Source organism: Nocardia sp. NPDC058499 (genome assembly GCF_042719915.1).
Lineage (GTDB): Bacteria > Actinomycetota > Actinomycetes > Mycobacteriales > Mycobacteriaceae > Nocardia.
Map to the genome: position 1 here is coordinate 114,256 of NZ_JBHXMZ010000004.1, position 113,801 is coordinate 228,056.

Genomic DNA, 113,801 nt, shown 5'->3' on the forward strand with positions numbered 1-113,801 from the left:
TCGTCGAGCATGGACCTATTCGACCCACTACCTCGGCGCCTGCGCAAGTGATTTTCCGGCAGAGGTCCGGTCGGACCGGGACCCGGCGCAAATCCATTTGTTGCCGCAGATCGCTACGCTGGAATAGCGACCGCCGCCCACGACTTGGACCCGGATATGACGAACCCACAGTTCGATCCGCGCACCTTGCTGGCCGAAGGCCGCTTGGGCATTCTGGCCACGATCAAATCGGACGGGCTACCGCAACTCTCGCCGGTCACCCCGTACTACGACCAGGACGCAGACGTCATCTACGTCTCGATGACCGAGGGCCGGGCCAAAACCGTGAACCTGCGTCGTGACCCGCGCGCGGCACTGGAAGTAACCCGCGCCGACGGATGGGCCTGGGCAACCGCGGAGGGCACGGTTACGCTCACCGGTCCGGGCGCCGACCCGCACGGCCCCGAGGTCGAGGCACTCGTCGACTACTACCGTGCCGCCGCCGGCGAGCATCCGGACTGGGACGAATATCGGTCGGTGATGGTCTCCGATCGCCGAGTGCTGATGAAACTCTCGGTCCAACGCGTATATGGTGCCGCGTTGCGCTGAGCCCCGGGCATTACGCCCTGGTCAGTGGCAGGAAGCGCACTACAGGAGGTCTCCACCACCACCCCCGGCGGGCGCCTGGTGTTCCACGTCTTCGCCGCCCCGGCCCGCGGGCAACGCCTCGGCCGGCCACCGGCCATGTCCGACGAACAGATCCGGCAAGCCCGCGCGCTGCTCACCGGGCCCGATGAGTCGGTGTTCTCGATCGCGCGGCTGCCCGGGGTCTCCCGGACCACGCTGTACAAGTACGTTCCTGAGCTCAGCGACGGCACCCGAGCCACACTCAAAGCCTAGATCTGCGGTCTGGCGTTGTTGACCTCTGTGACGCGGCTGATGCCTGCGCCCCAGTCACGAGTGGACGGCGATGTAGCCGAGCAGACTGAGCCGATCGCCGGCGTCGGCGGCACCGAAGCGGCCGATGGTGCCGGGTGCGTTGACCGTTCGCCGCAGATCCTCGGGTAGGTCACTGCGGTCCAGGGTCAGGTGCCAGCGAATCGTCCGGCGGTGGCGCAGACGTTTATCGAGGTCGTGCTGCGACCGGTACTCGTATTCTCCGGTGACGGTGCCGATGGCCGCTTTGAGCTTTCCGCGGCGCTCGCGATAGGCCAGGACGATGATGTCGCCGACTTTCATGTTGTGGCTGAAGTGGCGCCAGTAGGTGACGAACGTGCCGATCGCATTCTCCGAGCGTCCACGGTTGTCGGGATGATCCTGGATGATGCGGCGCAGCGCTTGGTCGGAGGCAAAATCGGTGACGGCCTGGCCGAGGTCGTCTTCGCTGACTGCGACGATGCCCTCGGCGAGGAACCGCTCAGCCAGCCATGGGTCGTCCCACGCGCGGATCCGCCACGCTGGGCGGTGTACAGCGGCGGGCACGGAAGGTTCCCGGAAGGCGATGGGGTAGTCGCCGTCGTCGAAGGAGGCAACCAATTGGAGTCGGCCTCCCAGCGCCTCGATGAACCGGGTCACGGTCGACAGTCGAGGATCGCGAGCACGCTCGGCGCTGAGGACAGCCGCCTGCGACATGCCTACTCGTTTTTCCATGGCTCCCTGCGTAACTCCCCGATGACGCCGCAGCTGAGCGAGGGATCGGGGCTGTTCATCCGGATTCATGCGGGAATCATGACATCACTCGCCACCACTGACAACCCATATCTTTTTAGATAATGAACCCCATATGTTTTAAGCTCGCTTTGGCGACGTGGCGGGCGGTCGGGTGGGGAAGCAGGAGGTCGCTTCAGCACCCGGCCAGAGTCTGGGTGAGCGTGTCCTTCTCGTTCTGCTGCACGGTCAGATCTCACCCCGATTTCACCGCGACCTACATCGCCGCGTACGGGCACGGCTCATCCCACGAAACAACCTGCTACCAGCTGCTACGCCGAATTTCGTTGGTTTTTCGGCGATTACTACCGGAAACCAAGGAGCAGGGAGCCTCGATCGACGTGGGTTCCTTGCTCGAACCGAGCTGACCCGGATCAAGGGGTCGGGGGATCGGTCTGAAAATCGCCGCGCTGGTTGGTTCGCCGACCCCCATTCGTGCGGCTAATCGCCGCGTCGATCGTCGTCGGTGGGCCACAGCACCGCGGCGATCAATACCAGTAGTGGCAGGCCGATCGCCACCGCGAAGCCGGCTGCGGTTCCTACGTTCAACGTTCGACCTCACTGAACCGCCAGCGGGCGAACGACAACCGTGGCACCACTGTCTCTACGTCGGCAACATGCATCACCGAATCCAGTTGCAGTGGGCTGAGGTGGTCCGGGGCAGGCAGGATCACCGCGTCCGCGTTCGCATCCCGCACCAGGTCGCGTAGCGGTAGCAGACTGCACGGGTTGGGCCAGACCAGCCGATAGCCGAGCTGTCGGGCGAGCCGCTGCACCTGCGCGGCATCCCAGTCCGGTGCGGTGCTGCTGTCATGGTCGATCCAGCCGAGCGCGATCGGTCGCTCCCACATCGTCAGACCCCCTGCTGTGCGGTTGGTGTGCACCCGCCGCCGAGGTCGAGGCACCCGGCGGCGAGGCGTGGCACCGAACTTATGAGGGGAGTCACGCGGGCATTGTCCTGAAAGGACAGGGCAGGAAGGTTTTTGAATCAGTGCGCTCTGTTGATCGGCTCCGGAGCAACGCCCAGCCGCCACGCCAGCCCGCGAAGCTCCCGGCTGCCCGCATCCCGGCGTGCGGCACGCAGATTGTCGGAGACCGCTTCACGAACGAAAAAGTCACTTCGGACACGTTGCGGCGTCAGGCGTTCCGCTTTGAGGAGTAGAGAGACGCCCTGGTCGCGATATCGGGATTCGGACAGCAGGAGGGCGCGCCCCGCTTCCGTGTAGTAGCTGGCCCGGCGGACCGGGCTGGGAATAGCATCGACAGGTACTCCGACGGCCCGCTCTACCGCTCGTACACCATCGCCGAGTTCTAGCCCGATTGATGCCCGCCAGATTGCGACATTGATCCGGCCGAACCAGACTCCACCGAAATCGCCTACGTCACCGGACATCCGCTCGGCGGCCGACGCTGCTTCGTCCAGATGTGTGTCTGCTGTGGTGCGATCGGATTGCACTGCAGCGGCAAGTGCCGCGTTCAAGTGCAGCATTCCATAGCATTGGAGCACCTGCTCGTCATTGAGGTGCCCGGTTAACTGGTCCGCCATTCGCACCGCACGCTGGTACTGCTGAGAGCGGGAAACCTGTCCTGCGGAGTGGCCGCGCAGCCACATCGCGAATCCGATCCATAACGGCGAGTTCAGTTCCTCGGCGCATTGCTGGGCCGCCTTGGCTGCCAGTAATGGCAGGCCACGTCCAGTAAGGCTCTTTGTGGTCCATGCCGCGGATTGGTAGCAGATGACCAACGCGCGTAGTACCTTGTCGCGCACATGTGGGTACTCGAGGTAAGCGGCGTGAAGCTCGCTGAGAAGTCGAGGCGTGAGCGCACCCTGTGCCGAGTAATCGGCGGCCTGCATGTGACTTTGAAGCCGCTCGAGTTCGGCCTCGATCGCCGGCCACGGTCGCACCGGCACGCCTGGGTTCTCGCCCAACTCGCACACTTCCAAGGCATTCTCGAACTCGACCAGGGTCGCGTGCGCTTCGGCCGACGGGCCATCGGCTATTTCCCACGGGCGTTCAGTGAACTCCGAGGGAGCGACGCGTAGCGCCCGTGCAATCGACTCGAGCGTACGGCGGTTCTCCAGAGCCTTTTCGCCTCGCTCGAGTTTGCCGAGGTAGCCGTAGGAGATGCCCGCGAGGCCAGCGGTGACCTCCAGAGTCTGTCCGCGCCAGGCCCGGATCTCACGCAGGCGACGACCGACCTCGTTCGGCGCGATTTCGCTCATGAATTCGAGGCTACGACCACCGACGCCTGACGTACAGGGAAACCAGCGACGGGCACGTGCCTGGCAATCCGTCGGGTGGCTCAGGTGCGACAGCGAACCCAAAGCCCAGGCGGATTCCGGCCGTATCAGGGATTCGGATGGTCGCAACGCGAGTTGAGCGGTTCGGTCGTCAGGCTTTACTTTCGGTCGGTGACCCGACCCCATTCTTCCGCGCTCGTGCGGTGGCGGGCAGAGCGTTGCGCTGTGCTCGATAGCCTCGAAGAGGTTCACGGCAGGGTGACCGGCAGGCGCCGGGGCCGACAGTATGCCACCGAGCATCTTAATTCAGCACTGTTCGTCAGCCTCGCGGCCGAGTTCCAGGGATACTGTCGCGACCTTCACAACGGCGCTGCTGCCGCCTTGTCAGACAGCCTTGGTGTGGGTGATCCCCGTGCCATCATCTTCCGTGCTGCGCTGGTCCGCGGGAGGAATCTCGACAAGGGCAATGCACAACCCGCATCGATCGGTGCAGACTTCCAGATCCTGGGTATGGCGCTCTGGCCACACACATACGCGGCTTATCCGGTGCTCGGACCCAAGTGGAACGAAACCTTGACCAGGTTGAACAAGGTCAGGAACGCGGTCGCGCACCGAAACGATCCGCAGTTGGTCGCTGTGAAGCGGGAACAGCCGCTCGATCTCGCGACCTTCCGGAGATGGAGACGGTCACTGAACGGTGCTGCGTCTGGCTTCGACAACGTGGTCGGCGCATACTTGAAAGACACAGCCAACGTCGGTTGGCGGGCGTAAGGAGGTGGATACGGTGGCAATACGCAAAACGCGTAAGGTGCGTAAGACGCACGCGGCGCTGAAGCCGGGGGACCGGGTCCGCGTCCGCTTCGATCGCCAGATCATCGAAGGCACCGTGACCAGCGCGCACGACGACCTTATCCACGTCGTGTTCAGTGTTGAAGGGTCGGACGAGCCGATGGCCGGCCTCTACCGGGAGAGCGAACTCCTCTCGGCCTGAGTTGCCGCTGTCGCACCTCGACCTCGCCGCATCGCATGCCCGGTACTGTCCGGTCGGCGCATACCCGAAGACACAGTCCAACGTCAGATAGCCGGCAGGCGACTGGATCGCCACGGTGGTCGAGGGCGGCGCGGATTTCTGGCCGTCGCGCGAGGGCATCGATGCATGTGGATAAGTTCAGGCGGCGTCGGTGTGGTGGCTGATGAAGTTCACCCGGGTATCGTTCGCGTCGAGGGCGATGTGCAAGGTGGCTTCTAGGGCTTGCGCGAGCTTGGCGAGCAGGGGCAGCGTCGGCACAGTGTCGGAACCCTCGATACGCGATACCTCGGCCTGCGTCAGACCCGCGCGTTCGGCAAGTTCGTTTCGGTTCAGCCCGAGTTCTGTTCGGCGGTCGTAGACAGCTTGGGCCAATGCCATGGAGAGACGGATTTCGCGGCGGGCCTCGGTCACATCGTCGGTCTCGGTGTAGCCCTCGGCCAATTTGCGTTCCCGCAAATGGTTCCATCGTGCATGGCTCACGTTCCAGTTCTCCTTGGGCCGGGCTCGAGGATTCAGCTCGAGTCTGTCAGGCGCGGTGGTGCGGAATGAGCGACGGGCCCGGCGCTCAGCGCGCCGGACCCGTCGATTGTTCGGTTATGTTCTGCGATCAGCCTTTGCGACCCGGTGCTTTCGCGCCGGATTTGAAGCCGAGTGCACCTGGTTTGGCGGCCGGTGGAGTCGCGTCGGACCCGTTACCCGTTGTGCCGTTGCCGGACGATCCGGAGGTTTCGGCGGCAGGTTCGGACGGTGCCGATTCTTCGGCGGCGGGCGCGGGTTCGGCGGCAGGGGCCTTGGCGCCGGGCGCCTTCGGTCCCGGGCGCTTGAACCCGGACTTCATCGCCAGACCCTTGGCCGGCTTCGAGGGCTTGCTCTCGGCCGGTGCCGCCGCGGTGGGCTGCTCGGTTTCCGTGGGTTCGGCCGGTGCCGCGGATTCCGCCGCAGCGGTGTCGGCTACCGGTGCCGATTCCGCGGCCGGAGCGGCGGTCTTGGCTCCCGGAGCCTTCGGGCCGGGCCGTTTGAACCCGGATTTCATCGCGAGGCCCTTGGCAGCGACCGTGGGTTTGGACTCGGTCGGGGCCGAGCTCGCGGTGGTATCCGCCTCCGTGGTGGATTCGGCCTCAGCCGGTTCCGCGGCGGGTGCCTTGGCGCCGGGTGCCTTCGCGGCGCCCTTCATGGCGAGACCCTTGCCGCCGGGCGCTTTGGCGGCGCCCTTCATACCCAGACCCTTCACCGGCGGGGCCGCCTTGGCTTCGCCCGCTTCGGCCGCAGCGGTTTCCGTGGGAGCGCTTTCGGCCTTGGCGCCGGGTGCTTTGGCCGCGCCCTTCATGGCGAGACCCTTGCCGCCGGGTGCCTTGGCGGCGCCCTTCATTCCGAGTCCCTTGGCAGGCGCGGCCGGAGTCGCTTCACCGGCTTCGGCTTCCGCGGCGGGTGCTTTGGCCCCGGGGGCCTTCGCGGCACCCTTCATGCCGAGGCCCTTACCGGGTGCCTTCGCCGGACCCTTCATGGCCAGGCCGCCGCCCTTCGGGGCCGCCTTCTCCGCAGCCGGGGCTGCCGCTTCGGCGACCGGTTCGGGTTCGGGTTCCGGCTCGGGCTCGGGTTCGGCCTTGGGCTCCTGGATGACCGTGAGGTTGGCGGTCAGCTGTTCCGGCTGCTGCCGCTCGATGGATTCGAGCATCAGCTGCGCGACGTCGACGACCTCCACGCCCTCGCCCTGACCGGACTCCTGACGTGCGGTGACACCGTCGGTGAGCATGACCCGACAGAACGGGCAGCCGGTCGCGATCTTGGCCGGGGAGGTGGTGAGCGCCTCGTCCACGCGGTCGATATTTATGCGCTTGCCCAGCTGCTCTTCCATCCACATCCGGGCGCCACCGGCGCCGCAGCACATGGACCGTTCGCCGTGGCGGGGCATTTCCACCAGGTTCGAGCCCGATGCCGCCATCAGTTCACGCGGCGCATTGTAGACCTTGTTGTGGCGGCCCAGGTAGCAGGGGTCGTGATAGGTCACGTTCTGTGCGACCGGAGCGACCGGGACGAGCTGTTTACCGCGCACCAGCCGGTTCAGTAGCTGGGTGTGGTGCACCACCTCGTAGGTGCCGCCGACCTGCGGGTACTCGTTGTTGAGCGCGTTGAAGCAGTGCGCGCAGGTGACGACGATCTTCTTCTTTTTCTGCTCCACACCCTCGAACACCGAATCCAGCAATTCGATGTTCTGCTGAGCCAGCTGCTGGAACAGGAATTCGTTACCCGCACGCCGCGCCGAATCGCCGGTGCAGGTTTCTTCCTGACCCAGCACCATGAATTTCACCCCGGCAGTCGCCAGCAGTTCCGCGACGGCCTTGGTGGTCTTCTTGGCGCGATCCTCGTAGGCGCCGGCGCAGCCGACCCAGAACAGGTATTCGTAACCGTCGAAACTGTCGGCGTCCTTACCGAACACCGGGATATCGAATTCGACCTCGTTGATCCAGTTGAGCCGGTCCTTGGCGTTCTGGCCCCACGGGTTGCCCTTGTTCTCCAGGTTCTTGAACAGACCCGCGAGCTCGGACGGGAACTCCGATTCGATCAGCACCTGGTAGCGGCGCATATCGATGATGTGGTCGACATGCTCGATATCCACCGGGCACTGTTCGACGCAGGCGCCGCAGGTGGTGCAGCTCCACAGCACCTCGGGGTCGATGATGCCGCTGACATCTTCGGTGCCGACCAGGGGACGCTCGGCCTCGGCGCGGGCGGCTTCGGAGATCTGGGCCAGCTTCGCCTCGTCGGGCTTACCGTCCGCGTCGACCAGGCCGACCTCGTCACCTGCCGCATCCCTGCTGCCCCCGGCGAGCAGATACGGCGCCTTGGCATAGCCGTGGTCGCGCAGCGACATGATCAGCAGCTTGGGCGAAAGCGGCTTACCGGTGTTCCACGCCGGGCACTGCGACTGACAACGGCCGCATTCGGTGCAGGTGGTGAAATCCAGCCAGCCCTTCCACGAGAAATCCTCGACCCGGCCGGCACCCAGCGTGTCGGTATCGGGATCGACATTCTCCATATCCAGGGCACGGCCCTTGGACATCATCGGCTTGGCCGCACCGAGAGCGACGCCGCCGTCGTCCTCACGCTTGAAGTAGATATTCGCGAACGCCGAGAAACGGTGCCAGGCCACACCCCAATTGAGGTTACGGCCGACCAGATACAGGAACAGGCTGCCGGACATCAGCTTGAAGAAAGCGAAGATCGAGACCAGGACCGGGCTCACGGGCAGGAGCTTCGCCACCTGCATCGTGAAGAAGTCGGTGGCCGGGTTAGCGTGCCCATAGGTCGCGATCTTGCCGGCCTTGACCAGAACCATGCCGAGACCCTCGATAAGCACGATGGCCTCGATGACGTAGGCGGGGGCGAAAGCAGAACCGCTGAAGCGTGACATCCGCTCGGGTACCCGGGGGTGATTGAGCTGGCGGATCACGATGAGCGTGACGATGCCGACCACGGTGCCGATGCCGAGGATCTCGTCCCACAGGTGATACACGGCGAGATCACCGATGATCGGCCAGTGGAACTCCGGGTTGAAGGTCTGGCCGTATGCCTCGAAGAACAGGATCATGCCGCCGATGAAGCCGATCATCACCAGCCAGTGGGCCCATCCGACGGTGCGGAACTTGTTCATCCGCGTGTGGGCGAGGAACTCCACCAGCATCTGCTTGAACCGCGGGAAGAACGGCAGCCAGCGGTCGGGCGCGGGCTGGCCGACCATGATGGCGCGCACGATGTTGCGGACGCCGCCGAAGAACGACGCCCAACACAGCAGGCTGAGCGCCGCTCCCAAGGTGCCCAGCGTCACTGTCAGGGCATTCATGTCGCGACCTTTCTTTCGAGGCAACACGAGGTGCGAGGAACGATGAGTAACCTCGTCCGGCTCGTATCGTAACCGCCGCTAAGTTACTCGCCGGTAACTACTGAGGTCCAGTGTACGATCGCCGCTGCGCTGTCGGCCCATCTGCCTGGGCTTTCCCATGTTCGGGGTGCCGTGATCAATGTCACCTTATTCAGTTGATGGTCCATAACTGTTCTTGCTGATGAACACCGTAAAGGGCCCACTGTCGACAGCCTTGCTAAGGCCAGGCTTACCCCGGTCGTTCCTTACGGTTGGGAAACGAATATCGCCTTTTGCCAACGCATTCGACTACGCTCAGCCCGATCTATCAGGAAGCGTGACATCTCATAACGCTCGGGGAGGATCACGGGCCCGAGTTACATCGGCCCCCTCGCGTAGGGATGTCATGCCGCACAGCCGATTGGAATTGGATGAAACTCGCTAGATCCACTGTGGTCGCAGCACTGGCCGCAGGTTCGCTCGCTGTGGGCTTCGGCACCGCTCACGCCAACCCGGCACCCGAAGCCCCGGCGCCCATCAACTACTCCGTGCAGATGGTGGAGAAAACCGTCGTCACGACACTGCAGGGCGGCACCTTCGCTATTTCGGAAGAAGAAGTACAGCCCATCGCGGGCGAGCCCGGCGCGGCGCCCGAGATGGAAAAGTTCGTCCAGGTCAAGGACAAGACCGGTGCGGTCGTCGTCTCCTGGCCGGTCGACCTCTCCGTCGAGGGCACCGAGATTCCGGTGAAGCCGGTGCTGAAGAACGATGACACGGTTCTGGAGCTGACACCGGAGAAGACCGATGTCCAGCCGCAGCAGCCGGTCCAGGCGGTGAACCTGACCGCCAAGCCCATCGCGTCGCCGGCGGAGAACCAGATGGCGATGAACGAATTCGCCACCCAGTTCTCCATCGCCACCGCGGTCGGCGGTTTCGTCGGCACAGCCGCCGGTGTCGTGGTCGGCGGGCTCGTCGGCTGCGTCCTCGGCCTGCCGCTGCTGGCGGTCGGCTGCATTCCGGCCGCTATCGCCGGTGCGGGTATCGGTGGCATCCTCGGGACGATCGCGCTGGGCGGTCCCGCCCTCGGGATCGCAGCCATGGACCTGGTGCAGACATTGCAGGCCGAGCCGGGACAGAGCAAATGGGCCAACGGCGGTAAGCCGCCGGGGCAGCCCTGATCGACCCCTTGTACGACGGAGGGCCGGCAGCACCAGTGCTGCCGGCCCTCCGTCGTCTCTGTACAGCAACCCGGGTGACGGCCGCCGGGCGGGCCCGCCCCGTGCTCGGCTCGCAGGAGTACGCAGTCGATCGAGGTCAAGGCCTTTCTGCGCTCCGGTCCTAGGCGCTCACTGATAACGGAAAGGGTCGGCAGCGTCATGCTGCCGACCCTTTCCTCAGCTCTATGCCGGTGCGAGTCACACCCGCTGCCCTCACCCTTCGCCCGGATATGGGCGAAGGGTGAGCGTGCCGTCTAGCTCGTGCGGATACGCAGGCCCGGATTGTCGGAGAGCACCACGCTCACCGGCTGGGCGAACAGCTGCGGAGCGTTACCGGTGAGCACGCCCAGAATGTTGGGGATTTCGCAGATCGGGAAGTCGGCGACCGAGGAGGCACTGGATATGCCCAGGGCCAGCCGGCCGGTGACGATCGCGCCGCCGCTGTCGCCGGGGAGGGCGCAGATATTGGCGGAGAAGCTCTGGGTGAGCTGGCGATCGCCGACCTGCACCGTCTGATCGACGGCATTCACGACACCGCAGCTGAAGCCGGTACGCGAACCGGATTTGCAGACCGGGGCACCGACCACCGGGGTGGCCACGCCTTCGATCGCCACCGGTCCGGCGCCCGGCACCTTGACCTGGTTGTTCTCGAAGCGTCCGGCGGCGCCGTCCTCGATGTCGAGGATCGAGTAGTCCTGGTTGCCGAGGACCGATTTCTGGAAGGTGGCGATCTTCGGGCCGACGCGGTTACCGCCGAGGGATTCGTGCACGCTGGCGGCACCGACATTGTCCAGGTCCGGATTGCAATGGCCGGCGGTGATGTTCACGGTGTTACCGGCGGGGCCGATTCCGTTGAAACCGAAGGAACAGCGCAGCGAGCCGTCACCGGCCACCGAGGCGTATCCGTCGCCGCCGCCGAGCGGTGCCGCGGCACCGCCTTCGGCGATATCGGCGGCGGGCAGCGTTTCCGCCGCGACCGGCGGGGCCATCACGATGACGCGGGCCGGGTCGATGAAGTTCGGCATCGGCAGGCCGGCCTGGTCGACGCGGACGGCGATGCTGTTGTTCACGGTATCGATGACAACACCGCGGACGAGCGCGGAAACCGCGGCGGGCTGGCCGTCGAGCCAGCGTTCGAAGGCGCTCTTCTCACCGCGCAGGGTCTGTTCGCTCTTGGCGACATTGCGGACGACGAAACCGGTCGACTCCGCGGCGCTACGCGCTTCCTCGCCGCCGGGACCGGGTGCGAGGGCGACCACGCCCTTGCCGTGTTCGTCGAGCCAGGCGCCCGCGAACACCTGCGGGAACTGGCGCTGAGCGGTGGTGGCGAACGCGGCCACCTGCTGGGCCGTATCGGCGCGCTGCAGGTACTCCTCGGGGGAGATGTGCAGATCGCGGCTGAGTGCCGCGACGAGATCGGCGGGCAGGCCGGGACCGGGGTCGGGGGCGGCGGAGGACACCGCGGTGGGGCCGAACAGCAGCACCGCCGCCGAGGCGGCCGCCGCGGCCCGGAAGGTGCGGGTTCTGAACGGCGTCGTTCGCCGTTTACCTATGCGTGGCATGAGCATGCAGAGACTATATCGGGATCAACCGGCATTCTGCCTGGTTCGTACGTTGATACCGCTGCCGAGGCCGCCGCCGGAGGTGGCGTCGATATCGGCGAGGACCGCGCGGATCGGAATGCCCAGCGTGGCGGTGCCGCCGTACTGGGCGAGGGCGATATTCGCTTCACCGCAGTCGGGAGCGTCGGCGGCGTTCGAACCGCTGGTGATCCCGAGTGCCAGGGTGCCGGTGACGATGGCGCCGCCGCTGTCGCCGCCCAGGGTGCAGGCGGTGCTGGCGAAGCCGCGGATGGTCTTGGCGTCGCCCTCGGTGGTGAACAGCTGGGTCTCGACCCGGTCGGCGACGACGAAGCCGCAGGTGAAGGTGGACGACTGTCCGGATTTGCAGACGGGTGCGCCGACCACCGGATCGGCGGTGCCGGTGATATTCAGGGTGGTGCCGTTGGCGCCGCGGACCGAGGGCTGATCCATTCCGGCGCCCACGGCACGTTCGTTCAGCTGGATCACCGAATAGTCGAGCGTGGCGGGGCCACCCAATTCGGATTTCACGAAGGTGCCCAGCTGCGGGCTGGCCGGAATATTGTGGACATTCGGGCTGTACACGGCCGCGCGCTCGTCGCCTTTGTCCAGATTCGGATTGCAATGCCCGGCACTGATATTCAGCGCGTTTCCGGCGGAATCGACACTGTTGAAGCCGAACGAGCAGACATCGACGCTGCGCAGTTCGGCGTCGTCGAGGGGGCCGGCCGCGCTGATATAGGTATCGCCGCCCATCGGGTGGCGTTCGACCGGGCCGCCGCCGTCAGGGCCGAGGACCACTTTGATATTGGCGATGAGTGTCGGCAAATTGAGCATATGCGCCAGCGGCGTGTTGGCGACATTCACGACCAGCTGGCTGTTGAGGAAGTCGATGGCGATCGAATTGATCACCTGCGAAATATCGCGCGGCTGGCCGGCCACCCATTGATTCAGTTGCGTGAGCGAGGTTTCCAACGCGGCGGCCGAAACCGGGGCCAGCCGGGTGTGGTAGCCGTCGGCGCTGGCCACCTTGGCGGCGTCCGGCGAGGTCACGGCGACGATCGGTTTACCCTCCGGGGTCATCCACGCGCCCGCGAACACATCGGGGCGTTCGGCGCGGAATTCGGCCGCGTAGTCCTGGAGTTGCTGGGCGCGAGCCGACCGGTCCAGATACTCGGTGGGGGTCATATGCAGATCACGGGACAGCGCTTGGACGAATTCGGGCGGCAAGTCTGCGGCTCTCAGCTGTTCGGGGGCGGGCTCCGCAGTCGCCGGAACCGCACCGAACAGAGGAGTCAGGAGAACGGCAGAGCTGATGACGGCAGCTTTGACCGCGGCGCGACGCGCCACCGACTTGCGCATGGAGTCCCTTCGTCGGCACTGTGTGCCAGATAATCCATGGCCACGGGATTGAATCCGTTGGCGCACAGGTGTGGTCGAGCTGACCGAGGTTTCCGGGGTGGCCGGGAGAACACCGGTCAGGCGAACACTCTAAGGCACAAAACGCTATCTGGCTTCTTGTTGGCGCCCTTCCTGGGAACCGGTGTCGGGAAGGTCCGGATCCTCGCTGCGGAACGGCATGGGGAACGGGAAGAATTCGTAACCCGGCCGTGTCCGGGTTGTCGTGGTTTCGGTGGTGCTGGTCGTGGGATCGGTGAGTGTCGGGCCGCTCGGTTCGGTGGTGCCGGGCACCGAAGTCGTGGGCGCCGGCGCGGATTGCGTCGTGGTGGTCACCGGTGGCGGCGTGGTGACGGGCTCGGTGGTTTCGACCGGTTCCGGCTCGTAGGTCGGTTCGGGGGTATAGGTCGGCTCGGCGGGCGGCGGGGCCACCGGCTGCGGCGGCGCGGGCGGTGGCGGAGCCGGGGTTTCGGTCACGGTGCTCGTCACCGGTGGGGGTCCGGGCTCGGCTGCCCCCGGCCGCAGGAACGCGGTAACCCCGAGTGCGCCGATCGCCAGACCCACGAGCGCGGCGACGGCTATCAGGACGGCCGTACGCCGGGACCCCTTCGGCTCGGCAGCCGGAGTGCGGGCGGCGCCTTTCGGCGGTGTCGTGGCGGACCCCGAAAGGCGCGGGCTCGATTCCGGGGTGCCCGGATCGGCCGCCGGTAGCGCGCCCGCGGCCGCCGAGGTGACTCCCAACCCGGCGGCGAGCACACCCAGGCTGGGTCCGCCGTAGGTGGCCTCCGGGTCTGCCTGGGGGTCGGCCTCCACGAACGGGTCGGCAGCCGCTGCTGAATAGGCCGGGTCGGGGTCCACTGCGGAATACGCCTTCGCCGGGGTGTCGCCCGAACCGAGTTTCGGCATGACGACGGTGTCGAGGAAGGAGTTCTCGGCGGTGCCGGGATCGGGCGGGGTCGCGCCGGCGGGGGTTTCGAGCACCACGGCCAGGGCGGCGCGACCGGCGTTCTCGGCGAAGTACCGGCCGATCTCGTCGGCGCTGTGGCCGCCGGGTCGCGGGGGGAGTTCGTCCTCGCCGATGAGGGCGACGGATCCGAGGCCCAGATAGTCGAGTGCGCCGCGCAGCGCGAAGACCTGGGCGGCGGGCCAGCCGCCGGGGTGGGTCGCATAGAACTCGGCGGGGCCGTTGAGGTAATCGGCGGTGAGGTTGATCAGGCAGAACATCGCGGTGGCGAGCAGGTCCTCACCGCGGTAGGCCTCGCCGTCGTCCACGGCCACGCCGGCCGGATCGCCCACGGCGGAGATGAAACCGGTGATGGTCTGGGTGTAGCCGGGCGGAGGTGTGGCGCCACCGAGTTCGGCGTCGCCGTCGTCGGACATGTGCAGGATCGGTTCGCGGATGATGAAGTGCGGGTCCCCGTCATCGCTGACGACCGCCGCGGTGCACGCATGCTCGGCGATGTGCAGGCCCACCCCAGTGGCCATCCTCGGATCCTCGCTTCGATTTCCTCATCCAACAACGACGCTACGGGTCCACGTACGTCTCGCCCGGCGCGGCGCGCGGCGACCGTGCGCGGAGCATTGACAATAGCTGCGATCGGGGTCCGGCGCGGATCCGGGCGCGGGGTAACGGACCTGCCTCCGGCCGGAGCCGGTGTGGCCCGGCATCGGCTCCGGCGCGCATAACGATCGGGTACCCGGGTGTGCCCCGCGATGTTTACCGGGTAGATCCGGGGTCGGTGCCGGACCTGGAACCTGGGTGTGGCCTCGGGCGATCCGGGGCAAGCCGGGATCCGGGCGCGGTGTGCGTGTCCGGATCGCGGGTAGACGTGGCCGGGTGTGTCCCGGAGCGTTTCCGGTCCGAACCACCGTGCGTTGCGGTCCGGGAATACATCGCCGGATGTGGAGGTTGAGCAGATCGACAATGTTGAGTGAAGTCGACTCAAGTTTGACTTGACGGCCGAACCTTCGGCAGGCAGGATTGAGCCGACCACGCTCAGTATTGCTGGGACCGTGCTCTATGCCGTGCCTGGGGCTGGTCCGAGCGTCGCAGGCCCTGCGGGGCCTCGGTGTATTGGGGCGGACAGCCCGTACAGACACAAGCAGTCGAAAATGAGGAGGAACAACAAATGGCTCGTGCGGTCGGAATCGACCTCGGGACCACGAACTCGGTCGTCGCCGTTCTCGAAGGTGGTGAGCCGGTCGTCGTCGCCAACTCCGAGGGTTCGCGCACTACGCCCTCGGTTGTCGCGTTCGCGAAGAACGGAGAGGTTCTGGTGGGCCAGCCCGCCAAGAACCAGGCAGTAACCAACGTCGACCGTACGATCCGCTCGGTCAAACGCCATATCGGCACCGACTGGACCGTCGAGATCGACGACAAGAAGTACACCTCGCAGGAGATCAGCGCGCGCACGCTGATGAAGCTGAAGCGCGACGCCGAGTCCTACCTGGGTGAGGAGATCACCGATGCGGTGATCACCGTCCCCGCCTACTTCGAAGACGCCCAGCGTCAGGCCACCAAGGAAGCCGGCCAGATCGCCGGCCTCAATGTGCTGCGCATCGTCAACGAGCCCACCGCCGCGGCCTTGGCCTACGGCCTGGACAAGGGCGACAAGGAACAGACCATCCTGGTCTTCGACCTCGGTGGCGGCACCTTCGACGTCTCGCTGCTGGAAATCGGCGAGGGCGTCGTCGAGGTCCGCGCCACCTCCGGTGACAACCACCTCGGTGGTGACGACTGGGACGAGCGGGTCGTGAAATGGCTGGTCGACAAGTTCAAGTCGAGCTCGGGTATCGACCTGACCAAGGACAAGATGGCCATGCAGCGGCTGCGTGAGGCCGCGGAAAAGGCCAAGATCGAGCTGAGCTCCTCGCAGAGCACTTCGATCAACCTGCCCTACATCACCGTCGACTCGGAGAAGAACCCGCTGTTCCTCGACGAGCAGCTCACCCGCGCCGAATTCCAGAAGATCACCTCCGATCTACTGGACCGCACCCGCGCGCCGTTCCAGTCCGTGGTCAAGGATGCCGGGATCAAGGTCGCCGATATCGACCACGTCGTGCTCGTCGGTGGCTCCACCCGGATGCCCGCCGTGACCGATCTGGTCCGCGAGCTCACCGGTGGCAAGGAGCCCAACAAGGGCGTGAACCCGGATGAGGTCGTCGCCGTGGGCGCCGCCCTGCAGGCCGGTGTGCTCAAGGGCGAGGTCAAGGACGTCCTGCTGCTCGATGTGACCCCGCTGTCGCTGGGTATCGAGACCAAGGGCGGTGTGATGACCAACCTCATCGAGCGCAACACCACCATCCCGACCAAACGTTCGGAAACCTTCACCACGGCCAACGACAACCAGCCGTCGGTGCAGATCCAGGTGTTCCAGGGCGAGCGCGAAATCGCCGCGCACAACAAACTGCTCGGCTCCTTCGAGCTCACCGGTATCCCGCCGGCCCCGCGTGGGGTGCCGCAGATCGAGGTCACCTTCGATATCGACGCCAACGGCATCGTGCACGTGACCGCGAAGGACAAGGGCACCGGTAAAGAGAACACGATCAAGATCCAGGACGGCTCCGGCCTGTCCAAGGAAGAGATCGACCGGATGGTCAAGGACGCCGAGGCACACGCCGCCGAGGACAAGGAGCGGCGCGAGGAAGCGGAAACCCGCAACCAGGCCGAATCGCTGGTCCACCAGACCGAGAAGTTCATCGCCGATAACGAGGACAAGGTCCCCGCGGATGTGAAGTCCAAGGTCGAGGCCGCGATCGGTGAGGCCAAGGAAGCGCTGAAGGGCACCGATACCGCCGCGGTGAAGGCCGCGGTGGAGAGGCTGGCCACCGAATCGCAGGCCCTGGGCCAGGCGATCTACGAGGCCTCGGCGGCCGAGGGCGCGGCGTCCGGCGACGGTGCCACCGGCGATGCCGCCGGTGACGACCAAGTGGTCGACGCCGAGGTCGTGGACGAACCGGTCGACACGGAGAAGAAGTGACGAACGCGGGTAACAATTCCGAGGAACCGATCAGCTTCGTCGACAAGCGCAAGATCGATCCGGAAACCGGCGAGGTCCGGGATCCGGCCGGGGCTGCCGATGCGGCCGCCCCGGCCGGGGACGGGACCGCCGCGGATGCCGAGGAGCGGGTCGCCCCGCAGGCGCCGCAGTCGGGTCTGGACGGTGACGGTGCCGAGGTGGCCGCCGAGGCCGCGACGGTAACCGATCCGGCGGCCGAACTCGCCGAGCGCACCGCCGATCTGCAGCGGCTCACGGCGGAGTACACCAACTACCGCCGCCGGGTCGAACGCGATCGCAAAACCGCGATGGATACCGCGAAGGCCGCCGTGGTCACCGAGCTCCTGGGTGTGCTCGACGACCTGGACCGCGCCAAAGCGCACGGCGACCTGGAATCCGGACCGTTGCGTTCGGTGGCCGACAAGCTGATCGAGGCACTGCGTAAACAGGGGCTCGAGGAATTCGGGACCGAGGGCGATGCCTTCGACCCGAATCTGCACGAGGCCGTACAGCACGAAGGCGCCGGGCACGATCCGGTGATCGGCGTGGTGATGCGTAAGGGTTACCGCTTCGGCGAGCGGGTGCTGCGGCACGCGATGGTCGGAGTGACCGACGGCGTGGGTGATACCGCGGCCGACACCGCCGCCGATGCCGCTCCCGCGGCCGAAGCCGCAGCAGCGGAGGCATCGGATGCGGATGCCGGTTCGTCGAATTAGTGATCCCGCGGCGCGGGATCGCGCAGCGATGGGGAAAGGAGGAGATGCCCGGTGAGCCAGCGGGAGTGGATCGAAAAGGACTTCTACAAGGAACTGGGCGTCTCCTCCGACGCCTCCACCGATGAGATCAAGAAGGCGTACCGCAAACTCGCCCGTGATCTGCACCCGGACGCCAATCCGGGGGACGCCAAGGCCGAGGAACGGTTCAAGGCCGTCAGTGAGGCCCACACCGTGCTGTCGGATCCGGCCAAACGCGCAGAATACGACGAAACCCGCCGGCTGTTCGCGGGCGGCGGGTACGGCCGGGGCGGTGGTTTCACGCCGGGTGGCGGTGGCGGTTTCACCCAGGGATTCGACCTGGGCGATATCTTCGGGCAGCAGGCCGGCGGCGCCGACGGCGGCCTGGGCGACCTGTTCGGCGGGCTGTTCAACCGCAGCGGTACCCGCACCAGCCGGCCGCGCCGGGGTGCGGATGTGGAGGCCGAGACAACCCTCGGGTTCCGCGAAGCCGCGCGCGGTGTGACGGTTCCACTGCACCTGACCAGCCCGTCGCCGTGCACCACCTGCCACGGCAGCGGTGCGAAACCGGGTACCAGCCCGCGGGTGTGCCCGATCTGCAACGGCAGCGGTGTGGTGAGCCGGAACCAGGGTGCGTTCGGTTTCAGCGAACCGTGCGACGAATGCCGCGGCACCGGATCCATCATCGACGACCCGTGCGTGGACTGCCACGGAAACGGCATCCAGAACCGCACCCGCACCATCAATGTGCGGATCCCACCGGGTATCGCCGACGGGCAGCGGATCCGGCTGGCCGGGCAGGGCGAGGCCGGACTGCGCGGCGCCCCCTCGGGCGACCTGTACGTCACGGTGCGGGTGAGCCAGGACAAGGTCTTCGGCCGGACCGGCGACGACCTCACCCTGGCACTGCCGGTCAGCTACAGTGAATTGGTGCTCGGCACGACCGTATCGGTGCCCACTCTGGAGGGCCGGGTCGGCGTGAAGGTGCCACCGGGTACCGCCGACGGTCGCACCCTGCGGGTGCGTGGTCGCGGAGTTCCCAAACGTGGTGGCGGAGCCGGTGATCTACTGGTCACCGTGAAGGTCGCCGTGCCGCCGAAGCTGGACGACGACGCCGTGGCCGCAATGCGTGCGCTGCAGGAGGCGGAGAAGGCCAGCGGCTTCGATCCGAGAGCTGGATGGGCAGGTGCGTGATGTCCAACGATCCGAAACGGGCATCCGAAAGTAGTTCGGCGCGGGCCGAATACTTCGTGATCTCGGTGGCCGCTCAGCTGGCCGGTATGCATGCGCAGACACTGCGCACCTACGACCGGCTGGGATTGGTGACACCGCAGCGCACATCGGGTGGCGGTAGGCGCTACTCGGAACGGGACGTGGAGCTGCTACGAGAAGTGCAGCGGCTGTCCCAGGACGAGGGCGTCAACCTGGCCGGGATCAAACGGATCATCGAACTCACCAACCAGGTATCCGAACTGCAGGAGCGGGTTGTCGAACTGGCCGCGGCGCTGGAACGGGAACGGGCCCGGCCGGATTACCGGCCGGAACTGATCCCGCCACAGCGCAATACCGCATTGGTCGTCTGGCAGCCCCGTAACCGGCGGCGGTAATTTCCTGCGGCGCCTGCGGCGCCGCGGGTTTTGGCCCCCCTTGGTCCCTGCTGTCAGCACTCGACACTCGCGGCTTCGCCGCATCGCATCGAGCGCTGACAGCAGGGACGGGCCAAAACCTCTCAGGGCCTCGTAAGACTCGGCTCCGCCGCTGGTTACGTCGGGTTCTGGGGTGACGCTATCGGGTGTGCTCCACTCGGCGTCGCCGTTGGGCATGTCAGGGGCAGAGTGGGCCGATCAATTCTTTGCTCGGTGGCTGTGGGGACGGCTGTGCGGAGCTCTGCCTTATCAGGCGCCTTCGAATTGGATTCGCTCCGGTGGGGTTCCGGCGTCGAGCAGCTTTTCCACCGTGGAACGGGTCATCGCGGGAGACCCGCACACCAGGACCTGATGCCGGTTGAAACTGCCGTAGGAGCCGACCACCTCGGCGAGGGTGCCCTGGATCAGGTCGTCGTCGGCGAAGCCGATATCCACCCGGTGCCGGTCGTGCCATTCGTCGGGCCAGGACGGGTCCTCGAGGCGTTCCACGACCGGTACGACGGTGAGCCACGGCAGGTCCGCTGCGAGGAGGACCAGCATATCGGCGGCGTACAGGTCGCGGGGGGAGAAGCCGCCGAAGAAGAGGTAGGTGGTCGGGGGGTACTCGTGCCGGGCGAGTTCCAGGAGCTGGGACCGCAGCGGCGCCAATCCGGTACCGCCGGCGATCATCACGACTTCGTCGCCGTCGGGGTCCACACTGAACATGCCCGCCGGTGCGGCCAGTTTCCAGCGATCACCGGGCCGGGTGTCGGCGACGATCCCGCTACTGCACCAGCCGCCCGCCACGGTACGGATATGGAATTCGAGTTTGCCGTCCAGCGAGGGCGGTAGCGCCGGGGAGAAACGGCGGCGCATCCCCGGGAACTGCGGAACCTCGATCTCCACCGACTGCCCCGCGGTGAACGGGACGTATTCGCCGATCAGCCGGATCACCGCCAGATCGTGGCGCAGCCGGTGATGTTCGACCACATCGGCGAACCACTGGGTCGGCTGGTCGGAGCGGTGCGGGTCGACGCGGGGGCCATTGGTCACAGGCAGTCCTTCGGAGCGGAATCGTGCGGTCGGCGCAGGTGTGGGCGAGGCAGCCGGTCGGGCGTGCGCGGTTCGCGGGGGCCGGAACGGAGTACCGCACCATTCTCCGGCCGGTCGGCAGGTGCGGCAAGGGCTGCCGGCCGGGGACCCGCTCAGACCGGATCGGTGCTGATGATCTCCTCCGGAGTGCCGACCGCGAGGAGCGCGCGCCGGGTATCCGCGATCATCTTCGCCGAACCGGCGATCTGGATCTGCCGATCCTCCCACGCACCGAAACTGGCCACCACGGCGCCGAGGTTTCCGACCAGGCGCCGATGCATCCCGTAGGGCGCGTCCTCGGTGGGATGCGGGTACCACCACGGGTTCGTCTTGTGTTCGCAGACCGGGACGATGGTGAGCCACGGGTTGCTCTGCGAGAGCTGCCACATGTTCTCCACGTCGTACAGTTCGCAGGGGTAGGCGCCGCCGATGAAGAAGTGGACCCGCGGATTGATTCCGCGGCGGCCCATTTCGATCAACTGCGCGCGCAGCGGTGCGATACCGGTACCGGAGCCGATCATGAGCACGTCGCGGTCGCTGTCCTGGTCCACCTGGAGCCCGCCGAGCGGCCCGCCGATGAGCCAGCGGTCGCCGACCTTGGTTTCGTTGACGACGGAGGGGCTCACCCAGCCGCTGCGGACCTTGCGTACGTGGAACTCGATCTCGCCGTACGGGTTCGACGGGATGGCGGGGGAGAGATAACGCCACATCCGGGGCCGCTGCGGCACCGAGACGGGGACGTACTGTCCGGCCAGATACGGGATCGGGTCATCGGACTGCAAACGCACGATCGCCAGGTCGTCGAGGACGTGGCGGTGCCCGACAACGGTGGCCTCCCAATAGGGCGGGGAATCGTCGGAATTGGCGCCTATCGCCATCGCGGCGGAGATGAGCAGGCAGACATCGCGCCATCCTTCGGCGAGTTCTCTGGTCCAGTTCGGGCCGTTGTAGGTCCCGAAGGCGGCATAGAGCGCGGGACCGGCCTGATCGTAGTGCGCGGCCTCGACCCCGTATTTGCGGTGATCGCGTGCCAGTTGTTCCAGGAACTTCTGTGCACGGTCCCAGTCCTCCAGGTGATCCAGCATGTACTGGATCGCGGTGGTCAGCCGTTTCGCCTGCATATCCATGGTCGGCGGGAACAACTCCCGCAGCCGCGGATTCTCGGCGAAAAGGTGACCGTAAAAAGCGCTGACCAACCGCTCGGGTCCATGCGGTGCGTCGAGCACCGACTGGAAATTGGCGCGGACCAGCGCTGCCGAACGCGCATCCACGGCGTGGAGCTTCCTTTCCCTGATATCTGCCCGATAAGGACGTTGCCGTTACCGGCGGTCCTTCATCCGACCAGTATCCCCGAAAATTGTGATGATGGTGGATGTGAAATACGAGTACCTGGTTTGGCCGATCTTGTCCGCGGGTACTGCCGCGGCGGCGTGAGCGGGGAGCCGGCATCTTTCCGGCAACCTGCCGCCGAGGTCGGCGGCGGAAAAATCTCAGACTTGAGCGGAACAGACTCAACCTTTCGGACGTTGAACCGAGCAGAACGGCACGAGTCCCCGGAGTCGGGCGCGGTTGCCGGAGGAGATATCGACTAGCAGGAAGGTGCTTCGTGGACTCGTTCAACCCCACCACCAAGACCCAGGCCGCCCTGACCGCCGCCCTCCAGGTGGCGTCGGCGGCCGGTAATCCGGAGATCCGTCCGGCCCATCTGCTGGTGGCACTGCTGGACCAGACCGACGGGATCGCCGGGCCACTGCTGAAAGCGGTCGGCACCGATCCCGCCACGGTGCGCCGCGAGGCCCAGGACATCGTCGACCGGCTGCCCCGCGCCAGCGGCGCCACCACCACCCCGCAGCTCGGCCGGGAAGCGCTGGCCGCGATCACCGCGGCTCAGCATCTGGCCACCGAACTCGGCGACGAATACGTCTCCACCGAGCATGTGATGGTCGGGCTCGCCACCGGCGATACCGATATCACGATGCTGCTCGAAAAGTACGGCGCCACCGCGGCCGCGCTGCGCGAGGCCTTCACCGCCGTCCGGGGTAACGCCCGGGTCAGCAGCCCGGATCCCGAGGGCAGCTATCAGGCTTTGGAGAAGTACTCCACCGACCTCACCGATGCGGCACGCGCGGGCAAGCTCGACCCGGTGATCGGCCGCGATACCGAGATCCGCCGCGTGGTGCAGGTGCTGTCACGGCGTACCAAGAACAATCCGGTGCTCATCGGCGAACCCGGCGTCGGTAAGACCGCCATCGTGGAGGGCCTGGCCCAGCGCATCATCGCGGGGGACGTGCCCGAATCGCTGCGCGGTAAAAGCGTGATCTCGCTCGACCTCGGTGCGATGGTCGCGGGCGCGAAGTACCGCGGCGAATTCGAGGAACGACTCAAGGCGGTCCTGGAGGAGATCAAGTCCAGCGCGGGCCAGATCATCACCTTCATCGACGAACTGCACACCATCGTCGGCGCCGGTGCGACCGGCGAATCCGCCATGGACGCCGGAAATATGATCAAACCGATGCTGGCGCGCGGTGAACTGCGGCTCGTCGGCGCGACCACGCTCGAGGAGTACCGCAAGCACATCGAGAAGGACGCGGCCCTGGAACGCCGCTTCCAGCAGGTTCTCGTCGGTGAACCCTCGGTGGAGGACACCGTGGGCATCCTGCGTGGGATCAAGGAACGCTACGAAGTGCACCACGGCGTGCGGATCACCGATTCCGCCCTGGTGGCGGCGGCCGCTCTCTCCGACCGCTACATCACCTCGCGGTTCCTGCCGGACAAGGCGATAGACCTCGTCGACGAATCCGCGTCCCGGCTGCGGATGGAGATCGATTCGCGGCCGGTGGAGATCGACGAGGTGGAACGCGCCGTGCGCCGCCTCGAAATCGAAGAGGTCGCGCTGGCCAAGGAAACCGACGAGGCATCCAAACAGCGGCTGGAGAAGCTGCGCGGCGAACTCGCCGACGGCCGCGAGAAGCTCAACCAGCTCACCACCCGCTGGCAGAACGAGAAAACCGCGATCGACCAGGTGCGGACGCTCAAGGAACAGCTCGAGGGCCTGCGCGGGGAATCGGACCGCGCCGAACGCGACGGCGATCTGGGTAAGGCGGCCGAACTGCGGTACGGCCGGATCCCGGCGCTCGAGAAAGAGCTCGCCGAAGCCGAGCGTGTCTCCGGGGCCGCCGCCGACGGCGAGGTGATGCTCAAGGAGGAGGTCGGCCCCGACGATATCGCCGAGGTGATCTCGGCCTGGACCGGAATCCCGGTCGGCCGGCTACTCGAGGGCGAAACCGAGAAACTGCTCCGGATGGAGGCCGAACTGGGGCGGCGCGTGGTCGGCCAGACCGAGGCCGTGCAGGCGGTTTCCGATGCGGTACGGCGTGCCCGCGCGGGGGTCGCGGACCCGAACCGGCCCACCGGGTCGTTCATGTTCGTCGGACCCACCGGCGTCGGTAAGACCGAACTCGCCAAGGCGCTCGCCGACTTCCTGTTCGACGACGAACGCGCCATGGTCCGCATCGATATGAGCGAGTACAGCGAGAAGCACGCGGTGGCCCGGCTGGTGGGTGCGCCGCCCGGATACGTCGGCTACGACCAGGGCGGTCAGCTCACCGAGGCGGTGCGGCGTCGGCCCTACACGGTGGTGCTGTTCGACGAGATCGAGAAGGCGCACCCGGATGTGTTCGACATCCTGCTCGCGGTGCTCGACGAGGGCCGGCTCACCGACGGCCAGGGCCGGACGGTGGACTTCCGCAACACCATCCTCATCCTCACCTCGAACCTCGGCGCCGGCGGCGACAAGGATTTCGTGATGAACGCGGTACGTTCGGCGTTCAAACCGGAATTCCTCAACCGCCTCGACGATGTGGTGATGTTCAGCTCGCTGGACGAGGAACAGCTCGCCTATGTCGTCGATATCCAGCTCGAACAGCTGCAGCGGCGGCTCGCCCAGCGGCGACTCACCCTGGACGTCAGCGATTCGGCGCGGTTCTGGCTCGCGGTCCGCGGCTACGACCCGGTGTACGGCGCCCGCCCGTTGCGCCGGCTGATCCAGCAGGCGATCGGCGACACCCTCGCCAAGGAACTACTGGCCGGGGAGGTCGCCGACGGCGACACCGTCGAGGTCGGGGTGAGTCCGGACGGGGACGGTCTCATGGTCGGGCGCCGGCTGCGCGAACCGAGCGCCGCGAGCGCGGGCGGCACTGCGGCCCGGTAACTGCCCCGGACCGGCGCATCGCCGTGCCGGGGCCCGGCGTGGGCAGCGCACCGTACCCGGGCGCGGTGATGCTCCGGTGTGCAGGCATACCGGACCTGGACGACAGCGAGTCGCGCACGGCAGCCCTGCTCGCCCCCGCGATGAGCAGGGGCCGGGGTCGGCGGGGCGGAGGGTCGGAACACGGGCCTGAGCACGGGTTCGCCGAGATGCACGGCGGCTCGCGGTGCGGGGCGAGGTGTCGGCATGTTTATGCGCAGGGCCCGAACGGCCGCGGAGATACCGCTTAGTCTGGATGGCATGACCAACCCGAACGATCCCTGGGCAAGGCGGCCGGACGACGAGCCGACCCAGCGCCTGGGTCAGCCGGGAGAATCGGCGACCGAGAAAATGCCCACGGCCGACGGCCCGGGCTTCGTGGAGCCGACCACGGCCTACCCGGGTACCGATCCCTACGGCGGTTGGGGCCAGGGCCCCAACCCGACCCGGGAAATGCCGACCTATGACAGCTACGCCTACGGCAACCCGCAATGGGGTGCCGGTGGCCCGGGCCCGCACGACCCCTACGGGCAATCCGGTGGCCCCCCGCCCGGGCAGGAACCGCCGCGGCCCCCGTCGAACAAAACCGGTATCTGGCTGGGCGTCGGACTGGCCGCGATCGTGTTGATCGGCTTGGCCGGTGTCGGCGCCGGAATGCTGTTCAGCGGTGACGATTCACAATCCACCGCCGGCGACGACACGACAACCAGCCGGACGCTCGGCAGGCAGGTTCCGCCGCTGCCCGAGGAATCGTTCCCCGAGCTACCGCCCCTGCCGGGCGATCCGGGTATGCCCGATTCGGGGGATCCGAACGCCGGCGGCACCACCATGGGCACGATCAGCTCCAACAGTGGTGGCACACTGACCCTGAGCACTCTCACCGGCACCGAGGTCACGGTGCATACGACCGAGGCCACCCAGGTGATATCGCTGGCGGGCGCCACGGTCGACGCGCTGCCCGCCGGGGATCTGGTGATCGTGCAGGGGCAGCAGAGCCCGGACGGATCCATTCAGGCCGAGGTGATCATCAGCACCGCCCTCGACGGGGGCGGCCGATGAGAAAACCGCGGCGCGCAGTGTGGGTGCCCGGCATTACGCCGGGCGGGTGGATAGGCTAGGCGACGATGACGGCAATGTGGTTCGGGCTGGCGGCAATCACCCTCGCGGGTGCGATCGTGCTGCTCTATTTCGACCGGCGCCAGCGGCAGCGGACCGGTCACGCGCGGCAGGTGTGGGCGAAAGCCCAGGGATACACCTATGTGTCGGTGGAACCGGCGCTCGCCTCGACCTGGCGGCGCGGTGCGCTGGCCAAGCTCGGGTACCTGACGGCGGTCGATGTGGTGACCGGTATCCGCAAGGGCGAGAAATTCGTGCTACTGGATCTGGAGGATTCCGCGACCTTGGTCGCGGTGCGCCGGCAGATCGGCTCGGATATCGACGTCGATATGCGGGTGAAGACGATGAATCCGCCCAAGGACGCCGATCTGGAACTGCTCGGTGCCATCGGCGACCGGGTGGTGTTCGCGACCAATCCGGAGATCGCCCGGCACGCGGTGGATCAGCGAATGGTCGCGTTCATCGAATCGCTGTCCGATACGGTGCAGATGCTGTGGAGTGAGGGCAATTGGACCCTCGGCATGCTCCCCGTCGGCACATCCCCGAAGGACTGGGAGACCGGTATCGACGCCGTCCTGCGGTTGTCCGGTCTGCTGCACGTGCTGCCGCCGGTCAACGAGAACCGCAACGACGAGCAGGATCCCCGCCCCGCGCATCCCCGCGCCCGGATCCGTTCGGCGGAGTACGACGACGATGCTCCGGACGGACCGGACGGCGAATACGACGATTACGACGACTACGACGAGTACCCCGCCGACGGCGACGACGACTACGGTCACCCGGGGCCCAACGTCCGCTACCGCCGTGACACTCACGAAGAAGTCGACGACCAGGATGACCGAGGCCTTCCCGGTGACGAGGTACCGCCGCGCCGGCCGAGCCTGGCCGTGGTCCCGGATGCCCGGCCCGCGAATCGCCCCCCGCGCCCCGAACCGGCCGGTGCGCGGTCCGGCGGAGCCGAGGAACCGGATCGGCCCGCCCCCGGCCGCCGTGATTCCGTCGCCGACGACGAGCACGCCCCCCGGCTGCCCGGCGGGCCCTTCCACCCCGGTTTCCGCCCCTACCAGGGGCCGGTGCCGCAGTAGCTCCGCGATGACTCGCGACCTGCGGTAACCACCGTGGCGGCGCCCCCGTATTCTGCTCGCAAGGCGCCGAGCATGCGCCGCGACCGTACTCGCCGCGACTCGCCTCCACGGGCGGAAGGACACCGATGATCGACCAGGCAACGACCGACCGGGATGTCTTGGCCGGGCTGGTGCGCGATTTAGCCGTCGTGCACGGCAAGGTGACATTGTCTTCCGGAAAAGAGGCCGACTACTACGTCGACCTGCGGCGGGCGACCCTGCACCACCGCGCCGGTCCGCTGATCGGCAAATTGCTGCGGGAACTGGTCGCGGACTGGGAATTCGACGCGGTCGGCGGGCTCACGATGGGCGCCGATCCGGTCGCACTCGCGGTGATGCACGCACCCGGCCGGCCCATCGACGCGTTCGTGGTGCGCAAGGCCGCGAAAACCCACGGGATGCAGCGGCAGGTCGAAGGGCCCGATGTGGTCGGCAAACGGGTACTGGTCGTGGAGGACACCACGACCACCGGGAATTCCCCGCTGACCGCCGTGCGCGCATTGCGCGAGGTGGGCGCGACGGTGGTCGGGGTGGCCACCGTGGTCGACCGGGAAACCGGCGCGGATCGCGTGATCGCCGACGAAGGGTTGCCCTATCGCTCCATACTCGGTCTCAAGGATCTGGCACTGGGCTGAACCGACGGGCTGTTCGACGTCGTATCCGGCTCCGTTAGCCTGGGAATCCGTCAGTACAGTGAGTGAAGGGTCGTGAGCGTCGTGGTGAGCATTGCGGGCAAAAAGGGGCACGACAACGTCGCGATGCTCGGAATCGGTGCCTACCGGCCGCAGCGCGTGGTCAGCAACGACGAGGTATGCCAGGTACTGGACTCCTCGGACGAGTGGATTTTCGAGCGCAGCGGTATCCGGAACCGGCGCTGGATCAGCGGCGACGAATCGCTGCGGTCGATCTCGGTGGCCGCCGGCGGGCGGGCGCTGCGCAACAGCGGAGTGGATCCCTCGCGGATCGGCGCCCTCATCCTGGCCACGTCCAGTTGGCCGATGCTGACCCCGCACGGCGCCCCGATCGTCGCCAGCGATCTGGGAATGAACGGTATTCCCGCCTTCGATCTCACCTCCGGGTGCGGCGGCTTCGGCTACGGGCTCGGTGTGGCCGCGGATATGATCCGCGCCGGTTCCGCCGAATACGTCCTGCTCATCGGTGCCGAGACGATGACCATCGGAATCGACCCCACCGACCGGGGGACGGCGTTCATCTTCGGTGACGGTGCGGGCGCGGTGGTGATCGGGCCGAGCGAGGAGAACGGGATCTCGCCGACGGTCTGGGGCAGCGACGGAGAGAACGCCGACGCCATCAAACAGGACGTCAACTTCATCGATTACATGCAGCGGGCGCAAGACCTGCAGGGCACCGATCCCGAAGTGGAGCCGGTCGGCCGGATGGCGCTGCGGATGGAGGGCCCCCGCGTTTTCCGCTGGGCGGCCGTTACTCTGCCGCGTGCACTGTCCACCGCGCTGGATATGGCCGGGGTATCGAAGGAAGATATCGAGGTCTTCATCCCGCACCAGGCGAATGCCCGGATCAACGAGTTGATGAAGAAGAACCTCGGCCTGGCCGACGATATTCCGATGGCGGGCGATATCGAGAACACCGGAAACACATCCGCGGCCTCGATTCCGCTGGCCATGGAGGAGATGCTGGCGACCGGTAAAGCCAAGGGTGGGCAGCTCGCGCTGCTGCTCGGTTTCGGCGCGGGACTCAGCTATGCGGGGCAGGTCGTGACCCTGCCGCCCGCGCCCGCCGAGGCGAGCCTGTAGTGATGCGGCCCTTCCGCGCGGGGTATCTGGTCGCGACAGCCGTCACCGTGGCGGGTGCGCTGACCGGGCGGCAATCGTTGCAGTGGGCGGCGAAACCGTTGATGATGCCGTTGCTGGCGGCCGATATCGCCACCAGCACAGCGGATATCGCGCCGCCGGAACGCACCCTGCTGCTGGGTTCGCTCGGCGCCGCGACCGTCGGTGATGTGCTGCTCATCGAACCCGACGACGATCGCCGGCTGATCGCCGGTGCCTCGTCGTTCGCCGTGATGCAGAGCGGGTACGCGACGCTGTGGTGGCGGCGGGGTGCGCGTCCGCGGGCGAATACCGTCATTCCACGCGTACTGGCTTGGGCAGGCGCCGCGGGGATGTTGCGTACCAAGGCTCCGGCGCTCGCCGCGCCGTTGAGCGCCTACGGTCTCACCCTGGGGAGCGCGGCGGTGCTGGCCTCCGATCCGGCGCTGGCGCCGGGTGCGAAAAATATTGCCGGGCTCAATATTCCCGATGCCGATCCGCGCAGCCGGCTCGGCCTGGGTGCCCTGCTGTTCACGGTTTCCGACGGTCTCATCGTGGTGCGGCGGCTGTTCGCCCGCGGGCAGCGATCGCGCCGGGTTATCGAGGGGATCATTCTGGCGACCTACGGTGGCGCCCAGTTCCTGCTCGCTGACCCCGAGGCGCACACTCGACGCTGATCCGAGGCCCATGCTCGGTGCTGACCTGGGGTGCACGTTCGGCGCTGTTCCGGGGCGCATGCTCGGTGCTGACCTGGGGTGCACGTTCGGCGCTGTTCCGGGGCGCATGCTCGGTGCTGACCCGGGGTGCACGTTCGACGCTGTTCCGGAGGCGCATGTTCGGTGCTGTTCCGGGGGGAACATGTTCGGTGCTGAGCTGGAGGTGCACGCTCGGTGGTGTTCCGGGGGCACACACTCCGCACTGAGCTGGAGGCGCGCTCGCGTACCGGTCCCGAGGCGCGCTCGCGAGACCGAGCTCGAGGGGCAGTCGCGATACCGAGCCTCCGCCTGCAGTTTTCCGGTCGTGCGGTGTCGACCGGTGCGGTTACTATCCACGCATGAGTTACCCCACCCCGCCGCCCGGGTACGGATATCCCGGATACGGTCCGCCGCCGCCGGACCATCCGCAGACCACCACCGTGCTCGTCCTCGGGATCGTCAGTCTGTTCTGCGCGATCTGCGGTCCGTTCGCGTGGGTGATGGGTAAGAAGGCGCTCAACGAGATCGACGCCTCCGGCGGCACCGTCGGTGGCCGCAGCAATGTGATGATCGGTTATGTCCTCGGCATCGTCACATCGGTCGTGCTGATCCTGTATCTGCTCGCGGTCGTCTTCTTCATCGTGCTGGCGATCATCGGGGCGGCTTCGGCCTGATATCCGCCGGCCGGTTCACGGAAGCTCGGGGCCGGTGATCCTCACCAGGCGGTGGTGAGGTCGGCGTGCTGCCGGATCCAGGTGTGCATGGCGATACCTGCCGCGACACCCGCGTTGATACTGCGGGTGGACCCGAACTGGGCGATGGATACGGTGAGTACCGCGGCATCGCGGGCGCCGTCGCTCACCCCGGGGCCCTCCTGACCGAACAGCAGCATGCATCGCCGCGGCAGGCGCACCGTTTCCAGCGGCACCGAGCCCGGCACATTGTCCACGGCGACCACACTCAGGTCCTCGGAGTTGGTGAATTCCAGCAGCGCTTCGATATCGGGGTGGTGGACGATGTGCTGGTAGCGGTCGGTGACCATGGCGCCGCGCCGGTTCCAGCGGCGGCGGCCGACGATATGTACCGCGCCGGCGGCGAAGGCGTTGGCGGTACGCACCACGGTGCCGATATTGGCGTCGTGCCCGAAATTCTCGATGGCGATATGGAAGGGGTGGCGGCGCCGGTCGATATCGGCGACGATCGCCTCCCGGGTCCAATATCGATACGCGTCGACCACGTTGCGTCGATCGCCTTCCGCGAGCAGTACCGGATCGAGCCGGTCGTCCTCCGGCGGCGGGGCGGTGTGTTCCTCGGCCCATGGGCCGGCGCCGTGCGGGTGCTCGCCCCATTCCGTGGGGCCGGGTTCGTTCTCGAGGGGTTCGGCTGCCGTATCGTCGTCGCGCCGTGCGTCCGGATCCGGGGCCGGTGCGATCGCCGCGGTGGCCTCGGTCGGGCGATGGTCGGGGTCCGGGCCGGCCGATGGCGCTGCGTTCGTCACGGCACGATCGTAGTTCGGTGCGCGGGGCGGGCCGCTGTTCGGCCTGGTCCGATCGAAATTGCCTGTGCCGATTCGGTTTACTGCCGGGCCTGGTTGCCGCCCGAGGGGCACGCGCGCAATCCGGCTTCTTTGTTAACCAGCCTTGACATAGTGTGCGGGCATTGCTCCATGCTCTGTCCGGCGGCAATTCACCGCGGATCCGACGCAAACGCCGGTGAATCGAACGGTTCCGCCTCGACTCGGTAACAATTGAGCGGCGAGAATTCCGTTTTTCCTGGCAATATGGGTGCATGACCTCGCCCAGCGACGATCTCGACGTTCCCCGGCGCGCGTCCGGGCAACAGCGCAGGCCGCAGGGCAACCCCGCATCACTCTGGTCCGACCGGGCCGATATGGCCGAGGCGGCCATCGTGTCGCGGCATATCGAACCGGTGTGGTTTCTCCCCGGTACCGCCCTCGGTGTGGTGGGCTGGCCCTCCACCCGGCGGGAACGTTTCTTCCTGACCTGGCATTACTGGTGGCAGGCCCATCTCATCGACTGCGCGGTCGACGCGGCCAACCGGGCGCCGACCATCGAACGGCGTAAACGGATCGGTGCACTGGTCCGCTCGCATCGAATGCGCAATATCACCGGCTGGACCAATCGCTACTACGACGATATGGCCTGGCTCGCCATCGCCCTGGAACGGGCGGCCCGGGTACAGGACAACGACGAAGCGCGCAGTGGCCTGGGGCCACTGGAACAGAAATTGTTCGGTGCCTGGGACCCGGCGGTGGGCGGGGGTATCCCGTGGCGGGCCGGGGACGATTTCTACAATGCCCCGGCCAACGGCCCGGCCGGTATCGCGCTGTCTCGGCTGGGCCGCTACGAGCGGGCCGCCGAGATGGCCGACTGGATCGATACCACGCTGCGCGATCCGGAGACCGGCCTGATCTTCGACGGTATCCATCTCCCGTCCGGCACGCTCGAGAAAACGATCTACACCTACTGTCAGGGCGTCGTGCTCGGGTTGGAGACCGAGCTCGCGGTACACACCGGTGATCCGGTCCATCTCGACCGGGTGCACCGGCTCCTCGACGCCGTCGAGGTCAACCTCACCGCCGACGGGGTGATCCGGGGTGGTTCCGGCGGTGACGGGGGATTGTTCAACGGCATCCTCGTCCGCTATCTCGCCCTGGTCGCGCTCATGCTGCCCGGTTCCGAACACGAACAACTCGCCGATCGGCGCATTGCCGCCCGGATCGTCGAGCAGTCCGCGGCGGCGGCCTGGGCCAACCGGCTCGATGTGGAGGGCGAACCGCTGTTCGGGCACGACTGGACCCGCTCGGCTCAGTTGCCGGGTGGTACCGCGGGCGCCGGCGGCGTCAACTCGAACGGCGCGGTGACCTCCTCGCGGGTCCCGGAACGCGACCTATCGGTACAGCTCTCGGGTTGGATGCTCATGGAGGCTGCTCATATGGTCACCGCGGCGGGGCTGTAGCTCCCACCGCTGGGCACCGGTGCCGTACGAGCGCGGCCTCGGTTCATGTTCCCCGCCGCCCAGCGCCGGTAGCGGTGTGGTGTCGGCGGTGGCGGAATCCAGTTCGAAATCCTCGGCGGGCTGCGCCATTTCGTGGCGGTACTGCCGGATACCGATGACGGTGCCCACCACCAGGAACACCACCAGCGAACCGACCACCATGGGCATCAGCCAAGAGATCTGCAGGATGAAATTACCGGCGTAGTAGCCCATCAACAGCAGCACCGGTGCCCAGATGATCGCGCCGATGGTGCTGGCGACCGTGTAGCGGCGATGGTCCATTTCGGCGGCCCCCGCCACCATCGGGCACAGTGTGCGCACCCACGGTATCCATCGGGCGATGAGCACCGCGAAGAAACCGTGCCTTTGCAGCAGCTCCGCCACTCTGGTCAGGTTCTGGGTATTGATATAGCGCCCGTTCTTCCGGGCGACGAGTTTATGCCCGGTTTTGCGCCCGACGGCATAGCCGACCTGGTTACCGGCGATCGCGGCGAGCATCGCGCCCACCGACAACAGCCACACCTGCGTTTCCCCGCTCGAATGCGAGGCCATCACTATCCCGGCCGTCAGCAGCATCGAATCGCCGGGCAGGAACAGCCCGAGGATGAATGCGCATTCCAGGAAGACGAAGGTCAGGACCACCGTCCAGACCAGCGCCGGACCGGCGGAGATCAAAGGTTCGAAATTGCCCATCGCGTAGGGCTCGGCCGAGGCGGACACCACTTACCGGACGGGGATCTCGTTCGTGCCGGCCGTCACGTGGTTCGGCACAACCGGCAGGGGCATGGTGCTGGTGACCGGGCTCGCCGGGTCCACGGCCGGCAGTTCGGCGGTGGAGACCAGGGCGTGGTCGACCGGCGCGACCTCGGCCTTGCGGTGGCGCAGCTTCTTGGCCACCGCGCTGATACCCGGCAGGATCGAGACGAACACGATGAGCAGGAAGATGCCCTCGACGTGGTCGCGGATGAAGGCCACATTGCCGAGGAAATAACCGAGTACGGTCACTCCGCCGCCCCATGCGACGGCCCCGACGATATCGAAGGCGACATAGCGCCGGTAGCTCATCTTCGACACCCCGGCGAGTACCGGCATGAAGGTCCGCACGATCGGGACGAATCGGGCGAGGATGATCGTTTTGGGGCCGTGTTTCTCGAAGAATTCGTGCGTTTCGGTCACATAGCTCTTCTTGAAGAAGCGGGTGTCCTCTTTGTTGAACAGCGCCGGGCCGATCGCGCGGCCGATCCAGTAACCACATTGATCGCCGGCGAAGGCGATGACCGTGACCGCGGGAAGCAGGACCCAGATCGACACCGGAGGGTTCTCCTGCGCCGCCAGCAGGCCACCGGTGAACAGCAGCGAATCGCCGGGCAGCAGCGGGAACAGCAGCCCCGTTTCGATGAAGACGATTACCAGGATCGCCGGTAGCACCGCGTTCTTCAGCCAGGTTTCGGTCAACAGGTGCATCGGGTCGAGCAGTTCGGTCAGAGCCAGATTGCTCGTCACCGCGTCGGTAGCTGCCAGCGCAATCACCCGGCCCACAGTACCGGTTGGCGCCGGGCCCGCAGGGTGCAGCGGCGCAAACAATCCCCTTATACCGGATGGAATCCGTCTGGCTTAGGGTATGTGCAGAAACAGACAATCCCGTCTGCCGCACTACACGGAGGTCTTCACAGTGCCGATCGCGACTCCGGAGGTCTACGCCGAAATGCTCGGTCAGGCCAAGGCGAACTCGTTTGCCTTCCCGGCCATCAACTGCACATCGTCGGAGACGATCAACGCGGCGATCAAGGGTTTCGCCGAGGCGGGCAGTGACGGGATCATCCAATTCTCCACCGGTGGCGCGGAATTCGGTTCCGGCCAGGGTGTGAAGGATATGGTCACCGGTGCCGTCGCGTTGGCCGAGTTCGCGCATGTGGTCGCCGAGAAGTACGGCGTCACCATCGCACTGCACACCGATCACTGCCCCAAGGACAAGCTGGACGGTTTCGTCCGCCCGCTGCTGGCCATCTCCCAGGAGCGGGTGAACGCGGGTAAGAATCCGCTGTTCCAGTCGCATATGTGGGACGGTTCGGCGGTGCCGATCGACGAGAATCTGACGATCGCCCAGGAACTGCTGGCCGCCGCGACCGCCGCCCGGATCATCCTCGAGGTCGAGATCGGCGTCGTCGGCGGTGAAGAGGACGGTGTCGAGGCCGAGATCAACGAGAAGCTCTACACCTCACCCGCCGATTTCGAGAAGACCATCGATGCGCTCGGTGCCGGCGACAAGGGCAAATACCTGCTCGCCGCCACCTTCGGCAACGTGCACGGCGTCTACAAGCCGGGCAACGTGGTGCTCAAGCCCGAGGTGCTGGCCGAGGGCCAGAAGGTCGCCGCCGCCAAACTGGGCCTGGGTGCCGACGCGCAGCCCTTCGATTTCGTCTTCCACGGCGGATCCGGCTCGCTGAAATCGGAGATCGACGATTCGCTGCGCTACGGCGTGGTGAAGATGAATGTCGACACCGATACCCAGTACGCCTTCACCCGGCCCATCGCCGCGCATATGTTCAGCAACTACGACGGTGTGCTGAAGATCGACGGCGAGGTCGGCAACAAGAAGACCTACGATCCGCGCAGCTACCTGAAGAAGGCCGAGCTCTCGATGGCGGCCCGAGTGGTGCAGGCCTGCGAGGATCTGCACTCCGCGGGACGTTCGATCAGTGCCTGATCGCGCCGTCGCGCTCACTGCGAGATGACGCTTGATCTCTGCGTGCTGGGGCCCGTCCGATTATCGGTCGGCGGTGAGCCGGTCGCCGTCGGCGGGCCCAAACCGCGAGCGCTGCTGGCCGCGCTCGCGGTGAACCGGCGTCGTGCCGTGGCCTCGGCGACCCTGGCCGATATGGTCTGGAACGAGGCCCCGCCCGACGCCTACGCCGCGAGCCTGCAGGTGTTCGTCTCCAATATCCGCAAGGCATTGCGGAATTCAGGGGTGGATCCGGCCGCGGTATTGCGTACGGAATCTGCCGGGTACCGGCTCGAGATCGCCGACGACGCCTGCGATCTCGGCCGGTTCGAGGCGGCCAGGGATGCGGGTAACCGCGCCGCGGGCGCCGGCGATCACGCGTCGGCGTCGCGGTTGTTCACCACCGCACTGCGAGAGTGGAACGGCCGCGCTCTCTCGGACCTGGCCGGTCTGGCGTTCGCGGACAGTTTCGCCACCGCGATGGAAGAGGAACGGCTGCTGGCGGTGTCGGCGCGTTTCGACGCGGAGATCGCCTGCGGCCGCGCCACCGCGGTGATCGGTGAACTGGTCGCGCTGACCAATGAGCATCCGCTGCGCGAACCGCTGTGGGGGCAGCTCATCACCGCGCTCTACCTCTCCGAACGACATGCCGACGCGCTCGAGGCCTGCCGGCGGGTGCGTTCGGTTCTGGCCGAGGAACTCGGGATCGACCCCGGGCCGGCCTTGGTCGAACTGGAGCGCCGGGTGCTGCGGCAGGAGCCGCTGAACACTGTGGAGTTCAAAACCGCCGAGCGGATGGCCGCGGCGATGACCGATACGGTCACCGAGGTGCCGCGCTCGGTACGCAGCGGGCAGCTGCGGTTGCCCGACGGACGGCTGGTGCTGGTCGCACACGGCGGTTTCAAGATCGGCCGGATGACCGATAACGATCTGATCCTCGACGATCCCAAGGCCAGCCGCTACCACGCCCAGATCAAACTGGGCCGGGCCGGACTGCTGATCGAAGACCTGGATTCGGCGAACGGGGTCTATGTCAACGACGAGCCGATAGATACCGCGCTACTCGCCGACGGCGATGCGATCCGCATCGGAACAACTGTCCTCGCCTTCCAAGCCGCACGCTGAACACCCCGGTCCTCCCCCGCCCGAGTACCGCTCGACCCACCGGGTGAGGCGCGTCCGGTACGCCTTCTCGCCACAACCAACAGTCACGAGCGCCTCACCCGTACACCTACGAACCACTGCACTCGCCGCGTATCCCACCTCTTCGGATGGTTCACCGCGAGCCCCGGCCCCGTTCGCCCGCAAGTAACGGTCGACCGTTGCCCCCGGGATCCGCGGTGTCCACCGCGTGCTCTGGCTCCGCCTGGCCGGCACGTTCATCCCGGCCCCGGAAGGGCCCCACCCTCGAGCCGCGGAGCGGCTCCAAAATCACAGCCCGCCCCTCCACGGATGGTCGCGCCCGATAAGCCCACCTGGAATCCGGAACCCTGGCGGCGGCCGGTCGGCTACGACGAGACCGTCGGCGCCGCCTGCAACCCCGGCGGGCCCGAACGCTGAGTAAGTCCGAGCGCCGGCCCCTAACCCAGAATGTCGTGGCGGACGATCGTCTGCTCGCGACCCGGCCCCACACCGATGCAGGAGATCCGCGCCCCGGAGAGTTCCTCGAGCCGGTGCACATAGGCCTGCGCGTTGGCGGGCAGTTCCTCGAAGGTGCGCGCCTGGGAGATGTCCTCCCACCAGCCCGGCATTTCCTCGTAGATCGGTTTGGCGTGGTGGAAACCGGTCTGGGTGGTCGGCATCTGCTCGACCCGTTCCCCGTCCACTTCATAGGCCACACAGATCGGGACCGTTTCCAGGCTGGACAGCACGTCGAGCTTGGTGAGGAAGTAGTCGGTGATGCCGTTGACCCGGGTGGCGTAGCGGGCGATCACCGCGTCGAACCAGCCGCAGCGCCGGGCCCGGCCGGTGGTCACGCCCACCTCGCCGCCGGTTTTCGCCAGGTAGGCGCCCGATTCGTCGAACAGTTCGGTCGGGAACGGGCCGGAGCCCACCCGGGTGGTGTAGCACTTGAGGATGCCCAGCACCGTGCCGATCTGGTTGGGTCCGATTCCCGCGCCCACCGCGGCACCGCCGGCGGTCGGGTTGGAGGAGGTGACGTAGGGGTAGGTGCCGTGGTCGACGTCGAGGAGCGTGCCCTGCGAGCCCTCCAGCAGCACCGTCTCGCCGCGTTCGAGCGCCAGGTTGAGTTCCAGCCGGGTATCGCTGATCCGGTGCGCGAATTTCTCCGCCTGGGCCAGCACCTCGTCCACCACCTGCTGCGGTTCGAGCGCGCGGCGGTTGTAGATCTTCACCAGCACCTGGTTTTTGAACTCGAGTGCCGCCTCCACCTTCTGGGTGAGGATCTTTTCGTCGAGCACGTCGGCCACGCGGACCCCGACCCGCGCGACTTTGTCCTGGTAGCAGGGGCCGATGCCGCGGCCGGTGGTGCCGATCTTGTTGTTGCCGAGGAACCGCTCGGTGACCTTATCGATGGCCACGTGGTACGGCATGATCAGGTGCGCATCGGCGGAGAGCAGCAGGCCGGAGGTGTCGACATCGCGCTCCGCCAACCCCGCGAGTTCGTCCAGCAGCACACCGGGGTCGACCACGACACCGTTGCCGATGACGTTGCGGACGCCGGGGGTGAGGATTCCGGAGGGGATGAGGTGCAGTGCGAAGTTGTCCCCGTTGGGCAGCACTACGGTATGGCCGGCGTTGTTGCCGCCCTGGTACCGCACTACCCACTGCACGCGGCCGCCGAGTAGATCGGTGGCTTTGCCCTTGCCCTCGTCGCCCCACTGGGCGCCGATGAGGACGATTGCCGGCATGGTCGTGTCTCCTACGGGTCGACGCGCAACACGCACCTCGTGCTGCAGCTACCTGCCGTAACGGGGAGGAAGCCGGGAGCACAGTCTACTCGAGGCACCGGAGGACGCCGGGAACGGCCGTTGTACCAGGCCCGTTGTGCGAGTCGGCGCGGCGCACCCTCTACACTCGTGGGTGACCGGTCCGAGGAGGGTGTTGGGCGTTTGAGTACCCATGTTCTCCGCTGTGCCGATGCTCCGGTGCCCATTGCGCTCGCCGCCCAGCCCACCAGCCAAACTGCGGCTGTTCCCGATACCGCGCTGATCGACGAGCTGTTGCCGGTGCTGGCGGCGGATAGTTTGCCGCGGCTGATCGTGCTCGGTGACGATGCCGCACTGGCGGCGGTCCTGACCCATCTGATGCGGACCGAGCGTCTGCATGTGGAGGTGGGCTATGTGCCGCCGGATCACACCTACGCGGCGCGGGCCTATCAACTCGGAACGGGGAGCGCCGCGGCGCGCCGCGCGCTGGAGGGGACGGCCCAAGAGGTGCCGCTGATCCGTGACGACACCGGCACGGTGCTGGTGGGCCGGGCCAAGATCACCGGTGTGAACGGAATGCCGCTGACCGGTGAGGCCTATGTGGACGAAACGCGGCTGTTCTCCGGCGAGGTCCGGGCGATGTTCGTGTCCCCCACCCTCGAGCTGCCCGGAGTGCGGGCCGGTGTGCCCCGGCGTTTCCGGCGCCGCCGTTGGACCGCGGGGCGCGCCGCTCAGCTCGGTACGCCCGCCGCCGTGATCAATCGCGACGGTGTGCAAAGCGACCGGACGGTGCCGCGGTCGAGTTTCTACCGTCACCACGAGCCGTGGTTATTGGTCCGATGAGTGGGGGCGTCACGGCGCTGCGCCGGGGTGCGATCCGGCCCAGCCCGGTCTTCCTGCTCGTGGTGCTGCTGGCGGTGGCCGGCGGTGCGCTCGCCTGGAACGCGGAATTGGATTCGGTGTGGGCGAAGGCCGGGGTTTTCGTCCTGGTCGTTTTTGGTTGGGTGGTGAGCTTGTGCCTGCACGAATTCGCCCACGCCTATCTAGCCTGGCGCGCCGGGGACCGTGAGGTCGAGCTGCGCGGGTATCTGACGCTGAACCCGCTCAAATACAGTCATCCGCTGCTGTCGATCGTGCTGCCGATGGTGTTCATCGCGCTCGGCGGGATCGGACTGCCCGGCGGCGCCGTGTACATCCACGCCCATCAGGTGCCGCCGCGAACTCAGCGGTTGATCAGCGCCGCGGGTCCGGCGGTGAATGCGCTGTGTGCGGTGGTGCTGCTGCTGATCGTGCGGCTGTTCGGCAGCGCGCAGGACAATTCGGCGTTCTGGTTCGGACTGAGCTTTCTGGCCTTTCTCCAGGTGACGGCGACCCTGTTGAATCTGTTACCGATACCCGGTCTCGACGGATACGGGATCGTGGAGCCCTCGCTGAGCTATCAGACCCGGCGCGGTCTGGATCAGTTCAAACCGTTCGGCATGCTCATCCTGTTCGCCCTGCTGTTCACCCCCGCGATCAACCAGGTGTTCTTCGACGCGGTCTACGCCCTGTACGACTTTTCCGGGGTCTCGGAACAGTGGTCGCGGTACGGCGGATATCTGACCCGGTTCTGGGCGTAACCCGGAGGAGCTGGGCCCGCCCGGCGCGGCTCCGGCCGGACGGGCCCGGATACCCCGCCCGAAGCCGGTCCGGGTATCCGAAACGTGCGGCGCGCGGCAGCGCCGTCCGTCGGCAACGCGGCGTGCGGGTGGGGTCCCGACCGTACCGGCATAACCGATTCGGCCATGTTTCACATTAGTTCACGACCCCGCGCGTCGTAACGGGTAGTCCACTACGCGGAAAACCGCTGCCCCCGCGCGACCGATCCGCGTAGCGGCGCCGCACCGCACTCAATTTTGTGGCATGACATACGGGTTGGGCACGGTCGGCGGTAGCAGCGCCATCGCCGAAATCCGCTGCACCCCGCAGACCTGCATCAGATCCACCAGGGTCGACCGGATCTGCGCGAAAACCACATGCGACGACAATCCGGCACCCGCAACCAGTTCCGGCCGAGCCTGTTTGGCCACCGACCGCAGGACGCGCGCCGCTTCGGCCCGGTCGGGCTGTTCGCCGCGATCGGCCAGCACCATCCGCCGCACCACGTCGACCCCCTCTGCCAGCCGCTCCACCTCGTCGATCAGCCCCGGATTGAGGATTTCGTCGTCCCGCACCAAGGTCAGCGAACGCCGCAGCAGTACTCGGGTGTTGCGGACCGCGTTGTCGAGCGGATCGGCCGCCGCCCGTAATCGCTCCAGCCTGCCCCGGGAATTCCAGTAGAGCGGCGAGATACGGATCACCTCCCGCCCGCCCTCCAGGTCTTTGCGCAGCGAATCCAATTGCTGCTGGGTGGCGCGGACCGCGGTGAGCGCATCGCGGATTTTGCCCGGATCCTGTTCCAGCAGCCCCTGCCCGCAGTCGGTGAGCGATTTGCCCACCACCCCGAGAATCGCCGCCGCCTGCTCCCGCGCCCGGCGCACCGGATGAAGCGGTAACGCGGCAACAACGACGACGCCCACCAGACCACCGATCAGGGCATCGACCATCCGGGACAGACCCGCCCCGGACTCCGGCGGCATCAACGTCGCCACCAGCACGGCCGAACCGGACGCCTGGATACCGATGATCGGCCCACCGTCCAGGAAGATCGCCAGCGACATGGCCGCAGCCACCACCAGCGCGATCTGCCACACCCCGGTACCGACCTGGGAAATGAACAGATCGCCGACCCCGATCCCGAGCGCCACCCCCACCACGAGCTCGAGCGAACGGCGCAACCGCGCCCCGAAGGCGGTACCGATCGAGACGATCGCGGCCATGGGCGCGAAGAACGGCAGCGGATGCCCGACCACATCCTTGGCCAGGAACCAGGCCAGAGCCGCGGCCACCGAGCACTGCAGAATCGGCAGCGCCGACAGACGCAACCGGGTCCAGGAACGTCGCAGGCGCTCGGTGCCCCGGTCCCGGGCTCGGGACATTCGAGAGGTCGGGTCGCTCACGGGCGCGAAAACGTTCAGTCCAGACCGAGTTCCCCGGCCGCCCGCGGATCACAATCCTCGAGCAGATCCAGGCAGCGGGCGTACTCGTCGGTTTCGCCGACGGCCCGCGCCGCCTTCGCCAGGGCCCCCACACTGCGCAGGAAACCGCGATTGGGTTCGTGCTCCCACGGCACCGGGCCGAAACCCTTCCAGCCGTTGCGACGCAGCAGATCCAACCCACGGTGGTAGCCGGTACGGGCGAACGCGTAGGCGGCGACAACATCGTGATTGATCGGTTCCGCGGCGTCCGCGGCGCGCTCCAGGGCGGCCTCGGCGAGCGCCGCCCAGGCGATCGAAGCGGCCGGATTCTCCGCGGCCACCTGCACCGGATCGGTGCCCGCGTCGAGCGCGTCTTCCGCATCGTGCAGTTCAGGAAGGAGTACAGGTTGCGGTCCGAGCAGATCACCGAACGAGGTCATGCGGTTCATTGTGCACGGCTACCGGGAATGCTCGATAGGCTGGCCTTCTACGTCACATTTTCTGTCTGCCAGCAACGAGGGGTACAGGTGCCGCACCCGACCGACGACGAGAAACCGAAGCGTTCCGAATCCGGCCCCGGCTCGCCTACCGCGACGCCGGATACGACGGACACCGGAACGCAGCTGTCGCAGGCAGCCGACGCGGTGACCTCCCGGATCCGCCGGGCGCTCGGTCGAGACAGCGAGGCCGGTTCGGGTGACGAACCCGCCCCCGGGGAGAGCAACGCCCCCACCGAGGCCCTCCCACGGGCGTCGGCAGCCGGCTCGGATGACGCCGGAGCCGCAGGCGAGGCAGCGGAAGGTGACGTCGAGACAGAGGCGATCCGGACCTCGTCCGCGGAGCAAGCGGGTTCCGCTGCCGGAGTCGGCAGTGAGTCTGCGGGCGATGCACCGGGGTCGGAACGGGGCGCCGACGGATCGGATGAAAAGACCGAGCGGGCACATGTTTCCGCGGTAGGTGCGAGTTCGGCCGAGGAGAGCGGTGCCGGGCCGGCGGGCGGGAAGAAGGATTCGGGCAGCGGGCCGGCGGAGAGTGACCGCCCGGAGGGCGCGTCGGATTCGCCGGCCGAGCACGATGAGCGGTCCGAGGGCGGGGCCGCCCCCCTCGGCACGAAGCCCCCCGAGCAGGCAGCTGATCGGCCGGACAACGCTGATGGACCGGCCGAAGACGATGGAACCGCAGCAGACACCGATTCGATGGGGCCGGGTGCCTCGTCCGGTACCGACGCTCCCGAGGGGCCGGCCGGTACAGACGCTTCCGCCGGAAGCGACAGTGCCACTGCAGCGGCAGCGGGCACGCCTGCCGGCAAGACACCGACAGCGTCCGGCCCCGCGAAATCTGCGAACGGCGCCGCGCCGGCGGCTTCCGGCGAATCGGCCGGCGGTACCGCGCAAGCGGGCGCAGGACGAGCGGCAGGCGGACCGCCGGAACCCGCTGCGAAGGACGCCGACGGTCGCGCGGACTCGGGCCGGCCGCCCGGTACTCCGGATGATGCGACGGCCTTCGACTCGGACTCGGATGCCGCGGAGCCGCGGCAGACTCCGGCAAATGAGCCCACATCTACAGGCAAGGGCGCCGACCAGGCCGCGGGTGCTTCAGGTGCCGAAGGCCGGGTCGATCCGGAATCGGCTGTTGAGAAGGAACAGGACGATGCCGGTGCGGCCGAGCCCGAGTCGGCAGCACCGACCGAAGCCTTGAAGAAGGTGGCTGCCTCCGGCGGTGCCGCAGCCGCGGCTGGCACCGCCGCCGTGGCGGCGAGCGCAGCGGGGACGTCCGCCGGTACCGGCGAATCGGCAGCAGTTGCCGGGGGAGCGTCCGGTCGAGACGGCGATCCTGAGGGGCAGGCCGGTAGCGGGGAGGATGCGACCCGATCGGCCGAGGGGGACAGTTCCGGCAAATCGGATGGCGCTGACGAGACCGAGTTCAGCGGTGCCGGGAGGTCGCCGGAACAGGCCGACGGCAAGCAAGGCGCGGGGGTGCCGATCGCCGGAAAGGGCGAGGCGGCGCGGCCGGTCGACGGGGGCAGCGCGGGGCGGGCGGAGATGGGTGCCGGTGCACAGTCCGGCGATGCGGGCCGTGGCCCGGAAGCGGGTGGCAAGGAGGACGCAGCGGCGGCTCCTGCGACTGGTTCCGGCGAATCGGCGGCGGGTACCGATGGGGAGCCCGGTGATACGGGCAGTGCTTCCGGACAACCGGGTGACCGGCAGGCGGCATCCGGCGGTGTAGTTGCCGGCGGTTCGGAAACCGGTGCCGCAGCGGAAGGCGGCGAGGACGACCGGGCCGGCGCAGGTGACTCGGATGCGGAGGATCCAGCGAGTTCGTCCGGTGAGTCCGGGCCGGGGCCGGACAACGGCGAGGCGCGGACGGTGGTGATCCCGCGGCAGCAGCGGCCGGACGAGGCACGCACCGTCGCGATGCCGGCGCAGAAGCCGGACCCCGACGCGACCGCGCGCATCGATATGAACCAGGTGCGCAAGGCCGGCCGGCCGGGACAGCCGCCGGGTGGCCCGCAGGGGCCCGCCCGGACCGATCGCGTCGGGCCGGGAGCGCCGGCGCTGTCGAAACCGCCCGCTACACCGCGGTCGCAGCCGGGTCCGAAACGACCCGGGCCGCAGGCGCCGGGCCGGCCCGATCAGCCCGCGCCGCAGCGTCCGGGTGGTCCGCCGCCGGGGCAGCGGCAGGGCGGCCGCCCGCAACCCGCGCCGCCGCGGCCGGGAACCGCGCCCTCACCCGCCGACCTGAAACCCACCGCGGCCGAACAGCGGGTCGCGCAGGCGCCGCCGCAGCGGGCCCAGCCGCAGCGGGTGGAACCGGCGCCGGCCCCCGTGGCGACACCGGGCGAGAGCAACAAGAAATGGCTGATCGCCGGAGGGGTCGCGGTGGCGCTCGTGGTCGCGTTGATCGCGATTCTGGTGGGCGCCGGGTCGGGCGACGATTCTCCGCAGGCCCGGATCAGCGCGGCCATCGGCGATTACACCGGTGCGCTGGAAAGCGGTGATCTGCCGGCGCTGCGTGATGCCACCTGCGGTGCGTTGCACGACTACTACCAGGGTTTGTCGGAGGAGCAGTTCGCCGGTGTCCATCGGCAGGCGGTGAGCGAGGGCAGTATTCCCGAGGTCACCGGTGTCGACGCGGTCAAGATCACCGATCGCACGGCCCTGGCACAGGTCACGGTGCAGACCGAGGCCGATGCGGAGGAAACCACCCGCACCTTCGACCTGCAGGAAACCGATTCCGGTTGGAAGGTGTGCGACCCGCCCGCGGGCGCTCAGTAGAGACCGTGCACGCGCGGCCGGGGACAAGTGTCTTTCACTTTTCCCGGCCGCGCGTGAGGATGGGAGTACCCCAGCATCAAGGACTCCCGTGATGAAGACACCCAGAACCCTCGCGCGCCTTGTCGTCGCCGGCTGCGCGCTGACCGTCCTGTCCGTGGCACCGGCCGCCGCCGATACCCAGACCTCATCGAATCGGGTCGACGATTCGCATCCGCTGCCCGCGGATCGAGCGGACGACGAGGCGGAGGACGACGAGTACCCCTATTACATGAATTGCGTTCACGCCCGCAGCGAATCCCATACTCCGCTGTTCGCCGGGCAGCCGGGATACTCGTTTCGGCTCGATGAAGACGGTGACGGTCTGGCCTGCGAAGTAGGCGAGAACTGACCGGCTTTCCAGTTCCGGTCCCGTAGCGGCGGTGTCGCAGTGCACAGTTCGTCGCGATTTCTCGGTAATGCGGCCTATACAGTAGGTATATGGCTCGGAACTGGCCGATGATCGAACGGGCGAACGAGTTCGAAGCGATTCGCGCGACGCTCACCGGCTCCGATCACGTGGGCGCTGTACTCATCGGGGAACCCGGTGTCGGTAAGACCACCCTCGCACGACGAGCGGCCACAGCGGGTGGCGGAAATATCCGCTGGGTCGCGGGAACCGAATCGGCGCGCAGTATTCCGCTCGGCGTATTCGCGCATATGGTCGGTGTGTACACCGCGCACGATCCGGTGACCTTCATGGCCGCGGCCCGGGAAGCGTTGCTCGCCGACGGACACACGATCATCGGGGTCGACGACGCGCATCTGCTCGATCAGCTCTCCGCGACCCTGCTGCTGCAGTTGGCGATCGACAAGGCCGCGCGAATCGTCGCCACCGTGCGCGACGGTGTTCCGGTGCCGGACGCGGTGACCACGCTGTGGAAAGACGGCCATCTGCTGCGGATCCACCTGCCCCCGTTCACGCAGCAGCAGAGCGTGGCCCTGGTGGAATCGATGCTGGGCGGGCAACTCGAGGGTTTCACCGCCAACCTGATGTGGGAGTCCTCGGGCGGTAACGCCCTGTTCCTGCGGCATCTGGTGGAGGGCGCGCTGGAGGCGGGTTCGCTGCGGCAGGTGAACGGGGTGTGGCAGTTGCGGGGGCGGGCCGCGGTCACCTCCGAATTGGCCGCGCTGTTGGAGGACCGGGTCGAGCAGCTGCCCGAATCCGTGCTGCGGGTACTGGAATTGCTCACCTTCTGCGAACCGGCCGATCTCGAGGTGATGGCCGAACTCGCCGGTGAGGAGGCGGTGGAAGCGGCGGAGAACGGCGGCGTGATCCGGGTGGTGGAGGACGGCCGCGATCTGGTGGTGCGGTACAACCATCCGCTGTTCGGTGAGGTGATCCGGCGCCGGCTGGGTATCGCGACCTCGCGACGGTTACGTGGCAAGCTGTACTCCGCGCTCAAACAGCGCCGGATCAATTCCGCCGCCGATCGCATCCGGCTCGCCGAACTCGCCTTGGACAGCGATAAATCCGCCGATCTGGAACTGTTCGAATCCGCCGCCGAGGACGCGATCGGCTTGGCGAATCTACCGCTGGGTGAACGGTTCGCGCGGGCGGCGGTGGAACGCCGCGGCGGGGTGGAATCCGCGGATCTGCTGGCCCGGGCGCTGCTGTGGCAGGGGCACCGCATCGAGGCCGAGCGGACGCTGGCCAGTTTCGACGCCGACGATCTCGACGAGGTCCAGCTGGCCCGCTGGGGCAGTACCCGGGTGTCGAACCTGCTGTGGGCCATGGGCGATGCCGATAAGGCCGACGAGGTGCTGACGCTGGTGCGCTCGCGTATCCCGCATCCGAAGATCGCCCTGATCACGACCGGTCTGGCCGCCGCTTGCGCGGTGAGCGAGAACCGGCTCGGCGATGCGCTGCGCGAATCCGAACAGGTGATGCGGGCCGCGGACGCGCCGCCGTGGGCGGTGTGGTGGGCGGCCTTCGGTGGTGGGCTCGCGGCGGCGTTGCTCGGGCGCGCGGCCGATGCAAGGGACTACGCGGAGCGGGGTCGCGCAGTGGAACCGCATATCGACGGCCTGAATCGGTTCATGTCGACCCATGCCGAGGTGCTGGCGCTCGTCCTCACCGGCGACTTGGCAGCCGCGGGTCACCGGGCCACCGAATACTTCGGGTATTCCGCGCCCGGCCAATACCTGGCGTGGGGTATGTCGAAGATCCTGCAGGGCACCGTCGATGTGGCGCACGGCCGGTTCGGCGCCGGTATCGACAATCTGGAGCAGGCACTGGCCGCGCTCACCGCGGAGGGCGCCGCCGCCTGGATGTTCCCCGCCCGGATCCGGCTCGCCGAGGCCTACGCGGCGCTCGGCCGCCCGGTCGAGGCCGCCGAATCGATCGCCGAAGCCGATGCTCGCGGCGGCCGGCACAGCGCCGTATACGAACCGCAACTCGAGATCGCCCGCGCCTGCCTGGCGGCGGCCGAGGGCACGGTCAGCACCGCCGTCGAGCGCGCCCTCCGCGCCGCGGACGCCGCCGCCCGCGCCGGCCAGCGCGCCGTGGAGGCACTGGCACTGCACACCGCCGCCCGGTTCGGTGCGGGTTCGGTGGCGCCACGGCTGGCCGATCTGGCGAACCGGGTGGACGGGCCACTGGTCCGGGCGCAGGCGCGGCACGCGGTGGCACTGTCCCGGCGCGACGGCGCCGAGCTGGACGCGGCAGCAGCCGATTTCGAAAGCCTGGGTGCCCGGCTTTCGGCCGCCGATGCCGCAGCGCAGGCCGCCACCGCCCACGACCGGGCAGGCGATCGGCGACGACTGCTGGAATCGGCAGCCCACGCCAACCGGCTGGCCGCCGCATGCGATGGTGCGTCGACCCCGGCGCTACGCGACGCCGCCCAGCCGCTCCCGCTCACCGCCCGGGAGCGGGAGATCGCGAATCTGGTGGCGGCGGGCCTGAGCAACCGGCAGATCGCCGACCGGCTCACCGTTTCGGTCCGGACGGTGGAAGGGCACCTGTATCGGGCTTGCACCAAGCTCGACGTCACCGATCGGGAGTCGCTCGCCGCACTACTGCGCGGCAACTCGGCCCAGTGAGGCCGTGTCGCCGCTGCCCAACGGGTGAGGGAGGTGGCGGGGCCGAGGCGCGCCGCATCGGTCGGGTCCGGTTTCGGCCATCACCGGTGGTCGGCCGAGGCGTTGCCCCAGGTTGCGTCCGGGGCGGTACGGAGCAGAAATAGGTATGCCGCGGGTCGTTCGGCCGACGCGTGCCCGCGCCGCGCGGATCAGGCTGGTCCCACCCCGTCGATATCGCCGCGAAGGCAGCCATGTATCCGTTCCGTTCCGAGAGTCCCGGCAGTACCGGTCCCGCCACCGTAGAGCGTGTGCCGGGCGTATTGATGATCCGGCGTTGCGTGCGCTGCGACCGTCTGTTCGCGCCGCTCACCGTCGACTGCGCGTCGTGCGCGTCGAGCGAACTGGAATGGGTACCGTCGACCGGTGCCGGCTCCATCCTGTCCTGGCGGGTGGCGGAGCGCGGCCTGACCGGCACCGCGGCACCGTTGATCATCGGCATCGTCGAACTCGACGAAGGACCGTGGGTCTACACCTCGATCGAAGGACAGATCCCCCTGGCGCCGGTCACCCCGGTGCGGGTGCGATTCCAGCCCCGGCACCGAGAGGACAGATTCCCGGTGTTCGCGGTGATGCCGGAAACCGTCGGCCCGGCGGTTCGCCGCGGGCGGGCGCACCGGAGGAGCGAGGGATCGGAGCCCGCCCATGCCGTCGATTGAGCGGCCGGACCTGGGAATTTCCCCTGGTACCTCCTGGGTACGTGTGGCGTTGCAGCAGTGCCGCGCGCTGGAGATGGGCAGAGCATTGGATGCCAAGGTGTTGCCCCTGGTGGGATTCGCCGTCCGTTGGGCACCGTTCGGCGGCGCGGGGGCCGAGGAACTGTTCCTCGAGTTCGGTGTGACCCGGCAGCGGTTCCTCGAACTGGTGGGGGCGGCGCTGCGCCCGCGCGACTCCGACGATCCGCGCACCCGCCAGTTGAAAAGACATCTGCGGGAATCGCTGGCCTGGGCTTGGCGGGCCGGTCCGGGCGCGCCGGCGCCGGGCACCCGGACGGGCCCAGTGGCGATTCACGGGCCGGTTGCCTCGACTCCATCGGTCCACCGGCGTCCCACGGCACCGGTCCGGTCGAGGAGCTGAACCGGATCACCCGGTGCGGTGAGGCGGCCTCGGGCTGGGGGCGGTAGTGGGCGTCTCCGGTTCGACAGGCGTTTCCAGGTCCTTGTCGGATCGGTTACGCTGACCGCTCGTCGAACACCCCGGGGGATGTGGAGGTGCGTATGGGCAGGAAATCCGCCGTCCGATTCGCCGCGACCGTATCGTTGTGCGCCGCGACGGCGCTGCTCTACGGGTGTGCGCAGGACACCGGCGGCCATGCCACGGCCGCGGCTCCGGTGGTGGCGCAGATGCCGGCCGAGACCCCGCAGGAGCGCAGTGTGCGTATCCGGGACGAGCTGGTGCGGCTGGGGTGCGATACCAATTCCTGTATCCAGACCTATTTCGCCTGTGAGGACGGTTTGCTGTCGGGTGAGGCGTGCGAGTTCTACCGGCAGCATCCGTTGAAATAGCCGAAACCAGTCCAGTTGGAAAACTGGACTGGTAGGGGTTCCTGTCGGGATATCGACAATGCCGGATCGTGTCGCCGTCGGCCTCTGACCGCCTCATGGGCCCGGCGGGCGGGCTTGTCCGGCGACGGTTCCGGGGTCCGGGCTCGGCCGGGGTTACCGGATCAGGGTCCCTGTCTCAGGTTTCCTGGGGGTGGGTTCAGGTCGTCCGGGAGTGCAGGGTCGGCGCTTCCCGGTGCGAGCGTGCGGCATTCAGGTCCCGGTATCCGCGCTCGGCGTCGTACCGCGTCAGCGATTCTTCGGTGACCGAACCGAGCGGCCGGTACCGCTCCAGGAGTTCCGGTAGTCGCGATTCGGTGACCAGGTACTGATAAGCCAAATAGACGAAGGTTCCCACTCCCACGAGCGCCACAAAGAGTGTCATATTCCCACTATCACCCGAGTGGACTTGCCGATAAAGAGCCAATCGGTCGATACTGGACCTATGTCGACGAGAGTGCTCGGCGCCGCGGGGCTGGTCCGCGATCTGGGGCAGTGGCGCGGCCCGGACCCGGCATCCGCCGACGGGGGTGCCCGGCGGCCCGCCCGGCCTGCCTACCTCGCTCTGGCGGAGGGGATCCGGCTGCTCGTCCACGACGGCCGGGCCCCGCTGGGAATCGCCCTGCCCAGTGAACGCGATCTCGCCGCCACCCTCGGGGTCAGCCGCACCACCGTGACCTCCACCTATTCGCTGCTGCGCGAACACGGTTACCTCATCACCCGGCAGGGCTCACGATCCACCGTCGCGCTGCCGCCGGCAATCGCGCACGACGGCGGCCGGGCCGGGCGCGGGATTCTGGCCACCATGGCGACCGGCGCCCAGCCCGCGGTCGACCTGACGTATGCCGCGATGACCGCGCCGCCGGAGATGGAAGACGCCTATTCTGTTGCGTTACAGGGAATTCCGTCGTATCTGAGCACACACGGCATGGACCCGGTCGGTATCCTGCCGCTGCGCGAAGCGATCGCCCGCCGCTACACCGAACGCGGATTGCCGACCGCGGCCGACCAGATCCTGGTGACCCTCGGCGCCCAGCACGGCCTGCGGCTGCTGCTGAACGTGCTCGCGCCGCCCTCGGCCCGGGTGCTCATCGACCACCCCACCTACCCGAATGCGATCGAGGCGATCCGGGACGTCGGTGCCCGTCCGGTGCCGGTGCCGTTACGGCTCGAGGATCCGGATTCGGCCTGGGATCTGGATGGTGTGCGCAGCGCCGCCCGGCAGACGGCGGCGAGCCTGGCCTATCTGGTGCCCGATCACAACAACCCGACCGGGTTCCTGATGGACGAGCCGGCCCGCGCCGAACTGGCGGCCATCGCCCGGGAGACCCGGATGATGCTGATCATCGACGAATCCATGGCGAACCTGTCGCTCGGCGACAGGGCCCCGGTCGCGCCGGTCGCCGCGTTCGCGAAGGGGCCCGAGGTGATCACCATCGGGTCGGCGTCCAAATCGTTCTGGGGCGGGCTGCGGGTCGGCTGGATCCGGACCACGGAATCGCTGATCACCCGGTTGCTCACCACCCGCGCGACTGTCGACCTCGGCACGCCGGTGATGGATCAACTCGCGGCGGTCCATCTGCTCGAACATGCCGAACCCATTCTCGCGCGGCGCCGCAAACTGCTGCGCGATCAGCGGGAGGCATTGCTGACGGCGATGGCCGAGGAACTGCCGGACTGGTATGTGCTGCCCGGTGTGGGCGGAATGTCGGTGTGGGCGCAACTGCCCGCCCCGGTCTCGACCGCGCTGGCCGCCACTGCCCCGAATCACGGCGTGCTGCTGGCGGCGGGGCCGCGGTTCGGTGTGCAGGGCGCGTTCGAACGCTTTCTACGCCTGCCCTATACGAACCCCGAACACGAACTCCGCCGCGCCGTAACGGCTATTTCGGCCGCCTACGACGGTTTGGGGCCGCGAGCCGGAGACCAATTACAGCCGCTCACCTGCTATTGACCGGGAAACGTCGCACACAAGCCCGGCCTTCGGGACCGGACAGCGCCTCGATAGCGCCGTGAGCAGGATCTGCGGAGCCTCGGGGGCCATCCGACCCGAGCACGGTTGTTCTCCGGGCCGCGCGATTCACGAGTTCTCGGTCACCGCGACCGCGGCCCTGGCGATGGCCAGTTCCTCGTTCGTCGGGATCACCAGAACCTGCACTGGACATTCCGGCGGGGAGATCCGGCGGGGCTCGCGGGATTTCGCGGTGTTGAGCTCGGGATCCACCACGATCCCGAACCGGTGCAGCCCCGCCAGAGCGTCCGCGCGCACGTCCGGGTTGTTCTCGCCCACGCCCGCGGTGAACGTGACCGCGTCGACCCCGCCCAGCTCGATCAGGTAGGCGCCGAGATAGTGGCGCAGTCGGTGCACGTAGACGTCGTAGGCCGCGCGAGCGCTGGTATCGCCGGTGTCGATCCGGCGGCGCAATTCCCGGAAGTCGTTGACCCCGGCCATCCCCCGCAGCCCCGACCCGCGGTTGAGCAATCTGTCGATACCGTCGACATCCAGATGTGCCGTCCGCATCAGGTGCAGGATTATCCCGGGGTCCAGGTCGCCGGGCCGGGTGCCCATGACCAGGCCCTCCAGCGGGGTCAGCCCCATACTGGTGTCCACGGGGCGTCCGCTGCGCAGGGCCGATACCGAAGCGCCGTTACCCAGGTGGAAGACGATCTGGTTCAGCGTTGCCGGCGGGCGGCCGAGGAATTCGGCGGCGCGACCGGAAACGTATTCATGGGAGGTGCCGTGGAAGCCGTAGCGGCGGATCCCATGCGTTTCGGCGACCTGACTGTCGATCGCATAGGTTTTTGCTGCGGCCGGCAGACCGTGGAAGAACGCGGTATCGAATACCGCGACCTGCGGTGTATCGGGCAGTAGTTCGCGTACGGCCATGATCCCGCGGATATTGGCCGGATTGTGCAGCGGCGCGAGCGTGCTCAGCTCGCGCACCGTGTTCAGGACCGCATCGTCGATCAGGGTGGGCCGGTAGAAGATGTCGCCGCCGTGCACGACGCGATGGCCTACCGCGGTGATTCCGGCGGTGGTGAGATCGTCGCCGGCTTCGGCGAATTTGGCGAAGGCCAGGCGTAACCCGGCGGTGTGGTCGGGGATCTCCTGCTGCTCGGTGAGCGTCCGACCACCGGCGGTGTGCTCGATCGCGCCGCCTTCCTCACCGATCCGCTCGACGAGGCCGGACGCGATGATCGTGCCGGAATCCGGTTCCATCAGCTGGTATTTGATCGAGGACGAACCCGAGTTGACCACGAGTACGCGAATCGGTTCCACCGCCGTCTCCTGTTCGCCGGACCGCGTCACTGCTGCTGCGCCTGGATGGCGGTGATGGCCACCGTGTTCACGATATCGGTGACCAGCGCGCCCCGGGACAGGTCGTTCACCGGTTTGCGTAAGCCCTGCAGCACCGGCCCGATCGCGACCGCACCCGCGCTGCGCTGCACCGCCTTGTAGGTGTTGTTGCCGGTGTTCAGGTCGGGGAAGATGAAAACCGTGGCCCGCCCGGCCACTTCGGAGCCGGGGAGTTTGGCGTCGGCAACCGTCGGCTCGATTGCGGCGTCGTATTGGATGGGGCCCTCCACCAGCAGTTCCGGCGCCCGTTCCCGGACCAGTGTGGTGGCGACCCGCACCTTGTCCACATCCGCGCCGCTACCGGATTCACCGGTGGAATAGGACAGCATCGCCACTCGCGCATCGATACCGAAACGGGACGCGGTGGCTGCCGAGGAGATGGCGATATCGGCCAGCTGCTCCGAGGACGGGTCGGGGACGACGGCGCAGTCGCCGTAGGCGAGCACCCGGTCGGCCAGGCACATCAGGAAAACACTCGAAACCGTCGAAACCCCCGGAACGGTTTTGATGATCTCGAAGGAGGGCCGGATGGTGTGCGCGGTGGTGTGCGCGGCACCGGACACCATGCCGTCGGCGAGCCCGCGATGCACCATCATCGTGCCGAAATAGGAGATATCGCTGACTGTTTCGCGGCCCCGCTCGAAGGTCATGCCCTTGTGCTTGCGCAGTTCGGTGTACTCGCGGGCGAAATCCTCGAGGTGTTCGGAAGCCTGCGGGTCCAGCACCTGCGCGCCGGTGATATCCACCCCGAGTTCCGCGGCCCGGGCCCGGACGGCCGTCTCGTCACCCAGAATGATCAGATCGGCGACCTTGCGTTGCAGTACCCGCCCGGCCGCGCGCAGCACCCGATCGTCGTCGCCCTCGGGCAGCACAATGGTTTTGCGATCCGCGCGGGCGCGTTCGATCAGCTGGTACTCGAACATCTGCGGAGTAACCACGCTGGTCAACGGCACCTCGAGCCGGCGCAGGAACTGTGCGGCATCCACATGGGTTTCCATCAGCGCGAGCGCGGTATCCACCTTGCGCGGATTGTCGGCGGACATCCGGCCGCGGGTGCGGTGCGCGACCCCGGCGGTGTCGTAGGTGCCCGAAGCGGTGGTCAGGATGGGTAATCGGGGTTTGAGCCCGGTGATCAGCCGGGCGATCGCGGGATGGGGGAGCAGGCCGCCGTTCATGACGATCCCGGCCAGCGATGGGAAACTCTCCGCCTCGTGCGCGTTCACCACACTCAGCAGCACATCGGACCGGTCGCCCGGTGCGATCACCACCGCGCCGTCGAAAAGCCGCTCCAGAATATGTTCGGCGGTCATTCCGCCGACCATCACACCCAGCGCCTCACGATGCAGGAGTTCGGGGTCGCCGCTGTACATCTCGCCGCCCAGCGCATCCCGCAGCTCGGCCATGGTGGGCGCGATCAGCAACGGCACCTCCGGCAGGCTCCAGCGCGGGACACCGAATCCGGCGAGCCGCTCCCGCACCGGTTCGAGATCGTCCGGCGCGCACCGGTTCGCGATGATCGCCAGCAGCTGGGCGTGCTCGCTCGCCAGTTCCGCCGCGCACAGCTCGGCCAACTGTTCGACCTCGTCCGGCGACCGCTGCGCCCCCCGTACCACCAGCAGCACCGGCGCCCCCAGGTTCACTGCGATTCGCGCATTGAACCGCAGCTCACTGGGGCTGGCCACATCCGTGTAGTCGCTGCCGACGATCACCACGGCATCACAGGCCGCCGCCACCTCGTGGTAGCGCATGACGATTTCGGAGATCGCGGCGTCCGGGTCGGCGTGGACCTGCTCGTAGCTCACCCCCACCGCCTGCTGATAGTCGATATCGACGGTGCTGTGCTCGAGCAGCAGTTCGAGGATGTAGTCCGGTTCGGTCGCCGAACGGGTGATGGGCCGGAACACCCCCACCCGCGCGGTGGTCGCGCACAACATCTGCAGCACCCCGAGCGCCACGGTCGATTTCCCGGTATCACCCTCCGGCGATGCGATGTACACACTGGACGCAGCAACCTCGGCCATGGGCCGAGTCTATGGGCGCACCCCTGGTGTGCGCGGAACGAGCCCCTCCGGGTGACCTGACGTGCCCCCCATCTGGTCCCGAGTCGCCGGACATCGACCGCCCGGACCAGGCGCAACCGCCGCCGGTACCCGCTCGCCCACCCTGCGTGTCCCCGCCGGGCTGACGCGGCACCCGTTCTCCGCTCCGCGGTCACCAGCTGCGTGTCCCGCGCGGGTGCAGCGGCGCGCCACAGCACACGGAGCGGCGCGACGGCTCAGCGGAGGGGTGCGTCCGGCGAGTACCGAGGGCCTGGACAGCCACCCGTCGAGTTCCGCGCCCTGGGGGCGGATGGCAGCGCAGCTCGCCACGCACCGAGCGCGCCCGGCCCGACCGGTTTCAGCGCGGCCCGGCGAGGTTGCGGACCCCATGTGCCCGGCGGCCCACCGAACGCTGCAAGGCCGGGAAGGAGCCGACCTGTCCCTGCGACGAGCAGGGACTCAACGGGGGCGGAATCCTGTGCGCGCCGACGCGCCGGACACAGCGCATCGACGCGCGGGCCTTCCCGGCCCGGCTCACCACCGGACCTGGAGTACCGCCGGGCGGCGCAGGTCAGCCGAGTTTGCGCAGGCGCGGTGCCAGGTCACGCTGGAACAGGTCCAGGAACCGCCGCTGGTCGTGTCCGGGGGCGTGGAAGACCAGGTGGTTCAGCCCCGCGTCCAGATACGGCTTGATCAGCTCGACCGCCTGGTCCGGATCGCTGGCCACGATCCAGCGTTTGGCGATCTGCTCGATCGGCAGCGCGTCGGCCGCCTCCTCCATTTCGATCGGGTCGGTGATGCTGTGCTTCTGTTCCGCGGTCAGCGACAGCGGCGCCCAGAAACGAGTGTTCTCCAGCGCGAGATCGGGGTCGGTGTCGTAGGAGATCTTGATTTCGATCATCCGGTCGATCGTGCTGACCTCCCGGTCCACCTTCGCCGCGCCTTCGGCCACCGCCGGCATGAGCTTCTCGGTGTAGAGGTCCATCCCCTTGCCGGAGGTGCAGATGAATCCGTCGCCGGCCCGGCCCGCGTACCGGGCCACCACCGGGCCACCGGCCGCGATATAGACCGGGATCCCGCCTTCGGGCACGTCGTAGATCGAGGCGCCGACCGTCCGGTAGTAGGTGCCGTCGAAATCGGTGCGCGCGCCCGTCCACAGTGCCCGCATCAGATCCACCGATTCGCGCAGCCGGGCGAACCGTTCTTTGAACTCCGGCCATTCCCCGGCGTACCCGGTGGCGATCTCGTTCAGTGCCTCGCCGGTGCCCACGCCCAGCATCACCCGGCCGGGGTACAGGCAGCCCATCGTCGCGAAGGCCTGCGCGATCACCGCGGGGTTGTACCGGAAGGTCGGGGTGAGCACCGAGGTGCCCAGCATGATCCGCTGGGTGCGCTCACCCGCGGCCGCCATCCAGGCCAGCGAGAACGGTGCGTGCCCGCCCTTGTGCCGCCACGGCTGGAAATGGTCGCTCACCGTCGCGCTGTCGAGGCCGTGTTCCTCGGCCAGCACCGCCAGTTCCACCAGTTCCCGCGGTCCGAATTGTTCCGCCGACGCCTTGTATCCGAGCTTCAGCTCACCCATATGCGCCACTCCTGTCGCGTTGTGTTCGCCACCGTTTCCGGCCCGGATTCGACCATAGCCAGCGCCGCGGACGACTGCGCCCGGTGGTCCGGCTCACCGGGCCCACATCGCGGGTTCCGGGCGCGGCATACCCATCGGCGGCGCCGCGAAGCGCAGAATTGACGGGTGAGTACCGACGAACCGATTCTGTCCTACCTCACCGATATGGACGGGGTGCTGGTGCGTGAGGAGCATCTGGTGCCCGGCGCCGACGAATTCCTCGCCGAGTTGCGTGCCGAGCAGATCCCGTTCCTGGTGCTGACCAACAATTCGATCCGCACACCGCGCGATCTGCAGGCGCGCCTACGCCAGAACGGGCTCGATATCCCCGAGCAGTCCATCTGGACCTCCGCGCTGGCCACCGCCAGTTTCCTGAACGAGCAGCGGCCGGGTGGCACCGCCTACGTGGTGGGTGAATCGGGCCTGACCACCGCGCTGCACGAAATCGGCTACGTGCTCACCGACGTCGATCCGGACTATGTGGTGCTCGGCGAGACCCGCACGTACTCGTTCGAGGCGATCACCACCGCCATCCGGCTGGTGGAGCGCGGTGCCCGTTTCATCGCCACCAACCCCGACGCCACCGGCCCTTCGCGTGACGGCGTACTGCCCGCCACAGGCTCGGTGGCCGCGCTGATCACTCGCGCCACCGGCCGGGACCCGTACTACATCGGCAAACCGAACCCGCTGATGATGCGATCCGCGCTGCGCCGTATCGATGCCCATTCGCGCAGCAGCGTGATGATCGGCGACCGGATGGATACCGACGTCATCTCCGGGATGGAGGCCGGTATGCGCACCATCCTGGTCACCACCGGTATCTCCACCCGGCATTCGATCGAGCACTACCCCTACCGCCCCACGATGGTCTTGGATTCGGTGGCCGACCTGGTCGGACGAGTAAGAACCCCCTTTACCGAACCCGCCCCGAAACAGATCTGACTCCGCACACCTTGCTCGCCCGGCCCTACACAGCCCGATACACACCGACCCCAACACAACCAGCGGCACCGCTGAGTTCAGGGATCGACCGATCGGCCCACCCGAAACCAACACAACCAGCCGTACCGCTGAGCTCAGCAATCCACCCATCAGCCCACCCCGAAACCCGACGCAACCAGCGGCACCGCCGAGTCCAGCGAGGCCCCAGAGGGTTTGGCCCGTCCATGCGTTCAGCCCGCGAGACAATGCGGCGCAGCCGCGAGTATCGCGGGCTGAACGCATGGACCAAAGGGGCCAAACCCCCGCGCGCGCCAGCGCGCCAAAAACACAGCACCTCCGCGAACCACCCCACATCGACCCTTCACGCGTCGATACCGCCGAAACAGGCGGCGGTCCGGTGGCACGGCGAGCGTGACCGTCCGGCTCACCTGTCCCACCGGCGAACCACCACGGCAAAACCCGAGAGATCGGCGTATACCCCGATCAGCGCAGCGCGTGGTCCAGATCGCCCAGCAGGTCCTCGATATCTTCCAGCCCCACCGAAACCCGCACAACCCCGTCCGACAGTCCGATACTCGCCCGCCCCTCCGGCCCCATCGCCCGGTGGGTGGTGGTCGCCGGATGGGTGATCAGCGATTTCGCGTCGCCGAGATTGTTGGAGATATCGATGATCCGCAACCCGTTGAGCACCTCGAAGGCGCGCTTCTTGGCTGCGTCCGCGGCGGCTTTCAGTTCGAAGGTCACCACGGTGCCGCCGCCGCTCATCTGGTCGGTGGCCAGTTTGTACTGCGGATGCGTTTCCAGGAACGGGTAGCGCACCCAGCTCACCGCGGGATGCTCGTCGAGGTAGCGCGCGATCCGCAGCGCCGATTCGGTCGACTGCCGGACTCGTATCGGCATGGTTTCCAGGCCCTTGAGCAGCGTCCACGCGTTGAACGGGCTGAGCGCCGGACCGGTGTGCCGCATAAGCGTTTTGACGGGGCCTTCGATGTAGTCCTGCGACCCGAGGATCGCGCCGCCGAGCACCCGCCCCTGGCCGTCGATGTGTTTGGTGCCCGAGTACACGAGCACATCGGCGCCGAGTTCGAATCCGCGTTGCAGCAGTGGGGTGGCGAAAACGTTGTCCAGCACCACTTTCGCGCCCGCCGCGTGGGCGAGGTCGCAGACTTTGCGCACGTCGACCAGGGTCTGCATCGGGTTGGCGGGGGTTTCGAAGAACACCGCGGCGGTGGGTTCGGACAGTGCCGCCTCCCACTGGTCGAGGTCCTCACCGTCGACGAAAACCGTTTCGATACCCCAGCGCGGCAGGATCTCGTTGCACACCACGAAACAGGATCCGAACAGGCTGCGCGCGGCCACCAGCCGGTCACCGGCGCGCAGCAGGGCGCCGAGCGCGACGAAGACCGCCGCCATGCCGCTGGCGGTGGCGAAACATGCTTCGGCGCCGTCGAGCAGCCGCATCCGTTCCTGGAAGGTGGCCACGGTGGGGTTGCCGTAGCGGGAGTACACGTAATGCGGGGAATCACCGGTGAACGCGGCCTCGGCGGCCTCGGCGCTGGCGTAGACGAACCCCGAGTTCAGGTACAGGGCCTCGGAGGTCTCCTCGAAACCGGATCGGTTCAGGCCGCCGCGTACGCCGAGCGTGGCCGGGCCGACACCGTCGGGTAGGACGCGTTCGAACGCGCCGCCGCTGATCACGACTGCCGCCAGGGCAGGCCGAGGGCCCGCCAGCCGGCGCCGCCGCGATGCCCGAATTCGTCCAGCGGGCCTTCGAAGCCGTCGGAGATGTTGTAGGACGGTGCGATACCGGCAGCGGTCGCGATATCGGCGGCATGCGCCGAGCGCTGCCCCGAGCGGCACAGGAACAGCACCGGGGCGTCGGCGGGGCGGTCGCCCAGTGCCGTACGCAACTGGTCCAGGAACCCGGTGTTGCGGGCGCCGGTGGAATCGACCCATTCCACCAGCAGCGTCGGTGTGGCGACGGAGCTGGTGTCGGGGACACCGACGAATTTCCATTCGGCTTCGGTGCGCACATCCACCAGGACGGCGTCCGGGTTATCGGCCAGCAGTTCCCAGGCCTGCTGTGGACCGATATCGCCTGCGTAACTCAACGTGGTACCTCCTGCGAATCCGCACTTGCCGCATCCGTTCGATGCGCGCCAGGTCGTCACCCGGAGCACCCCACCGCGGAGGAGGGTTGCCGACCAGCGAGCCGGGGCTTGGCGCTGGTGCTCATGACCTAATCAATGAGATTGCCCGGCGCGGCCCGGCCGTGTCAAACCCCGGTTGACGTCCGGCCCGAAGTCATTCGACCGGCTGGTTGCACACCTTCCAGTCGCCGTCGGACCGGAACAACCACCAGGTCGAGGTCGCTTCCTGATCTTCGACGCGGCTCGTCACCTCGATGGTCGCGTTCTCGCCGTTGATCTCTATCGGCCCGAACTTCGTGATCTCGATATCTTTTCCGGTCTCACCGGGTTGCAGCCGTCCCGCCATCGGGGAGCGTGCCGGGACGAAACCGGGACATACCGCTTCCTCCGGTGGCTCCGGCCCGTAGCGGCTGCTCACTTGGGCGAACTCCCGGACCGCCCCCGCGATCCGGTCGGAATCTGTGACATTTTTCTCAACCGGCGCCAGCCAGCCGGTGAGCACGATGCCGCCCAGGATCACGGCCGCGATCGCCGCGGCCACGACGAACGGCGTGATCGCGCGCTGTGGTGGGGTGTCCGCCGGGTCGGTGGGCGCCGGTTCGTCGGTGGGTCCGGAATCGCTCATACCGATGATCATCCCTGGTCCCGGGATCGGTGGTGTGCCCGCACCCCGATAGAATCGGGAGTGACCGCGGGTGGACGGCACAGCAGTCGCCGCGGGGACGTGGGAAGACGTAGTGCCGGCCGACCGGTACGGCGCGATGACGGCGCATACAAGCCACGCGTCAACTTAGCCTAAGCTAAGTACAACGCCAGTGATTCTTTCGACCGATAAGGGTGCGCGAAACAGATGACCGAGCAGAAGGAAGCGAATCGCCCGCTTCGGATCGCGATCGTGGGGGCTGGTCCGGCGGGTATCTACGCCGCTGATGCGTTGATGAAGTCGGATGCCGAGGTCTCGATCGACCTGTTCGAGCGGATGCCCGCCCCGTTCGGGCTGATCCGTTACGGTGTCGCGCCCGATCATCCGCGGATCAAGGGCATCGTCACCGCGCTGCACAAGGTGCTGGACAAGGACCAGGTGCGGCTGCTGGGCAATATCGACTACGGGACCGATATCACGCTGTCGGACCTGCGGCGTTTCTACGATGCGGTGATCTTCTCCACCGGTGCCAACGCCGACCGGGCGTTGCCGATCCCGGGGATCGATCTGGACGGCTCCTACGGTGCGGCCGATTTCGTGTCCTGGTACGACGGGCACCCGGATGTGCCGCGCGTCTGGCCGCTGGACGCAGAGAAGGTCGCGGTGCTCGGTGTGGGCAACGTGGCACTGGATGTGGCGCGGGTGCTGGCCAAGACCGGTGACGAACTGCTGCCGACCGAGATCCCGCCGAACGTCTACGCGGGGTTGAAGGAGAACAAGGCCGTCGAGGTCCACGTCTTCGGGCGCCGCGGTCCCGCACAGGCCAAGTTCACCCCGCTCGAGCTGCGAGAGCTGGATCATTCGCCGACGATCGAGGTCATCGTCGACCCGGAGGACATCGACTACGACGAGGGTTCGGAGGCCGCGCGGCGGCATTCCAAGCAGGTCGATATGGTCGCCAACACCCTCGAGCAGTGGGCGATCCGGGATCAGGGCAACCGCCCGCACAAGCTGTTCCTGCATTTCTTCGAATCGCCCTCGGAGATCGTGGGGGAGGACGGCAAGGTCGTGGGGCTGCGTACCGAACGCACCCAACTCGACGGCACCGGCAACGTGAAGGGCACCGGGAACTTCCGGGACTGGGATGTCCAGGCGGTCTACCGGGCCGTCGGATATCTGTCGCAGAACATCTCGGAACTGCCGTTCGACGATCAGGCCGGGGTCATCCCGAACGAGGCCGGTCGCGTGCTGGTCGACGAGGGCGCTGATGGTTCCGCGCGGTACATGCCGGGTACGTATGTGACCGGCTGGATCAAGCGTGGCCCGGTCGGGCTGATCGGTCATACCAAGGGTGATGCCAACGAGACGGTGGCCTGCCTGCTGGACGACAGCAAGAACTTCGGTGCGGCGGAGAGCCCGGAGCTCGATGCGGTGACCGATTTCCTGGAGAGCCGCGGGATCCCGTTCACGACCTGGGCGGGCTGGTACCGGCTGGATGCGCATGAGCGTTCGCTGGGCGAGCCCGAGGGCCGGGAACGGGTCAAGGTCGTCGAACGCGAAGATATGCTGCGCGCCAGCGAACCCCACAAGGTGTAATTCTCTCGAGCCCGCTCCGGGGGCAGTACTTCCCGGAGCGGGCACCACCACGACATATCAGGCATTCTGTATCCGTGTTCGATGCCCATGTGCACATCATCGATCCGCGATTTCCGCTGATCGAGAACGAGGGCTACCTACCGGAGCCGTACACCATCGCCGACTACCGGCGCCGGATGGCGCGGTTCGAGGTCGCCGGTGGCGCAGTGGTCAGCGCCTCCTTCCAGGCCAACGACCAGAGCTACCTGCGGGCCGCGCTGGCCGAACTCGGGCCGGGCTGGGTCGGAGTCACCCGGCTCGATCTGGACGCCTCCGATTCGGAAATCCTCGACCTGCACGAGGCCGGGGTGCGGGCGGTGCGGTTCAACCTCAAACGTGCCGCCGCCGATATCGCCGGAATGACCCGCCAAGCCCTGCGTGCGCACGAACTCGCGGGCTGGCATGTGGAAATCTACGTCGACGGCCAGATGCTGGCCTCGCTGCAGCCGGTGATCCTGAAATTGCCGAAGGTGTCCGTCGATCACCTCGGAATGTCGGAGGAGGGACTTTCCTACCTGTTGAACCTGGTCGATCGGGGCGCCCGGGTGAAGGCCACCGGTTTCGGGCGGGTCGATATGGATGTTGCGACCGCCCTGCGCCGGATCCACGCGGTGAATCCCGAAGCGCTCATGTTCGGCAGCGACCTGCCCGGCACCCGCGCCGGCCGTCCCTTCCGGGAAGCCGATGTGGAGCTGATCGCCGATGTGGTGGGCACCGATATGCACGCGGTTCTCGAGGACAACGCCCGCGCGTTCTACGGTCTGCCGCCCATCGACCGCACCCTCGAGGACCCCACCCCCACGCTGCCCCTGTCCATCCCACGCCAGCGGGATATCGACCGCCGCCCCGCCACCGACGGCACCACCCGCCCCCTCCCCATTCTCGGTCCGCGACCGGGAAGATTCTCAGGTCCGCACTGACCGGCGAAGGCCGTTGTCCGGGTGCTCCGGCCTAGACGGCTCCTGGCCCGCATCCGTGGTTCGGGGCCCGTCTCGTTCTGGAGCGACAGAGCGGGGGAGCGAAGCGGAGGAGCGGCGGAGTGAAGAACGAGACCCGTAGGGCCCCGAACCCGCGACGCCGGAGGCGGCGCCTATAACACAGCCCCGATCACCCAGACCCCGGTCGCGAGCAGGGCGCCCAGCAGCTCCACCAGAATCGACAGCCCCACACCTTTGATCGCATGCTTGCTCGACGCCCACGCCTGCCGGTTGTCGGGCATCCGCGCCATCTCCGACAGATACACCCCGACCACGAAACCCACGAACAGGCCGACCACCGGGATCACGAAGAATCCGACGATCCCGGCGAGACCGCCCAGCAGCAGGGTCCGGTTCGGAATCCCCGCCTCCTTCAGATTCCGGCCGGGCCACGTGTATTTCACCACCCCCGAGATCACCAGCAGCAGGGTGCTGATCCCCAGCACCACCCATGCCACGGTCCCGCCGGTGAGGAATGCCCACACCGCGACCGCCGCGAAGATCAGGACCACCCCCGGCAGAATCGGCACCACAATACCGACCAGGCCGACCAGAATCACCAGGCCGACGATGATTTCACCCCATACGCTCACATCACCAACGTAGCCCGAGGTCCGGGTTTTGTGCCGGGCACACGGAAAGCGCGGACAGCAATGATCTGGCCGGTCGGCTGCGCGAGGCCGGGTCGCCCGCACGGCCCTGCCGATCGGCCTCGACCCCGCCGGCTGGGTAGTCGATAGAATCGCGGGTTCCGAGATGATCGGACCCGCAGCGCGGGTAACCGACTAGAGGAGGTCGACAGCTGGTGCAGGTCACGACTCTGCGCAGGTACCCGGTGAAATCCATGCTCGGCGAGGACGTCCGGGAGCTGGCGGTCGACGAGCGCGGGGCCGCCGGCGACCGGGCGCTGGCGGTGATCGACGTGGCCACCGGCCGGGTCGCCACCGCCAAGCAACCACGGTCGTGGCGGCGGCTGCTGCAGTGTTCGGCCACCGGAGATCCGGGCCGGGTGCGCATCACATTGCCGGACGGACAGACCGTCGAGGCCGGTGCGGGCGATACCGCCCGACTGCTGAGCGAACTGCTGGAACGCGAAGTCCGCCTTGCCGACCAGCGTCTCGACGGCATCGAAATGGAAAAAACCGACCCCGAAGAGGTACTGGCCCGAGGAGTCGATGCGGCGTCGGACTATGTCACCGGACCCGTGGCCGCCGCCACGCCGGGAACATCGTTCGTCGACTACGCTCCGCTGCACTTGATCACCACCGCCACCCTCGACCGGCTCGAAGTCGAAGCCGTGCGTTACCGGCCGAACCTGATCGTCCACACGCCCCCGGAGTTCCCGGCTTACGGCGAAAACGAGTGGGTCGGAAAGGAATTGTCCATCGGCGAGGTGCGGTTGGCGGCGATCACCGCCACCCCCCGTTGCGCGGTGCCGACCTTGGAGCACGGTGACCTTCCCCGCTCACCCGAGGCGGTCCGCCGCCCGATGGCCGAGAACCGGGTCGATGTCGCCATCCCGGGTCGCGGCGCGCTGCCCTGCGCCGGGGTGTATCTGACAGTGCTGCAAGGCGGCACCATCCGCACCGGAGACCGGTTGGTGATCGGCTAGATCCGTCTCGTTCGCCGGACCCGCGCAGCGCCCACGGCCGTCACCCCGCCGGTGCGGAGACCGGGCGTCGTGCCATGCGCCGGATCCCCTGTCGACAGCCGGCGAGTGCCTCGGGGGCGGCGCGGGTCCTGTACGAATCCGATCGATTCGGCGGGGCAGTGCGCACAGTCGCTATTTGCGAGTACGGCAGGGGGTGGAGCCCTGAACCCGCTCAGGGGGCGGCGATCTCATCGCGCCAGACCGGACTGTCGACATAGTGGTTGTCGTACTGCTCGGAGCTGTCCCGGATCTCCTGGACGGTCGCCTCGCCGCGATATACCCGTTCCAGCAGCCGGTAGTAGTCGAACCGGTGCAGGCCGGGTGTGAAGACCACGAGTAGTTCGGCTTCCGAATCGGGCGCCGGGGCGAATGCGTGCGGCACTGTGGGCGGCACGGTGAGGAAATCGCCGGATTCGAGCCGGACGATCTCGTCGCCGAGCAGGAACCGCATGGACCCGTCGAGCACCAGGAACATTTCGGTGGCCGCGGTGTGGAAATGCGCGGGCGCGCCGGGCGATCCCTTCGAGAAGGTCGCCTTGTTGGCGGTGAGCGCACCACCGGTATCGCCGGCATCGGCCAGCAGGGTGATGAGGCTCAGCGTGCCGTCCTGCACCGTTGCCGCGTTCCCGGAACGAACGAGAACCGGCGCCGCGGATTGCTGATTGATTGTGGTCACGGTGTCTCCCTGCGCCTGTGCGACTCTGCGTCGCGTTTTGTGTGTCGACAGGTCGACGACGCGAGGGCGGGCAGTGTGACATCCGCCGGCTTCCAGGCGGCGATCGGGCATTCGCGGCCGAGGCGGATGCGCGCGAATAGCACCTGTTCCGGCCGTCGAAGCAGCCACGGTGCGCTATCGAGGAAGTGCGGCGTCGGGAAACGTCCCTCACCGGCTGAACAGCCGGGCGATTCCGGCGCCGTTCGAGCCGTCTACGTGATTCGGCTCGGATGTTCGGGACGCTTCGGCCGAGCCCGCGGGCCGGTCTCCAGGTGCCGAACAGCGGTGCGGAACGTGCCGGGCCGAGCGCGTGTCCGGTGGTGGCCGGGAATCAGCGCGGTGCGGTGAGTTTGTCTATATCGGCGAGTACGCGTTCGTGCCAGTCTATTTCGCCCTGGATGCGCATGCGGGCGTGTTCGACGATCAGGTCGTCGGCGATGTTCTGGTCCGGCCAGCGGCGGTCGAGTTGGTGTTCGATGCGGGAGCCGCGGGCGCGCAGGGCGGCGATCCGGTCTTCGAGGTAGCCGCGCAGCAATTCGCGGTCGAGGTCGGTGCTGACGGCGAGGGCCAGATCGACCGGGTCCGGGCGCAGGTCGACTTCGGTGAAGGCTTCGTCGCGGAGTGCGCGTAGTTCGCGGTGACCCTCGTCGGTGATCTCGTAGACGGTGCGTGCGGGCAGCGCGCCCTGCTGTTCGGTGCGCAGGGGGCGGATGAGGCCCTCGTCGGCCATGCGGTGCAGGGCCCCGTACAGCGAGCCGGGTTTGACCTGTGACCACAGGTCGGCGCGGTCCAGGCGGGCGTCCCGCCGGATCTGGTGGCCGTGCATCGGCCCCCGCCGGGAGAGTGCGGCCAGGACGAACAACCGGGTTTCGTTCACCATGTCAGTCTGACACGACTACTCGTATTTGAGTACTCTCCTGTGGCATGACTGTCCGACCCATCCTGATAGCCGGTGACCCGCGCCTGGTCACCCCGGCAACCCCGGTAACCGTGTTCGACGACGAACTGGCCGCTTTCGTCGAGGACCTGTTCGAAACCCTCACCGCCGCCAACGGTGCGGGCCTGGCCGCGAACCAGGTCGGCGACCCGCGTGCAGCGTTCGTCTACGATCTCGTGGACGCCGACGGCCGCCACCGCGGCCACGTGGTGAATCCGGTCCTGGAAACCTCGGCGATTCCGGAAACCATGCCCGACCCGGACGATCTCGAGGGCTGTCTCTCGGTGCCGGGTGAATGGTTTCCGACCGGCCGGGCGCAGAGCGCGCAGGTCAGCGGTGTCGATATGCACGGTGACCCGGTTTCCGTCGAAGGCGCCGGCTATCTGGCACGCTGCCTGCAACACGAAACCGACCACCTGGCCGGTCGGCTCTATCTGGACAGGTTGCTCGGCCGCAACCGCCGCGAGGCCCGCCGAATGATCAAACAGCGGCAGTGGACCGAACCGGGTCGCAGCTGGCTTCCGGGTGTCGATCCCGGCATGGACGAGAGCTGAGGAGCCGCGCAAAGCACTATCCGCACCGAACTGGCGGTGGAGTATTGCCGCGCCGATATGTAGTACGTATGCTACAAATTGTCGAAGTTGAGCAATTGGGAGGTCTCATGACTTCGGGTGACGGCGTAGTACTCGATGTCGGCGCGCTGCGAATGCGCTACGACACCACCGAGGTGTTGCGCGATGTGACATTCCAGGCGCGGCGCGGGGAGGTCCTGGTGATGCTCGGACCCAACGGGGCGGGTAAGACCACCACGCTCGAGATCCTGGAGGGGTTCCGCACACGTTCGGCGGGAGAGGTGCGTGTCCTGGGCGTCGACCCGGCGCACGGCGACGAAGCCTGGCGGGCGCGGGTCGGTGTGGTGTTGCAGTCCTGGCGCGACCATGCCAAATGGCGGGTGCGGGAACTGCTCGCGCATCTCGGCGCCTACTACCGCCCCTACTCCGACAGCCGAACCCGGAAACCGTGGGATACCGCTGAACTCATCGAATTGGTGGGCCTCACCGAGCATGCGGGTGCCAAGATCTCCACCCTGTCCGGTGGGCAGCGGCGGCGGCTGGATGTGGCGATCGGGATCGTCGGCCGGCCGGAATTGCTGTTCATGGACGAACCCACGGCGGGTTTCGACCCCGCGGCCCGGCGCGATTTCCACGATCTCGTGCACCGTCTCGCCGATCTCGAGGACACCACGGTGCTGCTCACCACCCACGACCTCGACGAAGCGGAAAAGCTCGCCGACCGGATCCTGATCCTGGCCGGTGGGCGGATCATCGCCGACGGTTCGGCAGATGAGCTGTCCCGCAGTATCGCCGGCGAAGCCGAGGTGCGCTGGACCGTGGGCGATCAGCGCTTCGTGCACACCACCACGGAATCCACGAAATACGTGCACGAACTGTTCAAACAGCACGGCGACCGGATCGGTGATCTGGAGGTCCGCCGGGCGTCGCTGGAAGACACCTATATGACTTTGGTCCGCCGCCACGAATCCGGGGATCCCGGGGCAGCGGTGAACACTCTCGCGGAGGTCACCCGATGAATCCCACCGTCACCGCCGTACGCGGCGGTTTCGCCCGCGCCTGGATCGAACTGCGGCAGATGTACCTCAACGCGCCCGAACTGGTCGGGCAGTTCCTGACGCCGGCCCTCTCGCTGTGCGCGCTCTACCTACTGCGCAACCGGGAGTACGCGGATACCGGACTGTCGATTGCCGAACTCGCGTTACCGGGCCTGCTCGGCAGTATCGTCGCCTTCAACGGCCTGTTCGCGATCACCAATGTGCTGGTGCTCGACCGCGAGGACGGCACACTCCTGCGGGCCAAGGCCATCCCGAACGGCATGGTCGGATACTTCGTCGGCAAGATCACCACCGCGGCGGGATCGGTTCTCGTGCAGGTGCTCGTGGTGCTCGCGGCCGGCATGCTGATCATCGGCGGATCGTCACTGGACGGTCCCGGAGCGTGGCTCACGTTCGGCTGGGTCGTCCTGCTCGGCCTGCTCGCCACACTGCCGGCGGGCGCGCTCCTCGGCGGCGTCCTGGAAGGGCCACGCGCGACCTTCCTGCTGACCATGCCACTGATGGGGCTCATCGCAATCTCGGGCATCTTCTACCCGATCACGGCACTGCCCGGCTGGTTGCAGGCCGTGGCCCAGGCCTTCCCGATGTACTGGGCGGGCCTCGGTATGCGGTCGGCGCTGCTGCCGCCCGAAACAGTGACCATCGAGATCGACCAGTCCTGGAGGCATCTCGAAACCGCCGCGGTACTGGGGGCATGGGCCGTCGTGGGCCTGCTCATCGCGCCGGTAGTGTTGCGACGCATGGCGCGTCACGAATCAGGGTCGAGTATGGCCGCCCGGCGGGAGAAGGCGATGCAGCGTGCCTTCTGAGGTCATCTACAACCGTATCGCGATGTTGCGCGCCGAGCGCGGAATCTCGCGGCGGCAGCTGGCCGAGGCGCTGGGCGTCCACTATCAGACCGTGGGATACCTGGAACGCGGCGAATACAGTCCCAGCCTGCATCTGGCACTGCGGATCGCCGCGTACTTCGAGGTGGCGGTGGAGGTCATCTTCTCCACCGATCCCTTCCCGCGGCTCGGTTCGGGTACCGAGACCGCCTGATCTACCGGCCCGGCCGGGCAGGCCATGGAGCCCGGCCGGTGGCGTTTGCTGTCGAATCAGTCCGTTGTGGGACTTGCCGGTGTCTCGATGCTCGCGCGAAGTCCGAGAATTTCCGCCTTCTGGGCCTGGAGACGGGAGATTCCGGCGTCCAATTGCGCTGTCCGCTCGTCGAGTTGCGCCAATGCGGCTGCCCGGTCGGCATCGGAGGCACCGGCCGGGTCGATACAAGCGACCTGCAGTATCGCGGAGGCTTCGGACAGCGACAGACCGGACGCGAGCAGGCAGCGTATGTGGTCCACGGTCTGGACATCTTCGGGTCGGTAGTTCCGGTACCCGTTGGTATCGCGTTCGGGCGAGAGGATCCCGGCACCCTCGTAGTGCCGGAGCATCCGCGGGCTCGCCCCGGTGGCAACGCTCAAATCGCGTATCCGCATCCGCCTGCCCTCTCCTTGACATTGACGTTAGTGTTATAGCTTAGTTTCGCCGGTATGACGAACGAAAACAGTCGGCCGAAGGTGATACTCGTAGTCGTGCACCCGGACCACGACTCGGCGACCTGGGGCATTGCGCGGGCCCTCGAGCAGGGCATCCGGTCCGATGGAAGTACCACCGCCACAATCCATGACTTGGTGGCGTCCGGGTTCGATCCGGTCTACGGAAAAGCAGATCTGGCGCATCACCGAGGGCTGTCGGGACTGCCTGCCGACGTCAGGCGTGAGCAGGAACTCCTCGAGTCGGCGGAGGTGACCGTCGTCCTCTTTCCCGTCTACTGGTGGTCCATGCCCGCACTCGCCAAAGGCTGGTTCGACCGGGTTTTCGGGGCCTACGACGATGTTTCGCACGGTAGCCCGAGCGCGGTGCGGAAACTTCATCTCGTCGCACTGGCCGGTCTGGGCGAAGGAACGTTCGACCGGCACGGATACAAGGCGGCTTTGACCACCCAGACGATGCACGGTATCGCCGACTACTCCCGGATCGGCGACGCATCGATCGAATTCCTCTACGACACCGAATCCAAGGACCCGGCAGTCCACGAGCAACTGATCGCCCGGGGGTACGAGATCGGCGCCGAGATGGCTCAGCGCGCGCAGCCGGCATACGACCGGGTGGCAGTCTGAGTCGGCCACTGGCCGGGGCGTCAGTAGAGGAAGTCCGTGAGGATACGGGCAACATCAGCGGGCACTGTGGAGGGTGCGAAATGCATCTGTCCCGGCAGGGTTTCGAGGCGGGCGCCCGGCATCACCGCCGCGAGCCGTTCGATGGTTTCCGGCATCGGCTGCCAGGTGTCCGAGCCGCGCATGAGGAGAGTCGGCGTGGTCACCGAAGCCCAGCGGTCCAGGTAGCTGGTGTCGCCGACCATCGATTCCAGGTCGCGGCTCCAACCGCCGGAATCGTCGGGGGCGTCCGCGGCGGCCTCCATCGGCTCCGGCAGGTCGAGCATCGCGGCCGGAACCCGGGCCACCTTCTCGGCCAGTAACCGCTGGGCTCGGGGGTGGTCCCCGTTCGCCGTCAGCAGCTCGAACCGCGACAGGACGGGCGCAAGCTCCGCGCCCGCCGCGTACAGCGGGGGCTCCCACAGGGCCAGCGAGCGGACCGCCAGCCCGGATGCCGCCGCGTGCAGGGCCACGGTCGCACCGTACGACATGCCCACGAGGTGGGCCGGCCGGCCGATCATGTCGATGATCACCCCCAGATCGCGCACCTCGTCCGCGAAATGTTTCGGCGCGTGCCCGGGCCCGCTCGGTGCATAGCCGCGCCGGGCCGGCAACCACAGATCGAACCGGTCCGGCAGGTGCTCGGCCACCGGCTGCCAGGAATGCAGCCCGCCGCCGGAACCGTGGATCATGATCACCGGCGACCCGTCCCCGGCACGGTGGTAGCGGATCATGGTCCCGTCGAATGATCGGAAGCTCGCGGGCGGCAGATCGGTGAACAACGGCATGCGCATACTCTCGCAAAAGTCGTCCCCACCCCTCCAGCGCATTAGCGTCTCGATTACCGCGGGCCGTATTCGTAGCTGCGCGCGGTGAAGCCGCGTCGGTCACCGAGGAGGCGAATCGGCCCCGCGACCATGGCCCCTCGACCTCGAGGCGGAATGCTCGATCGACCTCATCGGGTTCCGTTCCCGCGAGTGCGGGTGAGCTGTTCGCGCCGGGTTGTCCGTCGGCGTGTTCAGAAGAGGGTCGGTTCGCCGAAGCCCGCAGTGCGTTCGATGGCGAGCAGGCGCTGTTTGGTGTCGATACCACCCGGTGCGGAGAACCCGTGCAGGGCGTGGTCGGCGGCCAGTACCCGGTGGCACGGAACTATCAGGGGGATGGGGTTGCGGCCGAGTGCTTGGCCGACGGCCTGGGCGGCGCCGGGCGCGCCGATACCCTCGGCGACCTCGCCGTAGCTGAGGGTGCGGCCCGGGTCGATGGCGCGGGTGACGGTGTAGACCGCGCGGTGGAATTCCGGCAGGCCGGTGAGGTCGAGCGGGATCCAGCGGAGATCGTCGAGGTCGCCGTCGAGATGGGCGCGGATTCGGGTGAGCACCGCGGCGCGGGGGCCGGTTTCGGGGGTGGCGACCTGGCGGGTGTCGTCCGGGAGCCGGGTGGTCAGCGGGTCGTGCCCGGGCAGCCGGAACCGGACCACCGCGTCACCGCGCCAGGTGATGGCGCAGCGGCCGATTGCGGTATCGAAATCCGTCGCGTCGAATGGAGCGGTGCCGGGCATGCCCATAGTCTGCCCGCGCCCACCGACAGCTGCGGAAACCGGATCGATCGCGGGCGACACCGTGACGTGACGCACCTGTTGTCATACTGTCAATATGTCCGCGGGCGGCCGCGGGCAGACACTGGATCGACGACGAACCGAGGTAAGGCGTGAGCACACCATCCACCGCCACCAAGCAGGGCCCGCTCGCGGGCATTCGCGTGATCGAACTCGCCGGGATCGGGCCGGGGCCGCATGCCGCATTGCTGCTCGCCGACCTCGGCGCCGATGTGGTGCGGATCCAGCGGGCCGGCCAGCTCCCGGGCGGCGCCGATCGCCCGACGCTGCGCGGCCGCACCGTCGTGGAGGCCGACCTGAAGGATCCGGCGGATATCGAGAAGGTGCTCGGCCTGGTGGAGAAGGCCGACGTGCTGCTCGAGGGGTTCCGCCCGGGCGTCACCGAACGGATGGGGCTGGGGCCCGACGCCGCCCTGGAACGTAACCCGCGCCTGGTCTACGGGCGGATGACGGGCTGGGGCCAGTTCGGTCCACTGGCCGACCGCGCCGGTCACGACATCAACTACATCAGCCTCACCGGTGTCCTGCACGCCATCGGCCGTAAGGGCGAACGCCCGGTGCCGCCGCTGAACATGGTCGGCGATTTCGGTGGCGGTTCTATGTTCCTGGTGTTCGGTGTTCTCGCCGCCCTGGTGGAACGCCAGAACTCCGGGAAGGGACAGGTCATCGATGCCGCCATGATCGACGGCACGCTGGCCCTGTCGCAGATGATCTGGGCCTTCCGCGGTATGGGCGCGTGGAGCTCGGAACGCGGCACCAACCTGCTCGACACCGGTATGTCGTTCTACGACACCTACGAAACCTCCGACGGCAAGTACATGGCGGTCGGCGCGATCGAACCGCAGTTCTACGCGCAGCTGCTGGCCGGCCTGGAAATCGATCCCGAGGGCCTGCCGTTCCAGATGGACCCGGCCGGCCAGGACGAGCTGAAGAAACTCTTCACCGACAAGTTCCGCAGCAGGACCCGCGACGAATGGGCCGAGGTCTTCGCCGGCACCGACGCCTGCGTCACCCCGGTCCTCACCTTCGAAGAAGCCACCGAGAACGAGCACATCGCCGCCCGCGGCTCGCTGCTCGAACTGGAGAACGTCACTCAGCACGCCCCCGCGCCGCGCTTCTCCCGCACCCCCAGTGGAATTCCGGCCCCGCCACCCGCCGAGTCGACCCCGATCGATTCCGTCTGGGCGGACTGACTACAGGGCGGCCGGTTCGAGGTTTGTCGACCGAACCGGCCGTTCCTTGTCCTTCCACTGTGAGCGTTTCCACGCGCGCCTGACCGGCTGACCAGTTCGGCGAATCGACTGACCTGATGGCCGGAGCCGGGCGGGCGGCGAACGGGCGTTCAGAACCAGGTGGTGGGGCGGATGTAGTTGGCCAGGTCCACCAGGGCGTAGCGGTGGCGGCGGCCGGGGGCTCGCCGGGCGAGGGTGCGCAGGCCTTTTTCGGTGGCGTCGCGTAGAGCGTTCTCGGTGAAGGCGATACCGATGAGCGGTGGGTTCGGGGCGGTCGGGGTGTTGCCGGTCTGCAACCAGGCGAGTGCGCTGCCCAGGACGATGACCCGTAGCTGCAGCGCGCGGCGTTCGTCGGGCGGGAGCGCGTCCACTCGCTGCGCGGCATGCCGGATCGTGTGTTCCGGTAGATCGCCGATGGGGGCGCTGGTGAGCAGCAGCAGGACCGCGGTCATCCGGGCGGTGGTGAAATAGCGGGAGGATCCGGGCACTTCGTCCAGGGCGGTAACCGCCTCGGCATAGCGGCCGGTGGCCGACAGGAGGCGGGCCAGGCCGAACGCGGCGCTCACCAAGCCGTGATCGGTGCGCCATGCGGTGGCGTAGAAGTTCTCGGCGTAGGCGCGCCAGGCCTTGGTCTCGTCCGGGTGCCAATGCTGGAGTACGAGTTCGGCCGTGCCGGCGAGTGCCAGTTTGGGCGCCAGCTCGCCCGGCAGCACACGCAGTACGGCATCGAAGGCGGAATAGGCCTTCTCGTAGTCGTTTTCGCGCAACCCGGCCAGCCCCGTATACCAGTCGATCCGCCAATCGCGGCGTCCCGCGCGCGGGATCGCGTCCAGCAGTTCGCCCGTGTCACCGACCCGCTCCGAATCGAGCAGGATGCGGGCTTCGGCCAGCCGTAACTCCAGTTCCAGATTCTCGGGGGCGGCCGCCGGGTCGCGTGTCAGATCTTCACGCGCTTCGTGCAGGGCGGCCAGCGCCTGATCGGGTTCGGCCTGCAGGATATCCACCAGGCGGCGGGCGGCCGGGTCGGTCGGCGACGGTAGCGGGACCGGGAGCGCGGCGGCGATATCCGTGGCGGCGAGGGCGGTGTCGTGGTCGGCGCCGTCGGCGTACGCGTCGGTCAGGCCGATCAGCTGCTCGGTGCCGAAAGCGGTGCGCTGTTTACCGAAAACCACTGACCGATGCGGATGTTCGGCCCCGGTATCGAGGGCGAGGATTTCGCGCAGCACCCCGGCCAGCTGGTCGGCCATCGCACCGGCCGATCCGAATCTGCGGTCCGGTTCGGGATCGGTGGCGCACAGCAGCAGGCGATGGAACGATTCGTATTCGGCCAGGACCGGCTCGTCGCCGGGGGCGGGTAGGCCGTCGCGGTAGGCGCCGTGCTCGGTGGGGATGTTCAGGGTCAGCACGGCCAGCGTGCGCCCGACCGTATAGATATCGGAGGCGACGGTGGGCCCGGTGCGAGCAATCTCCGGAGCCTGGAAACCTCTGGTGCCGTAGAGATTCCCGTAAGCCTCGATCGGCGCCACCGCGCCCAGGTCGAGCAGTTTGACCTGATCCTCGGTGACCATGATGTTGTCGGGTTTCAGATCGTTGTAGGTGAGCCCGGTGGCATGCAGGTAATCGAGGGCGGGCAGCACCTCGAGCACATAGGCGATCGCCTGCGCCACCGGAATCCGTTCGGGACGGCGGTGGTCGTCGAGCATACTGCGCAGCGAGCGGCCCCCCACGTACTCCATGACGATGAACCCGATCGGCTCACCCGCCGGGGTGCGATGTTCGACGAAGTTGTGGATTTTCACGATCCCCGGATGCGCGACCTCGGCGAGGAATTCGCGCTCGGCCACCGCCACGGCCTGCGCTTCGATATCGTCGGCGTGCAGCAGGCCCTTGAGCACCACCCAGCGGTCGCTGACATTGCGGTCGATCGCCAGATAGATCCAGCCCAGTCCGCCGTGCGCGAGGCAACCTTGGATTTCGTACTGCCCGGCGACCATATCGCCGGGGCGCAAACTCGGCCGGAAGTCGAAATGGGCACCGCAGTTCGCGCAGTCCCCGCGGGTGGTCGCCGGTCCGCTCGCACTCGCCCGGCCCACCGGGTTCCCGCATCGCCAGCAGAACCGTTTTCCCTCCGCGACCACCGGATCGGTCAGGACCGCCGCGGCCGGGTCGGCGGGTTCGACGCGCGGTACCTCGACCAGCCCGGCCACCAGCGTGCGCACGGTGGGCCGGGAACGGACGGTCCGGGTACTCCGCCCGGTCCGCACCTGGCCGCCACTGCCCCGGCCCGACCCGAGACTGGTCCCGGCGCGCAGTTCGCCGGACTCCACGGCAGCGGTACCGAGAACCGCCGCTGTGCCGGGTACTGCGGTCGTATCGGGTACCGCGGTCGCCGCGGCCGTGTCGGAGACCGCCGCCCCACCGGCACCGGCGGCGTCACCGGCCGCGGGTCCCGCCGTTGTACCGGGGGCCGCGTTGTGGCGAGGGAACGCGGTGGTACCCGGCAGCGCGGTGACAACGGAGTCGCCGGGCTCGGATGTTCCGGTGTCGGTGTCGGTGTCGGTGTCGCGGGGAGGGGTCGTCTCGCCGCTCGGTTTCTCACCAGGACCGGTGTCAGGCGGCTCGGCGTTTCCGAGGGTTCGGTCGCGATGTCGGGTGGGTTCGACGGCGCGGGTTTCCGGCGGCTCCGGGTCGTCTCCGGAGCCGAGGCGGTTACCGGACTCGTCCGTCGCCACCGCCGATCAGTCCCGGTAGGTCGCCGGCGGGGGCGCCGGGGTGGGGCCGAGGGCGGAGAGCCACTGGCTGTAGAGCCGGCTCCAGGTGCCGTCGGCGCGGATGCGGTCGAGGGTTCCGTTGACGAAGCGCACCAGATCCTCGTCGCCCTTCGGGATTCCGATTCCATACGGTTCCTGGCTGATGCTCGGGCCCACCAGTTCGGTATGCGGGTCCTGGGCCGCGAGGCCGGCCAGGATCGAATCGTCGGTGCTCACCGCGTCCACCTGCCGCTGTTGCAGCACCACCAGGCAGTCGGCCCAGGTGGGGACGGTGAGGATGGAGGCTTTGGGCTGGATCCGCCGGATATGTTCCAGCGAGGTGGTGCTGCGGATCGTGCAGACCCGTTTACCCGCCAGGTCTTTCAGGCTCTCGATGCCGGAGTCCTGGACCGCGAGCACGCGCTGATGCGCCTGCAGGTACACCGTGGAGAACGCCACCCGCTGTAGCCGCGCACACGTGATGGTCATCGTTTTGACCACCATATCGACGCGGCGGTCGATCAGCGCATCTTCCCGTTCTTCCGAACCGAGGCTGCGGTATTCGATCCGGTCGGGGTCGCCGAACAGGTCGCGGGCCACCTCGCGGGCGATATCGGCGTCGAATCCGACGATGACACCGCTGTTGGGGTCGCGGAAGCTGAACAGGTTGCTGCCGGTGTCCAGCCCGACCACGAGGCGACCGCGGGCACGGATCCGGTTCAGGGCGGGCCCGGTGGCGGCGGGGCCGGTGGGGCGCAGGCTCGCGGTGGGGTCGCCGCAGTCCGGGTCGTCGGGTACCTGTACCGGGACGTCGCTGGGTATCGCGGTCGCCTGGGCGGGGAGCGGCGGTTCGGCGTAGTCGCCGTGCGGTGTTTCACTGTGCGGGCCGGGGCCGGTGGCGCAGCCGGCCAGTAGCAGTGCGGTGCAGACGATGGCACTGCGCAGCGGCCAGGACCGCACGCCGGAGCGGGGCAGGGCGCGGCCGGTTCGGCGCGGCCGGGGCCGTGCCGCCGGTCGGGGCGGGTCGGTCGCAGGTCTCATCGATACTCCCGCAGTCTCGGCCAGATTCCGAAGGCGATATACGCCGCGGCGGCGATTCCGAGAATCACCGCACCGGGCGCCAGGTAGTCGAGTACCCGCGCGCTGTGGAAAATATTGCTGCGCAGGGCGTCCCGGGTTTCGGTGATACCGGTGGCCAGGGCCTTGTCCAGGGCTTCGACGTGCACCGTGGCATTTTCGGCGCCGGGCGCGGTGGCGATCGTAGCGGCGCGGGCGAATTCGCCGCGATTCAGCGTGTCGTTCATCCGCTGATGCGCTGCCAGCCAGTGCAGCAGGGCGGCTCGGGCGTCGGTGGTCGCGCGGTCGGTGTGCCCGGCGAGTAGCTCGTTGAGCCGGGTGATGTTGGCGTCGAAGGTGTGGTCGTAATCGCCGGTGGTGTCGCGCCGCACCAGTTTCAGGGTTTCCGCGGACCGTGCCTGCTGCGCCAGGATCCGGCTTTCGGTGAGCCGGGCGGCCGGTACCGTGCCGTCGGAGCGCCCGCCCGACATCGCCGACGCCGATACTGATCCGGCGATCACCGTCCACAGCAACAGGATCAGCACCGCACCCGAGGCCAGCAGCAGGCCCGGGTTGAACGTCCGGTGCCAGCGCCGCGCCATCAGCCGCTGCGCCCAGACCAGCGCGGCCAGCGCCGCCAGCAGCACGACGATCGAGATCAGCGGCGGCCGCACATGCCGGTCCTGCGCCTCGTCCACGGCATCCGCCCGGCGGACATACAGTTGTTCGGCCATCGGCAGCAATTCGCTCTGCATCTGGTGTGACGCCTCGCTGAGATACGCGGCGCCGACCGGGTGACCTTCACGGTTGTTCGCCCGCGCGGTCTCCACCAGACCCGAATAGACCGGCAGCCCGGAACCGATACCGATCCGCTGCTGATCGTCTTCGGCGCCCTCCCCGGACAGGGTCACCAGTTCGGCGCCCGCCTCGCCCAGCGCCTGGCTGTAACGGTCGCGCACCTGCTGTGGTTCCAGGCCTGCGGAGATGAAGGCGGTGGCCGCGGCGGCGTCGGCGACCGAGAGCGAGGTGTAGAGCCGGTGTGCGGCATTGGCGTCGGGTTCGGTACCGGCGAGCAGGATGTCGAGATCGCGCTGGCGGTCGTGCACGCCGGCCGCGGTGATCGCCCCGGACCCCAGGCACAGCACCACCAGTAGCAGTCCGACCCCGATGAGCCGCCCCGGCGACGATCGCGCGAACTGACGCAGCCGCGTGGGATCCAGCCATTTCCAGGCCGTTTCGACCCGGGGACGGACAAGGCCCGACCACCCGGTCGTGGGCGCGGGTTCCGGCCGGTCCGGTTCGGGCCGGTCTGGTTCGGAGACCACCCGATCCACCGCCGACCGCGTCATGTCCACCCTCCAACTCTGGGCGCCGTGTGCGCTGTATCGCTCTGCGGTATGTGGGCGATCCCGCTCACACCGCTGTCCTGAGCGTATTCGGTATTGTGCCCGCTCGCGCTTCGACGGCCACAACGACCATCCCCGCAGCCGGGTACGGCAGGATGGAAGGGGACGGTCGACGAGGACGGTGCGAGATGCGCGGTGATGGAGACGGGTGGGCTGTGAGCCCCGGTGGGGTACGGCACTGGGGGAAATTCGGTGCGGCCGGGCTGCTGCTGCGCGCCCCGATCGGGGCAGGTGGCGTGGCGGTATTGCTACAGCACCGGGCGCCCTGGAGTCATCAGGGCGGTACCTGGGCGCTGCCCGGCGGGGCCCGCGACAGCGACGAGACCGCGGTGCACGCCGCGGTGCGCGAGGCCGACGAGGAAGCCGGGATCAAGGCCGCCGATATCCAGGTGCGCGCCGAACGGGTCACGGCCGTCGCACCCAGTGGCTGGACCTACACCACCGTGATCGCCGACGCCGGTAAGCCGTTGCCCGTCGAGCCCAATATGGAAAGCGTCGAACTGGCCTGGGTGCCGGAGCACGAGGTGGACCAGCGGCCGCTGCACGCGGCGTTCGCCGCGGCATGGCCGGATCTGCGCGCGACGCCGGCGCGAATGGATACCAGTGAATGCCCGCAGACCGATATCACCGATCTGGCCGCGACCCTGCCCCGCACTGTCGATCTGGGTGTCGAGTTCGTCTGGTTGCACGCCGACCCCGCCGGCCCCGGAGAGCGTGCCGTCCTGCTGAACCCGCCGTATCCGGCCGAGCGGGCCGATGACAGCGAGGCGGCGGCAGCGGTATCGGCGGCCGGTGGCCCTGCCGCGGAACCGGGTGCGGTCGTCCCGGCGGAGGCCAGGGTGCTGGGTATCCCGCGCGGCCGGGTGCTCGGCCCGGAGGCGTGATGGTTGCCGCGGACGAGAACCGGCCCGGCGGTACCGCGGGCTCGGACGTGCCGGTGGACCCTCCCGGCGGGCCCCGGCCCTTTGTGTTGCTCTCGGTGGCGGCGAGTGTCGACGGATATATCGACGACACCGCCGACGACCGGCTGCTGCTGTCGAACGAGGCCGATTTCGACCGGGTGGACGAGCTGCGCGCCTGGTCGGACGCGATTCTGGTGGGGGCCGAAACCGTGCGCCGCGACAATCCGCGGCTGTTGGTGAAGGACGAGGGTCGCCGTCGGGCCCGCGTCGCCGCCGGAAAACCCGAGTTCCCGCGGAAGGTCACGGTGACCGCCCGCGGGGACCTGGACCCGGCCGCTCGCTTCTGGCATCACGGTACGGCCGGACAACCACCGCTCGTCTACACCACCGAATCCGGCGCCCGGCGGCTGGCTGAACGTCTGACCGCGCCCGCGGAGATCGTCGCGCTGGGCGCCGACCTGGACTTCGCGGCTTTGCTCGACGACCTCGCTGCCCGTGGAATCGCGCGGTTGATGGTCGAGGGCGGTGGCCGGGTCCACACCGCGTTCCTGGCCGGCGGTCTGGCCGACGAACTCCATCTCGCCCTCGGCCCCACCCTGGTCGGCGACCCGGAGGCACCGCGTTTCCTGTACCCCGCCGCATTCCCGGGTGGCTCCGCCCACCGCATGTCGTTGCTCGGGGTAGCGCAGCTCGGGGATATGGCAGTGTTGCGTTATCGACCCCAGGAGGCCCGATGCCCGAATCCGACCACCACCACTGGATGAATCGGGCGATCGAGCTGGCGCGGCGCAGTCCACCGGTGCCGGGCGCGTTCTCGGTGGGTGCCGTGATCGTCGCCGACGGGGTCGAGCTCGCCACCGGCTTCTCCCGCGAGGCCGATCCCAAGAATCATGCCGAGGAGGCCGCACTGGCCAAACTCGATCCGGCGGATCCGCGGTTACGCCACGCCACCCTGTACAGCACCCTGGAACCGTGTTCGGAGCGGGCCACCAAGACCAGGCTGCCGTGTACCGACCGGGTGCTCGCGGCGGGTATCCCGGCCGTGGTGATCGCCTGGCGGGAACCGGCGACGTTCGTCGTGAACTGTGTGGGTGTGGAGAGACTGCGGGAGCACGGGGTGCAGGTGCTGGAACTCCCGGAGCTGGCCGAGGCCGCGATGTCGATGAACCGGCATCTCGAGCTGTGAACTGCGCCGGGTAGCGCGCATCACAACGTGGCGGGAAATAGCTCGCCGGGTGCCCGGGTTGATTACCCATGTCGGCGTTCGGACAGCCCCGGGCCGCACCCCATTTGTCGCTACGAGCGACCACTCGCCGAGAGGCGCTTGTTGGACGTCGACCTCGAACGACGCCGCCGGGACCACCACCCGGCGGCGTTTTCGTGCGCGGTGGTGTTCACTGCAGGCAGGCGGGCCCGAACAGCGCTTTCAATTCACCCATCAGGGCGGGTGAGGTGGTGATCCGGAACCGGGGGTCCAGCGCGAGCAGCCGGGGACCGCGGGCGCCGATCAGGTTGATGCGGAGCTCGGTGGCGCCGGGATGTCGCTGCAGCGTTTCTCGCAGGGCGCGCACCGACCGCGGTGTACACGCGGTGGCGGCCAGGGTGAGAGTCATGGCCCGGCCGGACCCGTCGGCGGTCAGTTCCGGATCACGCACCTGATCGCCGAGCAGCGACTGCCGGCCCTCGCGGATGCTGACCTGTGCGCCGACGGCCACGACGGCGTCCTCGGTCAGGAGCGTGGCGGCACCGGCGTAGGCCGCCGGAAAGAACAGGACCTCGACCCCGGCTTCCAGATCCTCGAGGCGCACGATCGCCCAGGTTTCCCCTTTCTTGGTGACGCGGCGGTCTACGGCAGCGATGATGCCGGCCACCGTGACCTTCCGTCCGTGCGGAACCCGGCCTTCGGTGAGCGCGCTGATCGGGGTGTCGCCGACCGTGGCGAGCGCAGTCGCGATCTCGTCCAGCGGATGGCCGGAAACATAGAGCCCGAGCATTTCGCGTTCGTAGCCGAGCCGCTCCCGGGTCTCCCATTCCTGATCGGGTACCGGGATATCGAAAACGCCGGTGTCGTGGCCCGGATCGGCGCCGTCGCCGGCGAACAGGTCGAATTGCCCGCGTGCGGCGGCTTTCTTGGTGTGCATCACCGCGTCGACGGCCTCACCGTGGACGGTCCACAGCCCTTTGCGGGGATGTCCCAGCGAATCGAACGCGCCTGCCTTGACCAGTGATTCGACCACCTTCTTCGTGCAGCCGGTGGTGTCGACCTTGGTGAGGTAGTCGGAGAAGCTGGTGAACTCTCCCGGTTTCCGCGCGCGGATCACCGCCTGCACCACCGGTTCGCCCACATTGCGCACAGCGCCCAGGCCGAAGCGGATATCGGCGCCGACGCTGGTGAAGGTGGCGGCGGACTGGTTCACGTCCGGCGGGAGTACCCGGATACCGCGTTTGCGGCAGTCGGCGAGATAGGTCGCGGATTTATCCTTGTCGTCGCCGACCGAGGTGAGCAGCGCGGCCATGAATTCCGCCGGATGGTTCGCCTTCAGATAGGCGGTCCAGTACATCACCAGGCTGTATCCGGCGGCGTGGGATTTGTTGTAGGCGTATCCGGCGAACGGCAGCACGGCCTCCCACAGCGCGGTCACCGCGTCGTCGCTGTACCCGTTGCCTCGCATACCGTTACGGAAATTCTCGAACTCCCTCGCCAGTACCTCGGGCTTCTTCTTGCCCATGGCGCGGCGCAGCAGGTCGGCCTGCCCCAGTGAATATCCGGCGACCTGCTGCGCGATCTGCATGATCTGTTCCTGATAGACGATCAGCGCATACGTTTCGGCGAGGACCTCACGCAGCGGCTCGTCGAGTTCGCGGTGGATCGGTGTCACCGCTTCGCGGCCGTTCTTGCGGTCGGCATAGGCCCAGTGCGCGCCCACCCCCATCGGCCCCGGCCGGTACAGGGCATTGGAGGCCACCAGATCGTTGAATTCCGTCGGCGCCATCCGCAGCAGCAGTTCCCGCATCCCGGCCGAATCCATCTGGAAAACACCTAGGTTGTCGCCGCGGGCGAGCATCGCGTAGGTGGCCTCGTCGTCGAGTTGCAGGGTGTCGAGATCGATCTCGATACCCCGGTTGGCGCGGATATTGTCGAGACAGTCGCCGATCACCGTGAGCGTCCGCAACCCCAGGAAATCCATCTTGAGCAGGCCGATGGCCTCGCACGACGGATAGTCCCATCCGGTGATCACGGCCCCGTCCTGCGGGCGTTTCCACAGCGGTACCACGTCGAGCAGCGGTTCACTGGACAGGATCACCGCGCAGGCATGAACCCCCGCGCCGCGGACCATCCCTTCCAGACCCACCGCGGTGTCGTAGATCCGGCGGATATCGGGATCGGCATCGATGAGCGCCCGCACCTCCGCGGCCTCGCCGTAGCGTTCGTGGCCCGGATCGGTGATACCCGCGACCGAGATATCCTTCGCCGCCACCGCCGGCGGTAGCGCTTTGGTGATCCGGTCGGCCACGGCGAACCCGGGCTGTCCGAACTGCACGCGCGCCGCGTCCTTGAGGGCGGCCTTGGTTTTGATGGTGCCGAAGGTGATCACCTGCGCGACCTTGTCCGCACCCCATCGCTCGGTGGCGTACCGGATCATCTCGCCGCGGCGGCGGTCGTCGAAGTCGATATCGATATCCGGCGCGGACGGACGTTCCGGGTTGAGGAAACGTTCGAACAGCAACCCGTGCTCGATGGGGTCGATATTGGTGATGGCCAGCGCGTACGCCACCAGCGAACCGGCCGCCGAACCGCGTCCCGGCCCCACCCGGATCCCGGCCCGGCGCGCATAGGCGATGAGGTCACCCACCACCAGGAAGTAGGCGGGAAAACCCTTGTCGCGGACGATGTCCAGCTCGAAATCCGCGCGGTGGCGGTAGCTGTCCGGCACCCCGCCCGGGAAGCGCCAGCGCAACCCGGCCGCCACCTCCTGCCGCAGCCAGCTGTCCTCGGTATGACCGTCGGGCACCGGGAACACCGGCATCCGGTCGCGGAAATCCCACACCTCGTCGTAGGGCTCGATACGTTCGGCCACCGCGAGGGTGGCGTCGCAGGCGCCGGGTACCTCGTCGTCCCACAAGGCCCGCATCTCGGCCGGAGATTTCAGGTAGTAGCCGTCGCCGCCGAACCGGAACCGCGTGGGATCGGACAGCGTCTTCCCGGTCTGGACGCACAGCATGGCCTCGTGCGCAGCCGACTGCCCGCGCAGCACATAGTGGCAGTCGTTGGTGGCCAGCGGTGTCAGCCCGGCCTTCTCCCCGACAGCGAGCAGATCCGTGCGGACCCGCCGTTCGATCGTGAGCCCGTGATCCATCACCTCGAGCAGGAAATTCTCCGGGCCGAAGATATCGCGCCACCGGCCGGCCGCCGCATAGGCGGCATCGAATTGCCCCAGCCGCAAACGGGTCTGGACCTCCCCGGACGGGCAGCCGGTGGTGGCGATCAGCCCCTCGGCGTATTCCGCGATCAGTTCGGCATCCATCCGCGGCCATTTCCCCAACTGCCCCTCGAACGACGCCCGCGACGACAGCCGGAACAGATTGCGCAGGCCGACAGCATTGCGGGCGAAGATCGTCATGTGCAGGTAGGCGCCGGAGCCGGAAACATCGTCGGATTTCTGCGACGGGTCACCCCACCGCACGCGTTCGCCGGAAAACCGCGACTCCGGAGCGATATACGCCTCGATCCCGATAATCGGTTTCACCGCCGACTGCCGGGACCGCCGGAAGAATTCCGCCGCCCCGTACATGTTCCCGTGGTCGGTCATCCCGACAGCCGGCATACCGAGCCGCTCGGCCTCGGCGAACAGCGGATCGACCTTGGCCATCCCGTCGAGCATCGAGTACTCGGTGTGGTTGTGCAGATGCACGAAAGATGCGTTCGTCATCGGTGAACCCCGCGCCGTGAGCCGTGTCCGGGCCGTCCGGTTGTCTAGCCGGGTCGGCCGATAAGGTTGATTCGGCTACATATGACCAGGTGAAATGCGGTAGGTCGAACAATCGACACGAAGGTTGTAACAACCAATGGATGTACTACGAGGTGAGGTGGGTGACCTCGATCTGGCGACGGTGCGGGCTTTCGTCGCCGTCGCCGACGAAGGTCAGTTCAGCGCGGCGGCAGCACTGCTCGGCATCAGCCAGCAGGCGGTGTCCAAGCGGATCGCGCGGCTGGAGAAGCAGTTCGACGTCGAATTGTTCGACCGGGTACCCAGCGGCGCCACGCCCACGGCGGCCGCTGTCCGGTTCCTGCCGCACGCGCGGTCGCTGCTGGCCGTCGCCGACGAAGCCGTGGCCAGGGTGCTGCGACAGCCCCGGCCGCTGCGAGTGGCGGTTCTGGGAGAGCGCGCGACCGAAATGCGGGCCATGCGGTACTACCTCGGCCGTCACCCCGACCACGATATCGAGATCGTGCTGACCAACCCGTTCGTCACGTCGCGCGACGCTCTGATGGCCGGACGAGTCGACGCGGCCTTCGCCCGCGCACACGGTGGACCCAGCTCCTTGCCGCCGCGGATCGCGGCGACCCCATTTCTTCTGGACCCGCTGCATCTGCTGGTCGGCAAGGACCATCCGCTCGCCGGGCGCGCGGCGGTCCCACTCGCCGAGCTCGCCGGGGCAACGGTCTGGGTGCCCGGGACATCGGTGGAGTCGGAATGGGCGGACTATTACCGCGAACTGAGCCGGTACAGCGGGGTCGTGATCGACAGCCGGCGGCGGGCGGAACTGTTCCCGGATATTCCCGCCGAACGTGGGCCGGCGCCGATCGAGATGCTGATCGAACTCATCGCCGGTTCGGATTCCCTGGCCACCTTCAGCGCCGAAGGTTTCGAATCCCCGTGGCATCCGAATATCCGCCGGGTGCCCGTTGTCGACCCGACCCCGGCGTACCCGCACGCGCTGCTGTGGGACACCGGTGACCTGCATCCGGTCATCGCGAACCTGGTCGCCTATTTCCGCGACAACTTCAACCGTGATATCGCGCGCGGCTGCTGGATACCGGACAGCGACAGAGCACTGTTCATGTTGTGAAACAGGGACCGGCTCGTGCGCGCGGGCGGGTGACGGCTGCTGACGCTGGGCGACCCCGACAGGTTCACTGCCGACCCGCCCCCTCCTCGGTCCGGATAATTGTGTGGCAGTACCTGGTTCGGAGACGTGACGGGTCCGTGGTTTGCTCTGCTCGTAACGGGGGCGGCGGTCCCCGCGTATCACCAATGCCGGGAATGTCCGATACTCGAGGCTATCTGTGGTGACGAACTGCCGATGCGTTTTCGGCGGCTCGTGCGAGTGTGTCGTGAGGTGCTGATGAGGGTCGAACGCTCGTTGGTCGGTCGCGTCCGCCTCGGCATGAGACGGGCGTTCCTATGACAGATAAAGACCACGGCAAGCTGAATATCGAACTGACACCGCCCGAGGGGATTCGGGAGGGCGCCAGGGCCGTGATAGAGGGCGTCGAGGAGAACATTCAGTCGCAGGTTCTGCTGCTGGCGTCGAACGAAACGACCTATGACCCGGATATGGTGAGCTGGCTGGACGATCGGGGCATGCTCAGCCCGAAAGGGCTCGATGCCCCGGAGGGCGAGTCCGTCATGATCGAGAATTACGGTGGGCGCCGCGGTGAAATCGAAAACAGGACCGCGGATATGCAAACCAACAACGATTCGGTCGACGCGGAGACATACGCGGCGTTCAAAACCACGAATCACACCTTCCAGGACATCATGTCCAAGGTCCGGGCGCTGCAGGAAGTCTTCGATGGGCTGCCGGGCGCCGTGGACATCGACGGCGACGGTGACGTCGACGGCAATGACCATATGCCGATCTCCGCGGAAGCCGAGGCCGTCGGCAGTGCCCTGAACACACTCGCCGAGGTCATCGAACTCGTCGACGGTGTCCAAGCCGAGTACAACGCCGGGGCCGAAAGAATCGAACGCCTCACTCCCGGCAACAGCGGGGACCCGAACACGATCTGGGGTGACCGTTCGCCGACCAGCAACATGACGTTCACCGTGACAGGCGACGCGACCCGGGACAGCATCCTCGGCATTGCCCGCGACGAACTGGGTCGCGGTGTGGCCGAGCGGGGCGGCAGTTCCAATACCGCGTACTACACCGATACCGGAAAGAACACCCCGTACAACATCGGCGACGCCTGGTGCGCCTCGTTCACCAGTTATGTCTGGGAGAAGGCCGGTTACGAGGTCGACTGGACGAACAAGAACTACGTGCCCGCGATCTGGAACGACGCCAAGGCAAACCTCGAGACCGCCACCGCCAACCAGGCCGAGCCGGGCGATCTGATCGTCTTCGATTGGCAAGGGGACGGGAACCCCGATCACATCGGCATCGTGGAATCGGTCAACGGAAGCACCATTACGACCATCGAGGGGAATTCCAGCAACCAGCTGCGGTCCAACAGCTACCAGATGGGCAACGCGGACCTGGTCGGTGTCGTCAAACCGCCCGCCGGTAAGTCGGGCGCCGTCGAATAGCGCAGGCCCGCTGCCCGCCTGTACCGCCGCAGTGGACTCAGCCGCCGGGCCGCCGGGCGGCCACCGAATCCTGAACTGTGGGCGCGCACCCGGTCGCCGGGGAGCGACGGTCCGTGCGACGAACAGGCGCGGCGGCATCGCCGACCGCCGGATCCGTCGCTAACCGGAGCTGACCCGGTAGATGCGCAGATCCTCGGGAACCCCGCTCAGCGGCGCGGCGAAGAAACTGCGCCGGTAGGGGCGGGCGGTATGCCCGAGGTCGGCCAGCGTCTCGGGTTCCAGGGCGGCGAGAGTGGATTCGGAGATCATCATCCGGCCGTTGCCCGCCGCTTCCATCACCCGGGCCGCGATGGTCACGTCCACGCCCAGCCAGTCTCCGCCGATCTCGCGCGGCGAACCGGTGTGCAGGCCGATCCGCATCCGGGGCCGGTAGGTACCCACGGTGATATCGGCGAGGTTGCGCCGGGCCGCGATCGCGGCTTCGACCGCGCGGTCGGCGGACGGGAACACCGCCATCACACCGTCGCCCATCCGTTTCACGACCTGCCCGCCGCGTTCGGCGATGGGCGGTTCGATGGCGCGGGCGACCTTGCGCAGCAGGTCCAGGGTGGCCTCGTCGCCGGCGGTCAGCGACCACGACGAGAAAGAGACCAGGTCGGTGAACATCACCGTCATTTCTTGGGTGCCCTTACCGCGGCCGAAGCGTTCGAGCGCGGCCTGCCAGACCTGCAAGGCGCCGAAACCGATCTCGCGGGCAGCGCTGGGGCTGTCGCCGACCAGCCGGTCCGCGGCGCGGGCTACGGCCCGGGCGCCGCCGGGGCCGCTGACCGAGAGCGGATCACCGAAGGCGGGATCGCCCGGGAGCTGTCTGCGGGCCTTACGCAGGACATCGATCACATCAGGACGGTTGTTCGCGGCATACATGAATGCGGAGAGCGGACCGATCCGGGGACGGACGGGTTCATCGGCGTCCCCGGACTCGGAGCTGTCCGGGGCGCCGGCGGTGCCCTCTGCGGTGGTGTTGCCCGCGTACTCGGTCGGCGTGTACGACCCGGTCGTTTCACCGTGTCGACGGCGCTGCGCTCGACGTGACCGCGTGGTCGCCGTAGCACCGTTCTTCCGGGCAGGGCTGGGGTCGATGGTCGGGCCCTCGTCGCCGGCGTGAGCCGCGGCGTCGTTGTCGACCTCCGGCTCCGGTGCGGTGCTGCCGGAGGGTTTCTCGTTCACGTCCCGAGGGTATCTCAGGGGGTCTGCCGTGGTGGGAGTGCTGAGAATGGTCACCTGTCACCTCTCTATCGGAGGAGTGCGGCACGCCGTTGGGTCCGCCGATGGAAAACGTGTGGTGCCTGACCTCGTCGGTCTCGAGTTCGATAGTAGCCAGCGCCGCGGGGCAGGAGGTGAACTCCCGGTTACCGATAGTGGGCGTTCGCGCCGGCCACGGATCGATGATCAGGTCGGACGTCCAGGCTGTGATAACGACCACCGGTCCGGTGCGTGGGCGCACCGGACCGGTGGTAGAGCACCCCGGCGGCCGGGCAGTGGCCGCCGAGGCGCGGGGTGCGCGAATTCTCCCGACAAGGTCACGCACCCGATACCCGAGCGGCGAGGGAAGCGGCTCGGGCGATTCGGGGTCAGGCGTCGCGCCGGTTCACCACCAGGACCGCGATGCCCGCGACGACTACGACGAAGGCGGTGAAGTAGGCGAGGCTGCCCCACACACCCCAATGCCAGTTCGCCGAGGACAGCGAGTCGTCCATCGTCGCGAAGCGGCTCGCGTTCTGGAACGGCAGGAACGCGCTGATCTCACGTCCCACTTTACCCAGTGCGCCGACCAAGGGTTCGATGATCAATTGCCACAGGACGAGCAGGGAGATCGCCGCGGCGGATTGCCGGACCAGCACGCCGATCGCGATGGCCAGCACCACATTGAGGAAGGCCAGGATCGGTACCGCGTACAGCGCCCGCCAGTTTCCTTCGAGTACCAGCGTCGTGCCCGCGTCCCCCGCGACCGCCTTGGCGACGGCGTAGGCGGCGAACGCCAGCACCGTGGTCAGCACCGCCGCATACAGGCCCACCAGAATCGCTTTCGCGCCCATCACGGAGGTGCGGTTCGGGATGGCCTGGAACGTGGTCCGGATGATGCCGAACCGGTATTCGCTGGTCACGGTCAGGGTCGCCATGATGGACAAGACCAGGATGCCGAAGCCGGTGACACCGAGAAATGCGGTATCGACAGTGATGACGGGTGGGCCGGCGGCCTGCGGGTCGTCGGCGGCGATCCGCCCGATCAGACCGAACAGGGCGGCGAACCCGACGGCCAGCGCCACCACGATCACCGAACACCACCACGGCGAACGGGTGGAGGTGAGTTTGATACGTTCCGCGGCGATCACGCCCATTACTTCGTACCTCCCGTGAACAGCGGCTCCGAATCCGCCGGTTTGTCCGTGATCACGGTGGCGTCCGCCGGTGATCCGATCTCGCCGTGGTACTGCACGTCCCCGCCGGTCATCCGCATGAACGCCTCCTCCAGGGAGCCGCGCTGCGGGGCGAGTTCGAAGAGGGTGATCTGATGTTCGGCGGCCAGCGTCCCGACGGCATCGCTGGTGACCCCGTTCACGATGAGCGCCGCGCCGTCGGCATTGCCGTCGTTCTCCTTCACCGTCATCCCGTGCGAGGTCAACAGGCTGCGCAGTTCGTCGAGTTGCGGGCTACGCACCCGCACCGAAGCCTCCGACGCCCGTTCGATGAAATCGGAGGTCGTGGAATCGGAGATGAGCCGGCCGCGCCCGATCACCACCAGATGATCGGCGGTCTGCGCCATCTCCGACAGCAGATGGCTCGACACCAGAACCGTGCGCCCCTCGGCCGCGAGCCGCTGCATGAACCGGCGGATCCACAGGATCCCCTCCGGATCGAGGCCGTTGACCGGCTCGTCGAACAGCAGCACCTTCGGGTCGCCGAGCAGCGCCCCCGCCAGACCCAGCCGCTGCGACATCCCGAGCGAGAATCCGCCCGCGGATTTCCCGGCCACCTCCGAGAGGCCGACCAGCCGCAGCACCTCCTCGACCCGCGATTTCGGCAGATCGTTGGAGGCGGCCATCCATTCCAGATGGGCGCGCGCGGAGCGGTTGGGATGGACCCATTTCGCGTCGAGCAGCGCGCCGACCTCGCGTAACGGATGCTTCAGCTCGGCATACGGCTTGCCGTGGATCAACGCGGTACCCGAGGTGGGCCGGTCCAGGCCCAGGATCATCCGCATGGTGGTGGATTTACCGGCGCCGTTCGGTCCGAGGAAACCGGTGACCTGCCCCGGTCGCACGGTGAAGGTCAGGTCCTGGACCGCGACGGTCTGCCCGTAATGCTTGGTCAAGCCCCGGACTTCGATCATGCCGACCAGCATGCCCTATCCCCGCAGTGCGCGCGTCGCCCGATGGTCGTGACTCGCGGTCATCCTCGAGGATGACCGGCGACTGTCCCAATGGGTACATCCCCGTACGGGGTCGGTTCGTGAGCTGGACATGAAGGCGATCTCCGCGCAGCTGCGGTGACCAGGGGATGCGCCGGGCACCTACGACCCTTGGTCGTACCCGAAGTCCCGACACCCGGCGGGCGGTTTTCAGGGACTCCGGAACAACGCCACCGTGAGCCAGGTCAACCCGACCACGAGGGCGACCAGGACGAGATCGGCGATCACAGTTCGACCACCGGCCACCGATATCCCTTTGGGTACAGGCACAGAGGTGTAGCGAGCGCGGCGTGCTCGGTGATCGCATGCCGCACCAGGTCGGCGTGCTCGAACGACGGGACCGCGACGGCCGCCGCGTCGTGCTCCGCGACGGCACCGGCCACGATCAGTGCCGAGATCAACGGTCCGGTGTCGAGGTAGAGCGTGTGCACCACCCGGAATCTGTGCTGCTCGGCGACCTCATGCACGTCGGCCCCATGTCCTTGTAGGTCCCGCCGGATCATCGCGACCGCTCGCTGCATCCTGGGCATCACCAATTCACCGCCTCGACGTATTCGGCGGCCATGGAGTACCGGGGGCAGCGGTGCCCGGCGTGGATCGCCATGACGTGGTGGGCGTGGGATCGGCCACGTAACGGGTCCGTCCACCGGCACGCCGCCGGATAGATCTCCAGCCGCCGCAATCCCGCGGCTACGCGACGTAGCGTCCGCCAATCAGTGAGCCATTCCCCGACCACCGCACACCCCTTGTGTTCCCCGACCCTTCGATTGGACTGCGCCCGCCGGGGCGTCGGGGCCTATCCAGCGGCGGGGCTGGTTCAACCCTGTCTGCCGGGGCGCCTGCGAAGTGCCACAACCTGTGGCACCTTTGATACATGGACGACGTGAGCGTCGGCGCGCGGACTGCCAGGGCACGCAAGCTCGCGCGACTCACACAGCCGCAGCTCGCGATGAAAGCGAACGTATCGCTGTCACTGTTGCGGAAGGTCGAACAAGGTTCCCGGCCGGCCTCTCCTGCCTTCATTGCCGCCGTGGCTCGTATCCTGGGCGTCGGAATCGCAGATTTGACCGGCCAGCCGTACCGACCCGAGCAGAGCGATGCGGGTGCTCACGCCACCATCCCGGAGCTACGGCGCGCAATCGTGGCATTCGACGACGATTCACCCGCGATACCGCTCACCTTCGGTGAGGTCATCACCACATTGGACCGTGTGCGGGAGGGAATGCGCCGCGCCCGATACAGCGACCTCACTGTCGATCTTCCCGACGTTATCCGCGGCCTGCACCTCCTCGCCGCCGACGAAGCTCCGGGCCGCCACCTCGAGGAAATCCATTCGGCTCTGGCCTACGCCTACAGCAAAGCAATGCTGTTCGCTTACCAATACGGCTACCTCGACCTTGCCGGGCTCGCTGCCGAACGCTGCGTATGGGCTGCGGACCGCAGCGGGGACCAGGTGTGGACGATCGCAGCCGAGTACAACCGGGCGTTGATCCTGCTGTCGTCCGGTGCCTACACAGGCGGGCAACGGATCATCGAGCGTGCCTACTCCGCTAGTGAGCGACTGGAGGCCACGCCGGATCTGCTGGCTGTACGCGGCGCGCTGCACCTACGGGGGGCGATTCTGTCCGCTCGTGCGCTCGACTCCGACACTGCGGAATCACACCTGAGCGAGGCCCGGAGCATTGCGGCAGCTGTCACCGGGACGAGCTACCGCAACTACGGAACCGGCTTTCGTCCATCGAACGTCGACATTCATTCCGTAGCCGTCCCGGTCGAACTGTCGAACTACACGACTGCGGTCTCCCGCGCCGAACGGATACAACTACCCTCCTCGGTCGCGCCGTCCCGGGTCGGGCACCACTACATCGATCTGTCCAGGGCATGGCTGCTGCATGGGAACAAACAGCGAGCGCTGGCCAGCCTGGAGAAGGCGCAGGCCGCGGCCCCCGAACTGACCCGCAACCACCCCCAGGTACACGAGACCGTGCGCGCGCTGGCTCGTTTTCGCCGGGGAACCGATCCCCTGACCCGCTTCGCGAAGTGGGCGAATATCAAGGTTTGACCGGATAACAGTTCAGGCGACGACGCCTGCGTTTCAATGGATCCAGCAACCACATTCCAGCGGTCCGACCCCATCCCCACCAGCCACAACGATCGAGCGGAACAGTGTGCGTCGTCAACGATGCATTCCTGGGCGCCGGTAGGTGCCATTATCGCTGTTCAGCGACGATCACTCCAGATCATCGCAGGTCAGCGTACTTGCTCGGTGACTTGAATTGCGTTGATCAGGTCTTCGGCCAGGAACCTGATCGAGGCCGAGACCTGTTCGGGATCGCCCACTCCTTCTTCTGCGCGGCCGGCCATGGCAGATCCGATCGCGTCGGGCCCGGCGGCGAACAGATTCTGGAGGATATCGACCGCCTCATTCGTCACTTGGGCGCTGATCTGCTCGGCGAGCAGTCTGATGAAGGCGGGAGCCAGTTGCTCGGGCTCGAACGCCATCAGGATCCGGTAGATGTCGTGGGCGTCTTTGTCTTTGAGGCGATCGGGGTTCGGACCGTCGACGCGCTCGTGGATCTTGTGGCACTTGGCGACGATCAAGGCCGCGGGGCCGGCGACTTTGGCGCTGATTGCCCTGCTGTCATCTTCCGTTAGCGGTCGAACGACGATCTCGCTGTTGTCTACTATTGCTGCTTCCAGGCCGCGAGCTCGTCGCATCGCCATCTTGTCGTGGGGTGGCTGGTGCACGCTGCGTCTGCTCTTGCCTCCTCCGGCGATGGCTTCGGGGACCATGATGTCCACGGGGATCCCGTCCGGGCTGAGCCAGGCACCGGGCTGGCATTTCGTTGGGTCGAGGACGAATCTCGCGTTCTCCATGGCTTCGTTGATCGTCGGGTCGCCTCCGAGGTCGCGGGTATCGACTGCGACGTCGCTGTCCTTGGTTGCCTCGGCGATGGCAACCTCGATTCCTCCGGTGTGTAGGTAGACTGCCTGGGCGCCGACGACGATCACGACATCCCGGTGCTCGACCAGTGCTTCGAGCGCGTCGAGCAGCACGGTGCGTGTCCGGGCGAGCAGTTCGAACGGGTCGTCAGCTGCGGCGCCAGGATTGTTCATTTGTCCCCATCCAGTTGAGCAGTTCTTGTGCTTCCGAAGGCGCTCGCCCCGGCCCGGTCATCAGGTCGGCAGCCACCTGGGTGGGTGCCGCGATTCTGATGTCCTGGAACCCTTTTCCACTGCGGGCGAGAAGGACAGGATACGCGGGTACGGCGAGCAGCACATTGGCTCCGGCGTCGATGGGGCGCAATCGCCAAGCCTTGGCGGCTCGTTCGGGATCGGTGACGAACACCATCGCTGATCGAGGTGGCGCGTAGGACTGCCACGTCGCGGCCGCGATCGATCCCGTCATCGCGTAGTCGGTGACCTCGGAAAGTCGGATGTCGTCCAGGAACGCGGGCAGCCCGCGAGGCGCTATCCAGGGCGTGATCGTGTTGGTGTGCAGGAACTGGTAGTCCTCGCTCCAGCGACGTAGCAGTGCTGCCCAGTCCGGAACATCCAGCACACCGTTCGCCCGACGTGTGATCAGCGCTTCACGTTGCAGAAAGTCCAGCACTCGATAGGCCGAACCGGTGGCGACTTCCGCAGCTTCGATGAGATGGCGGGTTTTCCACGGCCCTTGGAAATCGAGCAGCGCGCGGACGAGCTTCGCGGCCGGTTCCCCTTTGAGAGTGCTGAGGGGACGCTCTGGGCTGCGCCACGGGTCGGTCTCGGCGCCGACCGCGGAAAGGAACAGGGCCGACTCGTCGGCGCGCACCAACATGTTGCCGGTCGCATCCACGTAGGAGATCCCTGATTTTTGAAGGTGTTGCCGCGTCGAAGTGGACAGGTGCCGTGCGAACACGAGACCGATACTGCCCGGATGCTGTGAGGTGGCTGCGGTGAGCTGCTCGCGTAACCGCCCGACGTCCTTGGGGTAGACGGTGTTCTTGGCTTCGACGAGTAGAACGAGGACGAGCCCGTTCGGCGCGTACAGCCTGATTTCTGCGTCGTATCTGCGGTCGCTGGGATGACTAGGCGTGTCGCCGACCCAGACGTCCCAGGTCCGCGGTAGCCGTTCCCGGATGGCGTTCGCGGCAGCTGCGATCGCCTCTCGCTCGTTCTTCGGTGGCTTAAGCTCCTGACCAGGCATGTTCGGATAATACCCGTATTCCGTGTCATACGGAGAATGGCAATCACATGTACGGTTGATAGTTCATTAATACTTTCGAATACTTCTCGAATAGTTGCTATTATAGTTTGATGGATAGAAATGAGGACACGGTCGTCGTCTTCACCGGGAAGAGCTTCGAGAAGATTCTGCGAGAGGGTGGCTCCCAGGCATGGAAGCTCGACCCCTCGCGGGCCAGGAAGTGCGAATGGCTCGTGTGCACCCAGAACGCCCGTAACTACGAGGACTACGCCGATGGTGTCGCCGACCATGGCAGTGCCTTCCTCATCGGGCGGATCTTGCGTATCAGCCCAGCCACCGACCCCGGTGATGCAGATCGCTGGCTTATCGAGGTCGGCGAGTACGCCCGCCTCGACCAGTCTCACGTGTGGGGCGGTGAACGTAATCCGGTTCGCTACACCAATCTCGCTACTCTGGGTATCGACCTGGAGGGGGTGGAGTTCCAGAGGCTGGAACGTACCGCGACCGCCGCCCCGTCGGCCGGACTCACGATCGCGCAGGCGAAGGCCGGGCTCGCAGCAACCTACGGCGTCCCCGCCGACTCCATCGAGATCGTAATCCGCGGATAACTACGGGGCTCGATCGCAACGAGTCCGAGACTGCTGTCTGGGAACAAGCAGCGAGCGCTGGCCCGCCTCGGGAAGGCGCGGGCCGCGGCCCCCGAACTGAATCGCAACCACTGCCTTGTCCGGTGGGGCCCCGCCCGCTGCGTTCGCCACAGCGGGCGGCTATCGAGGACGGTTGCCAGGCCTGCCCGGGCACCGCGGGTCGCGAGCAGGATGGCAAAACTGCCGCGTTCCATTGCCGATGCCGCATGTCCGGCCGCCGCGCCGGTTCTACAGTCCAGGCGAAGACGCCTGTGCCCAGAACCGTTTCGGTATGCGGCCCGCCTCGCGCGCCCGGTATCCGGCCCGTACTGCGTCCGCCATTGCGGCGGCCATCAGAGCCGGTTTCCGGGCCCGGGTCACGGCGGTCGCGAGCAGGACGGCGGAGCAGCCGAGTTCCATGGCGAGCGCGGCGTCGCTGGCGGTGCCGATCCCGGCGTCCAGGATCACCGGCACCTCTGCGCGGCTCACGATCATCTCGATATTGTGCGGATTCCCGATTCCCAGGCCGGTGCCGATCGGCGCGCCCAGCGGCATCACCGCCGCGCAGCCCGCATCCTCGAGCCGCCGCGCCAGGGCCGGGTCGTCGTTGGTGTAGGGCAGCACCGTGAACCCGGCGTCGACCAGCTGTTCGGCCGCGTCGAGGAGTTCGATGGGGTCGGGCAGCAGGGTGCGCTCATCGGCTATCACCTCGAGTTTGACCCAGTTGGTTCCCAGCGCCTCGGCCGCCAGCTGAGCGGTGAGCACCGCTTCGGATGCGGTGCGGCAGCCCGCGGTATTGGGCAGCGGGGCGATATCGAGGCGTTTCAGCAGATCGAGCACCCCGGTTCCGCCGGCGGAGTCGACGCGGCGCATGGCGACCGTGGTCAGTTCGGTTCCGGAGGCCAGCAGCGCCTCCTCCAGCACCGTCAGGTTCTCCGCCCCACCGGTGCCCATGATCAGCCGGGAGCCGAAGGTGCGGTCGGCGATCCGCAACGGTTCGTCAGCCACCTTGGACCGCCGTCAGCACATCGATCTCCCAGCCGCGACCGACCGGTTCGTCCCAGCGTGATTTCGGGAACACCGCACCGTCCACCGCGAGCGCCACACCCTGGCACGGCAGTTCCAGCCGTTCCAGCAGTTCCCGGACGGTGAGCGGGGCGGCGAATTCGTGATCGGTCCCGTTCACCGTGACACCGATCGGGACCGGTGATCCGGCCGTGGGTGATCCCGATGCTGATGACACTGTCATCGATTACCTCCTGAAGATGTGGACGCACCGAAACGGTGCGGATCGGCCGTCGCGACTTCGGTCAGCGGTTGTCCGCCGAGTTCGGCGAGAACAGCATCGGCCGTGAGCGCACTGGTCAGCATGCCATTACGGCCGTGCCCGGTGGCGGCGATCACGCGGTCGGACAGCCGGCCGATCAGTGGGAGATTATCCGGGGTGCCCGGCCGGGATCCGGCGCTCGCCTCGGTCAGTTCGTATTCCCCTATCCCGGGGAGCACGGTTTCGGCGTCGGCGATGAGATCGCGGACCCCGGCGACGGTGACGGCGGTATCGAAACCCGCTTCGTATTGGGTCGCGCCCACCACCACACCGTCGTCGCGCGGGACGAAATACACGGGCCGCCCGTGGACTCGGGCCCGCACCACGCGGGTGGGTGGCGGTTGCGTCCCCGGACGCTGCCGCAGACGCAGGATCTCACCCTTCACCGGCCGCACCGGCAGGCCCGGCCACAGCGCCGCCGATGCGGCCCCGGCGGCGAGCACGATCCGGCTGTGGTCCAGTTCGGCGAGATCGTGCACCCGCTCCGGACGTACGGTGACACCCGCTTCATCGGCGGCCTTGCGCAGCGCGGTGACCAGCCGCCGGTTGTCGATGGCGGGTTCGGCGCCGGCGAGCAACCCGGCCCGCACCGTGCGGGCCAGCGCGGGTTCCAGCGCCCGCACCCCGGCGCGATCCAAAAGCCGCAGATCGTGTCCGTGCCCGTTCACCCAGTCGGCGATGGTGTGCAGATCGGCGGCGTCCGCGCTGTCCTGGGCGATGGTCAGCGTTTCCCCGGCCACGTAGACATCGACCCCGGTGACCGCCGCCAGCCGGGCCGCGAAATCCGGCCAGTGGGCCAGCGCCGCCGCCCCGAACGCGAGCACATCGTCCTCACCCGGCCAGCCTTCGGACAGGGGTGCGAGCATCCCACCGGCAACCCAGGAGGCGCCGCTGCCGACGGCCGGATCGAAGAGGGTGACCGACCAGCCCGCTTCCGCGGCCCGCCACGCCACGCCGAGCCCGATCACACCGCCACCGACCACGGCGACGGTCGCGGATGTTCGCACTACGTTCCACCTCCTGCAACATTTCCACGTTAGCGCGGTTACGGTGGCAGTTGTGCAACCGTCCTCCGCTCGCCGACAGCTTCCGCCGCGCGATCGCCTCGCGACCGCCCGGCTGTACCTGTGCACCGACGCCCGCCGTGAAAAGGGCGATCTGGCCGCGTTCGCGGATGCGGCGCTGGCCGGTGGTGTCGATATCATCCAGCTACGCGACAAGGGGTCGCCCGGGGAGCAGCGGTTCGGTCCGCTGGAGGCCATGGGCGAACTCGCGGCGCTCGCCGAACTCCGGGCCGCCACCCGCCGCCACGGCGCCTTGCTGGCGGTGAACGACCGCGCGGATATCGCCCTGGCCGCCGCGGCCGATGTGCTGCACCTGGGTCAGCAGGACCTCCCGCCCTGGTACGCCCGCCGGATCCTGGGCCCGGATGTGGTGATCGGCCGCTCCACTCGCGACCGTGAACAGGCTCGCCTGGCCGCCGCCGATGAACATCTCGACTACTTCTGCACGGGTCCGGTGTGGGCGACGCCCACGAAACCGGGTCGTGAACCGGCGGGTCTGGAACTGGTAAGGGAAACGGCCATCGCCGCGCCGGCGCGACCGTGGTTCGCGATCGGCGGTATCGACGGGTCGACACTGCCGGAGGTCCGGGCCGCGGGTGCGGAGCGGGTGGTGGTGGTACGGGCGATCACGGCCGCCGATGATCCGGAGGCGGCAGCACGAGAGTTGAAGTCCGCCCTGCTGGTGGACTGATCGAACTGGGCGTCCGCGTACCGGTCTGCTCCCGAAGCAGTCGGCGGTGTTGCCACTTACTGCCGGGCCGCTTCTCGGTATACACAGCCGGGCACTTCTCGACCGGCGACTGTGGCGGCACGCCGGTCCCGCCCGGCGCAGATGGGCAGGACCGGCGTATCGGCAGGGCCGGAAACCACCTGTCGCCGATGGCGGCGAAGCGGTTCCGGGACACCTGTCGATGACTGCCCCGTTGACCGCCGCCGGAAACCTCACAGCAGCGATTGCGCTGCCTCGTGGACCGAGCACAGTGCCCGGGCCGCACACTCGTTCGGTGCCGGGGGCGCGCCGGCTCGGCTCTACCGGCCGCCGGGAGTGGGCAGCAGCCTCGTCACAGCAACCAGAGCACCGCGCCCGCCGCCGCGAGTACCGCGGCCACGGCGAGGCTGATCGCGAGTGGGCGGGTGGTCTTCCAGGTGGAGTAGGCGCCGCCGATCAGGAATCCGGCGAGGGTGAACAAGAGCACTACGGCGACATCGGTGGACACGGCAACCCATTGTGCCTGGTCGTCCCGGGTGGGCGCGGCCCGGCACGAGCCTGCGGATTTAACAAGCACGCGTGCTTGATTTTTTTCCGGCCGCCTGTGATGCTGAACTCGTACACGACCAGCCCGGGCGCGCTTCCCCGCCCGTAGCGGTAGGAGGCGCAACCGCTGATGAGTGCTCTGGCCGACGATCCGGACGTCATCCGGATCGGCAACTGTTCCGGGTTCTACGGTGACCGGCTGACCGCCATGCGCGAAATGCTCGAGGGCGGGCAGCTCGACGTGCTCACCGGCGACTATCTCGCCGAACTGACCATGCTGATCCTGGGCCGCGACCGGATGAAGGATTCCGGGCTGGGCTATGCCAAAACCTTCCTCCGCCAGCTCGAGGATTGCCTCGGCCTGGCGCTGGAACGCAAGGTGCAGATCGTGACGAACGCCGGGGGCCTGAACCCGGCCGGGCTGGCGGAGAAGGTGAGCGAACTGGCGGCCCGGCTCGGGCTGGACGTGCGGGTCGGTTTCGTCGAGGGCGACGATCTTCTCGACCGCGCCACCGAACTCGGACTGGGCTCCCCGCTGACCGCCAACGCCTACCTCGGTGCCTGCGGTATCGCCGATTGCCTCACCGCCGGCGCGGATGTGGTGGTCACCGGCCGGGTCACCGACGCCTCGGTGGTCGTAGGCCCGGCGATCGCCCATTTCGGCTGGCAGCGCACCGATTACGACAGGCTCGCCGGTGCGGTGGTGGCCGGTCATGTGATCGAATGCGGCACCCAGGCCACCGGCGGTAACTTCGCGTTCTTCACCGAACTGCCCGATCTGGGCCGGCCCGGTTTCCCGCTTGCCGAGATCCGGGCGGACGGCAGCAGTGTGATCACCAAACATGCGGGCAGCGGCGGTGCGGTCACGGTCGATACGGTCGCCGCGCAGCTCATGTACGAGATCCAGGGCGCGCGCTATGCCGGACCCGATGTCACCACCCGGCTCGACACCGTCGAGTTGACGGCCGACGGCCCGGATCGGGTACTGATCACCGGAGTGCAGGGTGAGCCGCCTCCGCCACAGCTCAAGGTCTCGCTGAACACACTGGGTGGTTTCCGCAACGAGATGGAATTCATTCTCACCGGACTCGATATCGACGCGAAAGCCGAACTGGCGCAGCGGCAACTGGAATCCTGGCTACCGCAGCGCCCCGCCGAACTCGACTGGACCCTGGCCCGGCTCGACCGCCCCGATGCCGAGACCGAGGAACAGGCGAGCGCCCTGCTGCGCTGCGTGGTCCGCGACCCCGACCCGAACAAGGTGGGCCGCGCCTTCTCCAGCGTCGCCGTCGAACTCGCCCTGGCCAGTTATCCGGGCTGTAGTTTCACCACTCCACCCGGTAACGGTGCGCCCTACGGTGTCTACCGCCCGGGTTTCGTCGACGCTGCCGAGGTTCCGCATACCGCGGTGCGGCCGGCCGGTTACCGGGTTCTGGTGGGTGCGCCCTCGGAAACCCGGGAACTCGCGGAGGTGCCCGAACCCGAACTCCCCGAGCCGCTTCCGGCCGCACCCACGAAACGTGTTCCGCTCGGCAGTATCGCGATGGCCCGCAGCGGCGATAAAGGCGGTGATGCCAATATCGGTGTATGGGTCCGCACCGACGAGCAGTGGCGCTGGCTGGTGCATACCCTCACCGTCGACCGCCTGCGTGAACTGCTGCCGGAAACTGCCGGCTCGGCGGTTGTCCGGCATGTTCTGCCGAACTTGCGGGCGCTCAATTTTCTGATCACCGGTCTGCTCGGCGAAGGCGTGGCCTATCAGGCCCGTTTCGATCCGCAGGCCAAGGGCCTCGGCGAATGGCTGCGGTCCCGCCATATCGATATACCGTGGGAGCTGTTGCCGTGAGCACTGTCTGGAACACGCCCGAACGCCGCGAATTGCGCGCCACCGTCCGCGCTTTCGCCGAACGCGAGATCCTGCCGTATCTGGACGACTGGGAGCGTGACGGCGAGATTCCGAGGGACCTGCACAAGAAGGCCGGGGCGCTGGGCCTACTCGGAATCCAGTTCCCGGAGGCCGCGGGCGGCGCCGGCGGGGACGGCATCGACGGGGCGATCGTCTGCGAAGAACTGCATTATGCGGGTGTTTCCGGCGGACTCTTCGCCTCGCTGTTCACCTGCGGTATCGCCGTCCCGCATCTGATCGCCGCGGGTGATACCGAACAGATCGATCGGTGGGTGAAACCGACCCTGGCCGGCGAGAAGATCGGCTCCCTGGCCATCACCGAACCTGGTGGCGGTTCCGATGTCGGTCATCTCACCACCAGCGCGCGCCGCGACGGCGACCACTACATCGTCAACGGCGCCAAGACCTACATCACCTCCGGTTGCCGAGCCGATTTCGTTGTGACCGCCGTGCGCACCGGCGGACCGGGCTCGTCGGGGGTATCGCTGCTGGTGGTGGAGAAGGGCACGCCCGGTTTCACCGTCGGCCGGAAACTGGACAAGATGGGCTGGCGCGCCTCCGATACCGCCGAGCTGTCGTACGAGGATGTGCGCGTGCCGGTGGCGAATCTGGTGGGTCCGGAGAATTCCGGATTCCTGCAGATCGCGGCGGCCTTCGTCAGCGAGCGGGTGGGCCTGGCCGTACAGGCTTATTCGAGTGCGCAGCGCTGCCTGGACCTCACCCTGGACTGGGTGCGTAACCGGGAGACCTTCGGCCGCCCGCTCATCAGCCGGCAGTCCGTGCAGAACACCGTCACCGAGATGGCGCGCCGCGTCGACGTCGCCCGCGTCTACACCCGTGACGTGGCCGCCCGCGCCGCGGCCGGGGAAACCGATCTGATCGCCGAGGTCTGTTTCGCCAAGAACACAGCTGTCGATGCCGGGGAGTGGGTCGCCGATCAGGCCGTCCAGTTGTTCGGTGGCCTGGGCTATATGCGCGAATCCGAGGTGGAGCGCCAGTACCGCGATATGCGAATTCTCGGGATAGGCGGCGGTACCACCGAAATCCTCACCGGCCTGGCCGCGAAACGATTGGGGTATCAGGCATGACGACACTGCGCAGCACGCTCGACACCACCACCGGGGAGTACACGGCCGCGGCCGAGGCCATGACGGCCAAACTTGCCGAGGTCTCCGCAGAGTTCGAAAAGGTTGTCGCGGGCGGCGGCCCGGAGAAACTGGCCCGGCACCGCAAACGTGGCAAGCTGACTGCCCGGGAACGGATCGAACTGCTCATCGACGAGGATTCGCCGTTCCTCGAATTATGCCCACTTGCTGCCTGGGGCAGTGAGTTCCAGGTCGGCGCGAGTACGGTCGCCGGAATCGGCGTCGTGGAGGGCGTCGAATGCATGATCGTCGCCCCCGACCCCACTGTGCGCGGCGGTACCTCCAATCCGTGGACGCTACGAAAAACGTTGCGCGTCAATGACATCATCCGCGAGAATCGCTTACCCGTGATCTCGCTGGTGGAGTCCGGCGGCGCCGATCTGCCCACCCAGAAAGAGGTGTTCGTCCCGGGCGGCCGGATGTTCCGTGACCTCACCCAGGCCTCCGCCGCCGGGATACCGACCATCGCATTGGTTTTCGGTAACTCGACCGCGGGCGGCGCCTACATTCCCGGTATGTCCGACCACGTGGTGATGATCAAAGAACGCTCCAAAGTGTTCCTGGGCGGGCCGCCGCTGGTGAAAATGGCCACCGGCGAGGAATCCGACGACGAATCGCTGGGTGGCGCCGATATGCACGCCCGCGTATCCGGTCTCGCCGATTACTACGCGCTCGACGAACAGGACGCCATCCGGATCGGGCGGCGTATCGTCAAAAGGCTGAACTGGCAGAAAAAGGGTCCCGCGCCGCGGCCGTCGGTGCTGGAACCGCTTTTCGACCCCGAGGACCTGCTGGGTATCGTCCCGCCCGACCTCAAGATCCCGTTCGACCCGCGCGAGGTGATCGCCCGTATCGTCGACGGCTCCGATTTCGACGAATTCAAACCGCTCTACGGTTCGAGTCTGGTCACCGGCTGGGCCGAATTGCACGGCTACCCGGTCGGTATTCTCGCCAACGCCCGCGGTGTGCTCTTCTCCGAGGAATCGCAGAAGGCCACTCAGTTCATCCAGCTGGCCAACAAGACGAACACTCCGTTGCTGTTCCTGCACAACACCACCGGCTACATGGTCGGCAAGGAATACGAGCAGAAGGGCATCATCAAACACGGCGCCCAGATGATCAACGCGGTCTCCAATTCGAAGGTCCCGCATATCTCGGTGCTCATGGGCTCCTCCTACGGCGCCGGGCATTACGGTATGTGCGGCCGCGCCTACGACCCCCGTTTCGTGTTCGCCTGGCCCAGCGCGAAATCCGCGGTGATGGGCGGTGCGCAGCTGGCCGGCGTGATCTCCATCGTCGGCCGCGCCTCCGCCGAGGCCCGCGGGCAGGCGTTCGACGAAGAAGCCGATGCCGGGATGCGCGCCATGGTGGAAGCACAGATCGAGGCCGAATCGCTGGCCATGTTCATGTCCGGGCGGCTCTACGACGACGGTGTCATCGACCCGCGCGATACCCGCACAGTGCTCGGTATGGCCCTGTCGGCCATCCACACTGCACCTGTCCAGGGCGCCGAGGGCTTCGGCGTCTTCCGAATGTGAGGCCGGTCGTGACCGAACCACAGCTCATCACCAGTGTCCTGGTAGCCAACCGCGGCGAGATCGCCCGCCGGGTCTTCGCGACCTGCCGCCGGATGGGACTCGGCACCGTCGCCGTGTACTCCGACGCCGACGCGGAAGCCCCGCACGTGGCCGAGGCGGACGCGGCGGTCCGCCTGCCCGGAAACACCCCCGCCGAGACCTATCTGCGCGCCGACCTCCTCATCGCCGCAGCGCAGGCCGCGGGCGCCGACGCCGTCCATCCCGGCTACGGTTTCCTCTCCGAGAACGCGGAATTCGCGCGCGCGGTACAAGCGGCCGGACTGGTGTGGATCGGGCCGCCCGTCACCGCTATCGAAGAGATGGGTTCCAAGGTCGCGGCCAAGAAGATGATGGACGCCGCCGGGGTGCCGGTGCTGGCCGAACTCGATCCCGGCGAGGTCACCGAGGATCAACTGCCGGTTCTGATCAAGGCTTCGGCCGGTGGTGGCGGGCGCGGGATGCGTGTGGTGCGCACCCTGGCCGAACTTCCCGAGCAGTTGGCCGGTGCCCGCCGGGAAGCGGAATCGGCGTTCGGCGACCCCACGGTGTTCTGCGAGCGCTACCTCGAAACCGGCCGCCATATCGAGGTCCAGGTGATGGCCGATACGCACGGCACGATCTGGGCGGTCGGTGAGCGCGAATGCTCGATCCAGCGCCGACACCAGAAGGTCGTCGAGGAGGCGCCGTCGCCGCTCGTCGAGCGCATCGATGCCGCTCGGTTCGGTGATGCGTACGGATCTCCTCTCGCAGATTCCACGGTCGGGGCGCAAGTGCACGTGCCGGGCGGACCATCGGACTCTGCGCTCACAGGTGGAGCGGACTCGGCTGCTTTCGGCGGCGCCCCGCCGGTCGCAAGGGACGGAAACCGGGTGGGAGCGGGTACACCGGCAGACGGAAGTATGCGTGGCCGGCTGTACGCAGCGGCCCGTCAGGCAGCCGCCGCAATCGGATATACCGGCGCCGGTACCGTCGAATTCCTGGCCGACGAATCCGGTGAGTTCTTCTTTCTCGAGATGAACACCCGGCTGCAGGTCGAGCACCCGGTCACCGAATGCACCACCGGCCTGGATCTGGTCCAGCTCCAGCTGGAAATCGCCCAGGGCGGGCCGCTCCCGGCGCAACCGCCCTTCATGCGCGGTCATTCGATCGAGGTCCGGCTCTATGCCGAGGACCCTGCGCAGGACTGGCAGCCCCAGAGCGGAACTGTGCAGCGCATCGAGATCCCCGCCGTGGCAACCGAGTTCGATCTGCTCGAACGTCCCGGTATCCGATTGGATTCCGGTGTCGCCGACGGCTCGGTGGTGGGCGTCCACTACGATCCGATGCTGGCGAAGGTCATCTCCTACGGCCGCACCCGCGACGAAGCCGCCCGGCTGCTCGCCGGCGCGCTGCAGCGGGCCCGGATCCACGGCCTGGTCACCAACCGTGACCTGCTGGTCCGCGTGCTGCGCCACCCCGCATTCCTGGCCGGTGATACCGATACCGCCTTCTTCACCACCCACGGCTTGGGCACCCTGTCCGAGCCCCTGGTGAGCCCGGACGACGAGAAATTGTCGATCGTCGCTGCCGCGCTGGCCGAATCCGCCGTCAACCGGGCGCGTGCCACCGTGGTCGCGGGTGCGCCCAGCGGCTGGCGGAACCTGCCCTCGCAATCGCAACGCAAGTCCTACGAGAGCCGGACGAGCGGCACCCACGAGATCGACTACCGGTTCACCCGTACCGGTGTGACGGTCGCCGGGTTCGACGGCCTCGAACTGATCTCGGCCACACCCGATCAGGTGGTCCTCGCCGTGCCGGGTGCGCACGGGCCGGTACGCCGTCAGTTCACCGTCGCCCGCTACGACGACCTGGTCTGCGTGGATTCCGCCCTCGGCCCGGTCACGGTACGGCGACTGCCTCGGTTCACCGACCCGGCCGACCAGGTCGCCACCGGTTCACTGCTCGCTCCCATGCCGGGCAGCGTGATCCGGCTCGGTGCCGAGGTCGGCAGCGCTGTCCGCGCCGGTCAGCCCATCCTGTGGCTGGAGGCCATGAAGATGGAGCACACCATTGCCGCCCCGGCGGACGGCGTGCTCAGCGCGGTCAACGTCGCGGTCGGTCAACAGGTCGATGTCGGCGCCGTACTCGCCGTGGTGGATCCCGCCGCCGAGAACCACGAACAGCCCGGAAACCAGGAGTAGCAATGAGCTTCATCGAATCCGACGAACGCAAAGAGCTGCGGGCCGCTGTCGCCGCGCTGGCCGCGAAATACAGCTACCGCGACTATGTACTGCCCAAGGCGCGTAACAACGAACCACTCGACGAACTCTGGCAGGAGGCGGGCGGCCTCGGCTTCCTCGGCGTGAACCTGCCGGAGGAATACGGTGGCGGCGGCGCCGGTATGTACGAGCTGGCGCTGGTGATGGAGGAACTGTCCGCCCAGGGGGCCGGCCTGCTGCTCATGGTGGTGTCGCCCGCCATCTGCGGCACCATCATCACCAAATACGGCACCGATGCGCAGAAGTCCGAATGGCTGCCGAAACTCGCCGACGGTTCGGCCAAAATGGTTTTCGGTATCACCGAACCCGATGCCGGCTCCAATTCGCATCAGATCACCACCACCGCGCGCCGTGACGGGGACGATTGGCTGCTCACCGGCCGCAAAATCTTCATCTCCGGAGTCGATCAGGCCGAGGCCGTGCTGATCGTGGCCCGCACCGAAGACCACAAGACCGGCAAACTCAAGCCCGCGCTGTTCATCGTCCCCACCGACGCTCCCGGGTTCGAGAAGACCCCGCAGGAAATGGACATCATCGAACCGGACCACCAGTTCACCCTGTTCCTCGACGATGTCCGGCTCCCCGCCACCGCCCTCGTCGGCAAGGAGGATGCCGCCCTCATGCAGCTGTTCGCGGGCCTGAACCCCGAACGCATCATGGGCGCGGCGATGGCCGTCGGAATCGGCCGCTACGCCATCGACCGGGCCGTCGAATACGCCAAGGAACGCACCGTGTGGAAGTCCCCGATCGGGGCCCACCAGGGGATCGCGCATCCGCTGGCGCAGGTGAAAATCGAGGTCGAACTGGCCCGGTTGATGATGCTCAAGGCCGCCACCCTCTACGACGCCGGCGACGAGATGGGCGCCGCCGAGGCCGCCAATATGGCGAAATACGCGGCCGCGGAAGCCAGTATCAAAGCACTGGACCAGGCCATCCAGACCCACGGCGGTTCCGGGCTCACCAACGAATACGGCCTGGCCGCCATGCTCGGTGCGGCCCGGATCGCACGTATCGCCCCGGTGAGCCGCGAGATGATCCTCAACTTCGTCGCCCAGCATTCGCTGGGACTGCCGAAGTCCTACTGAGGACCGGCCGACCACCGGCCGGTCAGAAGAAGAGTAAAGGCAGGCTCCCGTGACCGAATCCCGCGACCAGGTGGTGCGCTACGCAGTCGAAGACGGGTTCGCGACCCTCACGCTCGACTCCCCGCACAACCGCAACGCCATCTCGTCCGCGCTGGTGACCCAGCTTCTGGAAGGGTTCGAACGCGCCGCCGGCGATGCGGCCGTGCGCGGTGTGGTGCTCACCCACACCGGCAACACCTTCTGCGCGGGCGCCGATCTGAAGGAGGCGGTGGATGCCGACCCGGCCGCGGCGGCCGATATCCGCACCCAGTGGATGGTCCGGTTACTGCGCACGGTCCTGGAGCTGCCGAAACCGGTGGTCGCCCGGGTGGACGGCCATGTCCGGGCCGGCGGTATGGGTTTGCTCGCGGCCTGCGATATCGCCGTCGCGGGCCGCGGCAGCAGTTTCGCTCTCACCGAAGCCCGGCTCGGTTTGGCGCCCTTCGTCATCTCCCTGACCCTGTTGCCCAAGCTGACCGCCCGCGCCGCCGACCGCTATTTCCTGACCGGTGCGAAATTCGACGCCGATACCGCCGAACGTATCGGCCTCATCACCCTCGCCGCCGATGATCCGGCGGCGGCGACAGCCGGTCTGCTGGCCGAACTCCGGCAGGGCTCACCTCAGGGCCTTGCCGAGAGCAAACGCCTCACCACCGCCCGAGTGCTTGCCGAATTCGACCGCAGCGCGGAGGAATTGGCGCAGCGCTCGGGTCGTTTCTTCGGTACCCCGGAGGTGATCGAAGGAATGACGGCGTTTCTGCAGCGCCGGCCACCCCGGTGGGCGGCCGAACCGAGCGCGCCGCCGGCCGAGCCGGCCACCGCACAACAGACCCCGTCGCCACAGGACTCCGCCGACTCCGCGGACCGGGCCGCGGAATCGCGCTCGGCAGAATAGACGGTTATGGCGACACCGAATGAACCCAAACAGGACCGCAGCCGGGCCACCCGGCAGCGGCTCCTGGAGGCGACCATCGACTGTCTGGCCGAAAAGGGCTGGGCTGCCGCGACGGTTTCGGTGGTCGCCGAACGGGCCGGGGTCTCCCGCGGTGCCGCGCAGCATCATTTCCCCACCAGGGAAGACCTGATCACCGCCGCCCTCACCTACATGTTCGACACCCGCACGGACCAGGCGATGAAGGCGGCGGTCACCGAACCCGGCGCGGCCCGCACCGAAGCGGTCGTCGCGGGCTTGGTCGAGTCCTACACCAGCCCCCTCTTCAAAGCGGCTCTACAGGTGTGGACCCACGCCGCCGCCGACCCGGCGCTGCGCGAACGGATAGTTCCACTGGAGGCCCGTTTCGGTCGTGGCGCCCACCGCCGCGCCGTCGAAGCCCTCGGCGTCGACGATTCCGACCCGGTAACCCACCACCTCGTCCAGGCGACCCTCGACCTCGCCCGCGGCCTGGGCCTGGCCGATGTCCTCACCGACGATTCCGCCCGCCGTAAACAAATCGTCCACCAGTGGGCCGGCACCCTGCACGAAGCCCTCGAGGCTCGGCGGTAACTCCGGAGCGGCCGGGTCGTAGCCGGCGGCGGGTTGTCGTCACCTCCCTCCTGCACGGATTCCTTTACCTCCCAGGTAATCGCCACACCGCACCGCGCACTGCGAATATCGGCTGACACGGAACGAACCAGGAGAACCCAGTGACCGAAACCGCTGTTGCCGACACCACCCGCGCCACCGTCGAGAGGTTTCTCGCGGCCCGCTCCAGCGCCGATACCGCAGCTCTCACCGCATTGTTCGCCGACGAGGTCGATTGGCAGCTGGCCGCGAACCCCGTAGTGCCCTGGATCAAGCCCCGCCGCACCGCCGCCGAATGCGCCGCCCAGTTCGATGACCTGATGGCGCATGTCGTCCCCGAGGACGCCCGGGCCGAGATCGATACCTTCCTGGTCGAGGGAGTGGATGCGGTTCTGTTCGGTCACGTCGCCGGTCGGGTACGCGCCACCGGAAAAACCTTCGAAGGCCCTTTCGCCCTGCGGCTGACCGTCGAGAACGGCCGCATCACCCGCCACCATCTCTACGAGAACAGCGTCTCCATCGCCCAGGCCTGCGTCCGCTGACCGGGGTCGCCTCAGCTGACTTGCACCGATTCAGGCGTTCAGGCCGGTCGTCACTTCGCGGTACGCCTGGGTGGCGGCGGTGAAATAGGCGGTCAGCCCATCGTGCTGTGCGGGGGTGAGTTCGGTGATCGTGGCGGCGATCGGTGCCTGCACGCGGGCCAGTATTTCGCCCAGTCGATCTGGCTGCCGGCCGGTGGCGCGTACGAGTACCCGGCGGCGGTCCGCTTCGTCGGGTACTCGTTCGGCGAGGTCGGCGTTCGCCAGGCGGTCGACTGCGCGGGTGGTGGCGCTCGGGGATAAACCCAGTCGTTCGGCCAGTTGTCCGGTGGTCATCGGTCCGTCCAGATCCAGCAGGCTCAGGGCCTGGTAATCCGTGGCACCGAGCCCGCATGCCTCGGCGGCGGCCAAGTGGAATTGGACAACCGAGGCGAGGTAGCGGCGATAGATCTCCGGTCCGACGGCACCGTTGACATTCGATTGCATGGAAGCAATTATTGCATGCATGCACACAAAATCAAACTCGCGCGAGCCCCGGACAGATTCCGGGAAGACGGCCCTGCTCCCCGAACGCGCGCGCCGCAGGTGGCCCTACGTCGCGGGTGCCGTCGCCGCGGCGATCGTGCTGGCGGGGGCGGGTGCCTATGGCTGGCTCCGCGCCACCGCCACGGTGGCGAACCCGGGAGTCGGCTCCTGCGAAGAAGTTCCGGTGAGCTGGGGCAGCACACCGCCGGACAGTCGGGCTCTCGCGGATATCTGCGCCACCATGGCCGGCCTCGTCACAGCCTGGGGACAGAATGACGCAGCGGCGTACGGCGCCTGGTTCACCCCCGACGCCACGTACACGACATGGGTCGGCACACACTACGCGGGCCGCGACGATATCGTGCGCAGCCACCGCGCGCTCTTCGAGGGGCCGCTGGCCGGAACCGAGTTGGCGGACCGGTATCTCAGCTTGCGGTTCCTCACCGGAGAGGTCGCATTGCTGGTCACCCGCGGCGATACCTACGAGGGCGACGTGCCGGATTCACTCGCGAAAGTCCAGTCCTACATGTTGGTACGGCAGGACGACGGCTGGCGAGTCGCCGCATTCCACAACACCGAACGCAGCAAGGTCATGGAACGTATCCAGTTCCTCTGGTATCCCGGCACTCGCCCCACTGCCGGATAGCGCCGCCGTTCGATCCGTCGCCCGAACCGGCTGCGGCGCATGTCAGGCCGGCACCGTCGACAGGCGGTGCCACGGGACTCGCCGGCCCAGTATTCCGTCCACACTGAACCGGCCCGCGCCGGTGCACAGCAGCAGCAGCGCACCGGCGCCGAGTGCCACCACCAGTTCGCCACCGCCCTCGCTCACGAACAGCCCTTTACCGATATGCGCGACCAGGTAAGCGCCGGTCATATTTGCGAACAGCAGCGCCGCCCAAACCGGTGTGATGGCACCGAAGATCAGACCGGCACCACCGACGAGTTCGATGGTGGCCGCGATGATCGCGGAGAGGCCCGGTAGCGGGGCGCCCATCGACTCGAACCCCTGCTGGGTTGCGGCAATGCCGTTGGTGAAGAACTTCTGCCAGCCGTGGGCGACGAAAACGATACCGAGGCCCACGCGGGCCACCAGGATCAGCAGATTACGGAGAATGCTCATGGTGTCAGTCCTTGTTCAGTAGTTCGACGATCGCCGGCTGCCCGAGCCGCCGGGCATTGTCCAGTGCGGTGCGGCCGGCCCCGTCGCGGATCGACGGATCGGCACCCGCCGCGAGCAGCGCCGCGACCACCGTCCGATACCGCGACGACCCGTCGCCGTAGACGATCGCCTCGTGCATCGCGGTCCAGCCCGAGTCGTTGATGTGGTTTACATCCACACCCGCCTCGATCAATCGCCGTACCGTCTCGATGTGGCCGTGTTCGCAGGCGGGGATGAGCGCGGTTCCCCCGTAACGATTGAGGCTGCGCAGATCGGCCCCGTGGGTGAGCGTCATCTCCAAGATCTCGTCCAGACCTTCCGCGCCGGCATACAGGTACGCCGAATCCGCGAGGTCGTCCGTGGCGTTGACGTCGGCGCCCGCGTCGATGAGAGCCCGGGCGGCGGCGGTGGCACGATTCTTGGTGGCGGCAACCAGCGGTGTGCGGCCGTGCTCGCCGCGGGTCTCCAGGTCGGCGCCCCGCGCGATCAGCTCCCGGACCTGTGCCGCGTCGTCGTCGGCGGCCGCCTGCCACAGTTGCGCGCCGAGCGCGGGATCGGCGACCGCGGGGTGCGGTGACACCGGCGGTGCGGCCGGGTGCTCGGCAGGCGTAGCGGTGCCGGCGAGTGGACCAGGCGGTGGTGGGGCCGTCGAGCACGCCGCAGCCCCGACGGATACCGCGGCGAGCGCGGCGATAAGCGCTGCGCCGGGGCGCACGGTGTGCCTCATGGGTTCCTCCTGGTCGAGCGGTCGATTCCACCGTGCCCAACCGGAGGGATAGTGTCCAAGAGTTGCTTTCCATGGTTTCGATAGGCAGCATCTATAGTTGCTCGATGGAGCTGCGCCACATCAGGTACCTGCTCGCCGTCGCCGATCACGGGAACTTCACCCGGGCCGCCGCTGCCCTGCATATCTCCCAGCCGACCCTGTCGCAGCAGATCAAACAACTCGAGCGATCCCTGGGGGTGGTGCTGCTCGACCGTTCGGGCCGCACCGTGCGCCTCACCGATGTGGGCGAGGCCTACACCCGGCACGCCCGGCTCGCGCTCCGCGACCTCGACGCCGCCGAACGCGCTGTCCACGATGTCCAGGATCTCTCCCGCGGGCACCTGCGGATAGCGATGACACCCACCTTCACCACCTACCTCATCGGCCCGCTCGTCCACCGGTTCCGGGCCGCGCACCCGGGTATCACGCTCACCGTGGCGGAGATGACCCAGAACCGCATCGAAGCGGAACTGATGGCCGACCGCCTCGACCTCGGCATCGCCTTCGCCGGCGAACACGCCACCGGAATCGACCACATCGCCTTGTTCACCGAAGAACTCAGCTTGGTGGTCGGGTCGGAGCACCACCTGGCGACCGCGCCGCAACCACTACCGGTCGAAGAACTCACCGGTGAGCCACTCGGTCTGCTCACCGGCGATTTCGCCACCCGCCTGCACATCGACCGATACTTCGCCGAATCCGGTATCACCCCGTATGTAGCGGTCGAAGCCAATTCCATCAGTGCCCTACTGCAATTCGTGCGCCGCGGTTCGACGGCCACCGTGCTTCCGGATGCGATCGCCCGGGAGCGTCCCGATCTGCAGCCGATCGCCCTGACCCCGCCCCTGCCCACGCGAACTGTCGAACTCCTGCGCCGCGCAGCGGCATACCATTCCGCGGCCGCCCGAGCGTTCGCCGCGATCGCCAGGGACTGATGTGCCGATATCGGTAACACGCAGCGGCCCCGAACGAAAGAACACGAAGAAGGCCCAGGTAGCGAGCGTGGTCGGTAGTTTGTGAGGCGGTTCGGTCTCTCAGGTGGGGCGCCCCGGCTCACGCCGTTGTTCGATCACGATCGGCGTTCGCGAACGGTGCTTTCGGTAGTTCGGGTTCGTTGCGCAGCGGGGCATGCGAATTGCGGCCCCGCCCATGAGAAGGGGCGTGCATGGCTGATACACGACGTTCTAGACATACCGATCGAGTCGTCGCCGCGGTCAGGGAATTGGGCGCCAGGCTTTCCGAAGGCTGGTTACGCCACGAACTACTGGTTGCGTCCATCGTGCTGTCGTTGTTCACCCTGGTGATGGGACTGACATCCGAACACGTGGGATGGCGGATCGGGTATTGCGCGGCGGGTACCGCGGGTGTCACCGCCTCGGTGCTGGTGCTGCGCAGGGAGAGGCCGCGCCAGTGGGTGGCTTCCATCGGAATCGCGGTGTCGAATGTGATCCTGCTGGTCGTGTACGGGCGGATGTCCGGCGACCTGTGAAGATCTGCGAATTCATCTGAGCTGCCCAGTGATGCAGCCCGCATGCCGGTGACGTGGTCCGCGGCGCAGTCGGACCGCGTCGCCGGGTGCGGCGGCCGATTCAGGCCAGGCCGAACGGGATCCCGGTGAGTTCCTCGGAGACCTCCCACAGCCGTTGCGCGGTGCGCACATCACTCGCACCGGCCGAACGGCCGACCAATGTGGGATAACCGTGAAGTTCGCCGCGGCCGTCCGGCCCGATATAGCTCGCTCCGGGTAGGTCTTGGGTGGCGGCGAACAAGGTGGTCCGGGCGGCCTGCTCCGGTGTCTGGGCAAGGATCCGGCCTGCCAGGTGCACGATCCCGACCAGGTATTTGTTGCGGTCCCGGGTACCGAGTTCGGTGGCCGCGTACCCGGGATGCGCCGCCGTCGAGCGGATATCCGAACCGGCCCGCCGCAGCCGGCGTTCGAGCTCGAGGGTGAACAGCAGGTTCGCGAGTTTGGCGCGGGCGTAGGCCTTCACCGGGTTGTATCCACGTTTCGCGAAATCGAGATCATCGAAGTCGATGGTGCCCGAGCGGTGCAAACCGGAGGACAGTGTCACCACGCGGTCGGTGATATGCGGCAGCAGCAGGTTGGTGAGCGCGAAATGTCCGAGATGGTTGGTGCCGAACTGCATTTCGAAACCGTCGGCCGTGCGGGATTCGGGCACCATCGCCACCCCGGCGTTGTTCACGAGGACAGCGATCTCCCCGTCCCAGGCTTCGGCGAACGCTCGCACGGAGGCGAGATCGGCAAGGTCGAGTCGTCGTACCTCGCTACTTCCACCGATCCGCCGTGCGGCCTCGGCGCCACGGTCGAGGTCACGGACGGCGAGCACGGTATGCGCCCCGGCGCGGGCGAATGCGGTGGCGGTACCGAACCCCACGCCGCTGTTCGCGCCGGTGACGATGATGGTGCGGTCGTCGAGCGAGGGCAGGTCGGCCGCGGTCCAATGGGTGGAACTCATGACCCCGACGGTATCGGGCTCCGCCGGTCCCGGCGACCCTTCGGCACAGTCGTCATCGCGAACTGCGCCCGGCGCGACTATACGAAGCCTGCGCCGGGCGGGTCCTTGATCATCCCGGGCATTGCTCAGTCGTCGGTGACGACCACGTCGACGTCGATATTGCCGCGCACCGCGTTCGAGTACGGGCACACCTGGTGCGCGGCGTCGGCGAGTTCCTGGGCAGCGGCATGGTCGAGGGTGGGGATGACGACCTCGAGGGTGACGGCCAAGCCGAATCCACCGCTGCCGTTGGGGCCGATACCGACCCGGGCTCCGACACTGGAGTCGCCGATCTCGACCTTCTTCGTGCGGGCCACGAGTTGCAGCGCGGAGTGGAAGCAGGCGGCGTAACCGGCGGCGAACAACTGCTCCGGGTTGGCCCCGTCACCGCTGCCGCCCATCTCCTCGGGCATGGCCAGTTGCAGGTCGATCCGCCCGTCCGGAGTACGGGTACGGCCGTTGCGGCCGGCGCCGGTGGAGATCGCTTCGGCGGTGTAGGCGATATCGGGCATGGAATTCCTCATTCCTGGTTGTCGTCCCCGGACTGCGATTCGCAGAACCGGGTAGCGAGATCACGCAGCAGAACGGCTTCATCGTGGTCCGTACGCCTTCCGCAACTGCCATCGACAAGCCGATGAAGGCGATCATGTTCTTCTCTGTTGCGGTCGTCGATATCGACCCAGTGAGCCCGCGAGCCGCCGCCCCGGATCAGCCGACGACGAGGCGCTCTCCGCCGAAGTCGGCGACTATCTCCATCCGTCCGCCGAGAGCTTCGATGTAGGCGGCGAGGGTCCGTAGC

108 protein-coding genes, 1 pseudogene and 1 riboswitch (2 of these 110 only partly in view) are annotated in these 113,801 nt (G+C 67.5%); of the genes and pseudogenes, 58 read left to right on the plus strand and 51 right to left on the minus strand.

What is annotated here, in order from left to right; all coding sequences use genetic code 11:
- Positions 1–11 carry the 5' end (the start) of a phytanoyl-CoA dioxygenase family protein gene (locus tag ACFWPH_RS14130; protein WP_378750937.1) on the minus strand. The gene continues 769 nt to the left of window position 1, outside the view, so the window shows 11 of its 780 coding nt (coding positions 1–11); it begins with the start codon at positions 9–11; the stop codon falls past the left edge of the window.
- A 145-nt stretch (positions 12–156) separates the two neighbouring features.
- On the opposite strand from ACFWPH_RS14130, the gene ACFWPH_RS14135 reads away from it, so the two are divergent.
- Both ACFWPH_RS14135 and ACFWPH_RS14140 read left to right on the plus strand, forming a co-directional pair.
- Positions 157–588: a PPOX class F420-dependent oxidoreductase gene (locus ACFWPH_RS14135; protein ID WP_378750939.1), complete on the plus strand. Its 432-nt coding sequence runs from the start codon at positions 157–159 to the stop codon at positions 586–588.
- A 24-nt stretch (positions 589–612) separates the two neighbouring features.
- Complete coding sequence (locus ACFWPH_RS14140; protein WP_378750941.1) at positions 613–879, plus strand: helix-turn-helix domain-containing protein; 267 nt, start codon at positions 613–615, stop codon at positions 877–879.
- Positions 880–933: 54 nt separating this feature from the next.
- Here ACFWPH_RS14140 and ACFWPH_RS14145 read toward each other — a convergent pair whose 3' ends face one another.
- The 3 genes from ACFWPH_RS14145 to ACFWPH_RS14155 form a co-directional block, all read right to left on the minus strand.
- Positions 934–1,698: a helix-turn-helix domain-containing protein gene (locus ACFWPH_RS14145; protein ID WP_378750943.1), complete on the minus strand. Its 765-nt coding sequence runs from the start codon at positions 1,696–1,698 to the stop codon at positions 934–936.
- 533 nt (positions 1,699–2,231) lie between these two features.
- Positions 2,232–2,537, minus strand: a complete 306-nt coding sequence (locus ACFWPH_RS14150; RefSeq protein WP_378750945.1) for a hypothetical protein — start codon at positions 2,535–2,537, stop codon at positions 2,232–2,234.
- Between the two features lie 137 nt (positions 2,538–2,674).
- Entirely contained in the window at positions 2,675–3,910 is a 1,236-nt protein-coding gene (locus ACFWPH_RS14155; RefSeq protein ID WP_378750947.1) for a helix-turn-helix domain-containing protein, read from the minus strand.
- Positions 3,911–4,153: 243 nt separating this feature from the next.
- Here ACFWPH_RS14155 and ACFWPH_RS14160 point away from each other — a divergent pair, with 243 nt between their 5' ends.
- Together ACFWPH_RS14160 and ACFWPH_RS14165 are read left to right on the plus strand one after the other, a co-directional pair.
- On the plus strand, positions 4,154–4,699 hold the full coding sequence (locus ACFWPH_RS14160; RefSeq protein ID WP_378750949.1) for a hypothetical protein: 546 nt from the start codon (positions 4,154–4,156) through the stop codon (positions 4,697–4,699).
- Positions 4,700–4,712: 13 nt separating this feature from the next.
- Positions 4,713–4,919: a hypothetical protein gene (locus ACFWPH_RS14165; protein WP_378750951.1), complete on the plus strand. Its 207-nt coding sequence runs from the start codon at positions 4,713–4,715 to the stop codon at positions 4,917–4,919.
- 177 nt (positions 4,920–5,096) lie between these two features.
- Here the strand turns inward: ACFWPH_RS14165 and ACFWPH_RS14170 are convergent, their stop codons facing one another.
- The gene (locus ACFWPH_RS14170) at positions 5,097–5,438 is read right to left on the minus strand and encodes a helix-turn-helix domain-containing protein (RefSeq protein WP_378750953.1); all 342 of its coding nucleotides are present in this window, start codon (positions 5,436–5,438) and stop codon (positions 5,097–5,099) included.
- Between the two features lie 127 nt (positions 5,439–5,565).
- Positions 5,566–8,799 (minus strand): heterodisulfide reductase-related iron-sulfur binding cluster, encoded by a 3,234-nt coding sequence (locus ACFWPH_RS14175; protein WP_378750955.1) that lies wholly within the window; start codon positions 8,797–8,799, stop codon positions 5,566–5,568.
- A 449-nt stretch (positions 8,800–9,248) separates the two neighbouring features.
- Here ACFWPH_RS14175 and ACFWPH_RS14180 point away from each other — a divergent pair, with 449 nt between their 5' ends.
- A complete protein-coding gene (locus ACFWPH_RS14180) occupies positions 9,249–9,995 on the plus strand; it encodes a hypothetical protein (RefSeq protein ID WP_378750957.1) in 747 nt (248 codons plus the stop codon).
- Positions 9,996–10,288: 293 nt separating this feature from the next.
- Here the strand turns inward: ACFWPH_RS14180 and ACFWPH_RS14185 are convergent, their stop codons facing one another.
- The 3 genes from ACFWPH_RS14185 to ACFWPH_RS14195 form a co-directional block, all read right to left on the minus strand.
- The gene (locus ACFWPH_RS14185) at positions 10,289–11,602 is read right to left on the minus strand and encodes a S1 family peptidase (protein ID WP_378750959.1); all 1,314 of its coding nucleotides are present in this window, start codon (positions 11,600–11,602) and stop codon (positions 10,289–10,291) included.
- Positions 11,603–11,620: 18 nt separating this feature from the next.
- Entirely contained in the window at positions 11,621–12,976 is a 1,356-nt protein-coding gene (locus ACFWPH_RS14190) for a S1 family peptidase (protein ID WP_378750961.1), read from the minus strand.
- 144 nt (positions 12,977–13,120) lie between these two features.
- Positions 13,121–14,497: a hypothetical protein gene (locus ACFWPH_RS14195; RefSeq protein WP_378750963.1), complete on the minus strand. Its 1,377-nt coding sequence runs from the start codon at positions 14,495–14,497 to the stop codon at positions 13,121–13,123.
- Positions 14,498–15,141: 644 nt separating this feature from the next.
- Here ACFWPH_RS14195 and dnaK point away from each other — a divergent pair.
- From dnaK to ACFWPH_RS14215, 4 genes are read left to right on the plus strand one after another with little or no spacing between them, the layout of a single operon-like run.
- Positions 15,142–16,992, plus strand: coding sequence for a molecular chaperone DnaK (gene dnaK, locus ACFWPH_RS14200; protein WP_378750965.1), 1,851 nt, complete (start codon positions 15,142–15,144; stop codon positions 16,990–16,992).
- Entirely contained in the window at positions 16,989–17,726 is a 738-nt protein-coding gene (gene grpE / locus ACFWPH_RS14205) for a nucleotide exchange factor GrpE (protein ID WP_378750967.1), read from the plus strand. Before dnaK ends, grpE begins: the two co-directional genes overlap by 4 nt.
- A gap of 51 nt (positions 17,727–17,777) precedes the next feature.
- A complete protein-coding gene (gene dnaJ, locus ACFWPH_RS14210) occupies positions 17,778–18,938 on the plus strand; it encodes a molecular chaperone DnaJ (protein WP_378750969.1) in 1,161 nt (386 codons plus the stop codon).
- Positions 18,938–19,351, plus strand: coding sequence for a heat shock protein transcriptional repressor HspR (locus ACFWPH_RS14215; RefSeq protein ID WP_378750971.1), 414 nt, complete (start codon positions 18,938–18,940; stop codon positions 19,349–19,351). Before dnaJ ends, ACFWPH_RS14215 begins: the two co-directional genes overlap by 1 nt.
- 288 nt (positions 19,352–19,639) lie before the next feature.
- Here ACFWPH_RS14215 and ACFWPH_RS14220 read toward each other — a convergent pair whose 3' ends face one another.
- Both ACFWPH_RS14220 and ACFWPH_RS14225 read right to left on the minus strand, forming a co-directional pair.
- A complete protein-coding gene (locus tag ACFWPH_RS14220; RefSeq protein ID WP_378750973.1) occupies positions 19,640–20,422 on the minus strand; it encodes an FAD-binding oxidoreductase in 783 nt (260 codons plus the stop codon).
- Positions 20,423–20,574: 152 nt separating this feature from the next.
- A complete protein-coding gene (locus ACFWPH_RS14225) occupies positions 20,575–21,732 on the minus strand; it encodes a globin domain-containing protein (protein WP_378750975.1) in 1,158 nt (385 codons plus the stop codon).
- Between the two features lie 335 nt (positions 21,733–22,067).
- On the opposite strand from ACFWPH_RS14225, the gene clpB reads away from it, so the two are divergent.
- From clpB to ACFWPH_RS14260, 7 genes are all read left to right on the plus strand, one after another.
- Positions 22,068–24,671 carry an ATP-dependent chaperone ClpB gene (clpB, locus tag ACFWPH_RS14230; RefSeq protein ID WP_378750977.1) on the plus strand — a complete coding sequence of 868 codons (2,604 nt, stop codon included), beginning with the start codon at positions 22,068–22,070 and terminating at the stop codon, positions 24,669–24,671.
- A gap of 297 nt (positions 24,672–24,968) precedes the next feature.
- Entirely contained in the window at positions 24,969–25,766 is a 798-nt protein-coding gene (locus ACFWPH_RS14235; protein ID WP_378750979.1) for a DUF5666 domain-containing protein, read from the plus strand.
- Between the two features lie 65 nt (positions 25,767–25,831).
- Positions 25,832–26,908 (plus strand): hypothetical protein, encoded by a 1,077-nt coding sequence (locus ACFWPH_RS14240; RefSeq protein ID WP_378750981.1) that lies wholly within the window; start codon positions 25,832–25,834, stop codon positions 26,906–26,908.
- Positions 26,909–27,033: 125 nt separating this feature from the next.
- On the plus strand, positions 27,034–27,582 hold the full coding sequence (pyrE, locus tag ACFWPH_RS14245; protein WP_033246456.1) for an orotate phosphoribosyltransferase: 549 nt from the start codon (positions 27,034–27,036) through the stop codon (positions 27,580–27,582).
- Positions 27,583–27,663: 81 nt separating this feature from the next.
- Positions 27,664–28,722, plus strand: a complete 1,059-nt coding sequence (locus ACFWPH_RS14250; protein ID WP_280414856.1) for a beta-ketoacyl-ACP synthase 3 — start codon at positions 27,664–27,666, stop codon at positions 28,720–28,722.
- 2 nt (positions 28,723–28,724) lie between these two features.
- Positions 28,725–29,414 carry a lysoplasmalogenase family protein gene (locus ACFWPH_RS14255; protein WP_378750983.1) on the plus strand — a complete coding sequence of 230 codons (690 nt, stop codon included), beginning with the start codon at positions 28,725–28,727 and terminating at the stop codon, positions 29,412–29,414.
- Positions 29,415–29,791: 377 nt separating this feature from the next.
- A complete protein-coding gene (locus ACFWPH_RS14260) occupies positions 29,792–30,106 on the plus strand; it encodes a DUF4190 domain-containing protein (RefSeq protein ID WP_378750985.1) in 315 nt (104 codons plus the stop codon).
- 41 nt (positions 30,107–30,147) lie between these two features.
- Here ACFWPH_RS14260 and ACFWPH_RS14265 read toward each other — a convergent pair whose 3' ends face one another.
- Positions 30,148–30,864, minus strand: a complete 717-nt coding sequence (locus tag ACFWPH_RS14265; RefSeq protein ID WP_378751740.1) for a TrmH family RNA methyltransferase — start codon at positions 30,862–30,864, stop codon at positions 30,148–30,150.
- A 458-nt stretch (positions 30,865–31,322) separates the two neighbouring features.
- On the opposite strand from ACFWPH_RS14265, the gene ACFWPH_RS14270 reads away from it, so the two are divergent.
- The gene (locus ACFWPH_RS14270; RefSeq protein ID WP_378751742.1) at positions 31,323–32,411 is read left to right on the plus strand and encodes a glycoside hydrolase family 76 protein; all 1,089 of its coding nucleotides are present in this window, start codon (positions 31,323–31,325) and stop codon (positions 32,409–32,411) included.
- Between the two features lie 96 nt (positions 32,412–32,507).
- Here the strand turns inward: ACFWPH_RS14270 and ACFWPH_RS14275 are convergent.
- Together ACFWPH_RS14275 and ACFWPH_RS14280 are read right to left on the minus strand one after the other, a co-directional pair.
- Positions 32,508–33,143: pseudogene (locus ACFWPH_RS14275) on the minus strand (DedA family protein); the annotation flags it as partial.
- 30 nt (positions 33,144–33,173) lie between these two features.
- Entirely contained in the window at positions 33,174–33,914 is a 741-nt protein-coding gene (locus tag ACFWPH_RS14280; protein ID WP_378751744.1) for a DedA family protein, read from the minus strand.
- 208 nt (positions 33,915–34,122) lie between these two features.
- Between ACFWPH_RS14280 and fbaA the strand changes: the two genes are divergently transcribed.
- From fbaA to ACFWPH_RS14295, 3 genes are all read left to right on the plus strand, one after another.
- The gene (fbaA, locus tag ACFWPH_RS14285; protein WP_033246453.1) at positions 34,123–35,157 is read left to right on the plus strand and encodes a class II fructose-bisphosphate aldolase; all 1,035 of its coding nucleotides are present in this window, start codon (positions 34,123–34,125) and stop codon (positions 35,155–35,157) included.
- Positions 35,158–35,181: 24 nt separating this feature from the next.
- On the plus strand, positions 35,182–36,297 hold the full coding sequence (locus ACFWPH_RS14290; protein WP_378750988.1) for a BTAD domain-containing putative transcriptional regulator: 1,116 nt from the start codon (positions 35,182–35,184) through the stop codon (positions 36,295–36,297).
- 327 nt (positions 36,298–36,624) lie between these two features.
- The gene (locus ACFWPH_RS14295) at positions 36,625–36,732 is read left to right on the plus strand and encodes a DUF2599 domain-containing protein (protein ID WP_378750990.1); all 108 of its coding nucleotides are present in this window, start codon (positions 36,625–36,627) and stop codon (positions 36,730–36,732) included.
- Positions 36,733–36,752: 20 nt separating this feature from the next.
- Here ACFWPH_RS14295 and ACFWPH_RS14300 read toward each other — a convergent pair whose 3' ends face one another.
- Positions 36,753–38,042 carry an adenylosuccinate synthase gene (locus ACFWPH_RS14300; RefSeq protein ID WP_378750992.1) on the minus strand — a complete coding sequence of 430 codons (1,290 nt, stop codon included), beginning with the start codon at positions 38,040–38,042 and terminating at the stop codon, positions 36,753–36,755.
- 201 nt (positions 38,043–38,243) lie between these two features.
- Here ACFWPH_RS14300 and ACFWPH_RS14305 point away from each other — a divergent pair, with 201 nt between their 5' ends.
- Together ACFWPH_RS14305 and ACFWPH_RS14310 are read left to right on the plus strand one after the other, a co-directional pair.
- Positions 38,244–38,903 (plus strand): hypothetical protein, encoded by a 660-nt coding sequence (locus ACFWPH_RS14305; protein WP_378750994.1) that lies wholly within the window; start codon positions 38,244–38,246, stop codon positions 38,901–38,903.
- Positions 38,900–39,679, plus strand: coding sequence for a site-2 protease family protein (locus tag ACFWPH_RS14310; protein ID WP_378750996.1), 780 nt, complete (start codon positions 38,900–38,902; stop codon positions 39,677–39,679). The genes ACFWPH_RS14305 and ACFWPH_RS14310 overlap by 4 nt, the downstream gene beginning before the upstream one ends.
- A gap of 270 nt (positions 39,680–39,949) precedes the next feature.
- Here ACFWPH_RS14310 and ACFWPH_RS14315 read toward each other — a convergent pair whose 3' ends face one another.
- A complete protein-coding gene (locus tag ACFWPH_RS14315) occupies positions 39,950–41,077 on the minus strand; it encodes an aromatic acid exporter family protein (protein ID WP_378751746.1) in 1,128 nt (375 codons plus the stop codon).
- A gap of 35 nt (positions 41,078–41,112) precedes the next feature.
- A complete protein-coding gene (locus ACFWPH_RS14320) occupies positions 41,113–41,556 on the minus strand; it encodes a DUF3151 domain-containing protein (protein ID WP_280463978.1) in 444 nt (147 codons plus the stop codon).
- Positions 41,557–41,643: 87 nt separating this feature from the next.
- Between ACFWPH_RS14320 and ACFWPH_RS14325 the strand changes: the two genes are divergently transcribed.
- The 6 genes from ACFWPH_RS14325 to ACFWPH_RS14350 all read left to right on the plus strand — a co-directional run bounded on the left by ACFWPH_RS14325 (position 41,644) and on the right by ACFWPH_RS14350 (position 49,010).
- Positions 41,644–44,391 carry a hypothetical protein gene (locus ACFWPH_RS14325; protein ID WP_378750998.1) on the plus strand — a complete coding sequence of 916 codons (2,748 nt, stop codon included), beginning with the start codon at positions 41,644–41,646 and terminating at the stop codon, positions 44,389–44,391.
- 91 nt (positions 44,392–44,482) lie between these two features.
- Positions 44,483–44,779: an excalibur calcium-binding domain-containing protein gene (locus ACFWPH_RS14330; RefSeq protein WP_378751000.1), complete on the plus strand. Its 297-nt coding sequence runs from the start codon at positions 44,483–44,485 to the stop codon at positions 44,777–44,779.
- Positions 44,780–44,868: 89 nt separating this feature from the next.
- Positions 44,869–47,469 (plus strand): LuxR C-terminal-related transcriptional regulator, encoded by a 2,601-nt coding sequence (locus ACFWPH_RS14335; protein ID WP_378751002.1) that lies wholly within the window; start codon positions 44,869–44,871, stop codon positions 47,467–47,469.
- A gap of 287 nt (positions 47,470–47,756) precedes the next feature.
- Positions 47,757–48,164 carry a Zn-ribbon domain-containing OB-fold protein gene (locus tag ACFWPH_RS14340; protein WP_378751004.1) on the plus strand — a complete coding sequence of 136 codons (408 nt, stop codon included), beginning with the start codon at positions 47,757–47,759 and terminating at the stop codon, positions 48,162–48,164.
- Complete coding sequence (locus ACFWPH_RS14345) at positions 48,151–48,582, plus strand: hypothetical protein (RefSeq protein ID WP_378751006.1); 432 nt, start codon at positions 48,151–48,153, stop codon at positions 48,580–48,582. The genes ACFWPH_RS14340 and ACFWPH_RS14345 overlap by 14 nt, the downstream gene beginning before the upstream one ends.
- A 140-nt stretch (positions 48,583–48,722) precedes the next feature.
- Positions 48,723–49,010, plus strand: coding sequence for a hypothetical protein (locus tag ACFWPH_RS14350; RefSeq protein ID WP_378751008.1), 288 nt, complete (start codon positions 48,723–48,725; stop codon positions 49,008–49,010).
- A gap of 196 nt (positions 49,011–49,206) precedes the next feature.
- Here the strand turns inward: ACFWPH_RS14350 and ACFWPH_RS14355 are convergent, their stop codons facing one another.
- Positions 49,207–49,431, minus strand: a complete 225-nt coding sequence (locus tag ACFWPH_RS14355; protein ID WP_378751010.1) for a hypothetical protein — start codon at positions 49,429–49,431, stop codon at positions 49,207–49,209.
- Between the two features lie 60 nt (positions 49,432–49,491).
- Here ACFWPH_RS14355 and ACFWPH_RS14360 point away from each other — a divergent pair, with 60 nt between their 5' ends.
- On the plus strand, positions 49,492–50,997 hold the full coding sequence (locus ACFWPH_RS14360; RefSeq protein ID WP_378751012.1) for a PLP-dependent aminotransferase family protein: 1,506 nt from the start codon (positions 49,492–49,494) through the stop codon (positions 50,995–50,997).
- A 126-nt stretch (positions 50,998–51,123) separates the two neighbouring features.
- Here ACFWPH_RS14360 and ACFWPH_RS14365 read toward each other — a convergent pair whose 3' ends face one another.
- The 3 genes from ACFWPH_RS14365 to fgd all read right to left on the minus strand — a co-directional run bounded on the left by ACFWPH_RS14365 (position 51,124) and on the right by fgd (position 56,022).
- Entirely contained in the window at positions 51,124–52,323 is a 1,200-nt protein-coding gene (locus tag ACFWPH_RS14365) for an acetate kinase (RefSeq protein ID WP_378751014.1), read from the minus strand.
- Positions 52,324–52,349: 26 nt separating this feature from the next.
- A complete protein-coding gene (gene pta / locus ACFWPH_RS14370; RefSeq protein WP_378751016.1) occupies positions 52,350–54,422 on the minus strand; it encodes a phosphate acetyltransferase in 2,073 nt (690 codons plus the stop codon).
- A 589-nt stretch (positions 54,423–55,011) separates the two neighbouring features.
- Complete coding sequence (gene fgd / locus ACFWPH_RS14375; protein WP_378751018.1) at positions 55,012–56,022, minus strand: glucose-6-phosphate dehydrogenase (coenzyme-F420); 1,011 nt, start codon at positions 56,020–56,022, stop codon at positions 55,012–55,014.
- Positions 56,023–56,226: 204 nt separating this feature from the next.
- On the opposite strand from fgd, the gene ACFWPH_RS14380 reads away from it, so the two are divergent.
- Positions 56,227–57,003, plus strand: a complete 777-nt coding sequence (locus ACFWPH_RS14380; RefSeq protein ID WP_378751748.1) for an HAD-IIA family hydrolase — start codon at positions 56,227–56,229, stop codon at positions 57,001–57,003.
- Between the two features lie 483 nt (positions 57,004–57,486).
- Here ACFWPH_RS14380 and ACFWPH_RS14385 read toward each other — a convergent pair whose 3' ends face one another.
- From ACFWPH_RS14385 to ACFWPH_RS14395, 3 genes are all read right to left on the minus strand, one after another.
- A complete protein-coding gene (locus ACFWPH_RS14385; RefSeq protein ID WP_378751020.1) occupies positions 57,487–58,701 on the minus strand; it encodes an O-succinylhomoserine sulfhydrylase in 1,215 nt (404 codons plus the stop codon).
- On the minus strand, positions 58,698–59,114 hold the full coding sequence (locus ACFWPH_RS14390) for a rhodanese-like domain-containing protein (RefSeq protein WP_378751022.1): 417 nt from the start codon (positions 59,112–59,114) through the stop codon (positions 58,698–58,700). The genes ACFWPH_RS14385 and ACFWPH_RS14390 overlap by 4 nt, the downstream gene beginning before the upstream one ends.
- A gap of 16 nt (positions 59,115–59,130) precedes the next feature.
- Positions 59,131–59,243, minus strand: a riboswitch (SAM riboswitch).
- A gap of 64 nt (positions 59,244–59,307) precedes the next feature.
- Complete coding sequence (locus ACFWPH_RS14395; protein ID WP_378751024.1) at positions 59,308–59,778, minus strand: hypothetical protein; 471 nt, start codon at positions 59,776–59,778, stop codon at positions 59,308–59,310.
- 225 nt (positions 59,779–60,003) lie between these two features.
- Here ACFWPH_RS14395 and ACFWPH_RS14400 point away from each other — a divergent pair, with 225 nt between their 5' ends.
- On the plus strand, positions 60,004–61,392 hold the full coding sequence (locus ACFWPH_RS14400) for an FAD-dependent oxidoreductase (RefSeq protein WP_378751026.1): 1,389 nt from the start codon (positions 60,004–60,006) through the stop codon (positions 61,390–61,392).
- Positions 61,393–61,466: 74 nt separating this feature from the next.
- Positions 61,467–62,351 (plus strand): amidohydrolase family protein, encoded by an 885-nt coding sequence (locus ACFWPH_RS14405; RefSeq protein WP_378751028.1) that lies wholly within the window; start codon positions 61,467–61,469, stop codon positions 62,349–62,351.
- Between the two features lie 170 nt (positions 62,352–62,521).
- Here ACFWPH_RS14405 and ACFWPH_RS14410 read toward each other — a convergent pair whose 3' ends face one another.
- A complete protein-coding gene (locus ACFWPH_RS14410) occupies positions 62,522–63,001 on the minus strand; it encodes a DUF456 domain-containing protein (RefSeq protein ID WP_378751030.1) in 480 nt (159 codons plus the stop codon).
- A gap of 212 nt (positions 63,002–63,213) precedes the next feature.
- Here ACFWPH_RS14410 and ACFWPH_RS14415 point away from each other — a divergent pair, with 212 nt between their 5' ends.
- Positions 63,214–64,020, plus strand: a complete 807-nt coding sequence (locus tag ACFWPH_RS14415; protein ID WP_378751032.1) for an MOSC domain-containing protein — start codon at positions 63,214–63,216, stop codon at positions 64,018–64,020.
- A 211-nt stretch (positions 64,021–64,231) separates the two neighbouring features.
- Here ACFWPH_RS14415 and ACFWPH_RS14420 read toward each other — a convergent pair whose 3' ends face one another.
- Positions 64,232–64,735, minus strand: coding sequence for a cupin domain-containing protein (locus tag ACFWPH_RS14420; protein WP_378751034.1), 504 nt, complete (start codon positions 64,733–64,735; stop codon positions 64,232–64,234).
- Positions 64,736–65,105: 370 nt separating this feature from the next.
- Complete coding sequence (locus tag ACFWPH_RS14425) at positions 65,106–65,651, minus strand: PadR family transcriptional regulator (RefSeq protein WP_378751750.1); 546 nt, start codon at positions 65,649–65,651, stop codon at positions 65,106–65,108.
- Between the two features lie 47 nt (positions 65,652–65,698).
- Between ACFWPH_RS14425 and ACFWPH_RS14430 the strand changes: the two genes are divergently transcribed.
- From ACFWPH_RS14430 to ACFWPH_RS14445, 4 genes are all read left to right on the plus strand, one after another.
- Positions 65,699–66,265, plus strand: a complete 567-nt coding sequence (locus ACFWPH_RS14430) for a peptide deformylase (protein ID WP_378751036.1) — start codon at positions 65,699–65,701, stop codon at positions 66,263–66,265.
- A 107-nt stretch (positions 66,266–66,372) separates the two neighbouring features.
- On the plus strand, positions 66,373–67,302 hold the full coding sequence (locus ACFWPH_RS14435; RefSeq protein ID WP_378751038.1) for an ABC transporter ATP-binding protein: 930 nt from the start codon (positions 66,373–66,375) through the stop codon (positions 67,300–67,302).
- Positions 67,299–68,150 carry an ABC transporter permease gene (locus tag ACFWPH_RS14440; RefSeq protein ID WP_378751040.1) on the plus strand — a complete coding sequence of 284 codons (852 nt, stop codon included), beginning with the start codon at positions 67,299–67,301 and terminating at the stop codon, positions 68,148–68,150. The genes ACFWPH_RS14435 and ACFWPH_RS14440 overlap by 4 nt, the downstream gene beginning before the upstream one ends.
- The gene (locus ACFWPH_RS14445; protein ID WP_378751042.1) at positions 68,140–68,382 is read left to right on the plus strand and encodes a helix-turn-helix transcriptional regulator; all 243 of its coding nucleotides are present in this window, start codon (positions 68,140–68,142) and stop codon (positions 68,380–68,382) included. The genes ACFWPH_RS14440 and ACFWPH_RS14445 overlap by 11 nt, the downstream gene beginning before the upstream one ends.
- A 56-nt stretch (positions 68,383–68,438) precedes the next feature.
- On the opposite strand, the gene ACFWPH_RS14450 is transcribed toward ACFWPH_RS14445, so the two are convergent.
- Positions 68,439–68,816 (minus strand): MerR family transcriptional regulator, encoded by a 378-nt coding sequence (locus tag ACFWPH_RS14450; RefSeq protein ID WP_378751044.1) that lies wholly within the window; start codon positions 68,814–68,816, stop codon positions 68,439–68,441.
- A gap of 54 nt (positions 68,817–68,870) precedes the next feature.
- Here ACFWPH_RS14450 and ACFWPH_RS14455 point away from each other — a divergent pair, with 54 nt between their 5' ends.
- Positions 68,871–69,500, plus strand: coding sequence for an NAD(P)H-dependent oxidoreductase (locus ACFWPH_RS14455; protein ID WP_378751046.1), 630 nt, complete (start codon positions 68,871–68,873; stop codon positions 69,498–69,500).
- A gap of 20 nt (positions 69,501–69,520) precedes the next feature.
- On the opposite strand, the gene ACFWPH_RS14460 is transcribed toward ACFWPH_RS14455, so the two are convergent.
- Positions 69,521–70,324, minus strand: a complete 804-nt coding sequence (locus tag ACFWPH_RS14460; protein WP_378751048.1) for an alpha/beta fold hydrolase — start codon at positions 70,322–70,324, stop codon at positions 69,521–69,523.
- Between the two features lie 230 nt (positions 70,325–70,554).
- Positions 70,555–71,100, minus strand: coding sequence for a methylated-DNA--[protein]-cysteine S-methyltransferase (locus ACFWPH_RS14465; protein ID WP_378751752.1), 546 nt, complete (start codon positions 71,098–71,100; stop codon positions 70,555–70,557).
- A 143-nt stretch (positions 71,101–71,243) separates the two neighbouring features.
- Between ACFWPH_RS14465 and ACFWPH_RS14470 the strand changes: the two genes are divergently transcribed.
- Entirely contained in the window at positions 71,244–72,344 is a 1,101-nt protein-coding gene (locus ACFWPH_RS14470) for a CaiB/BaiF CoA transferase family protein (protein WP_378751050.1), read from the plus strand.
- Positions 72,345–72,493: 149 nt separating this feature from the next.
- On the opposite strand, the gene ACFWPH_RS14475 is transcribed toward ACFWPH_RS14470, so the two are convergent.
- The 3 genes from ACFWPH_RS14475 to ACFWPH_RS14485 are packed head-to-tail and all read right to left on the minus strand — an operon-like array spanning position 72,494 to position 77,538.
- Positions 72,494–75,115, minus strand: coding sequence for a tetratricopeptide repeat protein (locus ACFWPH_RS14475; RefSeq protein ID WP_378751052.1), 2,622 nt, complete (start codon positions 75,113–75,115; stop codon positions 72,494–72,496).
- Between the two features lie 6 nt (positions 75,116–75,121).
- A complete protein-coding gene (locus tag ACFWPH_RS14480; RefSeq protein WP_378751054.1) occupies positions 75,122–76,174 on the minus strand; it encodes a glutamate ABC transporter substrate-binding protein in 1,053 nt (350 codons plus the stop codon).
- On the minus strand, positions 76,171–77,538 hold the full coding sequence (locus ACFWPH_RS14485; RefSeq protein ID WP_378751056.1) for a hypothetical protein: 1,368 nt from the start codon (positions 77,536–77,538) through the stop codon (positions 76,171–76,173). Before ACFWPH_RS14485 ends, ACFWPH_RS14480 begins: the two co-directional genes overlap by 4 nt.
- Positions 77,539–77,723: 185 nt before the next feature.
- Here ACFWPH_RS14485 and ACFWPH_RS14490 point away from each other — a divergent pair, with 185 nt between their 5' ends.
- The 3 genes from ACFWPH_RS14490 to ACFWPH_RS14500 are packed head-to-tail and all read left to right on the plus strand — an operon-like array spanning position 77,724 to position 79,683.
- On the plus strand, positions 77,724–78,479 hold the full coding sequence (locus tag ACFWPH_RS14490) for an NUDIX domain-containing protein (RefSeq protein WP_378751058.1): 756 nt from the start codon (positions 77,724–77,726) through the stop codon (positions 78,477–78,479).
- Complete coding sequence (locus tag ACFWPH_RS14495; protein ID WP_378751060.1) at positions 78,479–79,261, plus strand: RibD family protein; 783 nt, start codon at positions 78,479–78,481, stop codon at positions 79,259–79,261. Before ACFWPH_RS14490 ends, ACFWPH_RS14495 begins: the two co-directional genes overlap by 1 nt.
- On the plus strand, positions 79,231–79,683 hold the full coding sequence (locus ACFWPH_RS14500; protein WP_378751062.1) for a deaminase: 453 nt from the start codon (positions 79,231–79,233) through the stop codon (positions 79,681–79,683). The genes ACFWPH_RS14495 and ACFWPH_RS14500 overlap by 31 nt, the downstream gene beginning before the upstream one ends.
- A 208-nt stretch (positions 79,684–79,891) precedes the next feature.
- On the opposite strand, the gene dnaE is transcribed toward ACFWPH_RS14500, so the two are convergent.
- The gene (dnaE, locus tag ACFWPH_RS14505) at positions 79,892–83,428 is read right to left on the minus strand and encodes a DNA polymerase III subunit alpha (protein ID WP_378751064.1); all 3,537 of its coding nucleotides are present in this window, start codon (positions 83,426–83,428) and stop codon (positions 79,892–79,894) included.
- Between the two features lie 136 nt (positions 83,429–83,564).
- Between dnaE and ACFWPH_RS14510 the strand changes: the two genes are divergently transcribed.
- Entirely contained in the window at positions 83,565–84,569 is a 1,005-nt protein-coding gene (locus ACFWPH_RS14510) for a LysR family transcriptional regulator (protein ID WP_378751066.1), read from the plus strand.
- 335 nt (positions 84,570–84,904) lie between these two features.
- Positions 84,905–86,032 carry a CHAP domain-containing protein gene (locus ACFWPH_RS14515; protein WP_378751068.1) on the plus strand — a complete coding sequence of 376 codons (1,128 nt, stop codon included), beginning with the start codon at positions 84,905–84,907 and terminating at the stop codon, positions 86,030–86,032.
- 159 nt (positions 86,033–86,191) lie between these two features.
- On the opposite strand, the gene ACFWPH_RS14520 is transcribed toward ACFWPH_RS14515, so the two are convergent.
- From ACFWPH_RS14520 to ACFWPH_RS14540, 5 genes are all read right to left on the minus strand, one after another.
- Complete coding sequence (locus tag ACFWPH_RS14520; protein ID WP_378751754.1) at positions 86,192–86,956, minus strand: adenylate/guanylate cyclase domain-containing protein; 765 nt, start codon at positions 86,954–86,956, stop codon at positions 86,192–86,194.
- 707 nt (positions 86,957–87,663) lie between these two features.
- Positions 87,664–88,431 (minus strand): ABC transporter permease, encoded by a 768-nt coding sequence (locus tag ACFWPH_RS14525; RefSeq protein WP_378751070.1) that lies wholly within the window; start codon positions 88,429–88,431, stop codon positions 87,664–87,666.
- Complete coding sequence (locus ACFWPH_RS14530) at positions 88,431–89,423, minus strand: ABC transporter ATP-binding protein (protein ID WP_378751072.1); 993 nt, start codon at positions 89,421–89,423, stop codon at positions 88,431–88,433. Before ACFWPH_RS14530 ends, ACFWPH_RS14525 begins: the two co-directional genes overlap by 1 nt.
- 302 nt (positions 89,424–89,725) lie before the next feature.
- Entirely contained in the window at positions 89,726–90,031 is a 306-nt protein-coding gene (locus ACFWPH_RS14535) for a hypothetical protein (RefSeq protein ID WP_378751074.1), read from the minus strand.
- Complete coding sequence (locus ACFWPH_RS14540) at positions 90,031–90,237, minus strand: hypothetical protein (RefSeq protein ID WP_378751076.1); 207 nt, start codon at positions 90,235–90,237, stop codon at positions 90,031–90,033. The genes ACFWPH_RS14535 and ACFWPH_RS14540 overlap by 1 nt, the downstream gene beginning before the upstream one ends.
- A 138-nt stretch (positions 90,238–90,375) precedes the next feature.
- Here ACFWPH_RS14540 and ACFWPH_RS14545 point away from each other — a divergent pair, with 138 nt between their 5' ends.
- Positions 90,376–91,563 carry a helix-turn-helix domain-containing protein gene (locus ACFWPH_RS14545; protein ID WP_378751077.1) on the plus strand — a complete coding sequence of 396 codons (1,188 nt, stop codon included), beginning with the start codon at positions 90,376–90,378 and terminating at the stop codon, positions 91,561–91,563.
- A 188-nt stretch (positions 91,564–91,751) separates the two neighbouring features.
- Here ACFWPH_RS14545 and ACFWPH_RS14550 read toward each other — a convergent pair whose 3' ends face one another.
- On the minus strand, positions 91,752–92,618 hold the full coding sequence (locus ACFWPH_RS14550) for a hypothetical protein (protein WP_378751079.1): 867 nt from the start codon (positions 92,616–92,618) through the stop codon (positions 91,752–91,754).
- Positions 92,593–93,690, minus strand: a complete 1,098-nt coding sequence (locus tag ACFWPH_RS14555; RefSeq protein WP_378751081.1) for a type IV toxin-antitoxin system AbiEi family antitoxin — start codon at positions 93,688–93,690, stop codon at positions 92,593–92,595. The genes ACFWPH_RS14550 and ACFWPH_RS14555 overlap by 26 nt, the downstream gene beginning before the upstream one ends.
- 110 nt (positions 93,691–93,800) lie before the next feature.
- On the opposite strand from ACFWPH_RS14555, the gene ACFWPH_RS14560 reads away from it, so the two are divergent.
- Positions 93,801–94,298, plus strand: coding sequence for a hypothetical protein (locus ACFWPH_RS14560; protein WP_378751083.1), 498 nt, complete (start codon positions 93,801–93,803; stop codon positions 94,296–94,298).
- A 267-nt stretch (positions 94,299–94,565) separates the two neighbouring features.
- Here ACFWPH_RS14560 and ACFWPH_RS14565 read toward each other — a convergent pair whose 3' ends face one another.
- From ACFWPH_RS14565 to thiO, 3 genes are read right to left on the minus strand one after another with little or no spacing between them, the layout of a single operon-like run.
- Positions 94,566–95,324: a thiazole synthase gene (locus tag ACFWPH_RS14565; protein WP_378751085.1), complete on the minus strand. Its 759-nt coding sequence runs from the start codon at positions 95,322–95,324 to the stop codon at positions 94,566–94,568.
- Complete coding sequence (gene thiS / locus ACFWPH_RS14570; RefSeq protein ID WP_378751087.1) at positions 95,317–95,565, minus strand: sulfur carrier protein ThiS; 249 nt, start codon at positions 95,563–95,565, stop codon at positions 95,317–95,319. The genes ACFWPH_RS14565 and thiS overlap by 8 nt, the downstream gene beginning before the upstream one ends.
- Positions 95,562–96,650 carry a glycine oxidase ThiO gene (thiO, locus tag ACFWPH_RS14575; RefSeq protein WP_378751089.1) on the minus strand — a complete coding sequence of 363 codons (1,089 nt, stop codon included), beginning with the start codon at positions 96,648–96,650 and terminating at the stop codon, positions 95,562–95,564. The genes thiS and thiO overlap by 4 nt, the downstream gene beginning before the upstream one ends.
- A 52-nt stretch (positions 96,651–96,702) precedes the next feature.
- Here thiO and thiE point away from each other — a divergent pair, with 52 nt between their 5' ends.
- A complete protein-coding gene (thiE, locus tag ACFWPH_RS14580; RefSeq protein WP_378751091.1) occupies positions 96,703–97,398 on the plus strand; it encodes a thiamine phosphate synthase in 696 nt (231 codons plus the stop codon).
- A 370-nt stretch (positions 97,399–97,768) separates the two neighbouring features.
- On the opposite strand, the gene ACFWPH_RS14585 is transcribed toward thiE, so the two are convergent.
- Complete coding sequence (locus ACFWPH_RS14585; protein WP_280414795.1) at positions 97,769–97,924, minus strand: hypothetical protein; 156 nt, start codon at positions 97,922–97,924, stop codon at positions 97,769–97,771.
- A gap of 168 nt (positions 97,925–98,092) precedes the next feature.
- Here ACFWPH_RS14585 and ACFWPH_RS14590 point away from each other — a divergent pair, with 168 nt between their 5' ends.
- The 8 genes from ACFWPH_RS14590 (at position 98,093) to ACFWPH_RS14625 (ending at position 108,036) form a co-directional block, all read left to right on the plus strand.
- On the plus strand, positions 98,093–99,808 hold the full coding sequence (locus ACFWPH_RS14590; protein WP_378751093.1) for an acyclic terpene utilization AtuA family protein: 1,716 nt from the start codon (positions 98,093–98,095) through the stop codon (positions 99,806–99,808).
- Positions 99,805–100,956 (plus strand): acyl-CoA dehydrogenase family protein, encoded by a 1,152-nt coding sequence (locus ACFWPH_RS14595; protein WP_378751095.1) that lies wholly within the window; start codon positions 99,805–99,807, stop codon positions 100,954–100,956. Before ACFWPH_RS14590 ends, ACFWPH_RS14595 begins: the two co-directional genes overlap by 4 nt.
- On the plus strand, positions 100,953–102,551 hold the full coding sequence (locus tag ACFWPH_RS14600) for an acyl-CoA carboxylase subunit beta (protein ID WP_378751097.1): 1,599 nt from the start codon (positions 100,953–100,955) through the stop codon (positions 102,549–102,551). The genes ACFWPH_RS14595 and ACFWPH_RS14600 overlap by 4 nt, the downstream gene beginning before the upstream one ends.
- A gap of 8 nt (positions 102,552–102,559) precedes the next feature.
- A complete protein-coding gene (locus tag ACFWPH_RS14605) occupies positions 102,560–104,770 on the plus strand; it encodes an acetyl/propionyl/methylcrotonyl-CoA carboxylase subunit alpha (RefSeq protein ID WP_378751099.1) in 2,211 nt (736 codons plus the stop codon).
- 2 nt (positions 104,771–104,772) lie between these two features.
- Entirely contained in the window at positions 104,773–105,933 is a 1,161-nt protein-coding gene (locus ACFWPH_RS14610; RefSeq protein WP_378751101.1) for an acyl-CoA dehydrogenase family protein, read from the plus strand.
- A gap of 49 nt (positions 105,934–105,982) precedes the next feature.
- Entirely contained in the window at positions 105,983–106,867 is an 885-nt protein-coding gene (locus tag ACFWPH_RS14615; RefSeq protein WP_378751103.1) for an enoyl-CoA hydratase family protein, read from the plus strand.
- Positions 106,868–106,873: 6 nt separating this feature from the next.
- Positions 106,874–107,476 (plus strand): TetR/AcrR family transcriptional regulator, encoded by a 603-nt coding sequence (locus ACFWPH_RS14620; protein ID WP_378751105.1) that lies wholly within the window; start codon positions 106,874–106,876, stop codon positions 107,474–107,476.
- A gap of 140 nt (positions 107,477–107,616) precedes the next feature.
- Complete coding sequence (locus ACFWPH_RS14625; protein WP_378751107.1) at positions 107,617–108,036, plus strand: nuclear transport factor 2 family protein; 420 nt, start codon at positions 107,617–107,619, stop codon at positions 108,034–108,036.
- Between the two features lie 30 nt (positions 108,037–108,066).
- Here the strand turns inward: ACFWPH_RS14625 and ACFWPH_RS14630 are convergent, their stop codons facing one another.
- Positions 108,067–108,519, minus strand: coding sequence for a MarR family winged helix-turn-helix transcriptional regulator (locus tag ACFWPH_RS14630; RefSeq protein ID WP_378751109.1), 453 nt, complete (start codon positions 108,517–108,519; stop codon positions 108,067–108,069).
- Between the two features lie 19 nt (positions 108,520–108,538).
- On the opposite strand from ACFWPH_RS14630, the gene ACFWPH_RS14635 reads away from it, so the two are divergent.
- Positions 108,539–109,204, plus strand: a complete 666-nt coding sequence (locus tag ACFWPH_RS14635; RefSeq protein ID WP_378751111.1) for an SgcJ/EcaC family oxidoreductase — start codon at positions 108,539–108,541, stop codon at positions 109,202–109,204.
- A gap of 42 nt (positions 109,205–109,246) precedes the next feature.
- Here the strand turns inward: ACFWPH_RS14635 and ACFWPH_RS14640 are convergent, their stop codons facing one another.
- Entirely contained in the window at positions 109,247–109,681 is a 435-nt protein-coding gene (locus ACFWPH_RS14640) for a DoxX family protein (protein ID WP_378751113.1), read from the minus strand.
- 4 nt (positions 109,682–109,685) lie between these two features.
- Positions 109,686–110,447 carry an ankyrin repeat domain-containing protein gene (locus ACFWPH_RS14645; protein ID WP_378751115.1) on the minus strand — a complete coding sequence of 254 codons (762 nt, stop codon included), beginning with the start codon at positions 110,445–110,447 and terminating at the stop codon, positions 109,686–109,688.
- 104 nt (positions 110,448–110,551) lie between these two features.
- Here ACFWPH_RS14645 and cynR point away from each other — a divergent pair, with 104 nt between their 5' ends.
- Complete coding sequence (cynR, locus tag ACFWPH_RS14650) at positions 110,552–111,421, plus strand: transcriptional regulator CynR (RefSeq protein WP_378751117.1); 870 nt, start codon at positions 110,552–110,554, stop codon at positions 111,419–111,421.
- 230 nt (positions 111,422–111,651) lie between these two features.
- Positions 111,652–111,975 carry a hypothetical protein gene (locus tag ACFWPH_RS14655; protein WP_378751119.1) on the plus strand — a complete coding sequence of 108 codons (324 nt, stop codon included), beginning with the start codon at positions 111,652–111,654 and terminating at the stop codon, positions 111,973–111,975.
- 100 nt (positions 111,976–112,075) lie between these two features.
- Here ACFWPH_RS14655 and ACFWPH_RS14660 read toward each other — a convergent pair whose 3' ends face one another.
- The 3 genes from ACFWPH_RS14660 to ACFWPH_RS14670 form a co-directional block, all read right to left on the minus strand.
- Complete coding sequence (locus ACFWPH_RS14660) at positions 112,076–112,963, minus strand: oxidoreductase (protein ID WP_378751121.1); 888 nt, start codon at positions 112,961–112,963, stop codon at positions 112,076–112,078.
- A gap of 125 nt (positions 112,964–113,088) precedes the next feature.
- Positions 113,089–113,514 carry an organic hydroperoxide resistance protein gene (locus ACFWPH_RS14665; RefSeq protein ID WP_378751123.1) on the minus strand — a complete coding sequence of 142 codons (426 nt, stop codon included), beginning with the start codon at positions 113,512–113,514 and terminating at the stop codon, positions 113,089–113,091.
- 196 nt (positions 113,515–113,710) lie between these two features.
- Positions 113,711–113,801: the 3' end of an XRE family transcriptional regulator gene (locus ACFWPH_RS14670; RefSeq protein ID WP_378751125.1), read on the minus strand. 233 nt of this gene lie beyond the right edge of the window; 91 of the gene's 324 nt are visible here — the last part of the coding sequence; its start codon lies beyond the right edge, outside the window — the gene reads right to left on this strand; its stop codon occupies positions 113,711–113,713.

Coding starts and splice junctions, on each gene's coding strand:
- ACFWPH_RS14350 (WP_378751008.1), top strand. CDS start 48,723: ATGGGCAGGAAATCCGCCGTCCGATTCGCCGCGACCGTATCGTTGTGC.
- ACFWPH_RS14315 (WP_378751746.1), bottom strand. CDS start 41,077: ATGTCCCGAGCCCGGGACCGGGGCACCGAGCGCCTGCGACGTTCCTGG.
- ACFWPH_RS14520 (WP_378751754.1), bottom strand. CDS start 86,956: ATGTATGCCGCGAACAACCGTCCTGATGTGATCGATGTCCTGCGTAAG.
- ACFWPH_RS14360 (WP_378751012.1), top strand. CDS start 49,492: ATGTCGACGAGAGTGCTCGGCGCCGCGGGGCTGGTCCGCGATCTGGGG.
- ACFWPH_RS14600 (WP_378751097.1), top strand. CDS start 100,953: ATGACGACACTGCGCAGCACGCTCGACACCACCACCGGGGAGTACACG.
- ACFWPH_RS14175 (WP_378750955.1), bottom strand. CDS start 8,799: ATGAATGCCCTGACAGTGACGCTGGGCACCTTGGGAGCGGCGCTCAGC.
- ACFWPH_RS14655 (WP_378751119.1), top strand. CDS start 111,652: ATGGCTGATACACGACGTTCTAGACATACCGATCGAGTCGTCGCCGCG.
- ACFWPH_RS14280 (WP_378751744.1), bottom strand. CDS start 33,914: ATGCACCTGTTGACCGAAACCTGGCTGAAGAACGCGGTGCTACCGGCG.
- ACFWPH_RS14215 (WP_378750971.1), top strand. CDS start 18,938: ATGTCCAACGATCCGAAACGGGCATCCGAAAGTAGTTCGGCGCGGGCC.
- ACFWPH_RS14335 (WP_378751002.1), top strand. CDS start 44,869: ATGGCTCGGAACTGGCCGATGATCGAACGGGCGAACGAGTTCGAAGCG.
- ACFWPH_RS14435 (WP_378751038.1), top strand. CDS start 66,373: ATGACTTCGGGTGACGGCGTAGTACTCGATGTCGGCGCGCTGCGAATG.
- ACFWPH_RS14495 (WP_378751060.1), top strand. CDS start 78,479: ATGGTTGCCGCGGACGAGAACCGGCCCGGCGGTACCGCGGGCTCGGAC.
- ACFWPH_RS14180 (WP_378750957.1), top strand. CDS start 9,249: ATGAAACTCGCTAGATCCACTGTGGTCGCAGCACTGGCCGCAGGTTCG.
- ACFWPH_RS14465 (WP_378751752.1), bottom strand. CDS start 71,100: ATGGGCATGCCCGGCACCGCTCCATTCGACGCGACGGATTTCGATACC.
- ACFWPH_RS14665 (WP_378751123.1), bottom strand. CDS start 113,514: ATGCCCGATATCGCCTACACCGCCGAAGCGATCTCCACCGGCGCCGGC.
- pyrE (WP_033246456.1), top strand. CDS start 27,034: ATGATCGACCAGGCAACGACCGACCGGGATGTCTTGGCCGGGCTGGTG.
- ACFWPH_RS14295 (WP_378750990.1), top strand. CDS start 36,625: ATGGTCGCGCCCGATAAGCCCACCTGGAATCCGGAACCCTGGCGGCGG.
- ACFWPH_RS14430 (WP_378751036.1), top strand. CDS start 65,699: ATGACTGTCCGACCCATCCTGATAGCCGGTGACCCGCGCCTGGTCACC.
- ACFWPH_RS14635 (WP_378751111.1), top strand. CDS start 108,539: ATGCACACAAAATCAAACTCGCGCGAGCCCCGGACAGATTCCGGGAAG.
- ACFWPH_RS14145 (WP_378750943.1), bottom strand. CDS start 1,698: ATGAATCCGGATGAACAGCCCCGATCCCTCGCTCAGCTGCGGCGTCAT.
- ACFWPH_RS14135 (WP_378750939.1), top strand. CDS start 157: ATGACGAACCCACAGTTCGATCCGCGCACCTTGCTGGCCGAAGGCCGC.
- ACFWPH_RS14270 (WP_378751742.1), top strand. CDS start 31,323: ATGGCCGAGGCGGCCATCGTGTCGCGGCATATCGAACCGGTGTGGTTT.
- ACFWPH_RS14645 (WP_378751115.1), bottom strand. CDS start 110,447: ATGAGGCACACCGTGCGCCCCGGCGCAGCGCTTATCGCCGCGCTCGCC.
- ACFWPH_RS14620 (WP_378751105.1), top strand. CDS start 106,874: ATGGCGACACCGAATGAACCCAAACAGGACCGCAGCCGGGCCACCCGG.
- fgd (WP_378751018.1), bottom strand. CDS start 56,022: ATGGGTGAGCTGAAGCTCGGATACAAGGCGTCGGCGGAACAATTCGGA.
- ACFWPH_RS14530 (WP_378751072.1), bottom strand. CDS start 89,423: ATGATCGAAGTCCGGGGCTTGACCAAGCATTACGGGCAGACCGTCGCG.
- ACFWPH_RS14510 (WP_378751066.1), top strand. CDS start 83,565: ATGGATGTACTACGAGGTGAGGTGGGTGACCTCGATCTGGCGACGGTG.
- ACFWPH_RS14310 (WP_378750996.1), top strand. CDS start 38,900: ATGAGTGGGGGCGTCACGGCGCTGCGCCGGGGTGCGATCCGGCCCAGC.
- ACFWPH_RS14345 (WP_378751006.1), top strand. CDS start 48,151: ATGCCGTCGATTGAGCGGCCGGACCTGGGAATTTCCCCTGGTACCTCC.
- ACFWPH_RS14440 (WP_378751040.1), top strand. CDS start 67,299: ATGAATCCCACCGTCACCGCCGTACGCGGCGGTTTCGCCCGCGCCTGG.
- ACFWPH_RS14260 (WP_378750985.1), top strand. CDS start 29,792: ATGAGTTACCCCACCCCGCCGCCCGGGTACGGATATCCCGGATACGGT.
- pta (WP_378751016.1), bottom strand. CDS start 54,422: ATGGCCGAGGTTGCTGCGTCCAGTGTGTACATCGCATCGCCGGAGGGT.
- ACFWPH_RS14610 (WP_378751101.1), top strand. CDS start 104,773: ATGAGCTTCATCGAATCCGACGAACGCAAAGAGCTGCGGGCCGCTGTC.
- ACFWPH_RS14500 (WP_378751062.1), top strand. CDS start 79,231: ATGCCCGAATCCGACCACCACCACTGGATGAATCGGGCGATCGAGCTG.
- ACFWPH_RS14460 (WP_378751048.1), bottom strand. CDS start 70,324: ATGCCGTTGTTCACCGATCTGCCGCCCGCGAGCTTCCGATCATTCGAC.
- ACFWPH_RS14320 (WP_280463978.1), bottom strand. CDS start 41,556: ATGACCTCGTTCGGTGATCTGCTCGGACCGCAACCTGTACTCCTTCCT.
- ACFWPH_RS14380 (WP_378751748.1), top strand. CDS start 56,227: ATGGACGGGGTGCTGGTGCGTGAGGAGCATCTGGTGCCCGGCGCCGAC.
- ACFWPH_RS14255 (WP_378750983.1), top strand. CDS start 28,725: ATGCGGCCCTTCCGCGCGGGGTATCTGGTCGCGACAGCCGTCACCGTG.
- ACFWPH_RS14450 (WP_378751044.1), bottom strand. CDS start 68,816: ATGCGGATACGCGATTTGAGCGTTGCCACCGGGGCGAGCCCGCGGATG.
- ACFWPH_RS14395 (WP_378751024.1), bottom strand. CDS start 59,778: ATGAGCGATTCCGGACCCACCGACGAACCGGCGCCCACCGACCCGGCG.
- ACFWPH_RS14630 (WP_378751109.1), bottom strand. CDS start 108,519: ATGCAATCGAATGTCAACGGTGCCGTCGGACCGGAGATCTATCGCCGC.
- ACFWPH_RS14535 (WP_378751074.1), bottom strand. CDS start 90,031: ATGCCCAGGATGCAGCGAGCGGTCGCGATGATCCGGCGGGACCTACAA.
- ACFWPH_RS14195 (WP_378750963.1), bottom strand. CDS start 14,497: ATGGCCACTGGGGTGGGCCTGCACATCGCCGAGCATGCGTGCACCGCG.
- ACFWPH_RS14545 (WP_378751077.1), top strand. CDS start 90,376: ATGGACGACGTGAGCGTCGGCGCGCGGACTGCCAGGGCACGCAAGCTC.
- thiS (WP_378751087.1), bottom strand. CDS start 95,565: ATGACAGTGTCATCAGCATCGGGATCACCCACGGCCGGATCACCGGTC.
- ACFWPH_RS14330 (WP_378751000.1), top strand. CDS start 44,483: ATGAAGACACCCAGAACCCTCGCGCGCCTTGTCGTCGCCGGCTGCGCG.
- ACFWPH_RS14150 (WP_378750945.1), bottom strand. CDS start 2,537: ATGTGGGAGCGACCGATCGCGCTCGGCTGGATCGACCATGACAGCAGC.
- ACFWPH_RS14555 (WP_378751081.1), bottom strand. CDS start 93,690: ATGCCTGGTCAGGAGCTTAAGCCACCGAAGAACGAGCGAGAGGCGATC.
- ACFWPH_RS14590 (WP_378751093.1), top strand. CDS start 98,093: ATGAGTGCTCTGGCCGACGATCCGGACGTCATCCGGATCGGCAACTGT.
- ACFWPH_RS14300 (WP_378750992.1), bottom strand. CDS start 38,042: ATGCCGGCAATCGTCCTCATCGGCGCCCAGTGGGGCGACGAGGGCAAG.
- ACFWPH_RS14560 (WP_378751083.1), top strand. CDS start 93,801: ATGGATAGAAATGAGGACACGGTCGTCGTCTTCACCGGGAAGAGCTTC.
- ACFWPH_RS14235 (WP_378750979.1), top strand. CDS start 24,969: ATGACCAACCCGAACGATCCCTGGGCAAGGCGGCCGGACGACGAGCCG.
- ACFWPH_RS14240 (WP_378750981.1), top strand. CDS start 25,832: ATGACGGCAATGTGGTTCGGGCTGGCGGCAATCACCCTCGCGGGTGCG.
- ACFWPH_RS14525 (WP_378751070.1), bottom strand. CDS start 88,431: ATGGGCGTGATCGCCGCGGAACGTATCAAACTCACCTCCACCCGTTCG.
- ACFWPH_RS14155 (WP_378750947.1), bottom strand. CDS start 3,910: ATGAGCGAAATCGCGCCGAACGAGGTCGGTCGTCGCCTGCGTGAGATC.
- ACFWPH_RS14660 (WP_378751121.1), bottom strand. CDS start 112,963: ATGAGTTCCACCCATTGGACCGCGGCCGACCTGCCCTCGCTCGACGAC.
- ACFWPH_RS14455 (WP_378751046.1), top strand. CDS start 68,871: ATGACGAACGAAAACAGTCGGCCGAAGGTGATACTCGTAGTCGTGCAC.
- cynR (WP_378751117.1), top strand. CDS start 110,552: ATGGAGCTGCGCCACATCAGGTACCTGCTCGCCGTCGCCGATCACGGG.
- ACFWPH_RS14190 (WP_378750961.1), bottom strand. CDS start 12,976: ATGCGCAAGTCGGTGGCGCGTCGCGCCGCGGTCAAAGCTGCCGTCATC.
- ACFWPH_RS14400 (WP_378751026.1), top strand. CDS start 60,004: ATGACCGAGCAGAAGGAAGCGAATCGCCCGCTTCGGATCGCGATCGTG.
- dnaK (WP_378750965.1), top strand. CDS start 15,142: ATGGCTCGTGCGGTCGGAATCGACCTCGGGACCACGAACTCGGTCGTC.
- ACFWPH_RS14290 (WP_378750988.1), top strand. CDS start 35,182: ATGACGCTTGATCTCTGCGTGCTGGGGCCCGTCCGATTATCGGTCGGC.
- ACFWPH_RS14355 (WP_378751010.1), bottom strand. CDS start 49,431: ATGACACTCTTTGTGGCGCTCGTGGGAGTGGGAACCTTCGTCTATTTG.
- ACFWPH_RS14515 (WP_378751068.1), top strand. CDS start 84,905: ATGACAGATAAAGACCACGGCAAGCTGAATATCGAACTGACACCGCCC.
- ACFWPH_RS14485 (WP_378751056.1), bottom strand. CDS start 77,538: ATGACGCGGTCGGCGGTGGATCGGGTGGTCTCCGAACCAGACCGGCCC.
- ACFWPH_RS14550 (WP_378751079.1), bottom strand. CDS start 92,618: ATGAACAATCCTGGCGCCGCAGCTGACGACCCGTTCGAACTGCTCGCC.
- ACFWPH_RS14640 (WP_378751113.1), bottom strand. CDS start 109,681: ATGAGCATTCTCCGTAATCTGCTGATCCTGGTGGCCCGCGTGGGCCTC.
- ACFWPH_RS14490 (WP_378751058.1), top strand. CDS start 77,724: ATGCGCGGTGATGGAGACGGGTGGGCTGTGAGCCCCGGTGGGGTACGG.
- ACFWPH_RS14480 (WP_378751054.1), bottom strand. CDS start 76,174: ATGAGACCTGCGACCGACCCGCCCCGACCGGCGGCACGGCCCCGGCCG.
- dnaE (WP_378751064.1), bottom strand. CDS start 83,428: ATGACGAACGCATCTTTCGTGCATCTGCACAACCACACCGAGTACTCG.
- ACFWPH_RS14185 (WP_378750959.1), bottom strand. CDS start 11,602: ATGCTCATGCCACGCATAGGTAAACGGCGAACGACGCCGTTCAGAACC.